Source organism: Enterococcus sp. AZ188 (genome assembly GCF_050544075.1).
GTDB lineage: Bacteria > Bacillota > Bacilli > Lactobacillales > Enterococcaceae > Enterococcus_D > Enterococcus_D entomosocium.
Genome location: NZ_CP172943.1, coordinates 1,189,868 through 1,305,210, shown reverse-complemented (window position 1 = coordinate 1,305,210; position 115,343 = coordinate 1,189,868). Strand labels below are relative to the sequence as shown.

The 115,343-nt window shown below is 40.6% G+C and carries 101 protein-coding genes, 1 tRNA gene and 1 riboswitch (2 of these 103 running past the window's edge); of the genes, 13 read left to right on the top strand and 89 right to left on the bottom strand.

All coding sequences use genetic code 11. The features are described 5' to 3' along the window. On the top strand, window positions 1–1,099 hold the 3' portion of the coding sequence (locus IGI86_RS06080) for a PTS sugar transporter subunit IIC (protein WP_008379718.1). The gene continues 197 nt to the left of window position 1, outside the view; 1,099 of the gene's 1,296 nt are visible here — the last part of the coding sequence; its start codon lies beyond the left edge, outside the window; the stop codon is at window positions 1,097–1,099. A 118-nt stretch (window positions 1,100–1,217) separates the two neighbouring features. Beyond that, window positions 1,218–2,309 (top strand): DUF871 domain-containing protein, encoded by a 1,092-nt coding sequence (locus IGI86_RS06075; RefSeq protein WP_016613241.1) that lies wholly within the window; start codon window positions 1,218–1,220, stop codon window positions 2,307–2,309. A 53-nt stretch (window positions 2,310–2,362) separates the two neighbouring features. On the opposite strand, the gene IGI86_RS06070 is transcribed toward IGI86_RS06075, so the two are convergent. Continuing rightward, window positions 2,363–2,998: a lysophospholipid acyltransferase family protein gene (locus IGI86_RS06070; protein WP_430608296.1), complete on the bottom strand. Its 636-nt coding sequence runs from the start codon at window positions 2,996–2,998 to the stop codon at window positions 2,363–2,365. Window positions 2,999–3,135: 137 nt separating this feature from the next. Between IGI86_RS06070 and IGI86_RS06065 the strand changes: the two genes are divergently transcribed. Both IGI86_RS06065 and IGI86_RS06060 read left to right on the top strand, forming a co-directional pair. Further along, window positions 3,136–3,870, top strand: coding sequence for a tRNA1(Val) (adenine(37)-N6)-methyltransferase (locus IGI86_RS06065; protein WP_005236774.1), 735 nt, complete (start codon window positions 3,136–3,138; stop codon window positions 3,868–3,870). After that, window positions 3,860–4,138, top strand: a complete 279-nt coding sequence (locus IGI86_RS06060) for a GIY-YIG nuclease family protein (RefSeq protein ID WP_005236776.1) — start codon at window positions 3,860–3,862, stop codon at window positions 4,136–4,138. The genes IGI86_RS06065 and IGI86_RS06060 overlap by 11 nt, the downstream gene beginning before the upstream one ends. 83 nt (window positions 4,139–4,221) lie before the next feature. On the opposite strand, the gene IGI86_RS06055 is transcribed toward IGI86_RS06060, so the two are convergent. Beyond that, window positions 4,222–4,914, bottom strand: coding sequence for a hypothetical protein (locus IGI86_RS06055; RefSeq protein ID WP_086338085.1), 693 nt, complete (start codon window positions 4,912–4,914; stop codon window positions 4,222–4,224). A gap of 231 nt (window positions 4,915–5,145) precedes the next feature. Beyond that, a riboswitch (Fluoride riboswitch) is annotated at window positions 5,146–5,218 on the top strand. 94 nt (window positions 5,219–5,312) lie between these two features. Here IGI86_RS06055 and IGI86_RS06050 point away from each other — a divergent pair. Beyond that, window positions 5,313–6,524 carry a chloride channel protein gene (locus tag IGI86_RS06050; protein WP_430617803.1) on the top strand — a complete coding sequence of 404 codons (1,212 nt, stop codon included), beginning with the start codon at window positions 5,313–5,315 and terminating at the stop codon, window positions 6,522–6,524. Between the two features lie 62 nt (window positions 6,525–6,586). Here IGI86_RS06050 and efp read toward each other — a convergent pair whose 3' ends face one another. From efp to parE, 18 genes are all read right to left on the bottom strand, one after another. Then, window positions 6,587–7,147 carry an elongation factor P gene (gene efp / locus IGI86_RS06045; protein ID WP_005229668.1) on the bottom strand — a complete coding sequence of 187 codons (561 nt, stop codon included), beginning with the start codon at window positions 7,145–7,147 and terminating at the stop codon, window positions 6,587–6,589. Window positions 7,148–7,221: 74 nt separating this feature from the next. Beyond that, the gene (locus IGI86_RS06040) at window positions 7,222–8,160 is read right to left on the bottom strand and encodes a cation diffusion facilitator family transporter (RefSeq protein WP_034872243.1); all 939 of its coding nucleotides are present in this window, start codon (window positions 8,158–8,160) and stop codon (window positions 7,222–7,224) included. A 104-nt stretch (window positions 8,161–8,264) separates the two neighbouring features. Then, the gene (locus IGI86_RS06035) at window positions 8,265–8,834 is read right to left on the bottom strand and encodes a DUF2179 domain-containing protein (protein ID WP_005236782.1); all 570 of its coding nucleotides are present in this window, start codon (window positions 8,832–8,834) and stop codon (window positions 8,265–8,267) included. A gap of 362 nt (window positions 8,835–9,196) precedes the next feature. Then, on the bottom strand, window positions 9,197–12,196 hold the full coding sequence (locus tag IGI86_RS06030) for a WxL domain-containing protein (RefSeq protein ID WP_430617802.1): 3,000 nt from the start codon (window positions 12,194–12,196) through the stop codon (window positions 9,197–9,199). A 409-nt stretch (window positions 12,197–12,605) separates the two neighbouring features. Then, window positions 12,606–13,367, bottom strand: coding sequence for a hypothetical protein (locus IGI86_RS06025; RefSeq protein ID WP_430617801.1), 762 nt, complete (start codon window positions 13,365–13,367; stop codon window positions 12,606–12,608). Window positions 13,368–13,448: 81 nt separating this feature from the next. Next, window positions 13,449–15,902, bottom strand: coding sequence for a glycogen/starch/alpha-glucan phosphorylase (locus IGI86_RS06020; RefSeq protein WP_430617800.1), 2,454 nt, complete (start codon window positions 15,900–15,902; stop codon window positions 13,449–13,451). 117 nt (window positions 15,903–16,019) lie between these two features. Then, the gene (glgA, locus tag IGI86_RS06015; protein WP_016621303.1) at window positions 16,020–17,453 is read right to left on the bottom strand and encodes a glycogen synthase GlgA; all 1,434 of its coding nucleotides are present in this window, start codon (window positions 17,451–17,453) and stop codon (window positions 16,020–16,022) included. After that, a complete protein-coding gene (glgD, locus tag IGI86_RS06010) occupies window positions 17,450–18,601 on the bottom strand; it encodes a glucose-1-phosphate adenylyltransferase subunit GlgD (RefSeq protein ID WP_016613233.1) in 1,152 nt (383 codons plus the stop codon). The genes glgA and glgD overlap by 4 nt, the downstream gene beginning before the upstream one ends. Continuing rightward, entirely contained in the window at window positions 18,591–19,733 is a 1,143-nt protein-coding gene (locus IGI86_RS06005) for a glucose-1-phosphate adenylyltransferase (RefSeq protein WP_016613232.1), read from the bottom strand. Before IGI86_RS06005 ends, glgD begins: the two co-directional genes overlap by 11 nt. Window positions 19,734–19,775: 42 nt before the next feature. Beyond that, window positions 19,776–21,710, bottom strand: a complete 1,935-nt coding sequence (gene glgB / locus IGI86_RS06000; protein WP_016613231.1) for a 1,4-alpha-glucan branching protein GlgB — start codon at window positions 21,708–21,710, stop codon at window positions 19,776–19,778. Between the two features lie 174 nt (window positions 21,711–21,884). Then, window positions 21,885–22,292: a hypothetical protein gene (locus tag IGI86_RS05995; RefSeq protein WP_005236791.1), complete on the bottom strand. Its 408-nt coding sequence runs from the start codon at window positions 22,290–22,292 to the stop codon at window positions 21,885–21,887. A 94-nt stretch (window positions 22,293–22,386) separates the two neighbouring features. Next, on the bottom strand, window positions 22,387–22,833 hold the full coding sequence (locus tag IGI86_RS05990; protein ID WP_005236794.1) for a hypothetical protein: 447 nt from the start codon (window positions 22,831–22,833) through the stop codon (window positions 22,387–22,389). 197 nt (window positions 22,834–23,030) lie between these two features. Then, window positions 23,031–23,840, bottom strand: coding sequence for a DUF1803 domain-containing protein (locus IGI86_RS05985; protein WP_086338080.1), 810 nt, complete (start codon window positions 23,838–23,840; stop codon window positions 23,031–23,033). An 88-nt stretch (window positions 23,841–23,928) separates the two neighbouring features. Continuing rightward, complete coding sequence (locus IGI86_RS05980; RefSeq protein ID WP_086317062.1) at window positions 23,929–24,858, bottom strand: manganese-dependent inorganic pyrophosphatase; 930 nt, start codon at window positions 24,856–24,858, stop codon at window positions 23,929–23,931. Window positions 24,859–24,952: 94 nt separating this feature from the next. Then, window positions 24,953–25,708 (bottom strand): pyruvate formate-lyase-activating protein, encoded by a 756-nt coding sequence (gene pflA, locus IGI86_RS05975; protein ID WP_008379682.1) that lies wholly within the window; start codon window positions 25,706–25,708, stop codon window positions 24,953–24,955. 104 nt (window positions 25,709–25,812) lie between these two features. Then, window positions 25,813–28,041, bottom strand: a complete 2,229-nt coding sequence (gene pflB, locus IGI86_RS05970) for a formate C-acetyltransferase (protein WP_008379680.1) — start codon at window positions 28,039–28,041, stop codon at window positions 25,813–25,815. A gap of 270 nt (window positions 28,042–28,311) precedes the next feature. Beyond that, the gene (gene parC / locus IGI86_RS05965; RefSeq protein WP_005236805.1) at window positions 28,312–30,774 is read right to left on the bottom strand and encodes a DNA topoisomerase IV subunit A; all 2,463 of its coding nucleotides are present in this window, start codon (window positions 30,772–30,774) and stop codon (window positions 28,312–28,314) included. 11 nt (window positions 30,775–30,785) lie between these two features. Beyond that, entirely contained in the window at window positions 30,786–32,813 is a 2,028-nt protein-coding gene (parE, locus tag IGI86_RS05960) for a DNA topoisomerase IV subunit B (RefSeq protein WP_034872209.1), read from the bottom strand. A gap of 284 nt (window positions 32,814–33,097) precedes the next feature. Between parE and plsY the strand changes: the two genes are divergently transcribed. Next, entirely contained in the window at window positions 33,098–33,736 is a 639-nt protein-coding gene (gene plsY, locus IGI86_RS05955) for a glycerol-3-phosphate 1-O-acyltransferase PlsY (protein WP_008379676.1), read from the top strand. Window positions 33,737–33,788: 52 nt separating this feature from the next. Here the strand turns inward: plsY and IGI86_RS05950 are convergent, their stop codons facing one another. From IGI86_RS05950 to IGI86_RS05880, 15 genes are all read right to left on the bottom strand, one after another. After that, a complete protein-coding gene (locus IGI86_RS05950; RefSeq protein WP_008379674.1) occupies window positions 33,789–34,664 on the bottom strand; it encodes an aldose 1-epimerase family protein in 876 nt (291 codons plus the stop codon). Between the two features lie 11 nt (window positions 34,665–34,675). After that, window positions 34,676–35,467, bottom strand: a complete 792-nt coding sequence (gene codY / locus IGI86_RS05945; protein WP_005236817.1) for a GTP-sensing pleiotropic transcriptional regulator CodY — start codon at window positions 35,465–35,467, stop codon at window positions 34,676–34,678. 13 nt (window positions 35,468–35,480) lie between these two features. Then, window positions 35,481–36,878 (bottom strand): ATP-dependent protease ATPase subunit HslU, encoded by a 1,398-nt coding sequence (gene hslU / locus IGI86_RS05940; RefSeq protein WP_005236820.1) that lies wholly within the window; start codon window positions 36,876–36,878, stop codon window positions 35,481–35,483. A 14-nt stretch (window positions 36,879–36,892) separates the two neighbouring features. Further along, complete coding sequence (gene hslV, locus IGI86_RS05935; RefSeq protein ID WP_005229630.1) at window positions 36,893–37,435, bottom strand: ATP-dependent protease subunit HslV; 543 nt, start codon at window positions 37,433–37,435, stop codon at window positions 36,893–36,895. A gap of 22 nt (window positions 37,436–37,457) precedes the next feature. Continuing rightward, on the bottom strand, window positions 37,458–38,396 hold the full coding sequence (gene xerC / locus IGI86_RS05930; RefSeq protein WP_005236822.1) for a tyrosine recombinase XerC: 939 nt from the start codon (window positions 38,394–38,396) through the stop codon (window positions 37,458–37,460). A 196-nt stretch (window positions 38,397–38,592) separates the two neighbouring features. Further along, window positions 38,593–40,029, bottom strand: coding sequence for a flotillin family protein (locus IGI86_RS05925; protein WP_016613227.1), 1,437 nt, complete (start codon window positions 40,027–40,029; stop codon window positions 38,593–38,595). Window positions 40,030–40,042: 13 nt separating this feature from the next. Then, window positions 40,043–40,468, bottom strand: a complete 426-nt coding sequence (locus IGI86_RS05920) for a hypothetical protein (RefSeq protein WP_008379668.1) — start codon at window positions 40,466–40,468, stop codon at window positions 40,043–40,045. Window positions 40,469–40,587: 119 nt separating this feature from the next. Beyond that, window positions 40,588–41,889 carry an FADH(2)-oxidizing methylenetetrahydrofolate--tRNA-(uracil(54)-C(5))-methyltransferase TrmFO gene (gene trmFO / locus IGI86_RS05915; RefSeq protein ID WP_008379665.1) on the bottom strand — a complete coding sequence of 434 codons (1,302 nt, stop codon included), beginning with the start codon at window positions 41,887–41,889 and terminating at the stop codon, window positions 40,588–40,590. A 152-nt stretch (window positions 41,890–42,041) separates the two neighbouring features. Beyond that, window positions 42,042–44,120, bottom strand: coding sequence for a type I DNA topoisomerase (gene topA / locus IGI86_RS05910; RefSeq protein ID WP_008379664.1), 2,079 nt, complete (start codon window positions 44,118–44,120; stop codon window positions 42,042–42,044). A gap of 142 nt (window positions 44,121–44,262) precedes the next feature. Continuing rightward, a complete protein-coding gene (gene dprA / locus IGI86_RS05905) occupies window positions 44,263–45,141 on the bottom strand; it encodes a DNA-processing protein DprA (protein ID WP_008379662.1) in 879 nt (292 codons plus the stop codon). A 68-nt stretch (window positions 45,142–45,209) separates the two neighbouring features. Further along, entirely contained in the window at window positions 45,210–45,974 is a 765-nt protein-coding gene (locus IGI86_RS05900) for a ribonuclease HII (protein WP_016621295.1), read from the bottom strand. Then, window positions 45,958–46,824, bottom strand: a complete 867-nt coding sequence (gene ylqF, locus IGI86_RS05895) for a ribosome biogenesis GTPase YlqF (protein WP_005229614.1) — start codon at window positions 46,822–46,824, stop codon at window positions 45,958–45,960. The genes IGI86_RS05900 and ylqF overlap by 17 nt, the downstream gene beginning before the upstream one ends. A gap of 425 nt (window positions 46,825–47,249) precedes the next feature. Further along, window positions 47,250–48,155: a class C sortase gene (locus IGI86_RS05890; RefSeq protein ID WP_016613220.1), complete on the bottom strand. Its 906-nt coding sequence runs from the start codon at window positions 48,153–48,155 to the stop codon at window positions 47,250–47,252. A gap of 22 nt (window positions 48,156–48,177) precedes the next feature. Then, a complete protein-coding gene (locus IGI86_RS05885) occupies window positions 48,178–50,049 on the bottom strand; it encodes a SpaH/EbpB family LPXTG-anchored major pilin (protein ID WP_430617799.1) in 1,872 nt (623 codons plus the stop codon). A gap of 54 nt (window positions 50,050–50,103) precedes the next feature. Further along, on the bottom strand, window positions 50,104–53,679 hold the full coding sequence (locus tag IGI86_RS05880; protein WP_430617798.1) for a SpaA isopeptide-forming pilin-related protein: 3,576 nt from the start codon (window positions 53,677–53,679) through the stop codon (window positions 50,104–50,106). Between the two features lie 344 nt (window positions 53,680–54,023). On the opposite strand from IGI86_RS05880, the gene IGI86_RS05875 reads away from it, so the two are divergent. Continuing rightward, on the top strand, window positions 54,024–55,517 hold the full coding sequence (locus IGI86_RS05875; RefSeq protein WP_005236849.1) for a helix-turn-helix domain-containing protein: 1,494 nt from the start codon (window positions 54,024–54,026) through the stop codon (window positions 55,515–55,517). A gap of 134 nt (window positions 55,518–55,651) precedes the next feature. On the opposite strand, the gene lepB is transcribed toward IGI86_RS05875, so the two are convergent. From lepB to IGI86_RS05840, 7 genes are all read right to left on the bottom strand, one after another. After that, complete coding sequence (gene lepB / locus IGI86_RS05870; protein ID WP_008379649.1) at window positions 55,652–56,200, bottom strand: signal peptidase I; 549 nt, start codon at window positions 56,198–56,200, stop codon at window positions 55,652–55,654. A 32-nt stretch (window positions 56,201–56,232) separates the two neighbouring features. Further along, window positions 56,233–57,663: a S41 family peptidase gene (locus IGI86_RS05865; RefSeq protein WP_086299603.1), complete on the bottom strand. Its 1,431-nt coding sequence runs from the start codon at window positions 57,661–57,663 to the stop codon at window positions 56,233–56,235. A 76-nt stretch (window positions 57,664–57,739) separates the two neighbouring features. Continuing rightward, a complete protein-coding gene (locus tag IGI86_RS05860) occupies window positions 57,740–57,961 on the bottom strand; it encodes a YozE family protein (protein ID WP_005236867.1) in 222 nt (73 codons plus the stop codon). Continuing rightward, entirely contained in the window at window positions 57,954–58,475 is a 522-nt protein-coding gene (gene msrA, locus IGI86_RS05855; RefSeq protein ID WP_008379644.1) for a peptide-methionine (S)-S-oxide reductase MsrA, read from the bottom strand. The genes IGI86_RS05860 and msrA overlap by 8 nt, the downstream gene beginning before the upstream one ends. After that, a complete protein-coding gene (locus IGI86_RS05850; RefSeq protein ID WP_005236869.1) occupies window positions 58,475–59,125 on the bottom strand; it encodes a YpmS family protein in 651 nt (216 codons plus the stop codon). The genes msrA and IGI86_RS05850 overlap by 1 nt, the downstream gene beginning before the upstream one ends. Further along, window positions 59,122–60,108, bottom strand: coding sequence for an SGNH/GDSL hydrolase family protein (locus IGI86_RS05845; protein ID WP_086317054.1), 987 nt, complete (start codon window positions 60,106–60,108; stop codon window positions 59,122–59,124). Before IGI86_RS05845 ends, IGI86_RS05850 begins: the two co-directional genes overlap by 4 nt. 214 nt (window positions 60,109–60,322) lie before the next feature. Further along, a complete protein-coding gene (locus IGI86_RS05840) occupies window positions 60,323–61,165 on the bottom strand; it encodes a DegV family protein (protein ID WP_034872242.1) in 843 nt (280 codons plus the stop codon). A gap of 126 nt (window positions 61,166–61,291) precedes the next feature. Here IGI86_RS05840 and trhA point away from each other — a divergent pair, with 126 nt between their 5' ends. Then, window positions 61,292–61,945, top strand: coding sequence for a PAQR family membrane homeostasis protein TrhA (gene trhA, locus IGI86_RS05835; RefSeq protein WP_005236874.1), 654 nt, complete (start codon window positions 61,292–61,294; stop codon window positions 61,943–61,945). A gap of 63 nt (window positions 61,946–62,008) precedes the next feature. Here the strand turns inward: trhA and IGI86_RS05830 are convergent, their stop codons facing one another. The 14 genes from IGI86_RS05830 to IGI86_RS05765 all read right to left on the bottom strand — a co-directional run bounded on the left by IGI86_RS05830 (window position 62,009) and on the right by IGI86_RS05765 (window position 76,627). Continuing rightward, window positions 62,009–62,497 carry a dihydrofolate reductase gene (locus tag IGI86_RS05830; protein ID WP_008379636.1) on the bottom strand — a complete coding sequence of 163 codons (489 nt, stop codon included), beginning with the start codon at window positions 62,495–62,497 and terminating at the stop codon, window positions 62,009–62,011. Between the two features lie 5 nt (window positions 62,498–62,502). Then, window positions 62,503–63,249 (bottom strand): hypothetical protein, encoded by a 747-nt coding sequence (locus IGI86_RS05825; protein WP_016621290.1) that lies wholly within the window; start codon window positions 63,247–63,249, stop codon window positions 62,503–62,505. A 43-nt stretch (window positions 63,250–63,292) separates the two neighbouring features. Then, window positions 63,293–64,240, bottom strand: a complete 948-nt coding sequence (locus IGI86_RS05820) for a thymidylate synthase (RefSeq protein WP_005236877.1) — start codon at window positions 64,238–64,240, stop codon at window positions 63,293–63,295. Between the two features lie 16 nt (window positions 64,241–64,256). Continuing rightward, a complete protein-coding gene (locus IGI86_RS05815) occupies window positions 64,257–66,164 on the bottom strand; it encodes an ABC-F family ATP-binding cassette domain-containing protein (RefSeq protein ID WP_430617797.1) in 1,908 nt (635 codons plus the stop codon). Between the two features lie 204 nt (window positions 66,165–66,368). Next, a complete protein-coding gene (locus IGI86_RS05810; protein ID WP_008379627.1) occupies window positions 66,369–68,405 on the bottom strand; it encodes a cation:proton antiporter in 2,037 nt (678 codons plus the stop codon). 3 nt (window positions 68,406–68,408) lie between these two features. Continuing rightward, window positions 68,409–68,690: a hypothetical protein gene (locus IGI86_RS05805; RefSeq protein ID WP_008379625.1), complete on the bottom strand. Its 282-nt coding sequence runs from the start codon at window positions 68,688–68,690 to the stop codon at window positions 68,409–68,411. Between the two features lie 190 nt (window positions 68,691–68,880). Beyond that, entirely contained in the window at window positions 68,881–71,001 is a 2,121-nt protein-coding gene (locus tag IGI86_RS05800) for a peptidoglycan D,D-transpeptidase FtsI family protein (protein WP_016613209.1), read from the bottom strand. A gap of 311 nt (window positions 71,002–71,312) precedes the next feature. Next, window positions 71,313–72,341: an LCP family protein gene (locus IGI86_RS05795; RefSeq protein ID WP_430617796.1), complete on the bottom strand. Its 1,029-nt coding sequence runs from the start codon at window positions 72,339–72,341 to the stop codon at window positions 71,313–71,315. A gap of 186 nt (window positions 72,342–72,527) precedes the next feature. After that, window positions 72,528–73,337: an ABC transporter permease gene (locus tag IGI86_RS05790; RefSeq protein WP_005236888.1), complete on the bottom strand. Its 810-nt coding sequence runs from the start codon at window positions 73,335–73,337 to the stop codon at window positions 72,528–72,530. 42 nt (window positions 73,338–73,379) lie between these two features. Next, a complete protein-coding gene (locus IGI86_RS05785) occupies window positions 73,380–74,429 on the bottom strand; it encodes an ABC transporter ATP-binding protein (protein ID WP_005236889.1) in 1,050 nt (349 codons plus the stop codon). An 18-nt stretch (window positions 74,430–74,447) separates the two neighbouring features. Then, the gene (tagD, locus tag IGI86_RS05780) at window positions 74,448–74,873 is read right to left on the bottom strand and encodes a glycerol-3-phosphate cytidylyltransferase (RefSeq protein ID WP_005236890.1); all 426 of its coding nucleotides are present in this window, start codon (window positions 74,871–74,873) and stop codon (window positions 74,448–74,450) included. Between the two features lie 283 nt (window positions 74,874–75,156). Further along, complete coding sequence (locus IGI86_RS05775; protein ID WP_005229578.1) at window positions 75,157–75,357, bottom strand: cold-shock protein; 201 nt, start codon at window positions 75,355–75,357, stop codon at window positions 75,157–75,159. 144 nt (window positions 75,358–75,501) lie between these two features. After that, window positions 75,502–76,107: a superoxide dismutase gene (locus IGI86_RS05770; protein ID WP_005229576.1), complete on the bottom strand. Its 606-nt coding sequence runs from the start codon at window positions 76,105–76,107 to the stop codon at window positions 75,502–75,504. Between the two features lie 76 nt (window positions 76,108–76,183). Further along, window positions 76,184–76,627 carry a GtrA family protein gene (locus tag IGI86_RS05765; protein ID WP_430617795.1) on the bottom strand — a complete coding sequence of 148 codons (444 nt, stop codon included), beginning with the start codon at window positions 76,625–76,627 and terminating at the stop codon, window positions 76,184–76,186. A 132-nt stretch (window positions 76,628–76,759) separates the two neighbouring features. Here IGI86_RS05765 and IGI86_RS05760 point away from each other — a divergent pair, with 132 nt between their 5' ends. Continuing rightward, the gene (locus IGI86_RS05760; RefSeq protein ID WP_008379616.1) at window positions 76,760–77,569 is read left to right on the top strand and encodes a DUF1189 domain-containing protein; all 810 of its coding nucleotides are present in this window, start codon (window positions 76,760–76,762) and stop codon (window positions 77,567–77,569) included. Window positions 77,570–77,646: 77 nt separating this feature from the next. Then, complete coding sequence (locus IGI86_RS05755; protein ID WP_430617794.1) at window positions 77,647–78,591, top strand: phosphoglycerate dehydrogenase; 945 nt, start codon at window positions 77,647–77,649, stop codon at window positions 78,589–78,591. A 64-nt stretch (window positions 78,592–78,655) separates the two neighbouring features. Here IGI86_RS05755 and IGI86_RS05750 read toward each other — a convergent pair whose 3' ends face one another. The 21 genes from IGI86_RS05750 to IGI86_RS05650 all read right to left on the bottom strand — a co-directional run bounded on the left by IGI86_RS05750 (window position 78,656) and on the right by IGI86_RS05650 (window position 100,101). Then, a complete protein-coding gene (locus IGI86_RS05750; RefSeq protein ID WP_176285423.1) occupies window positions 78,656–79,600 on the bottom strand; it encodes a glycosyltransferase family 2 protein in 945 nt (314 codons plus the stop codon). A 57-nt stretch (window positions 79,601–79,657) separates the two neighbouring features. After that, entirely contained in the window at window positions 79,658–79,957 is a 300-nt protein-coding gene (locus tag IGI86_RS05745) for a HesB/YadR/YfhF family protein (RefSeq protein ID WP_008379609.1), read from the bottom strand. An 11-nt stretch (window positions 79,958–79,968) separates the two neighbouring features. Next, entirely contained in the window at window positions 79,969–80,634 is a 666-nt protein-coding gene (locus IGI86_RS05740; RefSeq protein ID WP_005229566.1) for a potassium channel family protein, read from the bottom strand. An 87-nt stretch (window positions 80,635–80,721) separates the two neighbouring features. Next, window positions 80,722–81,351 carry a response regulator transcription factor gene (locus IGI86_RS05735; protein ID WP_005236913.1) on the bottom strand — a complete coding sequence of 210 codons (630 nt, stop codon included), beginning with the start codon at window positions 81,349–81,351 and terminating at the stop codon, window positions 80,722–80,724. A gap of 3 nt (window positions 81,352–81,354) precedes the next feature. Beyond that, window positions 81,355–82,422, bottom strand: a complete 1,068-nt coding sequence (locus tag IGI86_RS05730) for a sensor histidine kinase (RefSeq protein ID WP_005236914.1) — start codon at window positions 82,420–82,422, stop codon at window positions 81,355–81,357. After that, entirely contained in the window at window positions 82,419–83,150 is a 732-nt protein-coding gene (gene liaF / locus IGI86_RS05725) for a cell wall-active antibiotics response protein LiaF (RefSeq protein WP_010749367.1), read from the bottom strand. Before liaF ends, IGI86_RS05730 begins: the two co-directional genes overlap by 4 nt. 152 nt (window positions 83,151–83,302) lie before the next feature. Then, window positions 83,303–83,782, bottom strand: coding sequence for a transcription elongation factor GreA (gene greA, locus IGI86_RS05720; protein WP_005229556.1), 480 nt, complete (start codon window positions 83,780–83,782; stop codon window positions 83,303–83,305). A gap of 115 nt (window positions 83,783–83,897) precedes the next feature. Next, window positions 83,898–85,241 (bottom strand): endolytic transglycosylase MltG, encoded by a 1,344-nt coding sequence (mltG, locus tag IGI86_RS05715; RefSeq protein WP_016613200.1) that lies wholly within the window; start codon window positions 85,239–85,241, stop codon window positions 83,898–83,900. Window positions 85,242–85,341: 100 nt separating this feature from the next. Next, window positions 85,342–88,152 (bottom strand): N-acetylmuramoyl-L-alanine amidase, encoded by a 2,811-nt coding sequence (locus IGI86_RS05710; protein WP_430617793.1) that lies wholly within the window; start codon window positions 88,150–88,152, stop codon window positions 85,342–85,344. 90 nt (window positions 88,153–88,242) lie between these two features. Beyond that, window positions 88,243–89,082 carry a dTDP-4-dehydrorhamnose reductase gene (rfbD, locus tag IGI86_RS05705; protein WP_430617792.1) on the bottom strand — a complete coding sequence of 280 codons (840 nt, stop codon included), beginning with the start codon at window positions 89,080–89,082 and terminating at the stop codon, window positions 88,243–88,245. A gap of 50 nt (window positions 89,083–89,132) precedes the next feature. After that, on the bottom strand, window positions 89,133–90,161 hold the full coding sequence (gene rfbB, locus IGI86_RS05700; protein WP_249850267.1) for a dTDP-glucose 4,6-dehydratase: 1,029 nt from the start codon (window positions 90,159–90,161) through the stop codon (window positions 89,133–89,135). 13 nt (window positions 90,162–90,174) lie between these two features. Next, a complete protein-coding gene (rfbC, locus tag IGI86_RS05695) occupies window positions 90,175–90,756 on the bottom strand; it encodes a dTDP-4-dehydrorhamnose 3,5-epimerase (protein ID WP_081116774.1) in 582 nt (193 codons plus the stop codon). Between the two features lie 2 nt (window positions 90,757–90,758). Further along, window positions 90,759–91,628 (bottom strand): glucose-1-phosphate thymidylyltransferase RfbA, encoded by an 870-nt coding sequence (gene rfbA / locus IGI86_RS05690; RefSeq protein WP_430617791.1) that lies wholly within the window; start codon window positions 91,626–91,628, stop codon window positions 90,759–90,761. A gap of 12 nt (window positions 91,629–91,640) precedes the next feature. Then, the gene (locus IGI86_RS05685) at window positions 91,641–91,838 is read right to left on the bottom strand and encodes a hypothetical protein (RefSeq protein WP_005236922.1); all 198 of its coding nucleotides are present in this window, start codon (window positions 91,836–91,838) and stop codon (window positions 91,641–91,643) included. Window positions 91,839–91,841: 3 nt separating this feature from the next. After that, a complete protein-coding gene (locus tag IGI86_RS05680; protein WP_249850268.1) occupies window positions 91,842–93,362 on the bottom strand; it encodes a glycosyltransferase in 1,521 nt (506 codons plus the stop codon). Between the two features lie 4 nt (window positions 93,363–93,366). Then, window positions 93,367–94,473: a CDP-glycerol--poly(glycerophosphate) glycerophosphotransferase gene (locus IGI86_RS05675; protein WP_016613196.1), complete on the bottom strand. Its 1,107-nt coding sequence runs from the start codon at window positions 94,471–94,473 to the stop codon at window positions 93,367–93,369. Then, complete coding sequence (locus IGI86_RS05670) at window positions 94,474–95,502, bottom strand: ribitol-5-phosphate dehydrogenase (protein WP_005236926.1); 1,029 nt, start codon at window positions 95,500–95,502, stop codon at window positions 94,474–94,476. Continuing rightward, window positions 95,502–96,203, bottom strand: coding sequence for an IspD/TarI family cytidylyltransferase (locus IGI86_RS05665; protein WP_005236927.1), 702 nt, complete (start codon window positions 96,201–96,203; stop codon window positions 95,502–95,504). The genes IGI86_RS05670 and IGI86_RS05665 overlap by 1 nt, the downstream gene beginning before the upstream one ends. 23 nt (window positions 96,204–96,226) lie before the next feature. Beyond that, window positions 96,227–98,212: a CDP-glycerol glycerophosphotransferase family protein gene (locus IGI86_RS05660; RefSeq protein ID WP_430617790.1), complete on the bottom strand. Its 1,986-nt coding sequence runs from the start codon at window positions 98,210–98,212 to the stop codon at window positions 96,227–96,229. A gap of 16 nt (window positions 98,213–98,228) precedes the next feature. Continuing rightward, complete coding sequence (locus IGI86_RS05655; protein ID WP_016613193.1) at window positions 98,229–98,954, bottom strand: WecB/TagA/CpsF family glycosyltransferase; 726 nt, start codon at window positions 98,952–98,954, stop codon at window positions 98,229–98,231. Next, complete coding sequence (locus IGI86_RS05650; protein WP_005236930.1) at window positions 98,944–100,101, bottom strand: CDP-glycerol glycerophosphotransferase family protein; 1,158 nt, start codon at window positions 100,099–100,101, stop codon at window positions 98,944–98,946. The genes IGI86_RS05655 and IGI86_RS05650 overlap by 11 nt, the downstream gene beginning before the upstream one ends. Window positions 100,102–100,298: 197 nt before the next feature. On the opposite strand from IGI86_RS05650, the gene IGI86_RS05645 reads away from it, so the two are divergent. Further along, a complete protein-coding gene (locus tag IGI86_RS05645; protein WP_005236931.1) occupies window positions 100,299–102,056 on the top strand; it encodes a hypothetical protein in 1,758 nt (585 codons plus the stop codon). Window positions 102,057–102,170: 114 nt separating this feature from the next. On the opposite strand, the gene asnS is transcribed toward IGI86_RS05645, so the two are convergent. The 4 genes from asnS to IGI86_RS05625 are packed head-to-tail and all read right to left on the bottom strand — an operon-like array spanning window position 102,171 to window position 108,062. Then, on the bottom strand, window positions 102,171–103,469 hold the full coding sequence (asnS, locus tag IGI86_RS05640; protein WP_005236932.1) for an asparagine--tRNA ligase: 1,299 nt from the start codon (window positions 103,467–103,469) through the stop codon (window positions 102,171–102,173). Between the two features lie 43 nt (window positions 103,470–103,512). Next, window positions 103,513–104,706 carry a pyridoxal phosphate-dependent aminotransferase gene (locus IGI86_RS05635; RefSeq protein ID WP_008381156.1) on the bottom strand — a complete coding sequence of 398 codons (1,194 nt, stop codon included), beginning with the start codon at window positions 104,704–104,706 and terminating at the stop codon, window positions 103,513–103,515. Window positions 104,707–104,756: 50 nt separating this feature from the next. Continuing rightward, the gene (locus tag IGI86_RS05630; protein WP_005236934.1) at window positions 104,757–105,257 is read right to left on the bottom strand and encodes a DUF5590 domain-containing protein; all 501 of its coding nucleotides are present in this window, start codon (window positions 105,255–105,257) and stop codon (window positions 104,757–104,759) included. 48 nt (window positions 105,258–105,305) lie between these two features. After that, window positions 105,306–108,062, bottom strand: coding sequence for a helicase C-terminal domain-containing protein (locus IGI86_RS05625; RefSeq protein WP_008381153.1), 2,757 nt, complete (start codon window positions 108,060–108,062; stop codon window positions 105,306–105,308). 212 nt (window positions 108,063–108,274) lie between these two features. Between IGI86_RS05625 and IGI86_RS05620 the strand changes: the two genes are divergently transcribed. Then, a complete protein-coding gene (locus IGI86_RS05620; RefSeq protein WP_008381149.1) occupies window positions 108,275–109,045 on the top strand; it encodes an SDR family oxidoreductase in 771 nt (256 codons plus the stop codon). Window positions 109,046–109,143: 98 nt separating this feature from the next. Here the strand turns inward: IGI86_RS05620 and IGI86_RS05615 are convergent, their stop codons facing one another. The 5 genes from IGI86_RS05615 to IGI86_RS05595 form a co-directional block, all read right to left on the bottom strand. Continuing rightward, window positions 109,144–109,776 (bottom strand): YfbR-like 5'-deoxynucleotidase, encoded by a 633-nt coding sequence (locus tag IGI86_RS05615; RefSeq protein ID WP_008381147.1) that lies wholly within the window; start codon window positions 109,774–109,776, stop codon window positions 109,144–109,146. 106 nt (window positions 109,777–109,882) lie between these two features. Continuing rightward, on the bottom strand, window positions 109,883–110,083 hold the full coding sequence (locus IGI86_RS05610; protein WP_003126918.1) for a cold-shock protein: 201 nt from the start codon (window positions 110,081–110,083) through the stop codon (window positions 109,883–109,885). A 278-nt stretch (window positions 110,084–110,361) separates the two neighbouring features. Then, on the bottom strand, window positions 110,362–111,486 hold the full coding sequence (locus IGI86_RS05605) for a hypothetical protein (RefSeq protein ID WP_008381145.1): 1,125 nt from the start codon (window positions 111,484–111,486) through the stop codon (window positions 110,362–110,364). Window positions 111,487–111,569: 83 nt separating this feature from the next. Then, the gene (locus tag IGI86_RS05600) at window positions 111,570–112,289 is read right to left on the bottom strand and encodes a ThuA domain-containing protein (protein ID WP_008381144.1); all 720 of its coding nucleotides are present in this window, start codon (window positions 112,287–112,289) and stop codon (window positions 111,570–111,572) included. Window positions 112,290–112,385: 96 nt separating this feature from the next. Next, window positions 112,386–113,318, bottom strand: coding sequence for a haloacid dehalogenase-like hydrolase (locus IGI86_RS05595; RefSeq protein ID WP_430601521.1), 933 nt, complete (start codon window positions 113,316–113,318; stop codon window positions 112,386–112,388). 69 nt (window positions 113,319–113,387) lie between these two features. On the opposite strand from IGI86_RS05595, the gene IGI86_RS05590 reads away from it, so the two are divergent. Next, window positions 113,388–113,459, top strand: a tRNA-Arg gene (locus IGI86_RS05590). 76 nt (window positions 113,460–113,535) lie between these two features. On the opposite strand, the gene IGI86_RS05585 is transcribed toward IGI86_RS05590, so the two are convergent. The 3 genes in view from IGI86_RS05585 to IGI86_RS05575 are tightly spaced (at most 60 nt apart) and all read right to left on the bottom strand, a layout consistent with a single transcriptional unit that may run on beyond the window. Then, entirely contained in the window at window positions 113,536–114,717 is a 1,182-nt protein-coding gene (locus IGI86_RS05585) for a GNAT family N-acetyltransferase (RefSeq protein ID WP_430601520.1), read from the bottom strand. A 60-nt stretch (window positions 114,718–114,777) separates the two neighbouring features. Then, on the bottom strand, window positions 114,778–115,191 hold the full coding sequence (locus IGI86_RS05580) for a DUF3284 domain-containing protein (RefSeq protein ID WP_430617789.1): 414 nt from the start codon (window positions 115,189–115,191) through the stop codon (window positions 114,778–114,780). Next, window positions 115,178–115,343 carry the 3' portion of a hypothetical protein gene (locus IGI86_RS05575; protein WP_005236946.1) on the bottom strand. It continues 29 nt past the right edge of the window, so the window shows 166 of its 195 coding nt (coding positions 30–195); its start codon lies beyond the right edge, outside the window; the stop codon is at window positions 115,178–115,180. Before IGI86_RS05575 ends, IGI86_RS05580 begins: the two co-directional genes overlap by 14 nt.

Genomic DNA, 115,343 nt, shown 5'->3' with positions numbered 1-115,343 from the left:
CAATGCCACAACCATCTTATTGCCTTATCGAATGACGATGTACATTATGAGCTTGTATGCTGCATTCGGGATCGGATACAGTCTTTCTCGCTCTTATAAGCTTGATGGTCTTTCAGGCGGGATCTTAGCAACGACCGCCTTCTTACTGACCTTCACCCCGGTCAATATCCCAGCAGAAGCGTTGGATGCAGCTGGAACGGTCGGTTTTGTCTTGCCAATGGCCAATTTAGGGAGTGCTGGTATGTTCGTGGCGATCATCACCTCGATTCTTGCCGTTGAAATCTATCGGTTAACGGACAAATCGAAATTTAAAATCACGATGCCAGAACAAGTCCCACCTGCAGTCGCTCGCTCTTTTGAAGCCTTGACTCCCACTTTAGTGATCATTTTAGGAATGGGCGCGATCACTTACTATATCGGTTTTGACTGGCACACGATCGTGGCAAAAGTCGTCGATCCTTTAGTCAGTGCCGCAGATACCTTGCCAAGTGTGCTTTTGATCACCTTCTTGACGACCTTCTTCTGGTCATTCGGGATCCATGGTGCTTCTATCGTTGGTTCACTGGCTCGTCCATTATGGTTACAGTTGTTAGAAGGAAATACAACAGCGCTTGCATCGGGAGATATGATTCCCAATATTGCAGCCGAACCATTTTATCAATGGTTCATCTGGATTGGTGGGGCTGGTTCAACGATTGGTTTGGCTATTTTGTTAGCTTTTCGCACAAAATCGGAATTCGGTTCAAAACTAGGAAAAACAGCCTTAATTCCAGCTATTTTCAACATCAACGAACCACTGATTTTCGGTACACCGATCGTCTTGAATCCAATCTTGATCCCACCATTCATCATTGCGCCTTTAATCAATGGTGTCATTGCATGGGTCGCCACCTCAGCAGGTTTAGTCAATGCCGTCACGGTCAATGCCCCTTGGACATTGCCTGGACCAATTGGTGCTTTCTTAGCGACTGGCGGCGATTGGCGTGCGATCGTGCTGAATGTTCTTTTGATTCTTTTATCGATTCTGATCTATTACCCATTCGTAAAAATCTATGACAAAAACGAATTGGAAAAAGAAAATCAACCAGTCACACAATAATTTGTTGATAAAGGTCGGACGAAGCACCCATCAAGACAATCGGAAGAAGCGCTCCTCAGCAGCATTTTTCGATACTAAGAGGTGCTTCGTACGATTTTTTTAGAAAGAGGGAAAACCATTGAAACGAGAAATTGGCCTTTCGATTTACCCCGACCATAGCGATCCTTTACTGGATCAAGACTATTTAAAAAAAGCTGCTGCCCTTGGTTACTCTCGCTTATTTATGAGTATGCTAGAAGTCAGTGAAGGCAAAGAGACCGTCAGAAAAAAATTCTCTTCGATTATCGGGTTTGCCAAGAACCTTGGGTTTGAAACGATTTTAGATATTTCCCCAGCTGTTTTTAGTGATCTGGCGATCTCTTATGACGATCTAAGCTTCTTTGCAGAATTAGGTGCGGACGGTATCCGCTTGGATCAAGGGTTTGATGGCAGCAAAGAAGCCCAACTGACCTTCAATCCATTCGGCTTGGCGATTGAATTGAATATGAGTAATGATGTGAACTATTTAGAAAATATCCTTTCTTATCAAGCCAATGAACCTTTTTTATATGGCTGTCACAATTTTTACCCCCAACGAGGCACAGGCTTAACGGAGGCTTTTTTCCGCAACTGCAGTCAACGTTTTAAAAAATATGGGTTGAAAACAGCCGCCTTCATCACTAGCCAATCAGCCAAAATTGGCCCTTGGGAAGTCAATGATGGCCTGCCAACCTTAGAATCTTGTCGCGATTTACCATTGGCGCTACAAGGAAAGCTGCTTTTTGCTTCTGGGTTGATCGATACGGTGATTATTGGCAATGCCTATGCGTCGGATGCAGAACTGAAAGCTCTGGCAACGATCGATCGCTACAAACTGACCTTTGGCGTTTCCGTAGAAGCAGAAGCCAGCGAAATCGAACGGAGGATATTAGCTGAAACCAATCATTTTCGTCGCGGTGACAGTAATGCGTTAGTCGCTCGGTCCACACAATCACGGGTGAAATACCGTCCCATCGAAAACCTCCCTCATACAAACCATGAACCGTTTGCTTATGGGGACATCGTTATCGGCAATGATACCTTTGGTCAGTACAAAAACGAATTGCAGATCGTTTTGACCCCTCACCAAGACGCCCGAAAAAACAAAGTCGGCGCTATCCCCAAAGAGGAGTTGCCTTTGTTGGAATATTTGAAACCATGGACCAAATTTGCTTTCGAATTATTGGATTAAATCATTAGAAAAAAGCCGCTGATCACAAAAGGATCAACGGCTTTTCTTAGGTATTAATCTTCTCTTTTGGACTCATCGATTTGATAAACAAATGACGGATCGATCGCTTGATCCAGTGTGTCAAATGCACCTTGTATGCGCCGTTCCACTTCCGACAAGCCCTCTTTGTCCATCTTTTTGATGTCACTGATATCGATTGGCTCCCCAAAACGGACAGTCACTCGCTTGCGTTTAAATAAATCCTTTAATGTCAGCGGTCCTTGATAAACAGAGGGAACGATCTTGACTTTGGCCATTTTCGCGATCAACGCCATGCCACCTTTTAAGGCCGTTGCATGTCTCGTACCACTTGGGAACATGATCAAGCTAAGATCGGTTTCCTTCAAGATTTTGACTGGCGTCTTTACCGCGCTCGGTCCTGGTTTGTCCCGTTTGACTGGAAAAGCATTGGCATGAATCAAAATGAACCGTAAAATCGGGTTTTTGAACAGCTCTTCTTTCGCCATAAAACTGAATTTCTTTGGCCGAGCAGCCACTGCTAGGTACAATGGATCCCACCAGGTTCGGTGAGGAGCCACTAAAATATAGTTTTCATTTTTAGGTAAAACCTCTTTGTTTTGATAACGAGCATTGCCGTTGATCAAAAATAATACTACGCGAACCACACCGCGCATAAAGCGAAAAAACATACTCATTTTCCTTTCTATTTCTCTCCTATTCAAGTATGCAAAAAAACGGTTTAAATGACAAGCCTTTTTTAGCGTTTCCCATTATTCTTAATCGTAGTATAATACATTGAAATGAATTTAGAACAGGAGTATGCTTCATGTTGCAACCGAACGAACGCATTGACCAATTGTATGCCGATGACATCAAGATCATTCAGAGTTCCGAAGTTTTTTCTTTTTCATTAGATGCTGTCTTATTAGCCAATTACGCTAGAGTACCAAAAAGAGGTGTGATCGTTGACCTTTGTGCAGGGAATGGCGCAGTCGGTTTATTTATCAGCAGAAAAACGACTGCTCATATTTATCAGGTCGAATTGCAGGAACGCTTAGCGGATATGGCGCAGCGCAGTATCGAATTAAATGACTTGCAAGAACAGCTGACGGTCTATCCTATGGATTTGAAGAATCTCTTTCAAAAAATCAAACCTGATTCCGTCGATCTTTTGGTCTGCAATCCGCCTTACTTTAAAAATATACCGACGGCGATCAAAAACCCGAATCCCTATTTAGCGATCGCCCGGCACGAGATCACCACAAATTTAGATGAAGTGATCCAAACCGCCAGTAAAGCGTTAAAAATGAATGGAAGGTTTGCGATGGTTCATCGCCCGGATCGCTTTCTCGATATTTTGGACCATATGCGCACCCATCGAATCGCGCCAAAACGAGTCCGCTTCGTCTATCCGAAAGTAGGCAAAGAGGCCAATATTTTATTGATTGAAGGAATCAAGGATGGTAAGGCGGAAGGGTTTAAAATTGATTCTCCTCTCATTACCTATGATGAAACGGGCTCTTATAGTCCAGAAGTGAAGGCGATGCTCTATGGCTGCTGACAACCATTACTTTTATGTCTTACGTTGCAACGACCAATCCTTTTACGGCGGCTATACTACCGATTTGAGTCGCCGCTTATTAGAGCATAACAAAGGGATCGGGGCAAAATATACCCGTCCCGCTAGTCGCAGACCCTTGCAAATGATCCATGCGGAAAGCTTTTCCACTCGCAGTAAAGCCACTCAAGCAGAAGCCGCCTTCAAAAAATTGCCTCGCAAAAAGAAAGAGGACTACCTGATCAGTCATAGGAAAAGCAATGTTCTCTGACCAAGCATGCAAAAAACTACCTGCGCACGGAAGTTTCCTTCTTGAGGGAGCTTTCTTTCGTGACTTAGGTAGTTTTTTTATCGTTATTCATTCCTATTCGGTAACGCCCATTGGGTTTGACTTTTCCCAAATTCTTTCGGGATCACAGAATCAACGGATTGATATTCGAGGGTTTCTTGGGACTTTGGAATCGTAATTGCCGTTAAATAGTTGTTGGTTTCGGAATAGAAACCAATTGTTTTAAAGGAAGGATCAGTCAAATGGTATTGAACCCCCTGCAGTTTAGCAGTTGTTTCCTCATCCACAAAAGTCGGTTGATAGCGAGCATAGTAAACCTGGGCGCCCATTTTAAAATATACGGAGTTATGAGCAGAACCAAGAAATTCAATCTCCCGTTCCACCGGTATTGCTTGATAGATTCCTAAAGTTTCAATCGCTTCATTGCTTTGGATGCGCTGATAAATTGCTGTAGTATCAGATTCGTAATATTTATAGCCTAGAAACATCTTTTCGCGATCTCGGATATTCGGTGTGATCAGCGCATTATACGTTTTGAATTCACCATACACTTGATCCCCAATAAAAAAACCTAATAGACACGTAACGACTATGCCGCCAAGCAATAGCGTCACTTTTGGGTTGCGGTTTTCTCGATAAAGCAGAACCATCAGGAACCCTAATAACGCAATCAGACCAACTACCATGAGAATTGGTAGGATCACATAATAAAAACGCTCACTTTGCAGCCATTTTTCGCTCGTCATAAATGCAACCATTTTTTATTCCTCTTCGATTCCTCACTACTCACTGTCTTACCCTTGGTCAAACAGTAGAAGGATCGTCCTTTCATCCCTTTTCATGCCAATTATCCTCAAGGCGCTCAATTCCCATATAAGTTCTTATGAGATTAATTTTACCATAACTATGTAGAAAAGATAAGTGTTAGATGAATTGCTTTTCACAACAAACATCCATTGACAAAAGGAGGGTTTTATCAGATAATATTGATGCTAATCGGGAATGAATGTCTCCCTCAGTTCTTACTGAAACCGCAATTTTGCTAATGACTTCTACCACTTTTTTTAGTGTGTAGCAGTCATTTTTTTATTTTCACTAGGTCGTCGTATTTGCAGGAGCATTGTTCCTATATTCTTTTTAAAGGATCGTGATAGAAATGATGAAACAAAAAACAACTAATTGGGAACTGACTGCTTTAGGTGTGGTCAGTCTGGTTATTGGCGTATTCGCTGGAGCCGTCGACACCTTCTTTGGGAAGATCCTACTTTCCTTAAGCGCCTTTCGTGATAGTCATTTTTTGCCCTTGATTCTCTTTTTACCCATTATCGGCATTTGTTTTACTTACCTGTTCCAAAAGTACGGTGACCGAAGTCCTCAGGGAATGAATTTAGTGTTTTTAGTCGGACATGAAGAAGAAAAAGACATTCCGTTGCGCTTGATTCCTTTTGTAATGGTGGGAACCTGGCTGACGCATTTATTTGGAGGAAGCGCTGGCAGAGAAGGGGTTGCGGTTCAGTTAGGTGCCACCATCGCCAATCGCTTAGGAAAATGGCTGCGACTAGAAAAGTACGCCAGCACCCTGATCATGATTGGGATGGCTGCGGGATTTGCTGGTTTATTTGAAACCCCGATCACTGCGACGTTCTTCGCACTGGAGGTACTTGTCATCGGTAAATTCAGTCATCATGCACTCTTACCAACTTTGCTGGCTGCTTTCACCGCTAGTACGACTTCTCAATTGTTAGGATTAGAAAAATTTAGTTTTGCTTTGTCACCGTCCCCCGATTTGACTTTGGCTGTTTTTCTGAAATTACTTTTGATTGGCTTAATATTTGGTATTGTTGGTGGCAGCTTTGCGGGATTATTAGAAACGATGAAACGGATCATGAAACGACGCTTTCCTCATCCTCTCTGGCGCATTGGCATCGGTTCACTCGTGCTAGTCTTACTTTTTGTCCTTTTGTATCATGGTCGTTATTCAGGTTTAGGAACGAATTTGATCAGCGCTAGTTTCACGAATCAACCAATCTATTCTTATGACTGGCTGCTTAAGATGGTGTTAACTGTACTGACTATCAGTATTGGTTTTTTGGGCGGAGAAGTCACCCCTTTGTTTGCGATCGGCGCCTCTTTGGGCGTCGTGCTGGCACCGCTCTTCGGACTGCCTATCGAACTGGTGGCAGCCCTAGGCTATGCCAGTGTCTTTGGCAGTGCTACTAGCACTTTATTTGCACCGATCTTTATCGGTGGGGAAGTCTTTGGCTTTGAAAATCTGCCCTTGTTTGTGATCGTCTGCTCCGTCGCCTACTTTATCAGTAAACCCTATAGTATTTATCCCTTACAAAAATCATTGGCAGACGGGAAATGATTCACTTTTGATCCCTCCTCCAGAGCAAAAGAAAAAACCGCGAACAAGTCGCGGTTTTTTTCTTATTTCGCACGTTTTAAGTAGGTACCTTCAGCTGTATTGATTTCTAGCATTTCGCCTTCTTCAACAAAGTCAGGAACATTGACAACTAAGCCAGTTTCCATCGTTGCTGGCTTGCCTGAACCAGTCACAGTCGCCCCTTTGATCGACGGCTGTGTTTCAACAACCTTTAAGATTACGCTTGATGGTAGTTGAACGCCGATTACTTCGCTGCCGAAGAATTGGATTTTTACTTCCATGTTTTCAAGAATAAATTTCATTTCTTCTTCTACCACTTCAACTGGAATTTCATATTGTTCATACGTTTCCAGATCCATGAAGAATGCTGTATCATCCATTGTGTATAGATATTGTACAGCTTTCGTATCAATATGCGCTTTTTCAAATTTTTCTTCTGGACGGAAGGTTGTATCATAAGTCGAACCAGTCCGAACGTCCCGTAATTTCATACGCATAACCGTATTTCCCTTACCTGGTTTGTGATGGCTAGCATCTAATACTTTGATAAGTTTGCCGTCTTGAACGAATGTCATTCCAGCTCTTAAGTCACTTGCATTGATCATAATTTTGAAATCTCCTTCACTATGTGATAATCCTTGTCTATTGTATCAAAAAAAGCTGCTTTATTCTAGCTAAATCAGTGGGAAGGTCGCACAAGTTTACGGCGTTTCTCCATATAGTGAGGGTCATACTCATCTGTCTCAATATAAATATAGACTTTTTTATCTGCCATCTGGTGTCGAATCTCGGCTTCAATCTCATTAATGATCTCATAGCCGACCTCTTCTTGTTTCGAGGCAATATCAACTTTTGCCGCAATCAAAATTTCTGATGGTCCTAAATGCACCGTTTTAACATCAATCAAGCGATCAACATCTGGCCGTTCAAATGCTCTTTTGATCACTGCTAGATCCCGTTTTGTGACACTTTCGCCAATCAGTAGACTGTAAAATTCGCGGGCTAAGAAAATGGCTGCTACCATCAATAAAAGACCAATCAATAAACCACTGAAGGCATCAAAAAATGCGTTACCCGTAATCATGGTTAAAATCGTACCAAATAGTGCGATCATTAGGCCGATCATTGCACAAAAGTCTTCTGTGAAAATGATCAGAATCTCACTATGCCGACTTTCTTTCAAAAAACGATAGATTGGTTGACGCTCCACATTCAGTTCGCGGATCTCCTTGATCGCGATCCACAACGAACTTCCTTCAACGATCATCCCGAAAATCAAAATAGCGATCACCAACCAAGCGTTACCAACTTCATGGGCAGGATGCAGCAGCTTTTCTACCGCTTCCATCACACCGAGTGCGCCCCCACCAAAGAAGAGCATCATCGCAACGATCGTGCTAAAAAAATATTTCGCCCGACCTTCTCCAAACTGATGCAGTTCACTTTGGCCCTTTGTTGCCCGTTTATCCCCGATCAATAAAAAGATTTGATTGCTACAATCCACGACACTATGAATGCTTTCATTCAACATGGCTGCACTGCCACTTAGTGCATAACCGACAAACTTACTAATAGCCACCAAAATATTTGAGATCAGGGCAGCGATGACCGCCATCATACCATTTGCTTTCTTTTCCACACCTTACGCTTCCTCTCATCAATAAATTCCCTGTCTTTTACTCTGCTATTCTTCTCAAATGAATCACGGCTGACTGAGTTTCTTCAATCAACAGGTGCTTGTTTTTTCAACTTTGCTTCTCGGCGACTGATTTTTTTGGTCCAAAATCCACCTGAGATATACTTGGGTTCATAGCTGATGATAAACGCTCGTTCTTCCACCGCTTTGATGGTTTGATAGAGCTTTTTCTCACTTTTTCTTTGGGAAAGAATCTCTAAAATCAGTCGTGGCCCTTCTAAGCCTTCTCCATAACTTTGTGTAACTCCGTAGCCTTCTTGTCGTAAGATCTTAGGCAAACTTTTTTCCTCATCCGTATTACTAGGTAGGATCACTGTGACCATTGTATAGCCCAGAGCCAGCTTATCTTCGATTTTGATACCAATACTGACTCCTGCAGCATAACCTAATGCATAGAATAAGAGATTCAGCGGGTTATCCAAACGATCCAATACCATAGATAAGCCTAAAATATAGATCGTGATTTCGATCATACTCACTAATGGGGCAATCACGCGATACCCTTTCATTGTCAATAAAAATCGCAGTGTGTTCAATGTAACATAGGCGAGATTGATAAAGAAAATCATCGCCAGCATTTGTAGATCAACTTCCATCTTTGATTCCCCCTTGTTCTTAGCATATCAAAAGGCAAGAGAAAATTAAAATATTTGAGCAGGATTTAATTACTAAAATAGCTAAATAAAATTTATACTGGGGAAGATATAGTGCTTAAGTGATTTCATTGATCACTACCATGTCATGATTTTACTCATTGATCCATTGCCTGTGGTTTCACTCTCTTCTATTGATCGAAAAGCATATCCACCAAAGTGGAAAAAGCAGTTTAAACCACCGCTCGTCTGTTTCAGACAAAAAAGAAGTCCAATGGCAAATGGACTTCTTTTTGTCTGATCAACTTTTACAGTGTTCGATCATATTCACGATTGCAGAACATACTTACTTGTTTTCCAAGGGGTTATTCGTCAGCACCAGGTACGAAACTCAGCTCCCAACGAAGGGTTCCTTGATAACTTGTTGCTTGCGGCCTCGCGCCAATAGGGATTTCCAGCTCGACACTTTTTTGCATGGTATGCTCGTTTCCATAGCGTTGAATCCAAGTACCCGTCCCTTGATTTTCATTGGCACGTGCAATCACTTGGTTCTGCGGTCCTAGCTCAATTGCTTCAACGTAGTCTGGTGCTTCAGAGGGATTTTCTTTAGAGGTGACCATTTCAATATTATTCAAATGCACACTCGCTCCTTTTAAATAGTGCTTAAACGCATCCGTGCTTACGAACCCTTCCTCAGATAATCGGGCACTCAAGGTCCAGCCATTTGGGAGAAATCGACGATCGGAAACCTGAATATAGTTTGGTCGTTCGGTTGATTCATGATCATCCACTGAAGAAATTCGTTGCGGACGCGCCGGATAGCGGCTTGTCGACGAGCGAATCGGTACTGTACCAAAATCGAATTGTGAAACAAAGTCTATACTGATAAACCCGCGATTTTCTGTTATCAATGGTGGATTTTCAGGTAGAATCGGTTGATCAGGATCAAGGGGATCTTTTGGGTCAACGTCACCAATGGGTTCCACAGTGGTTGATGCTTCTGCCCATTTACCATCAAGAAATGCCTGAGCGGTGACCACCTCACCTTGTGTAAAATACTGGAAAGGTTCTAAATCAGATAGATCAAGTAAATAGTGCCCATTTTCACCCGCTTGTGTGTGAAAGTACTCGCTATTGCCGGCACTATCGACTGGCGTTTCAAGCGTCGGTTCTGGCATCAGCCCCTCTCTTTGAAATCGAAGGTAGCTACCAGGATTGGCGGTTCCCGAAATCGTATAGGCATTAGGTAAGGTTCTATCTTCTGTCAAAGGATCGATGGTCACCGTGATGTCTGGGATTCTCTCAAATAATAGACGTTGTGAACGAGAAGCAAACTGCGCGGCAAACCCTCGACTTGTTTCCTCATTCAGTGAAGATACATTGGTCACATTGGTGTTGGTTCCGGAAATCGCCGCAGTCATGGACAGAATCGGTTGCCACTGAAAATCAGATGGATCTCCTGTATTTCCATGCCGCCACTGGCGAATCGCCTGATTCTTTGCAGTGATTCCTCCCCCTTCAATTAGACCATTTGTTGTGGTCGTTATCGGGCGGGTTCTTTGCAAATTGACACGCTTGGCATCGTCGATCGTCAATCTTGCGGGATTGTTGGCACCGCTAAAGAAAAGTAGGCGTTGGACAGGTTGTGGGCTGTCCGTAAGAATATCTAAGGTAGCATCTTTGCCTACGTTGAGATTGCCAGTCGTGCCAGAGAAGTGGAAGATATTTGCGGTTGTATTTTGATTTGTTGCTTCAACCTCTAAGGTGCTGCTGTCTTCTAAGGTGACATGCGTATTGGCACTTAACCAGAAAATATGACTGTACAACGTTCGGTTTGCAGCAGCAACCGACAAGCGACTTTTTTCCATTAAGCGAATATCATGGGGCGTGCCTGATGTGATGACTGCTGGGCTGTTGTTTTGTGTATTTAGTGTCAATTCCGCGCCTTTTCCTAACTCAATGCGTCCATTGCCAGCGACAAAGCGAATATTAGCACCGCCTGCTTCACCAGCTGAACCGTTGGCATTTAATGATAGTCGGGCATTATCCCCTAATACGAGACGCGCATTTGGATTATAAAAATCAAGATTTCCTGAGCTGATCGTCGACATTTCGACGTTTGCTCCCTCACGAAGCTCTATTTGGTTGATTTCAAAATTCGCCTGAGTATTTGTGTGAATCATCCAAGAAGCATTGAAGTCTGATGTATATCTAGGCGTTTGGTGTGAAACAGAATGTCCAGAAAAGCTGGCTCGAGAGTGCAACCCGTAAAACAACTGATTGCCCGTATGGTTGAGATTGTGGTACCGAATGATTGAACGCTGCTGATTTGACATATTCAAATCATGGTATTCAATTGCCCCCCAAAAGTTTCCATGGTAAAGTTCCAAATTTTGCAAGGTAATGTCCCATGGGGAATCAGGATTGACACTGGAATCGCGGAAACAGATCGCTACGGCTCTAAGATCCATCTGAAAGGTGTCGAGACCATCGATGATTAACGTTCTTGAAACTCTCGAGGCATTGATATAAACATAGGCTAATCCGCCATTAGGATTGGCGCTGCTGCTCCAGCCGTCAATTCCCGTAATGCCTAAACGAGGATTATCGTTCGTTTGAAAACTGGCTGTCAAATAAATATAATTGACCGTCGGATCGACCATTGCAGCCATAAATTCGACCCAGTTAGCAACCCCTCTCTTTTTTACGTCGTCGCCTAACAGATATAGATTGCCAGGATCTGACTCTGATTCGTCAGGAATCTGGCTTTCTATTTCCTTCTCTTTTGGTAATTGATCCTCTTTGTCCTCTTGATCGAATTGGTCAGTGGAGTCACTCGAATCGGTTAGCGCATCTTCTTGTGTATCCGTAGGGTTTGTCTCCCGTGCTTCCTTTATTTCAAGTCTTATCATTGATTCTGCTACTTCAAATGGAAACGCCCCTGCTGTATCAACTACCAATGGAACCAAAAAATCACTTCTAGGGATATCAGTCGTTAGTTTCCAACCATTCTCTTCAGTGGTTGACATAATTTTGACTCCCTTTGGCAACTCCTCTTCAACAAAAACCGCAGATTGCGGCAACCGGATCGCTATTTCACTAATGGGACGGCCCGTATGAAACGCAACTAGTAACATGTCTCCTACAGTCCCGGCTTTCGTTGATTCATCAAAATAAATGGCAACTTTTCCCTCAGCCTCTTTCTCTCGTATCGGTTCGAATGGGTCACTCGCAACCGTTTCTTCCTCCAGCTGTGCAGCAAAGAAAATGTTTGAAGAAAACACACTCATGGTTGAAAAAAAGTAGAGTCCTCCAAGTAAGCCAATAATGACGGTGAAATATACCTTTCTCTTTTTCTTGTTCATTTGTTGATGCCCCACCTTTCAGCGTATCTTTCCCTTGAAATCGATCATGGATCAGTCCTTCCCAAAGAGCAGCTATAACCATCAGGACGCTTGCTTCCTTTTTTCAATTACGGCTGATCAGAAAACCACAATCCTGCCATCGATTTTAAATGACAAAAGAAATCGCCAATTAAAATAACAAACATTATAAATAACGATGGTTTTGATCGTTTCACTTTATTCTATAGCCCACGCTATTGCTTAGTAAAATCAGAATATTCCTCAGTCGGTGAAAAATGTAATTCGACTAAGTATTTTGTGAAATCGGCAGTTTCAGCACACAAAAAAAACAGCTAGATGTTCGCCATCTAGCTGAAATCATTCATCGTTATGCTCAAAGGACTACTTCTATTAAGAGTAACTGTCTCTACTATTTAGAACGAAAATAGCCATTTGAAGATTCTTCTTGTTGATCGTCTTCAATCATTCCTTTTAATGATCGATCTAAAACGGACCGTTTTTTCTCACCATTTTTTTTATTGTTGGCGCGAAACTCGCTGCGTGTCATCCCAACAGAGGGGTGGCGATTGAATTTTTTGACGGTTGGATCGCTTTCTTCTTTGACTTGATAAGCTGCTGGTTCAGTGTCAAATAACAAATAACTTTCTTGTTTTTTTGCCATTGCATCCATCAAATCGTTCGGCGTAATTTCAGGTTTTTGCTCATCAGGAATAATTGATGCAGGAATATATTTAGGCACGAAGTAAGAGCGTCCCGAATATTCTTTTTTTGAAGAAACAGGAACCTCAGCTTTTTCCTTCTTACTAGTCACTTGATAAGAAGAATGGTTCGCTTCTTTGCCAAAAAAATTGGTTTTTCCTGTCGGCATCTGCTCTTTCACCGGACGTTTTCCGTACTGAGGCAAGTTGGCACGGTGATTGGCAAGCTCTTCTTTTTGACGAACATTGTGCCCTCGATCGCGTTGGCTGGACTGCACTTTACGCTGCAAAGATTGATTTTCTTCCTTGTGAGAATGACTCACGGGATCTTTGATTTCGGTTAAAATCCAATCATCTGCTTTACTGAATGCGGGGCGATGCTCGGATTGAAGCTTCACACCGTCTGTATCATCATAAGCAGGAAAACGGAAGTGTTTTCGTTTCACATCTAAATAATTTGCCACTGAACTCATCCTCTTACATGCATTTTTTTCATCATACCACAAATAAAAGAGAATTTCACGAAAGACTGCGCCATTTCAACCGAAGTCGCTTCAATTGTCTCCCCTTGGAGGCACTGACTCCGTCAAGCTTGCCGCATTTGGTTCTTTGATATGGGCAAATAATGGATCGATCTGCCAAATATCTGCTGCATAATTTCGCACCGTTTCATCCGCCGAAAACTTCCCAGCATTCGCAATATTCATTAGACTGATTTTTTGCCAGCGATGAGTATCTTGATAAGCAATATCCACCCGATGCTGTGCATCACAATAGGCGTGGAAATCTCTTAATAAAAAGTACTCATCATTGTATTTCAAAAGTGAATCAAAAATCTCGCGTCCTTCTACTTGGATATTGGGGATTGTCCCGTCAATAAAGGCATTGACTACACGTTGTAGTAGTGGATCTGACTCATAATACGCATAGGCAGAATAATTACGCTGGGCGTAATACTGATACACTTCTTCTTCGGTTAGCCCAAAGATCGCGATGTTTTCATCACCGATTGCATCTCGAATCTCAATATTGGCACCATCTAAAGTGGCGATCGTTACTGCCCCATTTAGCATCAACTTCATATTACTTGTCCCTGAAGCTTCTTTGGAGGCCAATGATATTTGTTCACTGACATCCGCTGCTGGGATAATTTTTTCTGCTAAAGAAACGTTGTAATTTTCTAAAAAAACAACCTTGATTTTATCATTGATGGTTTCATCCTGATTGATCAGATTCGCCACTTCATTGATGACTTTAATGATCGATTTTGCGTAGTGATAGCTTGGTGCGGCTTTGGCACCAAAGAGAAAGACTCTTGGATGAAACGCAGCAGTTGGATCGTCTTTGACCTCAAAGTAGAGCTTTAGAATATGCATAAGATTTAGTAATTGTCGTTTGTATGCATGCAGACGCTTGATCTGCACATCAAATATTGCCGTCGGATCTACTGTGATGCCCGTTGCTTTTTGAATGTACTGTGCCAGTGCACGCTTGTTACTCATTTTTGCGTCGGCAATTTGTTGGAGAACAGTTTCGTCCTCATAATAGTTTTTGAGTAGTTGCAGGTCTAATGGATCATTGCGCCAGCTTGTTCCGATGGACTGATCCAATACTTTGGCTAACGGTTGATTGGCTAGCTGAAGCCAACGCCGTTGCGCGATGCCGTTGGTCTTATTGTTGAAACGGGCAGGATAAATAAGATAAAAGTCATGGAGTACCACTGATTTTAGTAAATCAGAATGGAGCTTGGCTACGCCATTGACACTGTGGCTGCCGATGATCGCGAGATGTGCCATATGGACTTGATCATCAATAATGATTCGTGTCCGTTCCAGTAAGGCTTGCGGATGGACCCCTTGCATCGTTTCCACAAAACGGCGATCAATTTCTTTGATGATCTGATCCATTCTCGGCAAAACTTCTTCAATCATGCGCACGGGCCATTTTTCTAAGGCTTCCGCCATGATCGTATGGTTCGTATAACTCATGACTTTCACGGTGATCGACCACGCTTGTTCCCAAGCAAGACCTTCTTCATCAACTAAAATGCGCATCAGTTCTGGGACGCAAAGGGCTGGGTGCGTATCATTGATGTGGATCGCTACTCGTTCACTCATCATGGTCAAAGGTAAATTCAATTTTTTATAATAACGGACGATACTTTGGATCCCTGCAGACACAAAAAAGTATTCTTGCATCAGCCGGGTCCGTTTGCCTGTCTCATTGGAATCATCGGGATACAAGACCGCTGTCAGATTTTCCAATGCTTGCCGCGATTCTAGTGTCGCGTAGTGCGCCTCATCTTCGACAGGAACCTCAACACTCCATAAACGCAAGGTATTGAGATGGTGATTTTGGTAGCCAACCATTGCTGTATCATAAGGAACCGCCCGCCAGGTAAAGCCACCTTCATAAACTGGGGCTAATTTCCCGTCCTCTCCGGTAACGAGATAGACATGGCCCCCGAAACGAATAGGCACCGCCTTGCTTTCTTTGCGGACTTCCCAAACATTCCCCGAACGCAACCAGTCATCGGGCAACTCTACTTGATGACCGTCAATAAATTTTTGTTTAAATAATCCGTAGCGATAGCGGATCCCATTGCCATTTCCCGGCAAACCTAAAGAAGCCAATGAATCCATAAAACAAGACGCTAAGCGACCGAGTCCCCCGTTGCCTAAAGCCATGTCTTTTTCCGTCTCTGCAACATCGTCAAGTGAAACCCCTAACTCTTCAAAAACGGCTTCCGCTTGCTCCAACAGCTGCATATTTAACAGATTACTCTTTAACATTTTGCCGGGTAAAAATTCGATTGAAAAATAATACGCTTGTTTCTGATCCTCCAACAAGAGATTTTTTCTGGTCTGACGCCAGTCTTCTGAATACATTTGCTTCACGACATTGGCTAGCGCCTGAAACAATTCCTGCGGTGATGCTTCATCGATCTCTATCGCAAACAGTTCGTGCACGTTGGTTTCTAACAGATCACGCAATCGTTCTTTTGTCATAGGGTTACACTCCTTTATGCTAACCGTTTATAAAAAAGAAGAATTCTTGCCGCCAGAATGGCTAGTCATACAACTAGCCGTTCTGTTGCAGACAAGGATTCTTCTGTCTTAAAACAATCAAACTTTGATATTATTATACAACTCAACATAAAGATCTGAGCTTTGATTCCAGCTAAAATCTTTTTTCATTGCTTGCTTGACTAATGCCGTCCATGTTGTCGGATCCGATTCATACAATTCAATCCCCTGTTTTAAAGCATTCATCAAGTAAAAAGGTGAAAACTCTTGGAAGCCAAAGCCGGTTCCTTGTTTCGTGATCGGATTATAGGAATCCACCGTATCTTTCAAGCCACCGATTTCATGAACGATCGGTAATGTACCATAACGCATCGCGATCATCTGCGATAGTCCACATGGTTCAAAAGCCGAAGGCATCAAGAAGAGATCCGCTGCTGCGTATAACTTTTGCGCCAGTGCAATATCAAAAGAAATCGCGGCAGCACATTTGTCAGGATATTTCTGCGCAAAGTAGCGAAAGCCTTCTTCAAAATCATGCTCACCGGTTCCCAATAGGATAAACTGGACATCAAACTGCAAGAGGTTTTCCATTTCTTCAAGAACTAAATGGAACCCCTTTTGAGTGGTCAAACGACTGACAACGGAAATCAACGGAACCTCTTTACGAGTTGGCAAGCCAAACTGTTCTTGTAGCGCTCGCTTGTTTTTAGCTTTTCCTGATAAATCCTCGACACTGAAAGGATAGTCCAAATGAGGATCGGTTTCTGGATCATTCATTTCATAATCAATTCCATTCAAGATACCGCTTAGCTTGCCACTTTCCATGCGTAAAATGACTTCAAGACCACAACCAAACTCAGCTGTTTTGATTTCTTCACTATAGGAAGGACTGACGGTCGTGATGCGGTCCGCATACAAGATTCCTGCTTTCATAAAGTTCAAGCAATCGTTTAAACGCAAGGTTCCATCATCATATCTTTCCGTACCCATCCCAAAAAGATCCGGTAAAATATCGCGACTATACCACCCTTGAAACCCAATGTTATGGATCGTCAAAACGGTGCGTATGTTTTGATACGCTTGGATCCAATGATATTTTTCTTTGATCAAGAACGGAATCATCGCCGTATGGTAATCATTGACATGTACGACGTCTGGAATAAATTCAATGCGTTCCATCATTTCGATCACGGCTAATTGGAAGAAAGCAAAGCGTTCCCCATCATCATAAAAATCATAGAGCCGTTCGCGACCAAAATAGTAGAGATTGTCTATGAAATAATAAGTCACAGCGCCTAGAACTAATTTTTTGATTCCACAATATTGCTTGCGCCAGCCGACCGCCACTTCAAAGGAAAAACAATCTTCCATTTGGTCTTGGTATTCGGCAGGCATTTTCGTGAAATAAGGTAAGACGACAACTGTCTCGACGCCTTTTTTGACCAACTCTTTTGGCAATGCACCTGCAACATCCCCTAACCCGCCTGTTTTAAAAAACGGAGCGCACTCTGCTGCTGTAAACAAAACCTTCATGCGCTTGCTCCTCCGATTACATCTTCTGTCACATGAGAATTCTTCTTAATGACAATCGGCGTTTCTTTGGTTCCCTGCACTTTTACACCTTCTGCGATGGTTACATTTTTATCTAAGATCGCATAAGAGACTTCGGCACCTGCTTTGATTTCGTTATTTCCGAAAATGATCGCGCCTTTAACTTTTGCCTCAGGATGGATTTTCGTACGGCGAGCAACCAGTGACTGCTCGACAGAGCCTTCAACGATGCAACCAGAAGCAAAGTGGCTATTTTTCACCTCAGACGTTTCCGAGTAATAGGTTGGTACTTCATTCTTCAATTTGGTATAGATTTTTTGATTCGAATAAAGCAATGAAGTGAATTTATGCACATCTAGCATGTCCATATTTGTTTGATAATAAGAAGAGATATCATAAATGTTACTTAAGTAACCAGTGTACTCATATAGGCCAGTGTTCTCCACAGAGATCATCTCTCGTAAAAATTGACCGAGATCTGCCGTTGCGCCAACTTTTTGCCCTTCTTTAAGAGCCGCGATCAGACGATCCGTTTGAATGATAAAAATATCCGTACACAAGTTGACTAGGGAGCCAACTTCCCCTTTTTTCGCTTGGATCGCTTCTTCTAAGTGTCCTTCACTGTCAACATTAAACAACAAGTCACTTTCAGAAACATTGTCACTGCCGATGCGTTTATACACCACAGTCATTTCATTGCCTTGTAGTTGATGAATTTTCAGCAAAGCACGCAAATCGATGTTGCATAAGATTTTGCTGCCCATAAATACAGTGTGATCTGATTTTGATTTTTCCAAATAGTCAATGACGTTATAGTAATACTCTTGCCCTTCGGCTTGCTTTTTCAATGAGTCTTGGAATAAGTGGATAAAGAACCGGTTTTGAACACCGTCCAAGTTCCACTCTTTTCCACCACCGATATGATCAAAAACTGACTGGGTCTCTCCTTCATTGAAAATCATGTAGACTTGTTTGATGTTGGCATTTTCAATACTTGAAAGATTGAAATCCAGCAAGCGATATTTGCAGTCAAACAATAAGGTCGACAGCGGACGATTCTCCGTTAATGGCATCAAGTCTTGGTATCGCTGTAGGTTCCCTAAAATTGCACACATTTTATTAGTTCTCATCAATCGTCACCCCTAAAATTTCAGAATAGCCGACTACGGCAATTTCGTCTGTTCCATCGATCTCTGCGTCGTCACCAATCACTGCATTTTCCCCAACGATCACACGATTTAATTTGACATTTCTACCAATCACCGCTCCAGGCATGATCACGCTATCTTTGATAGTCGAGCCTTCTTTCACTTGCACGTTCTCTGATAAAATACTGTGCTCGATCTCCCCAGCAACATAGCAGCCGTCCATCACAAGCGAATTTTTAGCAGCACCGGTTTCAGTTACAAAGTGCGGTGGTGCGATTGGGTTTTTGGAGAACACTTGCCAGCTTTTATCCCGGATATTCAACTCCATGGCTGGATCAATAAATTCCATGTTGGCTTCCCACAATGAATCGATCGTTCCTACGTCTTTCCAATAGCCAGAGAAGCGATAGGCAAAAACGTTGTCGCCGCTTTCTAGATAAGAAGGAATGACATGTTTTCCAAAATCGACCATTTCGCCGTCTTTTGTGTAGTTACTCAATAGCATACTGCGTAGACGACTCCAATCAAATATATAGATCCCCATCGAAGCAAGATTGCTTTTTGGTTCGGCTGGTTTTTCATCAAATTCGATGATGCGGTCATTTTTATCAGTATTCATGATTCCGAAACGAGAAGCATCTTTCATCGGAACTTCGAGAACTGCAACCGTCAATGAAGCATCATTTTCTTTGTGTTTTTCCAGCATTTCTTCGTAATCCATTTTGTAGATATGGTCGCCGGACAAAATCAAGACGTATTGCGGGTCCATCTCATCGATATAGGCGATGTTTTGATAGATGGCATGGGCAGTTCCCTCAAACCATTTTTCGCCTTCTGAATTTGAATATGGCTGTAAAATCGTCACACCGGTACTGATTCCATCCAATCCCCAACTGGCGCCATTGCCGATATGGTTGTTCAGTGCTAAAGGTTGGTACTGCGTGACTACACCCACATTTTTGATTCCAGAATTGACACAATTACTCAACGTGAAATCGATGATCCGATACCTGCCGCCAAACGGAACTGCTGGCTTGGCAATATTTTTTGTTAGTTTCCCTAAACGAGTCCCTTGTCCTCCTGCGAGGATCATTGCTAACATTTCTGTTTTCATTTTGTTTGGTGATCTACTCACCGTTCCCCCTCTACTCTTTTTTTATGCTTTCTTTACTGCTTTTTTACGAGTCATTTTGATTTTTTCTGGTTTGATAATCAAAGCCCCAAGTGCAGGCAAAATTGTTTTGATTTGATAGTCGTATTGTTTAAAAGGGGCATTACTGGTCTGGCAGTCTTGGTTATTAGCCACCCAAGTTCCACCAAATACATCCCGTTCAGTGTTTAAAATCTCTCGATACGTTCCTTCGTATGGCACGCCGATCGCAAAATCGTGACGCTCCACTGGTGTCAGATTGACAACAACGATCAAGAAATCTTTTTTCGTTTTTCCTTGTCGTAAGAAAGTCAATGTCGTTTCATCTAAGTTGTCTGCATCGATCACCATCAATGAATCTTCTTGATCATCCAATTCCCAAAGGGCTCGTTCTTCTTTGTATAGTTCATTCAAGGTCTGGGTGAAGAACTGCATTTTTGCATTTAATGTGTCGTTTAAATCGACCCATTCAAGCCCATGATCATATTTCCATTCTAAAAACTGTCCCCATTCACTACCCATGAATAACAATTTTTTCCCTGGATGCATCATCATGTACGTATAGAGATTTCGTAGTTGTGAAAACTGTTTGTAGCGGTCCCCCCACATTTTATGCATCAAACTTTTTTTACCATGAACGACTTCATCATGAGAAAGTGGCAAGATATAATTTTCTTGCATCCGATACATGAAAGAGAAAGAAAGCAGATTTAAATGATCTTTACGGAAAATCGGGTCCATTTCATAAAAACGCAGGACATCGTTCATCCAGCCCATATTCCATTTATAATCAAATCCTAACGCGCCTTCTTCGACCATTCCTGTTATTTTGGTTTCAGACGTACTTTCTTCTGCAATCATGACCACTGCTGGATGGGCTAACTTGATAACAGAATTAAGCTTCTGTAAAAAGTAATAGCCTTCAAAGTTGCGATTGCCCCCTTCGTGATTTGGTTCCCATGGACCTTCATCATAATCGCGATAGATCATGTTGGAAACGGCATCTACCCGAATACCATCAATATGATAAAATTCGATCCAGAACAAGGCACTTGAGATCAGAAAGCTTTGGACTTGTGGTTTGCCGAGATCAAAGTTGATCGCACCCCAGCGAACATTTTTGGCACGGTTTTCATCCATGTATTCAAATGTCGGCGTGCCGTCATAATAAGCTAAGCTGTCATCATTGACACAAAAATGTCCTGGTACCCAATCAACAAAGACACCAATATTTTCTAAATGGCATGCCTCTACAAAGTCTTGAAATTCTTCTGGTGTCCCATAATAGGAACTGAGCGCAAAATAACCTGTCAGCTGATAGCCCCACGAGGTACCTAATGGATGTTCCATCAAAGGCATAAATTCAATATGGGTATAACCCATTTTTTTCACATAAGGAATAAGTTCATCTTTTAATTCAGAGAAGCGATAAGGGGTGCCGTCTTCGTGGTGCTTCCACGAGCTGGCATGAACTTCATAAATGTTTAGAGGTCGATTAAATGTTTTCTGTCTTTTTTTGCGGCCTTGCCATAGTCCATCCCGCCATTTTTTTTGTGGGATCGAATGCAACACGGCAGCAGTTCCTGGTCGAGCTTCGAAATGGACAGCAAAAGGATCAATCTTCAATACTTCTCGTCCATTTGCTTGTTTGACTTTGTATTTGTAAAGCTGTCCTTCTTTTACTTGGTTGGTCTCAATCTCCCAGACCCCAGATTCTGCCCTTTTATTCATTGGCAAAGTGTCTGTCCATTGGTTGAAATCACCAACCAGCCAAACTTGTTGAGCGTTTGGTGCCCAAACACGAAACACATAGCCATCATCCGCTTGATGGGCTCCTAAGAAATGTTGGACATAAAAATTTTCACCGCTCAGAAAGTCCTTTTCTGCAGTCAGTACCTGTTGTTTGGTAACCACTCTCTCATCAGTCCTCCTTCGACTCATCTTGATCGCTTATTCTTTAACGATCGATCATTGTCCCATTTTTTAATAGAGAAGCATTTGCAACCAAACGATCTCTACTGTTAGCATAGCATAAAATAAAATTCTAGTAACCTAATAACCCTATGATACGAACGAATTATTCAGGACAGAAAAAAACAGCTTGAACGTATCTGTTCAACCTGTTTCAGCTCTACTTTTTAGCTTTTGGAAAATGAAGTATGTGACTACACTTAACTGAAACAAACTTGCCAAAACCAGGATGAAAACAACCATCACCGGAAATGTCTCAGTTAATTCAACATATGCCAGCAGTGTCCCAAATGCAGAAGAGGCGGAGCAAAAACACCAGAATCGAAACCCGTAAAAACTCGTCACTACGGTATAAAGACTAATAATCCCCAATAAGAAAAGCTGAGTAAATCGGTCAAATACCGTATCGGTATAATAAATTTCACCTAACATGACTTGGATCGTACCAAAACTAGTTGGTACTTTATAAAGCGTCAGCAATGCACCGATCAAACTGAATGCACCAATCAAAAGATGACTGCCAGCTAAGCTGATTCGAATGTTTAGTTTCACGCGTCCTTCACAACCTTCAATCTTCGATCCTTTTACGAAAACAACTGCTTCTACAGCCGTTTCCCTTCTTCGCTAGAGCCGAAATCACCTTCAATTATTTTGCTTGCCAAAGCTCTTTTACTTGCCCATCGGTGTAAACTTTATAGGCTTTATTTACTGCCAAGGACTTGTCTGCGTGACCAATTAAGTAATAATTGCCATCACAGTCAAACTCTCCCTCACTCAATAATTTATAACTCGTTAATGGACCATCTGCCATTTTTTTCGCCAAATAACGAAGGGCATTCGCGGGATTCACTAAATAGTTTTGATTCACTAGCCAATCAATAACCACTGAAACGATCGTATTTGCCCCAAATCGTTCCTTTTGCTTTAATGCGAGAATGAGATCTCCATCAGAAAAACGCGTTTCATCGATCCCCGCATTTGTAATTGCTTGCCGTGCCGCTTCTATCTCTGACATTGATACGAATGTAATCATTTCTGCTTTCGTTTTATTCCGTTCCAACTGTTCAAAATCAACCGTTTTATATCCTTCCATTTTTATATCCCCTTTCAACGTTCTAAAATCATCATATCATCAAGAAATCAAATCTCCAAACAAAACGATCGTTATATTTTAATTTTTATTCATCAAATTATCATTTTAGTGAACAAGAAAAAAAGCTATTAGAATAACATCTAACAGCTTTGTAATATTCAGAAAATTTAAAACAAATAACATAATTATTAGAAATCTCAATTATCATTGAAAAAAAACGTGTTGTATGAACCTGCTTTTTTCGCTAAGTGAGCGAGCACTGATCGTTGCAAGAAAATATCCTTTTCAGCAGATGGATAACGGCCGTTTTTTAGATTATCACAATTTATTTCTTCCAGCAAGAAATCTAGCTCGGAACTAACGATTTTCAACTGTTGAAGCGATTCTAGAAAAATACTCGGACGCACTTTTTTGTTTTTACGGATACGTTCAAAGATGACACTTACTTGATCTAAGTAATAGACCGGATCGACATCGCCGATCAAATCCATTAGTTCGTCATAAACCGATAGATTTTGCAGCTGGCGATTTGCTTCAAAAAAAGCCGGCAGCGTTGGTGGCCATGGCGCTTCTGCGTATGAGATCATCTGAAAACTTTCATGGGCCAAGGAATAAGCAATCCCCTGCTCCACCTCCTGCAAACAACCATAGAAGTATTTATTTTCATTACTTAATGTCGCAAAGTTTTTGAGAAAACCAGCGATTTCTTGTGTTGACCAATCAAGGGCATCTTGATAAAAACCGTCACTTTCTTGCAGCTGCTTTTGATCTTCTTCAGTATAAACAGGAAAACCTAAAAAATAGCGTCGATTTTGGCGGATGATCAAAGCTGATGCGATCAGACGGTCAAGGGTTTTATCAAATGACACCTCTGGAAACTTCGCTTTTAGCTCTCGTAGTGTCGGCGGTTCCTGACAGCTTAAAAGCACATGAACCAAATCATGGAATTCAGAAGATGCCAGGATCGGTTGCAACGAACGATAATGGGGACTATAAAAAAATTTCACTGTGTGTACTCCTTATTAAAAAAATCATGAAAAATGCTGGCTTGATCTACCAAAACAGATCTCACCAGCACTCTGACATTTATCCTAATTATCCTTCGAAAACCGCTGTTAATTGAGGAACGATTTGTTTTTTACGAGAAACAACGCCAGGTAAAAAGGCACGATGGTTCGTTAATGTCGTTTCAAACGCTGCTTCTACTGGGGCAATTGGTTCACCAACAACTAATAGCTCAGAATTACTGTCTAAGATATCAGTAGCAACAAGCAAGAACAAATCATAGCCATTTGCTGACATTGATTCTTTCATGGCAGCTTCCAATTCTGCTTGACGGTCAAAGACCTCTTTTAGGTCGACTGTATTGACTTGTCCGATACGGATGTTTTTCCCGCCCATTGGGAAGCTTTTTGCATCAAGATCCAGCAATCCTGCTGCTGATTTCGTTCCAAGATTTGTGCCGGCTTTCAACATATCCAATCCGTATGCTTCCAGTTCAACACCTGCTAAAACCGCTAATTCTTTTGCTGCCGCTACATCTTCATCGGTACATGTTGGCGATTTGAACAACAATGTATCGGAGATGATCGCTGAAAGCATGATTCCTGCGATCGCTTTTGGAATTTCCACTTGATTTTCTTTGTATAACTTCAATACGATCGTACTGGTACAACCAACAGGTTCTGCACGATAATACAACGGATTGGCTGTCTCAAAGTTAGCAATACGGTGATGATCAACCACTGCCAACACTGTAACATCAGCGATATCTGCCGCACTTTGCTGAAACTCATTGTGATCCACCAGCATTACTTCTTGTGTTTCCTTAGTTACTGAATCGATTACACGAGGAGCAGCCAGGCTAAAGGTGTCTAGTGCAAATTGTGTTTCTTCATTCGGTGTACCTAGCGCCACCGCTTCACAGTCTTTCCCAAGTTGATTTTGTAAGTTTGCAAAGGCAATCGCTGCACCAATAGCGTCGGTATCAGGATTTTGGTGACCGAATACTAATATTTTCGACATTTCTTCATCGCTCCTATTTCAATTGATATTCACTTTCTAATCATAGTAAAAAAACAGGAAAGAAGCAATAGCAATCTCTTCTTTCCTGTTTTGATCAACGGGTTAAGTAGCCTTTATAGTCATCTACATGGAGCAAACGTTTGGCATTTTTCACCCGATCTTCGGTTGGTGGTTCGATCCCTTCAAGGGGATATTTCAAGCCTAGCTCATCCCACTTGTATTTCCCCATCGTGTGATAAGGTAAGATCTCAACTTTATCGACATTCTTCAACGTCTTGATAAATTCATCCAAACGGATCAAGAAGTCATCATAATCGCTTCTAAAAGGAACCAGCACATGACGAATCCAGACAGGCTGATTGATCTCTGAAAGATAATTTGCCATATCCAAAATATTATCATTGGATTGGGTGGTCAGCTCTTTATGGGCTTTGTTATCGATATGTTTGATATCAAACAACAGCAAATCAGTCACAGTCATCAACTCTTGAAACTTACTGAAAAAAGGCTCTTCTCGTGTAAATGGTTTTCCGCAAGTGTCCAGTGTTGTGCTGACCCCTTCTGCTTTGGCTTTGCGAAACAGATCGATCAGAAAGTCCATTTGAAGTAACGGTTCCCCACCACTAACGGTGATCCCACCTTTTTGTCCCCAGAATTCGCGATATTTCAACGCCTCTTCTAAGACGTCATCAGTCGTTCGTTCGATACCCGTGCCAATCTTCCAAGTATCTGGATTATGACAAAACTGGCAACGCATGCGGCATCCTTGCATGAATACAATAAAACGGATACCTGGTCCATCTACTGATCCAAAACTTTCTGTTGAATGTACTTGTCCTGTTACTGCCATAATGCTCTTCCTTTCTTCGAAACGACGGATAACCATGCTCCGTCTGATACTCTCAAAACAAGAGGCGGCGGATTTTCCCGTCCGCCGCCTGAAGTTGTTGCTTATTACATTGCTTCGTGCATTGTACGAGCAATGACATCATCTTGTTGTTCTTTGGTTAATTTAATGAAATTAACCGCATAACCAGAAACCCGAATCGTTAATTGTGGGTATTTTTCTGGGTGAGCTTGCGCATCAAGTAATGTATCACGGTTAAATACGTTGATATTTAAGTGGTGACCACCTTTTGCTGCATAGCCATCTAGCATTGTTGCTAGGTTTTCTTGTTGTGTCTCATCGTCACGACCTAATGCTTTAGGTACGATTGAGAAGGTGTTTGAAATACCATCTAATGAGTAATCATATGGTAATTTCGCAACTGACGAAAGACTTGCTAATGCACCATGCGTATCGCGGCCATGCATTGGGTTTGCACCTGGAGCAAATGGTGCACCTGCACGACGTCCATCAGGCGTGTTCCCTGTTTTCTTCCCATAAACCACATTAGAAGTGATTGTAAGGATCGAAGTTGTATGTTTTGCATCACGATATGTTTTTGTGCGTTTTACTTTCTTCATGAAAGCTTTCAACAAGTTGACTGCGATATCATCTACACGGTCATCATTGTTTCCGTATTTAGGATAATCGCCTTCGATTTCGTAATCTTCAACAATGCCGTTTTCATCACGAATCGTACGAACTTTGGCATATTTAATCGCTGATAATGAATCAACTGCAACAGAGAAACCAGCGATACCAGTAGCCATCGTACGTAGAATATCTGTATCTTGGAGCGCCATTTCAATGCGTTCATAAGAATATTTGTCATGCATGTAATGAATGATGTTCAATGTGTTCACATACAGATCACAAATCCAGTCCATCATTGTGTCATATTTTTCCATTACTTCGTTGTAATCCAAGTATTCAGAAGTAATTGGTTGGAATTTTGGTCCAACTTGTGCTTTTGATTTTTCATCGACCCCACCGTTGATTGCATACAACAATGTTTTCGCTAAGTTGGCACGAGCACCAAAGAATTGCATTTGTTTCCCGATGCGCATTGCGGATACACAACAAGCGATTCCGTAATCATCGCCCCAATGTCCACGCATCACATCATCGTTTTCATATTGAATCGCTGATGTTTGGATCGACATTTTCGCACAGAATGTTTTGAAGTTATGAGGCAAACGTGTTGACCATAAAACAGTCAAGTTTGGTTCTGGTGCTGGACCTAAGTTTGCTAGAGTGTGTAAGAAACGGAAGCTGTTTTTTGTTACCATGTGGCGTCCATCTTCACCCATACCAGCGATTGACTCAGTTACCCAAGTTGGGTCACCAGAGAACAATGCGTTGTAATCAGGCGTCCGAGCAAATTTCACAAGACGTAGTTTCATGACAAAATGGTCAACGATTTCTTGTGCTTCTTCTTCAGTGATCACGCCATTTTTTAAATCGCGTTCAACATAAATATCAAGGAAAGTTGACGTACGTCCCAATGACATTGCCGCACCATTTTGCTCTTTGATGGCTGCTAAGTAACCAAGATATAACCATTGGAATGCTTCTTTCGCCGTTTGAGCTGGTTTAGAAATATCAAATCCGTAAATGTTTCCTAATTCTTTCAATTCGCTTAAAGCGCGAATTTGTTCACTTAATTCTTCACGTTGGCGGATAATGTCTTCAGACATGGTTCCGTTTCCGCAATACAATAGGTCTTGTTGTTTTTCTTTGATCAAGAAATCCACTCCGTATAATGCAACACGACGGTAGTCACCAATGATCCGGCCACGGCCGTATGCATCAGGAAGACCTGTGATTACACCAGAACGACGAGCTGCTCTGATTTCAGGTGTATAGGCATCAAATACCCCTTGGTTATGTGTTTTACGGTAGTCGCGGAAAATGTGAGAAACTTCCGCATCGATTTCATAGCCGTAAGATTCTGCTGCTTGTTCTGACATGCGGATGCCGCCAAATGGTTGCAAGCTGCGTTTAAATGGTTTTTCCGTTTGGAAACCAACAACTGTTTCTAAGTTTTTGTCTAAGTAGCCAGGTCCATGAGAAGTAATCGTTGAAACGACTTTTGTATCCATATCCAATACGCCGCCAGCTTCACGCTCTTGCTTGTTCAGTTCCATGACTTGATCCCATAGCTTCGTCGTTGCTTCAGTAGCATCTGCTAGGAATTCATCTGTTCCGTCATAAGGTGTGTAGTTTTCTTGGATGAAGTCGCGTACGTTTACTTCTTCTTTCCAAGTTTTTCCTTTAAATCCATTCCATTGTTCCATCTGATGGACCTCCTTAAATTTTCTGTTCACTAATGTAACAGCTTTACGTGAACAGTATAACACACACCCTAATGATTGCAAGTGTTTTCAAGAATTATTTTGAACAATTTAGTTTTTTTTAAGATTTTTATTATTAAAAACGTTGATTTATAAGCATTTATCAAATGTGAATCTTTTATTAAAGTGCGTTTTTTATTAATGTGAAAGATTAATTAAGAGGCAAAAAAGCAACCATTCTGTACTGGTACAGAATGGTTGCTTTGTTATAATTTATAGTACAGAATCCTCTGCGATTGCAGGACTGATTTGTGTTTTCACTTCGTAGATTTGCCCCCCTGTTTTCTCATCCATGATAAATGAGCCGTTGGAGGTCCGATCATTGATCGGGATTTGATTCGTGATGACTTCAAAGGCTTGTCCTTTTTGGTTGGTTACCAGTAGCTGCTGGTTCTCTCCATTCCCCATATAGACTACGCGATGAGGGTTTTTCTTCAATTCCCGTAAGACCATCAATCCACGCTTCGCCCGTCCTAATTGGGTGATCTCTTGGGCTAGCATGCGTTTTGCTGCGCCACGTTGGGTAATCAGAACGATCGGTGTATCCCCTTCTGAATAAACTAACAACCCATTGATAAGATAATCATCCGCTTTAAGGTTCATCGCTTTGACCCCAGCTGCTTTTGGTCCCACAACGGGCACTTCATTAAGCGAATACCGTAAGCCAAAGGCAAGATGACTGACTAAAAAGACATCCATTTCTTCTGTTTGATCAGTCAAAAAGACATTGACTAATTCATCTGATTCATCTTTCAGCTTCATGATCGTCATTGGCCGTGTCTTATAGGTGCGCCAAGGTTCAAATTCCGTCATTCGTGTTTGTTTAATCATGCCGTTTTTACTGATCAGCACAAAGTTTTTCAACGGATCGATCTCTTTGTAGGCAAAGACCCCAATGATCATTTCATCTTGCGCCAGTGTCATAACCGTTTGCGAAATATGTTCGCCTAGATCTTTCCATTTTAAATCAGGCAATTCATGAACCGGACGATAGATCGTGTTTCCTTTATTGGTTACCAATAACAGATGATCCAACGTATTCATTTGGTTGCTGTAAAGTAAAGAGTCGCCTTCTTTCATGCCGATCTCTTCTGGTTTTGAGGCACCGTAAGAACGCAAACTGCTGCGTTTGACATAACCGTCTCTTGTGACTGTCACGACGACTTCTTCTTGCGCGACTAAAACTTGTGTTTCGATCTTGATTTCTTGAATTTCGGCTTCGATCTCAGTCAATCGCGGTGTCGAATATTTTTTCTTGATCTCCCGCAATTCCTTTTTGATCACTTTCAGTAATTCACTTTCCTCATTTAAAATCGTTGTCAATTCAGCGATCGTTTCAGCAAGTTCTTTCGCCTCTGCTTGCAATTGTGTGATATCCGTATTGGTCAAGCGGTACAACTGTAAGTTCACAATGGCTTCTGCTTGCTCTTCCGTAAAACCGTGCTGAACAACCAGATTGTTTTTGGCATCTTTTTTGTCTTTACTGCCGCGAATGGTGGCGATCACTTCATCAAGAATCGATAAAGCTTTGATTAACCCATCGACGATATGCTGTCTCTTTTGGGCTTTTTGCAGTTCAAAACGACTGCGTTTTTCGATCACTTCACGCCGATGCTTGATGTAGCTTTCTAAAATCCGTTTCAAACCGACTTGTTGGGGGCGCATATTGTCGATAGCCACCATGTTGAAGTTGTAGTTGATCTGCAATTCGGTATTTTTAAATAAATAATTTAAAATTCCTTGTGCATTTGCTTCTTTTTTCAGCTCGACAACGATCTGCAAACCAGTACGGTCAGTTTCATCACGCACTTCAGCAATCCCGTCGATCCGTTTATTCAAACGAATCTCATCCATTTTTTTGACTAGATTGGCTTTATTGACCTCATAGGGAATCTCATTGATAACGATTTGCTGCTTGCCACCTTTGATGTCTTCGATCTTGGTTTTCGAACGCAGGATCACTTTGCCTTTGCCTGTTTCATAGGCTTTTTTGATTTCTTCTTTCCCTTGTAAAATCCCTCCTGTTGGAAAATCAGGGCCGGGAATATACTTCATCAGCTGATCCAAAGAAGCTTGCGGATGGTCGATCAAATAGACCGTTCCATCAATGATTTCCCCTAAATTATGGGTGGGAATTTCCGTTGCATACCCAGCTGAGATCCCAGTTGAGCCATTGACTAACAGATTTGGGTATTTTGCTGGTAAGACAGTTGGTTCTTTTTCGGTATCATCAAAATTCCACACCAATTCGACGGTGTTTTTTTCGATATCTTTTAACAGCTCACCGCTTAATTCTGAAAGTCGTGCTTCGGTATAACGCATGGCAGCTGGCGGATCACCATCCATACTCCCGTTGTTTCCGTGCATTTCAATCAAAATCTGACGCAATTTCCAGTCTTGGCTCATGCGGACCATTGCTTCATAAATACTCGAGTCACCATGGGGATGAAAGTTCCCCATGATATTCCCGACTGATTTCGCTGATTTGCGGAAGCCTTTGTCATACGTATTGCCGTCTTGGTTCATGGCGAACAAGATGCGCCGCTGAACCGGTTTTAACCCATCACGAATATCTGGCAATGCCCGTTCTTGAATAATGTATTTGGAATATCGACCGAAGCGATCTCCCATCACTTCTTCCAATGTCAATTCTTGTATATTGCTTCTGTGTTCCAAGAGACCACCTCCTATTCCTTAACTAAATGTTTGCTTTCTGCTTGTTCGGTATCCATTAACTTTTCATCAACTAATTCCGGTACCGTATCTTCTTTTTTATCCAAAATACTGCCATCTTCTTCTAAACTGAATTGAACATGGCTTTCGATCCACTTCCGACGAGGTTCTACCTTGTCCCCCATCAGTGTGGTGACACGGCGTTCTGCTTGGGCCGCATCATCGATTCTTACCCGAATCAGCGTCCGCGTTTCTGGGTCCATCGTCGTTTCCCACAATTGATCGGCATTCATTTCCCCCAACCCTTTGTAGCGCTGAAGCATATAGCCTTTACCGATTTTTTGGGTCAGTTTGCTTAGTTCATCATCCGTCCAAGCATATTCGACTACTGCCTTTTTCCCTAACCCTTTAGACACTTTATACAAAGGTGGCAAAGCAATGTATACTTTTCCCGCTTCGATCAAAGGTTTCATATACCGGTAGAAAAACGTTAAAAGCAGCACTTGGATGTGCGCCCCATCGGTATCCGCATCGGTCATGATAATGACTTTGTCATAATTGCAGTCTTCAATCGAAAACTCTGGGCCAACACCGGCACCGATAGTATAGATCATGGTATTGATCTCTTCATTTTTCAAAATATCCTGCATCTTGGCTTTTTCTGTATTGATAACTTTGCCTCGTAACGGTAAAATCGCTTGGAACTTGCGGTCACGGCCTTGCTTCGCTGACCCGCCGGCTGAGTCCCCCTCCACCAAATACAATTCATTTTTCTTAGGATTACGAGACTGAGCAGGCGTTAATTTTCCAGAAAGCAGTGACTCACCTTTTTTGCGTTTCTTTCCTGTGCGGCTTTCTTCTCTCGCCTTTCTGGCAGCTTCACGGGCCTCTCTTGCTTTGATCGCTTTACGAACCAGCATTTGACTCATTTCACTGTTTTCTTGCAGGTAATAGCCTAGTTGCTCGCCAATCACATTGTCTACAGCATTTCTTGCTAAGGGTGTTCCTAATTTCCCTTTGGTCTGCCCTTCAAATTGCAAAAGATTTTCTGGAACACGGATCGACAACACGGCCGCTAAGCCTTCACGAAAATCACTACCTTCAAGGTTCTTATCTTTTTCCTTCAACAAATTGACCTTGCGGGCATATTCATTGAAAGCTTTCGTCATTGACGTTTTCATCCCCACTTCATGGGTACCACCATCTTTGGTACGTACATTGTTGACAAAGGACAAGACATTTTCCGAATAGCCATCATTGTATTGAAAGGCAAGTTCTACCTCGATTGCTTCTTTGGTACCGGAAAAATACACCACCTGGGTCAAGGTATCTTTTTCTTCATTTAAATAATCAACGAATTCTTTGATGCCTTCTTCATATAAAAAAACTTCATGAATTGGTTCTTCCCCACGTTCATCCGTCAGGGAGATTTTGACCCCTTTTAGCAAGAAAGCCGATTCTCTTAAACGTTCTGCGAGAATTTCATAGGAGAATTTGGTTGTTGAAAAGATCGTGTCGTCAGGTTTAAAGGTGACTGTGGTTCCAGTTGGTTTACGAGTTTTGCCGATTTTTTTCAAAGTACCCGCTGGTTTCCCACCGTCTTTGAAGCTCTGTTTGTATTCGATGCCATCACGAACGATGACTACTTCCAGCCAGCTGGATAGAGCATTTACAACACTGGCACCAACCCCATGAAGGCCGCCAGAAGTTTTGTAGCCTCCTTGGCCAAACTTCCCGCCGGCATGTAGCACTGTGAAGATCACTTCAACAGTAGGGATTCCCGATGCATGTGTCCCGACCGGCATTCCTCGCCCGTTGTCTCGAACACTGATACTATTGTCTTTGTGGATCGTAACATCGATTTCATTGCCGTATCCTGAGAGTGCCTCATCAACCGCATTATCGACGATTTCATACACTAAGTGATGTAAGCCGCGGCTATCGGTCGAGCCGATATACATTCCTGGCCGTTTTCTTACTGCTTCTAGGCCCTCTAAGACCTGAATGGAAGCATCATTATATTCTGTGGTTTTCTTTGCCAAACCCACCGCTCCTTTAATCTTGATCAGTCCTTTTTTACTGCTGAAAGGACTGCAAAAAAAATCTTAACACAAAATACGCTTTTTTCAAGCGAACATTTTTCTAAACTATCTTATCCTTTTTCCTTTGTTTGCACAAGCTAGAGTCACAAAATGGCTTGTTTGTGTTTCACAGCTCCGAGGAAAGCTGTTTTTCTTCTTTCCCTGACTAGCGAAAGATTTTCTTATTGTTGGAAAGGCGTTTTCATGCTAAAATTGCCCTAGCCTTGCAAAGAAAGTTGGTTATTATGAATACGATTCTTTTATTTATTGTTGCTTACCTTTTAGGTTCGATCCCCTCGGGTGTTTGGATTGGCCAATTGTTTTTCAAAAAAGATATTCGCCAATTCGGCAGCGGCAATACGGGAACGACCAATACATTTCGCGTTTTAGGAAAGAAAGCCGGGATCGTTGTTTTATTGATGGATATCTTAAAAGGAACTTTGGCAACCAGTTTGCCTGTCCTCTTTGGTCTCCATACCGTCAATCCGCTCTGGTTTGGGGTCTGCGCGATCTTAGGTCATACCTTTCCGATCTTTGCCAAGTTTAAAGGCGGCAAAGCGGTGGCGACAAGTGCTGGGATGCTCTTAGGATACAATCCGCTCTTTTTCATTTATTCTTCATTGATTTTTGTTATCTGTCTTTATGTGACAAGTATGGTAAGCCTGACCAGTATGATCGCGGCGTGTTTGATCACCTTATCGACGGTCGTTTTGCCTTTTATCGCCCCTGCGATATTGCCTGAGCAAAACTGGTTGCTGACCTTCATCGCGATCGGCGTAACGATTTTTATCTTTATTCGCCATCGCGAAAATATTTCACGTATTAAAGACGGGACTGAAAGTCGGGTACCGTTTGGTCTGAATAAGCGTCAAGCGAACAAATAAGCAGAAGCTGAGAAAAGTGCAATGACTTTTCTCAGCTTCTTTTTGCCTGCTTTTATTTGACTGTGATCGAGTACTTTGTTTCAAATAACTCCTCAGGCGAAAGTGCTTGAATACCCAATTTTTCTGAAAGCTCACCGGAAGCTTCCAGTGTATCTGCGATACCGCACCATGGTTCTATACATAGAAACGGCGATTTTACGGGATACGTGGACCAAAAACCGACATACGGCATATTATTGTAGCTTAACGTAACACTATGAGGCGATTTCTCACTGCGAATCGAGTAGGAATGTAATCCTTTCGTTTCATAAACCAGCGCATCATTTGCAAACATATCGTGGGTCAAGCGCAAATCCGTATTCGTTTGACCGAGTGTGCGTTGTTCATAATCAATATAATTGCCTTTTAATGGCAATTTCACTCGTGATTTTTTTGGAGAAAAAGAAAGGTAGTAGTCTTCAAATGTCAGCCCTTTTTCAAGTGGGACGTTGAATGCAGGGTGTCCTCCAATGGAGAAGAATAGTTCTTTTTGACCGCTATTCTTTACTTGGTATTTGACGACTAAGCCATCACCGCCTAATTCGTAACTGACATACAGCTGAAAATCAAACGGATACTTCACTTTGGTTTCAGTTGAACTTTCTAATAGAAACAAGGCATAGTCTGTACGTTTTTCAACGACAGTAAACACCATGTCTCTGGCAAACCCATGACGGGGCAAATGATAACTTTTGCCCTCATGCTGATAGGTGTCCTCTTTTAAGGCGCCAACAATCGGAAATAAGATTGGCGCATGCTTTCCCCAGTGGTTTGGATCAGCTTGCCAAATATATTCAAGGTCATTGCTTGTATCAACTAAGCTTTGTAGCTCAGCCCCTTTTTCTGCAATTTTTGCTTGCAGATGACCCGCCGTGATGGTAACTGTCATGGTCTCATCTCCTAATATTGATGTTTCGTCAATTCCTCTTTAAAGCGGCTGTTAAGCACTTTTAAATAGGTGCCTTTCATCCCCAAAGAGCGGGATTCTATAATGCCGGCAGACTCTAGTTTACGCAAAGCATTTACGATCACCGACCGTGTAATTCCAATGCGATCAGCGATACTTGACGCGGTCAGACGACCTTCGTCGCCTTCTAATGCCTCAAAGATCGCTTGAACAGCTTTCAACTCACTATAAGAAAGGGTGTTGATTGCCATTTGAACAGCTGTGGTACTGCGAACATCTTCTTCGATACTGCGGGATTTTTGGTACAAGAATTGCATACCAACAACTGTCGCACTGTATTCCGCTAATACCAAATCGTCGTCATCAAAGGACTTATCGATTCTGGAAAGAATGATCGTACCTAAACGTTCCCCTGCACCGTAAATCGGTACGATGGTCGTTAGTCCGTTGGGATACAACTCACGGCCTTCTACAGGAAAAGCGGTCATATCATCACTGATTGGCACATTAGCTTCTGTGGAAGTCAGGTGATCGACTAAATCTGTATAATTTTTAGGAAACTGTTTTTCAACAAACATTTTTTTGATGCGTTCATTATTGACATCATGGTTCTCAACAAAACCTAACACGCTACCGTCAATGCTAATAATATACGCATTGCTGTCTAGGATGTTTCCTAAAATGACAGCCATCTTGTCGTAAGGCAAATCAGAAGCTAAATTAAAGGTGTTTTTTTGCTGCAATAATTCGTTGATTTGTCTTGTCTTTTCTAATAATGTTTTCATTGGTCCGCTCCCTTTATAAAATATACCGGCTTAAGTCTTCATCTTTTGCGATGGACGCAAGTTTTTCTTCCACATACGCTTCTGTGATGGTGATTTCACCCATTTGCATCTCAGATGCTTCAAATAATAAGTCTTCAAGTAGTTTCTCTAGAATCGTATGCAAACGACGAGCACCAATATTGTCGGTATCGCGATTCACTTGATAAGCAATTTCGGCAATTTTCTCGATAGCTTCCATCGTAAAGACTACTTTGACATTTTCGGTTCCTAACAAGGCAATGTATTGCTTGACTAAGGCATTGTTGGGCTCCGTTAAAATTTTAACAAAGTCTTCTTTTGTCAAATCATCTAGTTCCACACGAATCGGGAAACGCCCTTGCAATTCAGGGATCAGATCGCTTGGTTTCGACAGGTGGAATGCCCCAGAAGCAATAAAAAGGATATGGTCTGTTTGTAGGGTTCCGTATTTCGTATTGACTTGCGATCCTTCAACGATCGGCAAGATATCTCTTTGCACCCCTTCACGAGAAACTTCTCCTGACTGCTGTGATTTCGAAGATACTTTGTCGATTTCATCTAGAAAAATGATGCCACTAGATTCTGCTAAACGTAATGCTTCACTATGAATATCCGCGTCGTTGACCAGTTTTGAGGATTCTTCTTGAATCAGCAATTCTCGTGCTTCTTTTACGGTTACTGTGCGTTCAATTTTCTTTTGCGGTTTCAATGCTCCTAAGGTTTCATTCAAATCGATCCCCATTTGTTCTAAGCCATTGTTCATCATCGGTGCTTGATTTTTCGGCTCATCGACTTGGATCGTCACTTCCCGGTTGTCTAAAAGGCCCTTTTCTAATTGCTCAAAAATGGCTTGACGGTTGCTGCGAATCTCATCCGTCAATTCTTCTTTTGGCTCTTCTGGTTGTTGTGCGGCGTTGAACATATTCATCATTTGTTCATAAGGATTGGTATTCTTTTTCTGTTCCTTTTTAATACCAGGAACTAAGACTTTTACTAAACGACGGTTGGCTTTTTTCTCTGCTTGGATCCGCACGTTTTTATATTGTTCTTTTTTCACGATTTGGATCGCATTCTCAACGAGGTCACGTACCATCGATTCTACGTCTCGACCGACATAGCCGACTTCCGTGAATTTCGTCGCTTCTAACTTAACGAAAGGTGCATCAACGATCTTTGCTAAGCGTCGCGCAATTTCCGTTTTACCAACCCCTGTTGGTCCGATCATCAAAATATTTTTTGGTGTGACATCTTGTTGCATCTTTTCATCTAATTGCAGCCGGCGGTAGCGATTTCTCAAAGCAACAGCCACTGATTTTTTGGCGTTGGTTTGTCCAACGATGTATTCATCTAACTCTTTCACGATTTCTCGTGGTGATTTGTTTTGGTTTGTCATATCGTCATCCCTCTTTAAAACTCTTCTACAATGATATTGTGATTCGTAAAGACACAAATGTCTGCGGCAATATTCAAGGCACCTTCAGCAATTTCTTTGGCAGATAGTTCACCGCCATAACGTTTCATCGCACGGGCTGCTGCCAAGGCATAGTTTCCACCTGAACCGATGGCTAAGATTCCTTCATCTGGCGAAATGACTTCGCCTGTCCCAGAGACCAAAAGCATCTCCTTATCATTCATGACGATCAGCATCGCCTCTAATTTTTGCATCGACTGCTGAGTCCGCCATTCTTGTGCCAATTCTACTGCAGCTCGTTGCAAATTTCCGTTGTATTCATTTAGTTTTCCTTCAAATTTTTCTTCCAAGGTAAAGGCATCTGCCACACTGCCGGCAAAACCAACGATCACTTCACCGTTGTAAATTCGACGGACTTTCCGAGCGGTTCCTTTCATAACGACCTGTTCTCCCATCGTTACTTGTCCGTCACCGGCCATGGCAAATTTCCCATCTTTTTCAACCGCACAGATGGTGGTTGAATGAAATTCTGACTTCATTTATGTTCCTCCTGTACCAATTTTACGCGCGTGGATGAAATTGGCGATAATTTTTTTGTAAACTGTCTTTGGTGACATGCGCATAAATCTGTGTCGTCGATAGATTGGCATGCCCCAACAATTCTTGAACGGTCCGCATATCGGCGCCGTTGTTTAATAAATGGGTTGCAAACGTATGCCGAAGCATATGAGGATGGATTTTACTGTCTAAACTGCTTTTTCGAATGATTTGATTCAAAACATATTCGATCCCAGTTGCAGTGATCCCGTCACCAAGATGATTCACGAAAAGGATCTCGTGTTCCTTGTTCTGCTTTTCCATCAGCTGTTTGCGTCCTGAGGAAAGATAGCGTTTGACTGCTGCTTGTGCGTAACTACCGAAAGGAACATAGCGATCCTTATTCCCCTTCCCATGGATCAGTAATACGCCACTTTCCCAATCGATTGCCCCCAGTGTGAGACTGCTGCACTCACTGACCCGCAAACCTGAACCATAAAGGACTTCTAACAATGCTTGATTGCGCTGTTGTAGTGGCTCATCGCCAGCAACACTTTGAAAGAGAGCATCCATTTCCTTCTCATAAAAAAAACGCGGCAATTTGGCGTTTTTCTTTTTTAAATGAATGTAGGCGAAAGGATTCTCTTTGACGATCTCATGCTTGGTTAGAAACTGATAAAAAGATCGCAAACTAGCCATTTTACGACTGATGGAATTACGGCTGTACTCTCGTTCCGTCAAATAGCTTAAATAGACGCGAACATCGCGGTATTCCACTGCTAATGGGTCTTCATTGCCAGACTCTTTTAAGAAGTGAAAAAAATCGCCCATATCTTCTTGATACGCTTTTTTTGTCTTTTCCGAATACCCTCTTTCAACAATAAGATAACGAAAAAACTCTTCTTGAAACTGATCTGTTTGCAAATTAACCCCCCTTTTCATGATTCGAAATAACTTTAGCATAGACCACAAAAAAAAACAAATGAATTGTCAGAATTTAATCAATATTTCAAAGTTTAGACATAATTGTGAAAACTTTCTAAGAATCTACGTAAGATTCTTATCTTTGTTCAGAAAGATCCGTTAAATGCGCCAGAAAAACGTACCAGTCCCTCTCCTCAAAAGAAAGAGGGACTGATACGTTTCCACTTATTTGCTTTTATTCGATTGGATCAGTTGTTGGCTGATGCGAACCAGTGCTTTCAGATACAACCTGAACTAGCTCTTTGTTTCCTTGTTTTGTGGACATCGTGTCATTGATTAACCCAACTAAGTCTAATCCGGTTGTCTCTTTGATCGTATCAAAGGTTCGCGCTAAACCAGCTTCCCCCATTGATTGAAGACCATCATTGCCGCCAAAGCTAACCACTTTATCAATATTGCTCAGTGGCGCATTGACCTCTTTCGCGATTTCAGGCAGCACTTTGATGAACTCCATCAAAATACCAGCTTCGTTCAGTTTGGTCAAAGCAATCGCCATCTTTTCACGGCTTTCCGCTTCGGCTTGACCGACTTTTGCGATCCGTTCCGCGTCGGCACTACCTAGTTTTTCAATTCGTTCGGCTTCTGCTTGGGCAGCTAATTTGACTTTTTCCGCTTCCGCTTGTGCTCGTGCGATTTCTCTTGCTTTGTCTGCTAAAGCGTTTTGTTCAACCACATATTTATCCGCTTCGGCTTTTTTACGGACAGTTGCATTCAATTCTTTTTCCGTCAATTCCGCTTGTTTTTCTTGAATCTCGATATTTTTTTCTTGTTCTATCAATTGAACTTTCATTTGTTCGCCAACCGCGATCTGTTCCGCTTTCGCATCCGCAACTTCGCGTTCTTGTTTGTATTGTGCTTGTTTCAATGCCATATCTTTTGTCGCTTCTGCAATTTCTGTTTGGCGACGGATCTCTTCATGCTGTGCCAATTGCTCATTCTCAGCTTGCTTGATTCGAGTTTCTCTTAAGGCATTGGATTCCGCTACTTCGGCATTTTTTTTCACTTCAGCAATCTGAGGGCGTCCTAACGCATCCAAGTAGCCATTGCTGTCGCTGACATCTTTGATCGTAAACGAAACGATCTCCAACCCCATTTTCTTCAAATCCGTAGAGGCAACTTCTTGCACTTGTTCCGCAAAATCATCGCGGTTTTTATAGATGGCTTCTACCGTCATCGTTCCTAGAATCGCCCGTAAGTGACCTTCTAAGACTTCTTGGGCTTCATCTTCCAATTCACCTGTGGATTTGCCTAAGTATTGCTCAGCAGCTGTCTTGATCGACTCGGTACTATTGCCGACCTTTACAAGCACCGTCGCACTGGCTTTGATCGGTACGCCTTGTTCCGTATAAACTTCTGGTGTCCCAATCTCTAACTTGTGGGTCAATAAACTTAATTTATGGGCTTTTTGAACAATAGGAATCACAAACGTCCCACTGTTTTTTAAGATTTTGATGCCTTCTTTTCCTAAAAACGACCCCGTAACGATCAATGCTTCATCGGGTTTCCCAATGCGATAGCGTATCATCAAAAAAGCGATCAATAAAACAACGAGGACAACACCCCATAAAATCGGATTACTTAAAAAATCTACTGCTGATCCTGTATCCACCATAACGTAACACTTCCTATTCTATAAAATTTTTACTTTCCACCACCAACGCGATCCCTTTTTTATCAAAATCGACAATGATGACTTTGGTTCCGACTGGCAATCGAACATTGTTTTCACGATCTTCTTCCCGAAAAAAACGTGCAGGATAAACAGAACGTGCACCTTGACTCCCTATCTCCATGACTTCGCCGATTGTATCTCCGACAATCTTTTCCGTCAGTTCACCGATCACAAAATCATTGCGACTAATGACATTGCTGCGGTTTTTGTCTGTGATGCGATTGTAAAGCCACATAATGGGACCTAACAGCAAACTAAATAAAACAAAGACAACGAAAATGACCCCGACCAAAAGGATCAGCCATCCTAAAAATTGAATTACTGTAGGAAAACGCTGTAAATAGTTTTGAATCAAATGAATCCATTCTCCAATCACCATCTTCACCACCTTCTGTCATTGTTACTGTCTATCATAAGTCACCTTGATTAAAGTTTCAAGACAAATTAAAAAAAAACCTTCTTACCATTTATTAGTAAGAAGGTGATGACTCATCGCTCTTATAGTTGTTCTTTGGCTTCTTCTAAGGCAGCTAATGCCCGGTTTGCCAATGCTTCATAACGAGATTTTTTATCTCTGATTCGTTCTGGAAGTTCTGGCAGCAAACCAAAGTTGGCATTCATCGGTTGGAAGTGTTTGCCTTCTGCGTGAGTGATATAATACGCCATACTGCCAATTGTCGTCTCTTGTGGCATAATGATCGGCGCTTCCCCTTTTGCAAGTTTGGCAGCGTTGATCCCGGCCATCAATCCACTGGCTGCACTTTCAACATACCCTTCAACGCCTGTCATCTGACCAGCAAAAAAGAGGTCTTCACGTTTTTTCGATTGGTACGTTTGTTGTAACAACTCTGGTGAATTCATAAAACTATTCCGATGCATCACGCCGTAGCGCACAAATTCTGCCTCTTCCAAACCAGGGATCATACGGAAAACCCGTTTTTGCTCGCCCCATTTTAAATGTGTTTGAAAACCAACGATGTTGTAAAGAGAAGCAGCTGCATTGTCTTGCCGCAGCTGAATCACTGCATAAGGACGCTTGCCGGTTTTCGGATCTTCCAAACCAACGGGTTTCATCGGACCAAACAACATGGTTTTCGGTCCACGGCCAGCCATAACTTCGATTGGCATACATCCTTCAAAAAATTTTTCTTTTTCGAATTCTTTCAAAGGGGCCACTTCCGCATTGACTAAAGCTTCACGAAACGCATAAAACTCCTCTTCGTTCATTGGACAGTTCAGATAGGCTGCTTCGCCTTTGTCGTAGCGTGATTTCAAATAAACTTTATCCATATTGATGGTGGATTTATCGATAATCGGTGCTGCTGCGTCATAGAAATAAAATCCTTCTGATCCGTTAAAAGCTTGGATCGCTTTTGATAAAGGTTCAGAAGTCAAAGGTCCCGTTGCAATCACGGTAATCCCTTCTGGAATTTCAGTGATCTCCTCTTCGATGACAGTGACTAAAGGATGTTCTTTGACACGTTTGGTGACTAACTCTGAAAAATCATCACGATCCACAGCTAAAGCACCACCTGCTGGAACAGCTGTTTTGTCTGCAGAGGTAATAATGACTGAATCTAAGCGGCGCATTTCTTCTTTCAAAACACCGACCGCATTCGTTAAATTGTTGCCCCGAAGTGAATTCGTACAAACAAGTTCAGCAAAATTATTTGTATGATGGGCTTCTGTCGATTTCTTAGGACGCATTTCATAAAGCTTTACTGCGACACCTGCTTGCGCTGCTTGCCAAGCAGCTTCGCTTCCGGCTAAACCGGCACCAATAACATTGATTTCTTTCATAGTGCTCTCCTTTTATTTCAAAAGCTCGCCTCTTCTCATAAGAAACTGCTTGTATTAATCAAAAGGACCGGCACTTTCTTTTGTCAGCCAACATCGAGGCTGACCGTTCAAAAGAATGCGCCGATTCTTTTTTTAACAGGGAATCCTGTTAGTTATTTTTGCACATTTTCTTCATAGTCCCCATTGATACACACGACTTGCTTGCCGCCTTTGACTTTCTTCTCGACTAAGTAATTATCACATTTCGGACAATTACGGCCTACAGGTTTGTCCCAAGAAGTAAAGTCACAGTCCGGATAGCGGGTACATCCATAAAACAACCGATTTTTTTTCGATTTGCGTTCAACAACTTGGCCTTGGTGACAGACCGGGCACTCAACGCCGATTTCTTTGACGATTGGTTTCGTGTTGCGACAGTCAGGGAAATTGCTGCAGGCATAAAATTTTCCGTAGCGACCTAATTTGATCACCATTGGATGGCCACAAAGGTCACAGTCAAAGCCTGCAGGTTCGTCTTTGATTTGGATTTTTTCGATACTTTCTTCTGCGGTCGTCAATTCTTTTTCAAAGGGACGGTAGAATTGATCGACGACTTTGACCCATTCTTCTTTCCCAGCTTCAATGCTATCCAAGCTATTTTCCATTTCAGCAGTAAAATGCATATCAACGATTTGCGGGAAGAATTCCTCGATCAATGAATTGACGATCTCACCAAGTTCAGTTGGCTCAAAACGTTTTTGTGTCAATTTCACATAATAACGTCGTTGGATTGTTTCCAACGTTGGTGCATAAGTTGAAGGACGACCCACACCGTTCTCTTCAAGGGTTTTGATCAAGGTGGCCTCACTGTAGCGGGCAGGTGGTTGAGTGAAATGCTGTTTTGGTTCGATCGATACGGATTGGACCACATCTCCTTCAACTAACTCTGGCAAAATGTTCTCTTTGTCTTCTTTGCCATCATCGCGCCCTTCCACATAGACCTGCATAAACCCTTTAAATTTGATCTTTGAACCATTGGCAATAAAGATGACACCATTTTGATCCAAGGTAACTTTCATTGTATCCAAAATCGCCGGCGTCATTTGACTAGCCACAAAGCGAGACCAGATCAAGCGATACAGTTTCAGTTGGTCTTTGTCTAAGAATTTCTCCATGGCTTCTGGCGTACGCATCACACTTGTTGGTCTTACCGCTTCATGGGCATCTTGTGCCCCTTGTGCATTCGCGCGTTTTTTGCCACCGTGCGCCGAGAACTCTGAACCATAAGTACTTTCAATAAATTCTGCCGCTTCGCCTTTGGCTGTGTCTGCGATTCGGGTCGAATCGGTACGCATATAGGTGATCAAACCAACGGTTCCTTGTTTACCAAGAGCGATCCCTTCATAGAGCTGCTGTGCGACCATCATGGTTTTCCGCGTTCGAAAGTTCAGTTTACGGGCTGCTTCTTGTTGCAAGCTACTGGTGGTAAACGGTGCCGCCGGGTTGCGTTTGCGTTCTTTCTTTTCAACCTTCGTCACTTGAAACTCTTTACTAGAAAGACGATCGGTGATTTCTTTTATGCTTTCAGCATTCGGTAATTTTTTCTTTTTGCCATCTAGGCCCCAAAAATTGGCTTTGAATTTTTTCGTGGCTTTTTTAAAGTTTCCATCAATGCTCCAATATTCTTCAGGAACAAACTCACGGATCTCTTTTTCACGATCAATAATAATCTTAAGCGCCACCGATTGAACACGGCCAGCACTCAAGCCTTTTTTCACTTTACGCCAAAGGATCGGGCTCAATGAATACCCGACTAATCGGTCTAAAATCCGGCGCGCTTGTTGAGCGTCAACAAGATCTACATCGATCGTTCTTGGCTCTTTGAAGGCTGCTTTGACCGCATCTTTAGTGATTTCATTAAAGACGACGCGATTTTTATCTTTTAAATCTAATCCAAGTAGAAAAGCTAAATGCCACGCAATAGCTTCTCCTTCTCTATCCGGGTCACTTGCGAGGTAGACTTTTTCGGCTTTTTTCGCAGCTGAGCGGAGACTTTTGATTACATCGCCCTTGCCACGTATCGAAATGTAATGCGGTTCATAGTCATTTTCGACATCAATTCCCATTTTACTTTTCGGAAGATCACGAATATGACCGACACTTGCGACGACTTTGTAATTTCGTCCAAGGTATTTTTCAATGGTTTTCGCCTTTGCCGGCGATTCCACGATTACTAAATATTTATATGCCATATAAAGAATGGCTCCTTCCTGAATTTTTCCTACTATTATATTCTATCAATCAGTGAACCTATCGTATGCAGATGAAACATACAAATCGTAGCTTATCATAGCTTTCAAGAAAAGGTTTGTCAAGGAAGGTTGATTGGAAAAATCAAAAAAAGGCTAACTCCTGTAAAATATCTGACACACTAATCGTACATTTTGCGCCATCTTGAATCAAGTGGTGACAACCTTTTGACTGATCGGAAATCATTTCACCAGGCACTGCAAAAACTTCTCGGCCATTTTCCATTGCTAATTGTGCTGTAATCAAAGAACCGCTTCTTTCTTTAGCTTCAATCACACAGATCGCTTTTGAAATACCGGCAATGATGCGATTGCGTAAGGGGAAGTGATGTCTTTGCGGTTTGGTGTCGTGAGAATATTCACTCAGTACTAGATGTTCTTGACGAATCTGCTGGAACAACGGATACGCAGAAGTAGGATAACAATGTTCCAAACCAGAAGCAATCACGGCAATGGTTTGTCCCCGATTTCTAATGGCTGATTCATGAGCAAAACTGTCGACGCCATTTGCTAATCCACTGACGATCGTATAGTTTTCTGTCACTAAAGGCGGGATCAGCTTTTCGCAAACTTTACGCGCGTAGCGAGAAGCTGTTCTTGCGCCGACAAATCCAATCATGGGCGTTTGCAACAATTGCAGATTTCCTTCGTAAAATAGTAATAATGGTGGGTCCGCAATTTGTCTTAAAAGCATCGGATACTCCGCTGAAAAGAAGGTGAGGTAGTTTTGTCCCCCCATCTTTTGTGTGATATGCTCTTCTGTCATTTGCTCCCACGATCGGCGAAAGACCGTCCTATGCTGTGGAAGAACGCCGATGGCAATCATCTCTTCCAACGAACAACGCATTTCTTTTGTTTCCAGCCAATGCCAAATAATCTTCCAGCAACCTTGCAGACCGATTCCCTGACAGTAGTACAGTTTTATCAACTGTTTTTCAAAATCTGTTGCTTGTTGATATTTCATAAACAAAGCCCTCTTTTCTTAGTGATCTTACTTATAAGATTCGCTAAAAAAAGAGGGATGGATGAAATTTATAGGTATTGTTTAACTGGGGCAAAGGTTTTTCGATGAATAGGGCAAATTCCATGGGCAGCTAACCCTTCTAAATGAACTTTGGTCCCATACCCAGCATTTTGATCAAACCCATAAAAAGGATACACATCATGAAAATCTTTCATTAAATTGTCACGATAGACTTTGGCAATGATACTTGCTGCGGCAATCGAAATGGAGCGGGCATCGCCTTTGATCAAGCTTTGTTGAGGGATGTCGGTCTCGATGGTCATCGCATCAATGAGCAAATGTTCCGGCTTGACCGCTAAGTCGATCAAAGCTTCTTTCATCGCCAGGCGGCTCGCTTGATAGATATTTATCCGATCGATTTCTTCAGGACTAACCACACCGATACCGACAGCAACGGCTTTATTTTGAATTTCGATAAACAGTTCTTCTCTTTTCTTCGCAGAAAGCTGTTTTGAATCATTTAACCCCAAAATCTGGCATTCTTTAGGCAGAATCACCGCAGCTGACACCACGGGTCCTGCTAAAGGTCCGCGCCCCACTTCATCTAAACCGGCGATAAAACGGGCGCCTTGTTGAAATGCTTCGTTTTCAAAACGCATCATTTCTTCGTATTTTTCCTGCAATAGCTGCTGTTTGACTAATTGTTTCTCATATCGTTGCAACAGCTTTTGGACCCCTGCGCGTTCATCTGCTAGCAATTCCTGCAAAAATGCCGGGTCATTAAAGGTTGGATCAAATAATCGCTCTTTGATTGTCTTAATCGGTTGTTTCATCTTGGCTTTCCATTTCCTCCACTCGATCTAGTGTATAACGGCCTAATTTTCCTTGCCGAATGTCAAAGACAACAAGCTCGCTTCCTCGATCATAGTTATCTTTATACCCACGTTTTTCAGTGATTTTCATCAACAGGTCCGGCGCTAACAACGCCTCTTCCTCCGCCTTTAGTTGGTAACGATTGGCGATTCTTTCAGGATAATAGCGGGCAAAAAAATCAAGTCCATACAATGCGATATCATCCAAATGGATCAGCTGATCTTTAATAGCCCCCGTCAATGCCAATTTTTTACCAATCTCAGGATCTTCAAATTTTGGCCATAAGATCCCAGGCGTATCTAGCAGCTCTAGATCAGTCCCAAAACGCAGCCATTGCTGTCCTTTGGTCACGCCGGGTTTATTACCCGTCTGAGCAATTTTCTTCCCTACTAAACGGTTCATCAAGGTTGATTTTCCGACATTCGGAATGCCAATCACCATCGCTCGAATCGCACGGGGCTTCAATCCTCTGGCTTTGTCACGAGCGATTTTTTCCTTCAAGACTTGCTTAGCCGTCGGGACAATGGCTTTGACGCCTTGATTGTCTTGGGCGTTGATCGCCAAGGCTAAATAGCCTTGTGCTTGGAAATAATGCTCCCATTTTTTGGTTTGAACGGGATCTGCTAAATCCGCTTTATTGATCAAGATCAATCGTGGTTTTTGCTGTAATAATTGATCCAGCATGGGGTTGCGGGATGAGATCGGCAAGCGTGCGTCCACGAGTTCAAAAACGATATCCACGAATTTTAATTTCTCACTTACTTCACGTCTGGCTTTCGCCATATGGCCTGGAAACCATTGAATGGTCATTTGAACGTTTTCCTCCTTGGTACTTCTTCGAATTGGTAAAAAAAGACAGTAGTGTCTAAATCCATGCAGTATATACCTAACAAGAACGAGGACTATTTGCTCTAAAACCATCAGAGAAACTAGTCACACTGGGCATTTTGCTAAAATTGCTTTAGGACAATGTTCTTGTTCCAACCTCGTGCATAGGTAAAGCTTTCAGCGCGATTCTCATGCGTCATACGCGCTTTCTCGCTTTTTAATTTTGGGGAAGTGGTTGGAAAAAGCTTGTCTACCCACTCATTCTTCCTTTTTTCTGACACCTTTACCATTAGACCGACTGTTTTTTACTACCTTTTATCTTCGTTATTGTACCATATTTCACACGACATGTTTCGTTCTGAGTAAGGTTAACAAGTCATTTTCTAGTGGATCTAGAGGAAAACCTGCTATCTTTGCTTCTTATCACTGGGAGTGATCAAATCATGCTGTTTTTTTCTTTTGATTCTGCTAATCACCAGCAGGAGTAGTAATAGTGTGGTGCTTACAACTAGCAGCACCCACAAATCCTGCTGGTTTGCTTTTTTTGCGGCATTTGTTTCATTTTCTTCATTGTAAGGAACCCTTTTGCCGCGAACCAATAAACGATGGCTATTGACCATATAGGGTGTGCAGGTTAGTAAGGTGACATAATCACTGCCTTTGACAATTTTTAGTGCTTCGGTATCATCAGGGGCGACCGTTTTAATCTGATCTATTTGATACGCCAACGTATCATCAAACGTTTCGATATAAAACTCATCGCCGATCTGCAGCTTAGGCAGATCCGTAAAGAGGGTTGCACTCGTTAACCCACGGTGTCCGCACAGAACTGCATGGGTATCTTCACCACCTATTGGATACGAAGCGCCCTCCAATAATGTTGCTCCTCTTTTTAACAACGTATCGGTGGTTTGATCAAAAATCGGGAGAGCGACACCAATCACGGGGATCTTTAAAACGCCGATCGTATGTCGTTCATAGTAATCAGGTGTATCGCCTGATTCTGAGTCCCTTGTTTCTGATAAATCTTGCGTTTCTTTGATTCCAGGATTGCTGGGATGCTGTGCCAGCTCTTGATTTACTCGTTCCAACTGGTTCCTTTTTTGTTGTTTTTCTATTTCACTCATTTTTTTAGCTTGGCTTTGGTAGTAGCTGATCAACTGTTGATCCAAAAAGGTGTTGAGCTGATTACTTACAAAAGGATAACTGATGATCAGAACACCTAGCAGCAGCAGAATACCCATTAGAACATCCAACAAAGTCACTTTTTGAGTAGGTACTTTCGTGCCATTTCTTTTCCTTTTGATTGTCATCGTGCATTTTCATCTCATTTACTTACCCTTTTTTCCGTTTAACAAAATAACACCCAGCTAAACCAACGATCACCACTCCGATGGCGCCCATTAAATACGTGCCGGCACCACCAGTTGCCGGTAAGGTTCCTTTGCGGCGGTTAGGGACTTTTTCTGGATCTCCCAATTGCTCTTTCGTTCCATAAGACGTTTCATGTACTTCAAAAGCGATGCGATTTGTTAGCAGTACATAATTTTTTGGTGCTTTTACTTCTTCCAAATAGTAGGTGCCAAATTTTAACCCGATGATATCAACTAATCCATCTGTCCCTGTGGTAAATTTCGTCGCTTCATCCGCTGTTTGCACCCAAGATACCTGTTTGGTTCCTTCTTCGATTTTCAGGTAGTTGGCATCATCACGGTCTTGATCCCGTACAACAAAAACTGCATCTGCCAATGCTTCGGTAGCGGTCACAGCCCCATCGACTTTTAAGAACCGTTTGCCCCCTGTCAAAACTTCCACGCTTGGAGGCGTTTGATCCGTCATGAAATCCGTTTCTACATTTGCTTCATTCGTAAAGCCATTGATAGGCATAGCCTGTTCATTTAAATACATATAATACACAAAGCGCAATTGATTTCCCGGCGTTAATTGCGGCACGAATTCTGGATTGATAGTTACCGTAAAGCCATGCTCTTTTTCCGTTACTTGGTAATTCGTCGCATCGATTTTCTGCTCTCCATCATACAACGCATAGCCCGTTTCTCCTTCAGCTGTATTTTCAAAAGTTAATGCTGGATCATGGGCATCGATCAATTGAAAATGTTTGTATTTATTTTCTGATCCTACTTTATCTTGAATACCTGATGGGATATTGACCGTTAGGTGATATTGGATTCTTTCGCCGATCTCTACGTCTTTGCCGTCTAATTGTGGTGTTGTTTTTGTAACATTTGTTGTGTCATTCTTGATTGTTAGCTCAACAGTAACGTTATTTCCTGAATCAATCGAGAAATCCTTGATTCTTTCTTCCTCGATTAAGCCGGCTTGACTTGGGGCTTTCGTTTCCTCTAATTGATAGGCGCCTGTTTCTAGTTGCGCAATCTTTAGCTGTCCTTTTTGGTTCTCACTCACATCGATACCAGCGTCTCCAGAAGCATATTGTTTGCCTGTCAAAAAACGATACGCTGCCTGTTTGTCAGTTGTCCATGTATAAAGTCCATCGGCTGAACTTAAAATGTATTTCTTGGTATTTTCGCGTCCTTCTTGCTTTGAAACAACAAATTCCGCATCATTCAGTGGTTCGTTTTCCCCCGTTCCTCGCTTATTCACAAGGAGCGTTCCTTCATTTGTGACGATATTTTTCGGATAAAGATGGATCGTGTCTAGCTCTTCTTCTCCATAAACATATGAGCCATCAGCTTGTTGGATCATTTCATATACGGGAAAGGCGATCACCATATTCTCAGCAGTTGTAACGCCGTCTTTAGGGGCTTCTACAATGGTGTAAACTGCATCCCGATCGGCTTGTTTTTTCGGCAATTCAAAAACCAAATCACCGGCTGCATCTGTTTTCCCGCTAGCTATAGGGGAACCAGACGTCAAGGTTTGGACTTGACGCTTGGCTTCTTCAACGGATGCCCCTGCAGATCGTTTTTCATAAAATGCTGCTGTCACATCATAGACAGAAAAAGTGACATCGGCTAAGCCTTGGTATTGATCAAACTCTTCCATCTCAGTCCCACTATTTTGAATCAATGAACCTGGCAGATTGACCATTTTCTTTTTATGGAGATGGATCTGTGCCAAATTGCTCTCTGCAGACACTTGCTGATTTTTTGTTCCAAAAAAGACCAATGGCAAAAGTAAAAATAGGAGACAAACCATTTTCGTATGATTAAAAATCTTTTTCATTGTTCTTTCCTCTCTTCTAAATTTTTTTTCGTTTTTCATTCGCTAATGGAAAAATTACTTTAATGAAGGCTTATCTTTGCGCTTAACGTGCAAATAGCTACCAGCTAAAAGGACTAGCAGACTTGCTGAAAGAATGACCATCCATCCATGCCAATTCCCTCCGGTTTCAGGAAGAGACACTTTCACTTGATTGGTTACGATCAATTCTATTTGATTGTTCTTTTCTCCAGAAACAAGAAGATTCGGTAGTCGTTCTTCATCGATAAAGACCTGACCATCCTCTTCAATCTTGATTTGGACAGGTGCTGTTAAACCTGCATAGCCTGCGGGTGTACCAGTTTCTTCCAAGGTATAGCTGCCGGGTGTGAGATCTTGGAAGTGAAATACCGCTAGTGCTTCTCCGTTTTCAGGCAGTTCGACAGTCCGTCCGTTTCCACTTAGCCGGAATTTTGCCCCCTCAAGTGCTTGTCCCAGTTCATCCTGTTTATTGACCACCAAATCAAAAGGTTTTAACTGATTGCCATGGGTAAGGGTCCAACAGTTGGCATCCCCGTCGACATTTTCCCCTTGATACTGGATTTTTCCGTCTGTACCAACGACAAATTCATAGTCACCGGCAACCGTATCATATCCGAGCGGACCGGCTGTTTCTGAGATACGATAAGCGCCAGGCTCAAGGATCGTAAATTCAGCCATCCCAACATCATCCGACGTTTCTGAGGCGATTTCTTGATAATCCCCTCCTGCTGTTTTTTGTTGAAGAGAAAAGACAGCGCCTGCTAACAATACTTGCTGCTCATTTTGCAACGTATATTTTCGTATAGCGACTGGAATTTCTTTAAACGGATTGGTAATCTCCAGGGTAATCGTATGCTCGACCAGTGTGACAGGTTGTCCATCAATCGTCGCATGCCCTTGCTCATCAATATGGATCAGCCACTCTGTTTGCTTAGCCAAATGATGTCCCGCCGGTGCAGTGACTTCCTTTAAACGATACGTCTGACTTTTTTGCAACGTAGTATCTGCTGGCAGCCCGTACGTTCCATCCCCTTGATCCACAAGGGTTACTGTCTTTCCAGCGCCCGTCAATTCAAAGACAGCACCTGTCAGCTTCACCTCTCCTACAGCGGATTTTTTGATCAGATTTAATGCGAGGGGCACAAACGTCTTTGTGTTTTTCCATGTAGAAACGTCCACTCTTGTCGATTCGTAGCCTGATACTGCCAGTTCATTTGTGACTTGATAATTAAACGTTTCTCCTTGATTGTTATAAAGCGGCAGTAGCCGGGTTTCTTCGTAATCCGTTCCATCCTTTTCAGAAACCGCGGAAACCTTGCTTCGTTCCCAACTTGTCTGATCTTGTGCATCGGTCTCAGTAAGTTTGAGATATCCTGTTTGCCAGCTCTCCTTGCTAGTAACTGGGCTTCTGCTTATTTCAAAATAGACAGATTCTGGGCGACTTGACGTATCGCCATCGTATTCCTCCCAGACTTTTTTGATCGTCAACTCTTTCCCAGGTGCTTTGGCAGAAGGCACACCAAACAATGCCTTTTGATCGGACTGATGATTCGGATAAAAAACCGTTTCTCCATTCATTTGATACCAAGTATCTGGTTTAAAATCCGCTGCTTCCGTTTGAATCCGCACTTGATAATGAATTTGCAGTTCCTGTCCTTCGCCTAAATAAAGACCAGAAGCATTGAGTGTATTGTCAGATATCGTGACCTCAGGCTGCACCGTTAGAGCAGCAGAACCGACACTTTTGATGGACAAGCTATTTTCTTCGTATAAAAATGGCTGCGAAATGGGGTCAGTAATCTCTCCATCAGTGACTGTCGCCGAAATATGAAGGGCTTTTTTCTCGAGATAGTCGGCAATATCCGCTGCTTCATTGGCTGACTCATAATAAAGATGCCCCTCTTCATCAGCAGAAACCATCTGTCTCATTTTGTTCTCAACATCGGCCTTTGTATACCCAGCTGTTTGATCCCCTTGCAGTTGAATCCCCAATCCGTGAATCTCAATCCCGCGCTCTTTTAACGCCATCGCCTCACCGATCGTGGCGACAAACGTATTGTTGATCCATTTAGAGTTACCGTACTGATCAGATGCAAAATACCCGTTGTAGAGATGTGAAGTATTCATCGGCTGGTCTTGAGAAAGAGAAAAGGCGGTTCCATAATAACTACCATCTGCTTGTGTATGCACTTTGGACACATGATAACTGTAGGTCGGCACGCCATCTGTTAGCAAAACGATGACTTTCTTATGTCCATTTTGCGTTGATAGCATATCCCCAGCTTGGCGCAGCCCTCTTTGGGTAAAGGTCCCCCCAGCTGCTGTTTCTGGCGTCATCGTTCGGATCGTCTCTTTGACTTCAGAAAATTTTCCTAACTGGCAGGTTTTGTTTTGGTAATTGTTACCATCACTGGAATAACCGACATAGCCCATGTAAACACTGTCTTGAATGCCGCTTCCTTCAATTTGATTCAAAAAGCGATCCACACCTTTTTTTACTTCAGTGATGCGTCCCATCTCATTCATACTCCCTGACCAATCCACTACCAACACAACATCGATCGGATCAATTTGGCGTTGAACATTCCCTCGTACATTTAGGTAGACATCAAACAGTCCTGGAGTATTCGTCTCTTTTGCAAATTTCCGTAAAGCAAAATCCGCTTCATCTCCCACACCACCATACTCAATATACGAGTTGATCAAATTTTCTGGATCACCATTCCATGTAGCTACGCCATCCCAGGTTTCGCCTGCATCTTTGTTCCCCTGATGATTTAAGACATTGCTCTTTTCATCAATTGTCCAATTAGCCGAAGGATACGTCCCGCTTTGGTCTGTCGTATAATCTGGTTCAATCGAAGCAAAAGCCTGTGAAACGGTCGTTTTTTGATAAAGACGTTCTTGTTTAAACGGTTCAATGAGTGTTTCGTCTTCAGAAGAACTTGTCGTTGTTCCTGTTTCCTTTGTCTCTTCCTGCGTTTCTTCATTCGAAACACCTTTTGAGTCTTCATTCGACACTTGTTCCGAAGTTGACTCCGTGCCGGTTTCTGCAGCTTGTGAATCAGTTGAGCTGACTTCCACCCTATCTGAGGAAGCAGATTCTGTCGCAAGCGGAATGTCAACTATCAATTCATCCAAAGACGCCAATTTGTGCGATTCTTGATTTTCGTGATCATATTCTTCAATCTGAATCGCCAACTTCAGTTTTTTTGTTTCACTAGGTAGTTGAAACGTTACTTCTTGTTCACAGGGTGTTTGCAAGAAGTCTTGTGTTGTTAGCCAAGACTGCGCGGATTCATCCTCAATAAAAACCACCTCTTTGTTGTTCGTTTTCGTTAGCGGTTGTTCTTTTGTTTCATCAAGTGCATATAATTGTAGCCAGATGCGTTGCTGTTTGTTTTTTTGTGATAGCTGATATCGTAAAGTAAATTGATTGCCCTCCCGTTGACCTGTCAGCTTGATCTGCTCCGTTTCGGTAATAGCGATCGTATTTTCTTCTTGTGCACTTGCTGTCCCATTTGTTTGCAAACTCGAATAAATGAAAAATAATATCCCCCCTAACATACAGAAAATGAAAGAGAACCAGTGGTGTCTCTTTGTCAAAAACATAAAAAGACCTCCTTTCAAAGAATCAAAAATTACAAGCTGATGATACAAGAAAGAAGCGAAAGACACCTCTTTTATTTATTTTCTGAAAAACAGGAAAAATTTACGCATCTGTAGTTATCCATAAATAAAACAAAGTTTTTTATTTCAAAGCGGAACCAATTAACCAACGTTATTTAATAACTAAAAAAAACTAGCGTTTTTCACATGCGATTTCTATTTTTGTTCTTTATGAGACAGCTCTGGCAAAAATTTGTCTCAGTTTTTCTAAAAAAAAGCAAAAGTTTTGAGACGTGTCTTTACACAGTAATATAAATAAGTTATTAATAAAATAAGAAGGTGATCATTTGATTGAAAAAATACTCTTAGATACCCGAGCATTAGACAAAATCGGACTCTACGGAAAACTACTATCAATTGCTCCGGGTGAATACAACATAGAGTTCGTGAAAAATCTGACCCATTTAAGTGCAACGAGATTGAAAAGTTTACTTTCCTCGATCCAAGAGGACCTGCAAAACCTCTCCCCAGTAAATCTTTCATTACATAAAAACACCCTTAGTCTCCCTAAAAATTTGATTGAATACAATCAATATCAGCAGTTTTTAGCCCAAGAAAGTATTTCTTATAAAATGTTGTTAAGTATCTTGACCAACCAAGATGAAAGTTTGCTGGCATTTTGCCAAAGAAACTATATCAGTCGTTCGACTTGTTTCCGACAAACTAAAAAGCTTCAGGATCATTTAAAGGAATTCAACGTAACCTTAAATCAATCCGCCATGACGCTTATCGGTTCAGAGATGGTGATTCGCATCTTATTGTTTAATTTTATCTGGCACATTTCTTTAGGGGATAGTTTGGTGAAGGCCTTTGACCAAGAGATCGAAGAGCTTTTTGTTACCTATGAAGGAACGAAATACAAAAGCAAGTATGAAATTGGCAAAAAAGAAGCCTTACTTCATTGCAAGATTTGTCTGTTTCGTTTAAAGGATGGTCACAAGACAAATCTTTATCAGTTAACGAACCGATCATTTATCCCCAGTGGTGAAAAGCTTGATTTCTTCTCTGCTTTCTTTATGATCATTGATTCAGCAATAGACATTCTTGAGATCAATTCTTTGTTCTTTCTTTTTTATTACTGGCCGATGCTGACTTCTGCCAAAGATGTGCGTCTTCCGATTGTAGCGGATTGTTACAATCACGAAAAGTTAGAATTAAAAGAGCTGATGACTGAGTTTGAAGAACATTGCCAAAAATTTCTCTGTGATTTTGACTTCGACCATCAGTCGTTCCTTTATATGAATACATATCTTACGTTGCTGAAGTTCTGTATATTTAAGCAAAAAGTCCCCCTTTCAAATTTTTTCGAAGCAAATGTCATTAAGGATAAATACCCATTACATACGATTTTGACAAATACCATTCAAAGTTTTTGGCGTAAAATAGCAAATCGTAAAGGTTATGAGTGGTTAAAAACCTGTTATACCGATCTTGCTTTTTATCAAGCCTGTTTGCTTTATCCCATTTACATTGAAAAGGAACAAAAATATAAACTTAAAGTTGCTTTTGTCTATGTATCTAACTACTTGGTTTCCATGGAAGTTTTTAATATATGTGAACGGTTGCCCTACGTTGAAATTGAACGGATCACGCTGCCAACTGAAGAACCTTTTGACTTTTATATTTTGAGCTCACCACAGCTTTTACCCCCTTTTACAACCGAAGAAAACTCGGCAATCATTGATTTTTGTCGCTATCGTGATTTTGAAACGAATTTATGTCAGAAACTATCGAATGCTTTTAATGAAAAAATAAAAAAATTAACAGCAATTAGTGACTAAGCAAACGCTTCTTTCGATGCTAACCATTTCCCTTTGGAAAAAGAATAAAAAGCTAGACAAAATCCCCCCTTGGAATCAACGGATAATTCCAAGGGGGGGATTCATTATTTAATTATTTATTGATTTTACACAAACTAAATCAATCGAATATGAGTCAATGGATAATAAACAAAACGAGCATTGCCTAAAATGGCCTCTCCTGATATTGGTCCAAAGGAACGGCTATCTTTGGAGGCACGTCGATTGTCTCCAATGACAAAGTAACTATCTTTCCCTAACTTCTCAACACCTAATAAAGATTCCAAATCAAAGTCATTGGTGTAAGAGACAGACTCGTGATCATTGCTGCGGTTCTTCACTAGAAAATCTTCATCTACCGGTTCATCATCAATGTAAAGCTGATCATTGACATATTTTACTGACTCACCCGGTAAGCCAATCACCCGCTTGATATAGGTCGAACCATCCGGCAACTGGAAAACAACGACATCAAAACGTTGGATGGGCGAAATCTTCTCAATGACCACCATGTCTCCTTGTTTTAAGGTTCCTTCCATCGAATTTCCTTCAACAGGAACTGGGATCAACAAGAATGCCCGAATCAAGAATGCTGTTGCAAAAGCGATCAACGCATATTTCACTACTAGCCAAAAACGATCAACCCAGAGTTTTTTCGCCTCCACACGTCTGCCTCCTCTCCAATTTTTCACTTAGTTTATTCTTCAGAAAGCAAGGACAGTGCTTTTAAATATGCTGGGTCCTCTGCTTTGAGTTTCTCCGTTACTTCTTTTTCGATCGCTTGGGCAGTGTCTGCATCGACTTCCCCAGTCACTTTTAAATCATGAGCCTCTTGGAAAGTCTTCACTGCTGCTGTCGTCTCATCGTTGAAGGTATCACCACTAGTGGCATACCCTAACGCTTTAAGAAATTGATTTAGATTATTGACTGCCGTTGATGATTGTCCAGCTTTTAAGGCATTGTCCCGTGGTAATGGCGGGAAATACGCATACTCTGGATAGTCCTCTTCATAGTCCGGCATCACACCTTGATCATTGACCCAATTTTCATCCGGTGTCAGCCATTTCATGACCGTCATTTTTAATTCACTATTATCCCCCAGATCCTTCACGTTCTGAACGGTTCCCTTGCCGAAGGTTTCTGTACCAACAACTGGGATATCCGCTGATTCTTGCAAGGCTGCGGCAAAAATCTCCGATGCAGAGGCACTGCCGCCGTCGACTAAAACAACGACCGGCTCTGTGACTTTGAATCCTTCATCCAATGCTTCGCTCGCTTTGGTCTCACTGACCACCCCTTGATTGTTGGCAAACTTCACGATCGTTTGGCCGTTTTCTAAAAACATACTTGCCATGATCTGTACTTGGTCCAGCAATCCGCCAGGATTTTGTCTTAAATCCAAAACAAACGACTTTGCGCCGGCTTCTCGCAGTTCGGTGATGGTTTCTTTCAACTCAGCTGCTGTGTTTTCACCAAAGGAGGTAATATCGATACGACCGATTGTGTCATTATTTTCAGCAATTTCTCCATGGACTGTTTCGATTGGGATCACATCACGAGTGATCTCCACATCAAAGGTGTCCTGATCACGTTGAATCGTTAAGGTGACTTTCGTCCCTTTTTCACCACGAATCTTTCCCACAACTTCAGATAATTCCTGTCCTTGCGTATCTTCACCGTCTACCTTGACGATTCGGTCATTGATCCGCAGACCACTTTTTTCAGCAGGCGTATTTTTTATCGGCGCTTGTGCGACTTCTGGATAGTCTTCAACGATTGACAAGGTAGCACCAATCCCTTCAAAACTTCCAGAAAGTGATTGTTCTAAGTTATCCGCATCTGATTGGTTCAAATACGTCGTATAAGGATCATCTAGCGCATCAGTCATCCCTTGAAGGGCACCTTCTATCAAGGCATCCTCATCAACTTCTTGGTAATAATTCGCAAGGATTTGGTCATATAGCGACTGGATTTTCTCCATTCCGCTGGCTTCTGTGGTCGTTTCTGTCACCGGTTGCGTCGTCTGCTGATTTTGCTGAGCCGTTTGCCATAAATAGACACCGCCTCCTGACAAAATTGCGACACAAACGAGAGAAACGATATATCGGCTCGTCGTTAAACCTTTCATTCACAACACCTCTCTGAGAAAAAACAGCTCCGTTCTGCGGATTTTATGCAACCATACAAAACGAAGGATAGTTTTTTTATTTGTTATTTTCGAGATACTCTGCCCAGATACGATCAAAAATATCCATGGATGGCAAATAATCAACATTTAGTTCCAGATAAGAAGAGACTTCATCATAGTCATCGCTGTGCTTCGGAAACTGGATATCATGACTTGCATGAGTAGCAAAGATCTGGGCCTCATCTGTATGACTCGGTCCTTTGACTGCCATTAAATAGGTATAAAAACTTTTACGCATGTTCTTGCTCCCAATGATTTTCTAAAAAGGCTGCTCTACGGGCATGATTGCGAGCAAAATTCTCAGGATTCTTTTTGTAATACTCTTGGTGCTCTTCTTCCGCTAAATAAAAAGGTTGGGCTGGTTCGATCGTGGTCACGATCGGATCGGTAAATCGACCGGAAGCCTGAAGCGCCTCTTTGCTGGCTTCGGCTTTTTTCCGCTGCTCTTCATTAAAATAGAAGATAGCCGGACGATAATTGTCGCCGCGATCTTCAAATTGACCAAAAGCATCTGTCGGATCCGTTTGCTGCCAATAGATCGTCAAAAGGTCTTCATAACTGATTTTTTCAGGATCAAAAATGATTTCCACTGCTTCAGTATGCCCTGTTTGATGGCTTTTGACTTCTTCATAGGTTGGATTTTCGGTATGTCCTGCGGTATAGCCGGAAAAAATTGAATGCACCCCTTCTAATTCATCAAAGGGTTGGATCATACACCAAAAGCACCCACCGGCAAAAATTGCTCGTTCCATTATTCATCCTCCGTTTCAGCTGGTAAATATAAACTCATTTGAATTTCATCATCCACAAGATTGATTTTGTTGGCTTTGATAAACAAGCCATTTTGCATACGGAATTGATCCAAACGTATCAAAATGATTTGTTCATCGGCATTGACATCGATCCAGTCAGGAAATTTAAAACTACGTTTGATCATTTTCATTACTTCACTGGTGGGCAGATCCAAGGTGCCGATTGATAAGCTTTTGGCTTTCAATTGAACGTTACCTTCTTCGGTCACGTAAGGATCAAAATAGAGATAGAAGGTGATAGGAAATCCTAATACTTGAAACTCTCCCGTCAACAATGCCTCATTTCTTAGCTCAAAATTATACTTGACCTCTTGATCTTTTTGAAAATCTGACAGATAAAAATCAATCAATTGGTTGACCTGGCTCTTGTTGCTGTTAACGGTCAGAACAGGACTGCCCTCCCGTTGAACAAGTTCAGCACTTTCATTTAAGCCGGTTTCTCGCTGTTGAAAAATTCTTGAAGCAAAGAAAACCGTTGTGCCTAAAAGGATACCGACCAACACTAGAAAAGCAATTTTCCAGTAGTTGATCGATTTTTTTTTCGTTGCAGCTGTTTTTTCCGGCTGCTTCGTTGATTCGCTTGGTTTCATTTTGCTTCCTCCTCTAGCAACCAATAATTTTGCGTTTTGATCACTTCATCGCGAACGGCATTCGCCATCAGTTGATACCCAAGATTATTGGGATGGAAGCGATCGCCTTCATACAAAACATTGTTTGTGATATTATTCCCGACAGTTTGCGATGAGTCAGTTGTCGTTGAAGTACTGCTTTGTGATTCGTCCGAAGCTGTCGTCGATGAATCAGATAAGCGTTCTGTGTCCGATGATTCGGCAGTTTTCTCTGATTCCCCTTCTTCTGTATCAGCAATACCGACCTCATCACTTAACCCTTTATAGAGCAAATCGTTGATAGGAATAAAAAAGGCATTGTCTTGCTGATTGACGAACGTTTCCGTTTGTTTATTCCAGTTATCAATGATCGTCTGCATATCCGTGATTTCTGGGAAATTCAGATAAAATGGATTGTAGATGCCCAAGACATAGATTGGTGCATCACTATTCAAATCGCGGATTTGAGCAAACAAGTCTTTTAAACGTTCCTGGTAATCTTCCATCGGTTCCGTAAACGTCTCAATGCTCAAGCCGAAGAAATTGCTCTGAATCACTTTTAGTACGTCGTTACCGCCGACAGTCAAGGTAATCAAATCCGCTTGACTAAGATCTTGGCGTAAGTCTTCATCGTTTTTCACTCGCTTTAAAATCTGATCGCTTCTTTCACCAGCGACCCCATAATTTTTAGTTACCAAATTGCTCAAATCATAGCGATCCTCTAGATCCCCAGCCAAAATTGGCACAAAGCCACCACGAGCTGTTTCATCACCAACCCCTTCTGTCAAGGAATCCCCAAGAGCGAGATATTCAATGGCGGATTTTTTCGAATCATTGGCTGCTAGCTTGTCCACAGGGGTCAGCAATGGTTGGGCTTTGGGAACAGTAAAATGAAACAGTAAGCCAGTTCCAATAGCTATCAATCCCACAACGAGTAGATAAGTTACTAATTTCTTCCATTTCACAGGTATTCAAACTCCTTTGTAATCTTTGCTATTTTAACAAAATTCTCATAAAATTCCTAGTCGCAATCCTTCAAACTTAAGAAAGAAAACAGCTACCTGCCAAAGAGTCGACAAGCAAAGGCAGCTTCTTTTTTTGTTTTTTCTTCCTGACAGCTTGTCATACGCCAAAAAGCGATTCGTCATTAAACGAATCGCTGAAAGAAAACATGCTTTTTTATTCCGTACTATAAGTAATCGCAAAGGCACCTTTACCTGTGTGAGTGGCGATGATCGGTGTCGTGTGCAACAAGGGGATATCCAACTCGGGGAATAGTTCCGCTAATTCCTTTTGGAAACGTTCTGTGATTTCTAACCCTTCAGCATGAGAAATACCAATTTTCGTCACTTTAGGCATACTCTTCAGTTCAGCTTTTAACTCTTCAAACCATTTATTGAAGGTCTTGACACCACGTCCTTTGACGACTGGAATCAGTTCTGAATGATCAAAATCCATAATCACTTTCATGTTCAGCAAACTCGATAAAAGACCTTTGGCACGACTGATACGACCGCCTTTTACTAAGTTTTCTAACGTTGAAACGCCGATAAATAATTTCGTATGCTCCCGCACCAAATCCACCTCTGGTAAAACTTCTTCTAGTGTCTTACCGGCTTTAGCCAATTCTGCTGCCCTAATCACTTGAAAAGCCAACGCTTGGTCTGTCGTGTCACTATCGATCACGGTGACTTTGGCTTTTGATAAATGACTGGCTTGACGAGCCGCTTCCACGGTTCCGCTAAGCCCTTTGGTCATATGAATCGATAGTATTTCACTGCCATCTTTGCCTAATTCATCATATAGTTCTACAAAATGACCGATTGGCGGCTGGCTAGTTTTAGGTAATTCTTTGGCTTGCGCCATCATTTGCATAAATTTTTCTCCCGGCAGCGTTTCATCATCTGGATAAACGACACCATCGATCATTACAGATAAAGGCACGACATGGATAGCCAAAGCATCACGGACACTTGGTTCCATCGTACTGGAAGAATCTGTCACAATTTTAAGATTTGCCATCATATATTCACTCTCTCTTTAAATCAAGTCTTTTTTCGTGGTAAAATAACCACAGACCATTTATACTAAGTATAACAGAGAGAAAATTTTTTTTCATCTAATTTCGATTCGAAAGGACGGTGCCGAATGCAGCACATGAAGTTTAGTCGCAGATATTTGATCGTCAATGAAGTATTAAATGCAGTAACCCACGGGATCGGATTAGGACTGAGTATCGCAGGACTGGTCATCCTCTTAATCAAGGGGGCAAATCTAGGGTCACCTATCCATATCGTTTCCTATGCCATTTATGGGTCGATGATGATTTTGCTCTTCCTCTTTTCTACCTTATTTCACAGTTTGATTTTTACCAAAGCAAAAAAGGTCTTCCAAGTCTTTGATCATGCCTCCATTTTCTTGCTGATCGCCGGAAGCTATACACCTTTTTGCTTGCTTAGTATCCAAGGCTGGCTTGGCTGGTCACTCTTTGTCTTGATTTGGCTACTAGCAATTAGCGGCATCGTTTATAAGTCACTGACTCTTCATAAAAAAGAGACTGTCTCAAAAATCTCCACCCTGATCTACATCATCATGGGCTGGCTATGTGTCGTCGCCTTTAAACCTCTGATCGAACATTTAGGCTACTGGGGAACATTTTTACTAGCAAGCGGTGGTGTTTCTTATACTGTAGGTGCGCTATTCTATAGTTTAAAATCCGTTCGATTCATGCATGTGGTTTGGCACTTATTCGTTATGTTAGGTGCTGGACTGATGTACTTCTCCGTCTTGTTGTATACCTAAAAATGAAGCATTGCTTACAAACAAAGAACAGGAAACTTTCGCTGCAGAAAGCTTCCTGTTCTTTTATTTTCTATGATAAAATTCAAATTGATGGGGATAACGGTTCTTTTCATCGACGATCCCATCGATCACATGATCAAGTTTCCATTGCGCCCAATCAATCTCTGGGAAATACACATCTCCGTTAAATTCCGCAGCGATCACTGTACGGTACAATTGATCGCAATCGTCAATCATCGCTTCAAAAACACCCGCTCCACCAGTTAAAAAAACGGGATGCTCTTGTTGCTTCACATACGCTAAGATTTCCTCTCGGTCATGCATCACTAACGCGCCGTTGGCTTGATAGTGTGGATCACTTGTCAAAACGATCGTCGTACGCTGCGGCAGTAATCTTTTTCCCATGCCTTCAAAGGTTTTGCGCCCCATTATAATCGTATTATTGATGGTTTGCTCTTTAAAAAATTTCAAATCATTCGGCAAATGCCACGGCAGTGTGCCATCCGCTCCGATCAAACCCTTTTGATCTTGTGCCCAAAGTGCGATCAACATAAAAATTACATCCCTTCTGTATAAAATGATTCCGAAATAGTAGCAGCAACCTGCAGCCGCTGCATCAGCTGAAAAGCTGATTCATGCTCAAATGAATCTTTGTTGCGCTCATCAAAGCGCAAGCCATCACAGGCTTGGTAAACAATTGTGCCGCCGCTTCTTTGGACATTTCTCGGCCATTCCCCATCGTTTAAACGCGCGTTGTTGTTTTTCAGTAAGGTCGGTATCAGGGAGATAGGAAAGAGAGCACTACCAGCTGCGACATCAATTTCTTGTATTTGAAAAAAGTCAGCTGCGATCTCGTTGATCAAGCGCTCCGTTCTTTGCCACGTTTGCGGATGACTCGCAAACGCCCTTGCAGTTCGCCCTAGGATACAATACGTATTCTCTGGTAACGGCTGTTTGCTTATTGCCACAAGTTCTTCTGGATACGTCTCGATCCAAGTCACTACGCGATCAAAATCACAAATATGCAATGAATCCAGCATTGGTAAATTATGCTGTGCAGCAAAAACAAGTCTTCTGCGGGCATCCGCCGCCCCTTTTGCTGGTATAAAAATGGCAGTGCACTGCTGATTTGATCGAATGGCTTCTTTTAGCTCCGGCACTGTTTCCTCGGATACGGATAGCCAAACTGCATCATAGTGCTGATGCAAGAAATCAATGCATTGATCAATGAGCAATGCATGAATCGATCCAGCATGTCTCTGATGAAAGGTCGCCGCAAAGCCTCGTTTGTGGGTATTTTCCATTACGCCTCATTCCTTTCTTTATGAAATGAAACCAAACAACCACTTAAACTGCGATCGGTGCTTTGATTGTTGGATGCGGATCATACCCTGCCAGGGTAATATCTTCCATTTCAAAATCAAAGATTGACTGTTTTTCAGGATTTAACTGTAAGCTTGGCGCCGGACGTACTGAACGAGTCAACTGTTCCTTCATCTGTTCTATATGATTACTGTACAGATGAGCATCACCTAATGTATGGATAAAATCTCCGACTTCTAGTCCAGTTTCATGAGCAATCAGGTGCGTTAATAGCGCATAACTAGCAATATTAAAGGGAACGCCTAAAAAGACATCGGCACTGCGTTGATATAACTGACAGCTTAAGCGACCATCATGAACATAAAATTGAAACATCGTGTGACAAGGGGGCAACGCCATCGTCGGTACATCTTCTGGATTCCAAGCAGAGACGATCAAACGACGAGAGTCTGGCGTTGTTTTGATCATCTCGATCACTTCTTTGATTTGATCGATAAACCCACCCGTACTTTTTTCCCAATGGCGCCATTGGTACCCATAAACATGACCCAAATCGCCGAAGGTTTCAGCGAATGTATCATCAGATAAGATTTTTTCACAAAACTGTTTCAACTCATGTTGGTACTGTTCATTGAAAGCTTCATCCACTAAGGAACGACGGCCAAAGTCCGTCATGTCAGGACCTGTGTAAGCATCACTTTTAATATAGCGTTCAAACGCCCATTCATCCCAAATGTGGTTATTATGTTCTAGGAGATAACGAATGTTGGTATCTCCTTTTAGAAACCACAATAATTCGCTTTTGATCAATCCAAAAGGAACTCTCTTGGTTGTCAGCAATGGAAAGCCTTGGGACAGATCAAAACGCATTTGGTGACCAAAGACACTGCGTGTTCCCGTTCCGGTACGATCACTTTTATCATTGCCTTCTGCTAATATTTTTCTTCCTAGATCTAAATATGCTTGTTCCATCGTTCTCTCCTTTACTTTACACAAATTCGCTCAAATATTCCCAACGATCCATTTTTTCTGCAAGTTGCGTTTCAACCTCGCTGATTTCTTGCTGTAATTTTTGAAGCTTGGTAAAGTTAGCTCCTTGATGATTCATCTCTTCAGTCAAAGCGGCTGCTTTTTCTTCTAAAGCCGCGATATCATCTTCAATTGTCGCCCACTCTTTTTGTTCCATATAACTCAGTTTCTTTTTGACAGGCGCTGCAGCAGACTCCTCACTATCAGCAGAAAGGGAATCGTTTTTTGATTCTTTTGGCTCTAGTACACTTGAACTAGCTTTATTGGTATTGGCTGCTAGGTACTCATTAATGGAACCAAAGTAGGACTTAATCCTGCCGTCTCCTTCGAAGATCAGCAATTTTTGGGCAACTTTATCTAAAAAGTAGCGGTCATGGGAAACAGTGATCACTGCACCTGGGAATGTTTCCAAATAATTTTCCAAAATCGTCAGGGTATCAATATCCAAATCGTTGGTCGGTTCATCTAACAAGAGAACATTTGGCTGCCCAATCAATAGCTTGAGCAAAAATAGGCGTCGTTTTTCCCCGCCAGATAGCTTGCCGATCTTAGTGCCATGCATGGATCGCGGAAACAAAAACTGTTCCAGCATTTCTGCGACACTGACTTGTGAGCCATCCACTTTTTGCACTTCCTCGGCTGCTTCTTGCAAATAAGCAATCATTCGCTGATCAGGGTTCATCGCTTCAATCGTTTGCGTATAATAAGCCATTTTCACAGTCACGCCAATCGTACGCTCCCCTTCTTCTAAAGGCAGGTGACCAGCTAAAATATTGAGCAACGTTGATTTGCCCGCACCGTTTTCTCCTGTGATCCCTAAGCGTTCTCTTGATTGAATCAACAAATCAAAGTGAGACAAAATCGTTTTGTTTTCAATCTGGAAACTCGCATCTTTTAGCTCTAAGACTTGTTTGCCTAAGCGTGTCGTAGCAACATCAATGGCCACTTCGCCGTTCCGTTTTACTTGATGTAGGTTTTCTTTTAAATCATCGAAACGATCGATCCGTGCCTGTTGTTTCGTTGTACGGGCCTTTGCTCCGGTGCGAATCCAAGCCAACTCATGTTTGTATAACTGCTTGCGCTTGTCTTCTTGCGTCTCCTCCACTCGTTCTCGTTCTGCTCGAGCATGAAGATACGTCTCGTAATTGCCTTGATATTCATGCAGTTTTCCAAAGGACAATTCAAAGATCCGGTTAACGACTCGATCCAAAAAGTAGCGATCGTGGGTCACCATCAATAACGCACCCCGATAATTTTTAAGATAGCCTTCCAACCATTGGATCGCATCATAATCTAAGTGGTTAGTCGGTTCATCCAATAACAACAGGTCTGGTTCATCGATCAATACTTGAGCCATAGCCACTCGTTTCTTTTGACCTCCAGATAACTCACTGACCTTTTTCTTTAAATCACTGATTCCAAGTTTTTGGAGGATAATTTTGGCTGTTGTATCTGTGTTCCAAGCATCGGCTTTATTCATCGCTTCTTCTGCCAATTGATAATTGCGCTGCGTTTGTTGATCCATACCATTATTTTCTAAAGCAATCAGCGCTTTTTCATAGTCGCGAACAACGCGGATCAGCGGACTGGTCCCTTGAAAAACAGCATCTACAACGGATAATTCTTCTTGTAGCTGATTGTCTTGCGCTAAAAAGCCAATTCGATAATCTTGACTGGCAAAAACAGTTTGGCGATCACCATCTCCACGATCCAAACCTGCTAAGATTCGCAGCAAACTTGATTTCCCCGTGCCATTGACACCAATCAAACCGATCCGATCTTTTTCATGTATCAGAAAAGAAAGCTGATCAAACAGTGTTTTTTCACCGTAAGTTTTGGTTAATTCACTTACTTTTAATTCTTTCACAGAATCCCTCCTGAGTTTTTTCTTCGCTCATTGTACCACATTTCATCCGAGGAAACGATGAGAGAAAGGAGCAGTTTTTGCAATAAAAAAGAATGCCTTCGTCAGTTTATTCCCTCTGATCATCGATGTTGATCATCTTTTAGGAATAACCTGACGGAGACACTCCATAAAACGTGCATCAAGTTGCGCGCCTTTTGAGACATATTATCGGCGGAACATCCGCTGTTTCGGTTGTTCTTCCGCTCGAGACATCGCATACGATTCTAACAGATTGACATTGCGTCGGTACTCATTTGCAGAAATCGTTGAAATTTTCTCAGCCACTTCATATTCATCGATCGTCTTGCGCTCAAGATAATAGCCCCAAAGGACTTTCTTAACAAAAATCGGGTCTTGCTCAATCATGATCGTTTCAATGAAATTGCTATGTTCAAACCGTTTGATGCTCATTTCTCGTTGACGAATAAAGAAATTGATCAGCGAGGAATCATAAACATCTTCTAAATTGCTCAAACTGTGAAAAATGTATTCGCTGTTTTTTAAGTAGATTTTTTGTACTTCAGAAATGTCTCGTTGTTTCAAGGCATCTTTCAGTTGCTGCTGCCGCTGTAAAAACAAACGTGGATGGATCAGTACACGAATAAAACGCTGAATAAAGAAGAGCCAAAAACTAAAGAATGAGAGAATTTGTTTTGCGAGGGAATGCTGCTGCTGAGAAATAAAGCGTGAATAAAAACGATAGCCATTTAGGCTGACTTTCCCATTTCGATAAGCTTCATCCAAGCCGTCTTGTTCGATCGATAAGATCAATCCTTGAATTTCTTGGATTTCTTGTTTTTCTGAATCAGTCAAACTATTGCGATACAATTCCCAACGACGATTTTCATAGGAATTGATGACAGCATCGATCGCTAAGCGACCTTTATCAGAAAGCTCTTGTTTTTCTTCTGCTTCCAATTGTTCGATGACGTCTTCTAAGATCAGCAAGTGATTGAAGTCGACACTTTCGGCAGCTTCACCATCTGCCAAATAAGGTAAGACCATCACGCTGATGATCAATGTCAGCAAAATTACACAGGCGGTCAAAAACAGGAGCAAGCTCCGTTCCCGAAACGGTGTCTCATGCACCATCACCGGTAAAATGAAGATGGCTGCCAAACTGACTGTTCCCTTGACGCCACCAAAGGTCAACAAGGCGACTTGATTCATGGATACTTGTTTTTTTGACTGTAAGAACCAATAATAAAATAGTAAAAAGATAAAACGTACGAGGAAAATCACCGCTGTGACGACTAAAATCGTGATGACTAGATGCCAGTTTGCATAGTTTTTGCTTTCCCAGATCGGTGAAAAGACTTGTGACAACTCGATCCCTAGAAAGAGAAACACTAATGCGTTCAATGTAAAGACAATGGTCGACCATGTGCTTTCAGAAATGTTCGCTAATTCAGCATCAAACAACGAGATCCGGCGTTTTCTTTGGGCTTGGGCTACACCTGCCACAACTGCTGCGATAATCCCTGAGACGCCAATCATTTCTGCCAGCAAATAGGCAGCAAATGGCAAGAGCAGTTCAATCAATAAGTATACTGTGACATCTTGTGCCGAGATTTTTTCAATAAAACGTAAAATCCGGCGTTTCAGCCATACTATCAAGTAACCGACAAGCCCGCCACCGATACTAGAGAAAAGAAGTTGGAAGCCTGCGTTGGCTGCTGAAAAACTCCCGGTAGTCAAAGCCACGATAGCAAACTGTAATGCGGTAACCCCCGAAGCATCGTTCAGTAAGCCCTCGCCTTCAAGAATATGCATAATGTTTTTGGAAATTTTCAAACGCTTTGCTAATGAGGAGACTGCCACCGCATCAGTTGGTCCTAACGCAGCCCCGAAAGCGAAGCAAGCAGCCAGAGGTATCGTCGGCATCAACCAATGGAGGGTTCCGCCGACCGCAAACAGCGTCATTAACACGCCACCAAAAGCCAAAAACAGCACGATCTTGCTGTTTTTTAGGATCTCAGGTACATCTGCTCGTTCCCCTTCTCGAAATAGCAATGGACCAATGATCATTACTAAAAACATTTCCGGTTCAAAGGCGATCTCTTGACCCATTTCTGTAAGACCTAATAAAATTCCTAAGATGATTTGAATAAAAAAGATCGGTACTGAGGGCAATATTTTGCTCGCCACATTTGATAATGTGACAAGAATTGCAATGATAATGACGAGTTCAATAAATTCCATCCATTACCCTCTTTTCTTTCGAATGGCTAATAACAGCTCAAGAAAATCTTCTTTTTTTAAAAGGATCTTGTCGTTTAGAAGACCTAACTCCTTTTCGTTATTTTCAATCTCGCATTGGACACGCCGTGATTCCAAGCGATATAAATCGTGTTTCATTCGTTCAAATTTTCGGAAAAGCAATGGATTTTTCCGTTGCAAATAATCCCGAATCTCCTTTTTTTCAGCTGGTGTAAATTGTCCCAACTGCTTCATTAGTTCTTGCTTACTTAAACATTCCTTGTTCATAATTACGTTTTTTACCCCTTTTATCATCAGTTTATCTTTTTATTTAACGTGCAAATCAAAATTATCTCTTGACCGCTAGTATTCTAAGCCAATCATTCAAAAATAGCAAGTCTTTCTCACTAAATGTTGGTTTTCTATCAGTTTTCTTATAAAACAAAAAAACCGCAGTCTTCACTGCGATTTTTTATGCTTATTTCATATATAAGTCGTAGTAAGCATCCATGATCTCTTTGGCGATTTGAATATTTGGATGGGTATCTGTGTCGCCTTTTAATTGAGGCATTACGATCGCAATCGCAATATCCGCATCACTGCTTGGCCCGTAGGCAACGATGTTTAGGTTAACTAAGCTGATGGTATTGCCATTACTATCCACAATTGGTGTTTCGGCAGTACCTGTTTTGGCAGAGACCTCCATTTTCGCAGAAGCCAAGCCTTTGGCAGTTGCCCAAGCATCCGTTCCATGAACTGCATCATAAAATCCATTTTGAACAATTTGCATTTGAGCATCTGTTAAACCAACTTCATTCAATACCGTTGGTTCGATCTCTTCAATCAGTGAGCCAAGACCGCCAGTTTCGTCATTGCCGTAAATACCGTCGACGATATGAGGCTGCAATCTTTTGCCACCATTAGCAACAGTTGCTGCATATTGTGCCAGTTGCAACGTGGTATAGGTATCAAACTGACCAAAAGCCAAGTCAAGGATCTTCCCACCATCACTGACCGGGTCCATGTTATCGATCGATGTGCTGATACCAGTCGCTTCTCCCGGTAAATCGATCCCAGTTTCAGTTCCCATACCAAAAGAGGCAAAAGACGAACGTAGTTTTTCATAGACATCCCCTTGACGATCCACTGTTGGAATCGAGATACCTGACTGATAATTGATGCCCATCAAACGTAAAGCGACTTGCATCATATAGGAGTTAGAAGAAACTTCCAACGCCTGCTCCGCAGAAAGGTTACGATTATTTGCCCCAGTTGGGTTGAAAATTGAGGCTTTTACATCGGAGCCAATTCTGATTGGTTGATCCAATAACACTTCATTGCCGTTTAAGACCCCATTTTCCCAGCCAGCAGCCAAAGTCCCTGCTTTGACAACGGACCCTGGTACAAAGGAATTAATGAAGGTACCAATGGCATTTTCCTGCAATTCATTTGAACCTGTATCATGATGATAGCCGGACATTGACAAAACGCCGCCGGTTTTTGGATTTAACGCCACTGCGTAAACCCCTGGAGAATATTCTGCTGCCCCAGAATCAATCAGTTTTTGGAAATTGTCTTGCAAGATTTTATCAACTCTCGCTTGAAACTCAGCATCTAATGTTAATACAAGGTTATCCCCTTTTGCCCCAGCAAAGGTTTCTTTTTGACTTTCAATATTATTATTGTTATCAAGGGAAATCTCGGAAATGGATTTTGTGCCTTGTAAGACTTCTTCATACTGCTGCTCTAAATAACTACGTCCAACGCGATCATTACGAGCATAGCCTTTTTCTAAAAATTCATCCAAAACTTCTTCCGGAATCCCTTGTTCTTCACTAGTCACCGTTCCGATCAAACTAGCCAGAGAACTTCCTTCAACGATGTTTCTCGTCCAATCAGTTCCCGTGGAGATTCCCGGTAAATCAACCATATTTTCAGCGACAACAGCTAATTCACGGTCAGACACATCCGACGTCTTAATAAAGACCGTACTCAAAGATTGGGCGCTATTCATCCGCTTAAAAATCGTGGCTGCTTCTAATTCTGCATCAGAGAAATTGATTTCATCTTCTGTCACTTTATCAACGGTTGCCGCATATTGTTCAGAAGTACCTAAAGAACGCTCTTCATCACTCAATCGGTCAGTTGCTGCTTCAAGATTTTCTTCATCGGCCAGCCAAAAGTCCTTAAGATCACGATCAGACAAGTTTTTGTCCACAGGTACTTCGATCAACTCGCTCAATTTTTTGGCCGTTTCTAATAAATCTTGAGCGGTCATTTTGTTTCCGCGGGTAAATGTGATTGCTGCATTGGCTTGATTTTCCACCAGCGCTTTTCCAGAAGCGTCATAGATCATTCCCCGAGGGGCGCTTCCTTTGACTTCCACTACAGATGAAGCTTTCAACTGCTGCTCAATATTGTCGCCATTGACGATCTGTAGATAGCCTAATTGAACGATCAAGGACACAAACAAAGCAAAAATAATAAAAAACAAAAAGTTCAATCGAAATGGAACATGAGATTTGCGATACGATTTAGCCTTTGGTTCTTCTGGCCCCTTGCGTATCCCTTGGACAACTTTATCTTTCAAATTCTTCATCTCATCTATCCTTCCAATCTATAATGACTACTGTCCTATTTTACCAAAAAATTCGATTCGAAACAGAAAAAACAAAAAATATCCATTAATCCTTAGAAAAAACTATAAAAATTGGCGTGAATCCGAGTAAATGTTTCACAGTTTGATTGTTTCATTTTCATTCTTTCATGAAAAAATTGTTTTTTTAAGCTTTCTTATGTTTTTTCATTTGATGGTTTCGTGAAACAAGATTTTCGTTGGTGCTTTTGTGGAAAACTAAAAAGCAGGATGACCAAAAGTTCTCCTGCTTTTTAGGCTTCTAAAGAAACTAGCTACTCTCCAGTTGTTGAGTTTTCTTCTGAAAAGGTCAGACTGTCGTCGTATAACTGATAATTAGGCGATCCGTTAGTAAATTCGTCGCCTTGGGTCAAACCCTCGTTCGTCGGAAGCTGCAACTGCTCCTTTAATAAATTTTGCGTATGCAACAACTGATTCGTCCCCAATAACTGATAATATACTCCACCAATCAGTTGCCCTTCTCCTTGGAGTTGCTCCTGCTTGATGGTCGTAAAAGCAGGAATATAATTGGTACCGATGTCCATCATATCATTCCACGTAAGATCCGTCTTCGAATTCTTTTCAACCGCCTTAAGAATCTTTTGGTAATTACTGATACCATCCAGACTCATAACTTTTTGAAGAATTTTCGTAACCACTTCTCTTTGCCGTCTTTGGCGACCGATATCCCCTTCCGGATCTTGTTTTCGCATTCTTGCATAAGCCAGACCTGTCTTACCATCTAAAGTAATTCGCCCTTCAGGGACATGAACACCTTCTAAAGTAAAATCGATAGCATTTGTCACCTCGATTCCCCCAACTGCATCAATCAGATCCCGCATACCCTGCATATTGATCGTCACATAATGGTCGATAGGAATGTCCAAAAGATTTTCAACAGAATCCATGGCCATGGCCTCCCCACCAAAAGCATAAGCATGATTCAGCTTATCGATCGTATTGTACCCAACGATTTGTGTGTAAATATCACGGTCAAGGCTAATGATCGTTGACTGTTTTTTTTCTGGATTGACCGTCACCACCATCATACTATCCGAACGACCTTGTTCGGTTCGCCCTAAAGCCCCAGTGTCGATTCCCATTAGCAAAATGGAAAACGGATCTCGATCTTCAATGCTGATTGCTTCCTCTCGTTTGTCTGTTTTACGATCAACAGCGTGAGAGATTTGATTAAAAGTGGCATTCGTCTCTTGATAAACCTGCATCCCGTAGATCGTTAATCCAATGATTCCAACCACTAACACGACTAAAATACCTAAAATTACCTTTTGATATCTCCGCATCTTACACCTCGCCAATAAAAATTCACTCATCAAATAAATTTTCCCACAAAACGCATCTTTCAGCAATCGCTATCATGCATCAACTTCATATTTAATCCTTCCGTAACTTCTTTGAAATAAACAAAAATAAAACATAAATAAAGGGCACCCTCTAAGGTAGAGAGTGCCCCGCAAATAGTCACTTTTTTAAATATAATCCACAAAACGAGCACGAAACTTCATATGCAGATGGCTTCCTAAAATAAGAAGCATCAAAGTTAAACACCAGAATATAAGTGTATAAGTTGTTTTTTCCCAAACCCATGCACGGGAAAGCAACGAGTCTCGAAAGCCCTCAATAATATAATAAAAAGGATTGAGTCTTAAAATTTTAACTAACCATACCGGCATATTGCGATTATTTATATCCCATATTGGTCCAGACACATAGAAAAGCAAACGTAGGACCGATTGTAAGAAGATATGATAATCCCGAACCAACACTGTGATTGTTGCATTCAACACCCCGTATGCAAACAAAAAACTAACCATACAGAAAAAATAATAAAAATACTGGATCCAATAGATGGTAGGTGTATTTCCAGTAAATAATAATGATCCCACAACAATTGCTACCATCGGAATATATGATGACAGATTACTAACAATATTGATTGTTGGTAAAATACTTACGGGAAATTTCATTTTAGCAACCATTCCAACTTGTCTGTGAATGCTGTTTGATGCTCCTAAAACAGATGAACTTATATAAAACCATGCTGTGATACCAACTAACATCCATATAATAAATGGAAATCCGTCTACCTGACGATTATTATTTACGCCCAATCCAAATACTAGATAATAGATTCCGATTTGAATGGCCGGATTCAAAATTTGCCAAGCTAGCCCTAAATAATGACTTTGGTAAGTGGCTTTATCTTCATAGCGAGACATTCGAAAAATCATACCACTATGCTGAATTTGTTCCTTTAAAACTGCAATTATTTCTTTCACAAGGCTCTTCCTCTTCTACATAATATAAGTAAGTATCGATGATTACCGTACGATAACTTTCGTAATAACTTCTATAGGATTCTTAAGCGCATAACCCAAAGATCTTCCACTAAATGTAACGATACTGAAAAAAAGAATACTCAAAATTGTTAAAGATAAAACGAGTTTAGTAAAAATAGTCATTTTTTCTCCAAATAAAGTTCGTTTCGTATTTTTTTCCAGTCCGGTAGCATCTAAATTCTGATTTAAAGTTTGTGGATCATTTTTGGCTTTTTCAACTAATTTTTCAATACTAAATTGTTTCTGTTTTTCTTTATATTCATCCTGATATTTTTTCTGTTCTTTTTTGGGTAATTTTTTAAACCAATCAATAAACTCACGATATTCTTTCATCACTTCATTTGTAGGTCCAAACATTTTTAAATCACCGTAATGCATCCAAATCGTTTTATCACAAAGTTTTTCTACCTGCCCCAGTGAATGAGAAACGAAGAAAATAGTTTTCCCATTTTCTTTAAATTCCATAATCTTATCCACACATTTTTGGTAAAAAGTTTCATCTCCTACAGATAAAGCTTCATCAATTACTAATATGTCCGGATTGTTGTGGACAGCAATAGCAAAGCCCAAACGAGATTTCATACCACTGGAATAGCTTTTTACAGGTTGATTAATAAAATCTCCTAAATCAGCAAAAGCAACGATGTCATCTAATTTGTCATCAATCTCTTTATTCGTCATTCCTGACATCAAGCCTTTTAAACGAATATTTTCTAGTCCGGTCAGTTGGATTTTCAATCCAGCACCGATTGCAATGATCGAAGTTTCTCCGTTAACCTCCATCGTTCCTGATGTAGGAGGAATAATTCCACTAATCAAGTTCGAAAGTGTTGATTTCCCTGATCCATTAATACCAATGATTCCTACTGATTCACCGGCATTTACTTCAAAACTTACGCCTTTTAATGCCCAGAATGTACTCATATTTTTTTTATAAAATTTAAATAGAGATTTTACTTTATCTGATTTCTTCTTCAGAAGATCGTATTCTTTTGTTACTAAAGTACTACGAACTTTAACTTGTTTATCCATCTTATCTTCTCATCCATTCTAAAAATCTTTGCTTACATTGTTTTGATTGAACATTGTCAGGTCAGCCTTTATTTGGGTTGTTGAAACTTCTGGCGTTCTTGGAAGATAAACTACCTCAACTCCTGATTCAGTAGTTAGGTAATCAAATTTACCTGACCAGTCGTCCCCTATTACAAAAATATCGACGTTATATTTCTTCATGTCCGTTATTTTTTGCTCCCAATTTTCTTCTGGAATAACAAGATCGACATATCTTATTGCTTCTAAAAGCTGTTTCCTTTTTTCATAGCTAAAATAACTAGTCTTACCTTTTTGCAATAAATTGAACTCATCGGTTGATAATCCCACAATCAAGTAATCACCTTTTTGCTTAGCAGTTCTCAATAGATTAATATGACCATAATGAAGCAAATCAAATGTTCCATAGGTAATAACTCGTTTCATTTTTAGTCCCTTCTTATTTCAAAATAAAAATCACTAATAGATTATATCATAAAACCCAGAAAAAAAAGATTCTTAGGAAAGAATTAACAAATTTGAAAGATTATTAACACTAAATATTTGCTTTAATTTTCTCTTTTTCATATAAAAAGCAGCAACCTATATGAAGGTACTTCCTCATCTCTAAGTCTAGCAAGAAATAGAAACTAATATAAGTGTATCAAAAAAGCAGATATTCATGCTCCTTTGAGATGAATAATCTGCTTTGTCTACAGTCTACTTGATTTTAGACTTTGGTCACTTCCGCTGCTTGAGGTCCGCGGGCACCTTCAACGATCGTAAATTCAACTTCTTGACCTTCTTCAAGTGACTTAAAACCGTCTCCTTGAATGGCAGAAAAGTGAACAAATACATCATCGCCACCGTCAACTGTAATAAAACCAAATCCTTTTTCGTTGTTGAACCATTTTACTTTCCCATGTTCCATAGTGTGTAAAGCCTCCAATAATTATAATCCGACGATTCCGTCGCCTTTATTATAGCGGATTATGTAAGCGTTAGCAATATCAAAACGATTCTTTCTATCCACAAAAAAAGAAGCCTTTTAGCAGGCTTCTTTCTAGTAAATTGTTTAAGCTTTTGCGAAATATTCGTTTACTTTGTCCCAGTTAACAACACTCCAGAAAGCATTGATGTAATCTGGACGAACATTTTTGTATTTCAAGTAATACGCATGTTCCCAAACATCTAAACCTAAAACAGGTGTTTGACCATCCATCAATGGTGAATCTTGATTCGCTGTTGAAGTAATCGCTAGTTTACCATCTTTCACGACTAACCATGCCCAACCTGAACCAAAACGTCCGGTTGCAGCAGTTTTAAATTCTTCTTTAAAGTCTTCAAAGCTGCCAAAAGTTTCTTCAATTGCCTCTTTGATGGCTCCAGTAGGTTCGCCACCAGCATTTGGGCCTAAGATTTCCCAGAAGAACGTGTGGTTGGCATGGCCGCCACCATTGTTACGAACTGCTGTTTGAATATCTTCTGGTACAGAAGAAAAGTCAGCTAATAATTCTTCAACTGTTTTTTCACCTAATTCAGGATGTTTTTCAATCGCTGCGTTTAAGTTTGTTACATAAGTGTTATGGTGTTTATCATGATGCAAATGCATCGTTTCTTCATCAATGTATGGTTCTAATGCATCGTATGCGTAAGGTAAATCTGGTAATGTGTAAGTCATAAAAAAATTCCTCCTCAATGATAATGTTTACATAAGTAACATTATCAGACTATCAGACTTTGTTCAAAAAATATGCTTACTTTTTCTCACTTTTTTTCGTATTGAAAATCAAAAATTTACTAAACACATAGTTTGCCAAAACAACAACAACTTGGGTGACCAGCTTGGCAACTAGATCGCCGGTTGCCAAAATTGAAATAAATAGATACATACAAAGCATATCTAAGCCTAATGATAAGACGCGAAAGAAAATGAACTTCCCAAATGCCGCCCATGACTCTTGCTTTGTCTCGGTTTTTGCTTCAAAGACCCATAACTTATTTGTAAAGTAGGCGAACAAAACAGAAGCAATCCAGGAAATCACATTCGCTGTCTGGTAATAAAGACCAAATCCTTCACGAAAAATGAGATAGACGATAATGTTGACTACAGTCGTTAATCCACCAAAAAATAAATACGTAATCGGCTCCCACAACTTTTTTTGCTGCAAGAACTGTTTGTATTCGTTGTACTTTTGCATTCTTTTGCCTACTTTCATTTCTTTATTTATTCATTCCTACGATAATTGGTTCTTTTTTTGTGAATTCCTTGTAATTCAAAGAACCCTTCGTTACAATTACTCTAGTTATACCACAAAGGAGTTCATCAGCAAATGACTATCGTCCAACTATTTAAAATTGCTTTTTTCCGAATACCTGATTTAAAATTTGTCAAAAAAGCAGAATTTTCCAAAGTAATCGTTTTTCTATTAAGCGCCTCCGTGCTTATCGCGGTACCGATGACCATCAATGTATTAGGTGTCTTTCGCGATGTGCAAGCAGACGGACAAAAAATAGGCGAATCGATCCCAGATTTTACGATTGCAAATGGGCAGCTTGCTGCAGCGTCGGATACGCAAGGTTTCATTTATCAAACCGATTCGATCATCTTTACTTTCGATCCAGATGGCAACCGTACGCCAGCAGATATTGCATCTGATGTCACTGGCTCTGTCATCGCTGTTGGCTTGTTAAAAGATCAGCTGGTCATCCGTATCCCCTCTTCTGGCTTATCGACGTCAATGTTAGATTCTAATCAATTAGAATTTGATTACAGTGAGCCTGCGCTGCGCAATCTTAACGGTCAGGCGATTCGAGAAGCGCTATCAAACCAAGCGATCCCCTGGCTAATCAAACTCATTGTCTTTTTTGTTGCATTGTATCCATCATTTGTCAGCTTGCTGATCACCTTAGTGATGGGGACCTTTATTGCAACGATCTATACAAGATTAAAACGATTCTCCTATACCTTCTTTGAAAATTTAAAGATTCTAATCGTAAGTGCTGCATTGCCTACGCTTATTAGTGTAATCGTACAACTACTATTGCCTTCCTTCGATGCAACCACCTTTATTTTGTTTGGTTCTTTATTCTTATTCACACAAGGGGTCAAACATTCTCCAAAAATTCAGTTTAAAACCTGATCTAAGCCATGTTCAATTCCTTGAACATGGTTTTTTTCTCATTCTTTGCTACACTTATGTTAAAAGGAGGCTAGGCAATGAAAAAAATAATCTTAGCTACTCGAGAGTTTCGCGACATATATGTGAAACAAATCGAAAAAGACTATCAATTTCTTGTGTACACAAAGGACCAAGCAATTGATTGGTCACAAGTAGAAATCACCATTGGTTGGAAGTCGGAATGGAAGGACTACCTGCTAACGGAGAAAACAAATTTGAAATGGGTCCAAGCAATTTCAGCTGGCGTAGACACCTTACCATTAAAAGAGTTTGCGAAATACAATATTCGCTTATCTAATGGCAGCGGCATCCATGCCGAATCGATCACAGACCATTTGTTGGCTCTACTATTTATGGAAAACCGCGGGATTTTCCAAGCAATTCAGCAACAGAGAAAACAGCAATGGTCACCAAATACAATCCCCTATACAAAATTGTCGGACCAAGAGATTTTAATCGTTGGTACGGGACAAATTGGCCAAAAGTTAGCTCAAGCATTGACCTTTTTTGGTGTAAGTCCCATTGGTATCAATACTAGCGGGCATGACGTGACAGGTTTTGAAAAAACGTTTGCGTTATCTGACTTACACGCTTGCGCAAAAACCGCCGATTGCGTCATCAACATCCTTCCTCTGACGGAAGAAACCAATCACTTGTATGATGCAGCTTTTTTTGCCCAAATGAAACCTAGTGCTTCCTTTTATAATGTCGGCCGCGGGCCAAGTGTGGATACCACTGCATTAGCAAAAGCCTTGGAAAAGAAGCAGCTAGCCTTTGCCGCACTGGATGTTTTTGAAGAAGAGCCATTGCCCGAAAATGATCCGTTATGGCAAATCGAGAACCTTTTGATAACCCCCCATATCTCAGGGCACACGCCCCATTTTCAAAAGGCATTTATGGCCATTTTCTTAGCGAACTTCCAACAATTTTTGGCAAAACAAGAACTTGTAAAAAATGAGATAAACTTGGATAAAGGCTACTAACATATTCTTTCCGCAAAAAAAGTGTACAGTCGGAGGCGAAACCTTCAGATTGTACACTTTTAATTTATCGTTGTTTTTCTTGGTCTTTTTCAGTTTCTTTCAAGAAATATAAGGGTCTATTTTTGGTTTCTAAGAAAATTTTCCCAATATATTTCCCGATGATTCCCAAACAAAGCAATTGCAAGCCGCCCACAAATAAGAAAATGCTAACCATCGATGGCCAACCAGTTGTTGGATCACCAAAGATAAAGGTTCTGATCACAATAAAGATCAATGCGATCAGAGAGCCAAAACAGGAAAGCGCACCAATAAAAGAAGCAATGTTCAGAGGGGTATCCGAAAAGTTGACGATACCGTCGATCGAATATTGAAATAGTTTCCAAAATGACCACGATGTCTCACCAGCGACTCGTTCCCGGTTCTCATAGGCGATGTATTCTGTATCAAAGCCGACCCAACTGAAGATCCCTTTGGAAAAGCGATTATATTCAGACAGTTGTAAAACGGCATCTACCATATTACGGCGCATCAAGCGAAAATCTCGAGCACCATTTACCATTTCGGTATCGGCAATCTTGTTGATAATATTATAAAAAGCATCTGAGAAAAAACTACGGATCTTCGGTTCTCCTTTGCGATCCGCCCGTCTAGTCCCCACACAATCAAGCTCTGGTTTTGCTTCCAGCATCGCAAACATTTCTGGCAGTAATGTCGGCGGGTCTTGTAGATCTGCGTCCATCACAGTGACAAAATCGCCTTTCGCCGCTTGTAAGCCTGCATAAAGTGCCGCTTCTTTGCCAAAGTTTCTCGAAAAAGATAAATAGCGAACACTGTCGGGGTGGGCACGATATAACTCTCTTAAAACAGGTAGTGTTTGATCTGAAGAGCCATCATTGACAAAAATATATTCAAAGGGCATATTTAATTGTCTCTTCACTTTTTCTGTTTCCTCAAAGAATATCGGCAAGCTCGCCTCTTCATTAAAACAAGGTACAACAATTGATAACATCGGTTTCATCTCCTAGAGCCAATCGTGGGAAGCCGGTCAGCTATGACCGAATCCACATTATTTTTTATCTTCACTAAAATCGTACTTCGGTTCATCCAACGTTTGATCATAATCAACTGTCAGATTATAGCCTTTGAAAAACCACTCATCCGCTTCATCAATAAAAAAAAGCAATCCGTCAATGGTTTGTTCAACGATCGGACGTTCTGGTTTGTCTACTGACATCCCCACGGAAAATCCGTCATGCACTTGTGTCTTTCCATAAATTTTTCCAAAAAAACGAATCCCGCTTCCTTGGTCTACCACCAACTCTTTTTTGAACCATTGCATTGCTTCAGGACTTATTGTTAAGTTCATTTTCTTCACTCCTAATCATTCATATGTTCATCGAGTATATCTACATCATCTGTATTGCCGATCACGAGTAAATTGTCATTTTCACGCACGATTGCCTCTGCATCAGGCGAAACGATCACTTGTCCTGGTCCACGACGAATCGCAACGACTGTCAGACCATACTTTTGTCGAAAATTCAGCTCAATCAGGGATTTATTGAAAAAGCGTGGATTGGACACGCGAATCTCTGCTAAAGAAAATTCGTCAGATAGTTCAATATAATCTAAGATATTTTTGGAAACTAGATTATGGGCGATGCGAATCCCCATATCACGTTCAGGATGGACGACACGGTCTGCGCCGAGTTTTTCCAGTACACGGGCATGGTATTCGTTTTGGGCTTTGGCTAAGATATTAGGAACACCCATTTCTTTAACCATCAGTGTGACCAATATACTGGCTTGAATATCTTCACCTATCGCAACAATGACATGGTCAAAGTTACGGATACCCAATGAACGCAACGTCATCTCATCTTGTGCGTTCCCGACCACCGCATGGGTGGCGATATTCATGTATTCATTGACACGATCTTCGTTGCTATCGATTGCCAACACTTCTTGACCTGATTCAATCAACGTACGACAAATACTTCCACCGAAACGACCTAATCCAATAATTGCATAATTTTGCTTCACCACAAACGCTCCTTTGTTTGCCAGATCATTATTTAGTATAACAAAAACCTCCCCTGCTTGCCATGAGGAGGTATGATTATTAAGATTTTATTTTATCAAGCCATGTTTAAAAGCATATATCGTAGCTTGTGTACGATCTTCTACTTCTAATTTTGATAAGATGTTTGACACATGTGTCTTCACTGTTTTCAGCGTAATGAAGAGTGAATCCGCAATCTCTTGGTTGCTCTTTCCTTCAGCGATCAACAGTAACACTTCTTGTTCCCGATTGGTCAAATCTTCATGTAGGATTGGTGTCCGATTCGTCAAACGATCCATCATTTTCGTGGTGACTTCGGGTTCTAAGACCCGCTCTCCTCGCTGGGTTGCACGAATGGCTTCCGCAATCTCATGAGCAGTAGACGTCTTTAACAGGTAACCGGCCGCACCCGCTTCAATTGCAGGATAGACTTTCTCGTCATCAATAAAACTAGTGACAATGATGATTTTTGCTTCTGGCCAATCATTTAAAATCAATTTCGTAGATTCGATCCCATCCATTTCATCCATAACCAAATCCATCAAAATCACATCTGGACGTAATTCCAATGCCTTTTCATACCCGACTCGACCATTTTCCGCTTCCCCAATTACTTCTATATCGTCTTGAATTGATAGATAAGAAGAGACCCCTAGACGAACCATTTCATGGTCATCAACTAACAACACTTTAATCATACGTTATGCCTCCTTCAACAGTGGAACTTTGATTTCAATACTGGTTCCTTGATTTTTAAAACTAATAATTTTCAATGTTCCGCCAACAGCACTTACACGTTCTCGGATATTCATCAAGCCATAGCTGCCGGCCTTTTGATCTTGGGGATCAAAGCCAACTCCGTCATCGATCACCCGCAATAACACGTTATTATCGATGCGATGCAAGTATACTTCTAACTCATCAGCTTTCGCGTGACGCAGTGTATTAGACAAGAGTTCTTGGATCACACGAAAGAGTTGATCTTCAATCGAACTAGGCATCGTAAAGTCTTCAATATCCCAAGTCAATAGAATTTTGATTTTGGTCTCTAATTCCTTTAACAATTGCTCGATTCCTTGCTTTAGACTCTTCCCTTCCAAAGTTACAGGTCGTAGATGAAGCAAGAGCGCCCGCATTTCAGATTGCGAAGCATTGATAATGTCTGTGACCATCGCTAACTGTTTCTTTTGGCTTTCTGGAGCATCTGTTCGAATCGCTTGCTCATTCAGTGCAGACATCATCATCATGGCGGCAAACAGCTGTTGAGAAACAGAGTCGTGCAGTTCACGAGCCAGACGCTGCCTTTCTGCTTCTAAAATCTCTTCTTTCGTCTGACCATCAACAAACTGCGGTTTCGCATTCAATTGCTGTAATTCCATCGACATCTGTTTCATCTTCGATTGGATACTGGCAATATCACGATCCACATTCGCAATCAAATGGTTTTCAGACGCATGTGGTATCTTTGTTTCCAATAAAGGGCTATCGATATAGCCGCTGGCTAACAGTCTTAGCTTTTCTTCCACCGGACCGTATTGACGGTTGCGAAAAAAAGAAATCAGTAAAAAGACAGCTAAAGCAATCAATGCAGATATTACAAGTAAGTGAAAGATAATTGGGATAAAAAAGAGTTTGATTTGAAAGACTTCTATCAGCCAATTATTTTTCCCACTGGCATACAAATAGGAAAACAGCATCAATATCATGGTGAAAAAACTTGCTAAGCCTGCATAAAAAGCGATCATGCCTCTTGAAAATTTCCCAATCATACCCGAATCACCTCAACATCACCAACAAGGGTATTCGTTAAGATTTTCAAACGCCGACTATTTTCGCCATAATCCGGGCTGTAAATCGTCACTTTTTCATTTTTCAAGCTCGTTTCTTCGCCTTCAAAGATAACAGAGCCAATAAAAGTACTGTGCTCTAATTTGATCGCTATGCCAGCAGGCACTAAAATACGAGTTCTACCAAAGCCTTTTCGTACGATCACGACGTTTTCTTTCTTAGGCAATAAAGTGTTGCCTAGATCGATGAAAGTGTCTCCCGTCAAGATATCTAAATTGATATCGTCCCATTCATAGACTTGACTGCCGATCCGTTCATTGCCTAACCATTGCTGCTTTTGTTTCAGCGGATGATCAGCTTTGGGTTCTTCAGTTTCAACGATAATCATTTGTTTTTTGCGCCAGAATGAATTTTTAGTTAAGTCGATTCCGGTAATCTCGACTCCTTTTAAACCAATAAATAAAATCGCAAAAATCAGCATCAGCCACAGTGCTGGACTATTTAACAAACTGATCAAAATAGCAATGGAACTTGAGACCATCAAGAAATTTTTAAAATTGCTCTTGCGCTCACTTCGGTTCACAAGGACCAAGCACGTCACACCAAGTATTAATAAAAATAATAATGGCGGATTAGATAAAATTTGCCATACCGCAAAAAGCAGTAAGAGCGCTTCAACAATAAAGAAAAAACGCCAAGGACTTTTCATTCAAGCTCCTCCTCCTAGTAATTCTACTTTATCATACCCGAAAAAAATGGTTTGTCCATCCGTCGCTGGTCCGAAAAAAGACCCTGTTTGATCAAATTCCCTTAAGGAGAATGAACAACAGGGTCAACTAGTTTGATCGAGTGATCAAGCAATTAGCTTTTCTTTACTTCTGTGATTCTTACTTGCATATCTCCGCCTGGCGTTGAGATCGTCACTTCATCATTGACTTTTTTCCCAATCAAGGCACGAGCGATTGGTGAATCATTGGAAATTTTACCAGAAAACGGATCTGCTTCAGCACTACCAACGATCATGTACTCTTCTTCGTCACCATCAGGCAACTCAACAAAAATCACAGTTTTTCCGATGGAAACTTCATCAGAGTCTACACCCTCATTATCAATGATCTCTGCAAAACGAATCATATTTTCTAAAGTAGTGATTCGGCCTTCGACAAACGCTTGTTCATCTTTTGCAGACTCATACTCGGAGTTTTCGGATAAATCGCCAAAACTGCGGGCTACCTTGATACGTTCAATGATTTCCCCGCGTTTTACCGTTTTCAATTCTTCTAATTCTTGTTCTAGCTTTTCTTTTCCTTCAAGTGTCATTGGGTAAACTTTTTCTACCATAGTTCTTTTCTCCTTTTAGTAACTTCTAATAAATCGCAAAAGGTAATCTTTTGCGATGAGTCCACAAAAGATTACCATGCTTTTTTTTAAATGTAAACTATAAACCTATGAAAATTTAATTTGAGGTATTGTTTACATATTGTTCCACTAATTGCATATGCTGTTCATAGGTTTCCGCAAAGTAAACTTCTTGGGTTTGAATGTCAGCAACGAAATAATAGTAGTTATTCGGTGTTGGATCTAAGACCGCTTGGATCGCTGCTTCGCTTGGATTGTTGAATGGTCCAGGTCCGTAGCCAGTTTGCACATAGAGATTATAAGGAGAGTCAACTTGAGTGTCCTCATAAGTGACTAGCTCTTTGTGCTCACCTAACGCATATAGAATCGAAATATCCGATTGTAGCGGCATATCAATCGCTAAACGATTGAAGAATACCTGTGCGATATTTTTACGATCTTCTAGCTTACTACCCTCTTTTTCAACAAGTGAAGCCAATGTAAGGACTTCTTGGACCGTCATTTCTTTTTGAGCAATTTGATCGAAATATTTGGACAAGACTGAATTTGATTTATCCACCATTTGGGTAACGACTTCTTCTAGGGTATTCCCTGTATAGTAGTCATACGTCGCTGGGAACAAGTATCCTTCTAGTCGGTAACGCACGCCTTGCGCATCGCCGGCACTTGCTAAAAGCTCAGGATAGGTTTCTTTCATTTTTTCAAAGAACTCATCGCTTTCCATCAAAGCTAAGAAATCGTCTTTCGAGATATTTGTTGCTTCCGCTAGAGCATCACCGATTTGGTCCACATCAAATCCTTCTGGAATCGTCACTTTTGCATCAGAGGTGACCGAACCTTCGCCATTTTGCAGCATCTTTGAGATTTGATCCAAAGTCATACTAGGAGAAAAATGATAATTTCCTGCTTGAAATCCAGTTAAATTATTGAATTTCGTATAATAGTTAAAGATCATACCACTTTTAATGATATTGTCTTCTTCCAATATTTCTCCAATTGCTTTGTTGGACGATCCACTAGGAATCTCAACTGCCACCGTTTCTGTATCTTCTGGATTCAACGGCTGCAATCCTGATGTTACATAACGATACATTGAAAATCCTAAAACACCACCGATGACGAGCAGAGCAAGGACTACGATCAAAACGATCCGATTGACAATCCGATCTTCTTTTTTGCGTTGCTGCTTGCGCAATTGCGTTTCCCCACCTTCAGCTATGGGCACTTCTTCCGCTGCTGCCCTACGACTTGTAGCAGCTTGCTTTGCTTGTTTATTTTTGGTCTTTCCACTTGCAGTTCGCGAACCCACCTCTTCTTGAGGTTGTTGAATAGGACGCTCGTTCAAACCTTGGTCTTCATGGGTTTGATCTGATTGAGGTTGCTTTAAAGCTCCTAATACTTCGTCTTTAAAGGATCTATCCTCTGGATGTTGTTTACTCAAAACAACTCCTCCTAACTTTCGTAATACTGGCTTGTACCATTATACACGAAAGTTAGGAGGAAGGAAATGATTAATAAATTACTCAAACGCTTCTTTAAATTTATAGTCTTTCACCTGTTGCGTCTTGAATCAATTGTTTCGCTATTGTATCAATATTTCTCCTGATTTTTGCCACATCATTAGGATTTGAGATAAATCCAAGTTCCGTTAGTCGATAGTCAATTCCTCTATTTTTAAAGACTCTTAAGTTCAATAGGTCACTACGCAAGCTCAGTCCTCGATTACTTGCATAAGCAGAGTGCCAACCTACATGCTGACGAATAGTTTCAGCCATAGCTATGCTCGATGAGGAAGGAACAAGATCTTTATGAACAATAACATGACCACCTGTTGATAAGGCTCCACCAGCATCTAAATGGATTTCAGTAACAGACAAAATTTTTGAACTAACTAAATAAGCTCCACCCATGATCTGGGTGTCCTGATACATGTCCTTTGATGTATCATAAAAATTGATTTTACTCGTTTTTAATTTCGCAGCATATTTTCTTAAATAAGGTAACAGTTCATTACGTGTGAAATCACGTTCGTTAGTTCCACTCCCGACTGCTCCTGGATCCCAAACCCCATGCCCCATTACAAAAAGATACTCACTTTTTTCAACAAAAGGTTTTTCCGTTAAGCCAGGTGCTTTTTGACCTTTAGGAATCAGTTGAATTTCTATTGCTTCAGCACGTTTACCTAAAGAAATAGTTCCAGCTTTCTGGTCATTGACTGCCCAATCAAGCCAACCATATGTTTGTGAGTGAACACGGTAATAGATATCATAGAGTCTCGCTGCTTTTCCTGTCAGTTTTACCTGAAGTGCTTCCAGTCTCTTACCTTGTCCAGTAGTCCCAGATAGCGCCCCATTCGATTGATAACCTTGCCACCCAATGCCTTGGACATGTGACCGGTAAGTAATACTACCATCAAATTCACTGTTTTCCAATTTGATCTGTATTGCCTCTAAGCGCAAGCCTCTCCCTGTTGTTCCCCCAGTGACTTTGCTTCCTGTTGTATTTACCCATCCAACTCTTTGAGAGTGAGATGAGAGGTCAATGGTAGTTTTTCCTAACGTATTACTAGATACAAATGCTTGTCCTGCCTGATTTGGCTCAGATAATCTTCTTGGCTTAACAATGATTTGAATCGCTTCAATTGCGAGATTAAATCCTGTTGTGCCTGCTTCAGCACCATTTTTAGTCCAACTTAACCATCCTAGACCTGAAACGTGTACTCTATAATAAATATTTGCATATTTGGCTAAGTCACCTGTCAGTTCAAGTTTTATAGCTTCCAATGGCGTATCAATCATACCAATTTCTTGTCCGGCATTTACATAAGACGACCAAGATCCATTTTGAGAGAGCCCGCTGTAGCGCACACTTCCAGATATTTTATCATTGATTGTTACCATTGAAAATTTTTGGATAGGTTGTTTTTCACCAACTGTGCCTGATGTTGTACCATTGTTAACTACAGTTTGCCAACTATTTCCCACAAAACTTGTATATGAGCTATTGATTGTTCCAGATTCCATTTGGCTAGGAGTAGATAGATCATTTGGTTTTTCAAAAGTAACTTGAATTGCTTCAATTCGCAAACCCATGCCTGTGGTACCAGCAGTCTCACCATTTTTTGCCCAGCCTAGCCAACCAAGATCTCGGACATGAACTCTATAATAGATATCCTGACTTGTAGTATTGATTTGAATAGACTCCATTTGTCGCGTGGAACTAATATCACCAATGACTTCTGAGGTACTACTCCAGTTCCCCCAACCTGTTGATTGAAAGTGACCTCGATAACTGATACTATCAGGCTCTTTTAATCCCGTTTTTAAAATTTTGAAACCTGTGATCTTTTTTGCTTGTCCTGTTGTACCACTTATTTCTCCATTAGATTTTACACTTTGCCAAGAATCATTCTCCAAATAACTTTGATAAGAAATACTAGACGTTTCATTGTTGTCTTTGCTCCTAGTCGTCATTTGTTTGGATTCAACAGCTATTTTCAATGTGAAGTGATACGTCTGAACATCTAGATTTGAGTTAAAATTTTTAACTGTCATTGTAAGGCTTAACGGACTTAAATCCGCAGAAACAAGTTCTTTGGTCGAGCCTTCTTGCAAACGCCATTTAGAGTCATTCAACACATACTCTGGTAATTCATCAGAAAATATATCTTCTAAATCAACAATATACAGATCATCTTTTTGGTCAGCACTTATTGAAGTGGTTTGCGTTCCTCCATAAAATTTTGTAAGATTGATACTTTTTGATAAATCAATTGATACAATTTTGTTGTCAGAAACATCTAATTGTTCTAGTTGAACCAATGGGCTTAGATCAATCTCCTCTATGAAATTCTTACTGACATCAAGAGTAACTAAATTTTTGAAGATTTCAATGCCGCTTAATGATTCAATTTCTAAATTTGATAAATCTAACTCAAGTATTTTAGCTGGATCTTCATCAAATAAACCATCTCGATCACTATCAAAATTTTCTATTAGATAGTTTCGAAAATTTTCATCAGGAAAAATCGTTTCATCCAATGAAACTTTATTTTCATCCACTATTGATTCTTCGGTAGATTCTTCAACTATACTGCTATCGATAGCTGGATTTGTTTCATTCGTCATCGAAGATGATTCCGAGCTTGTATTAGATTGACTGCCTTCATACAAAGGATTCTCAGTTGTTTTTTCAGTAGTATCCGAAGAAATTTCATTTTCTGAAGAAGTACTATCGGTCGTTACCTCGTCTATAGTTATGGTTTCGGCTACAGTTGTTAAAGTTGGCACAGCGACATTTAAACTTATTATAAGAACGCTAAACAAATATGCTACTTTTTTTTTCAACCCCATTTTTTTCTCCTTTTCCTAAGACCTATTACGATTTTTTTGAAATCCCTAAGCTGACAGAACCTCATGACAGGTTAATTAGTATGTTACTAACTAGCTAATATCCTGCACCATCATTCTTAAAGCTTCTTGCCATGTAGGAATTTCAAATCCCAACTCTTTTGCTTTTGAAAGATTCATCACCGAATATTGTGGTCGCTTCGCCTTTTGTGGGAACTCGGAAGAAGGAATCGGCTTGACAACTACATCTGAATCTTTTAGTATTTCGCACGCAAATTCATGCCATGAGCAGCTGTTATCATTGGAAAGATGATAAATTCCAGTCGGTGCTTGCTTTTCGATAACATAAAGCATAAATTCTGCTAATGTTCGTGTCCAAGTTGGGCGCCCATATTGATCATTGACTACTGTTAAAGTCTTATGTTCCTTAGCTAACCGCTGCATGGTATAGACAAAATTGTGTCCGTACCGTCCAAAAACCCAAGAAGTACGAATAATATAGTAATCATCCAATATTCCTTGTACAGCTCGTTCTCCTAATAATTTGGTTCTTCCGTATTCATTTTGGGGATTTACTTGATCATCGACTTGGTATTCACCAACTTGCTTTTCTCCATCAAAAACATAGTCAGTACTGATATAAACAAGTTTTGCACCTATAGCTTTTGCAGCCAGGGCCACATTTCTTGTGCCGGTGACATTGATTAACTCATCTAATTCTTTGCCTTCTTCTTCTGCTTTATCAACTGCGGTATACGCAGCACAATGAAAGATAACCGATGGGTGGATTTCTTTTACTTTCTCCATCGTGACCGTTTCATCTGTGATATCCATCTCTTTCGCATCGGTAGACACGTAGTCAATACCTTTTTCATCAAATAGATGACGTAATTCACTGCCTAATTGGCCATTTCCTCCTGTGATTAAGTACATAAATGATCGCTTCCTTTCAAAAAAGCAGGATCTCTCCTGCTTTTGATTCCTTATTGTCCCTGTTCTGCGTAACTTTTCTCAACTTGATCTTTTTCACCTTGCCACCAAGAAGGATTGTTTCGATACCAGTCGATCGTATCAGCTAGACCTTCTTCAAAATCCGTGAACATCGGCTGCCAACCCAATTCTTCTTTTAATTTTGAGGCATCGATGGCATACCGCAAGTCATGACCGGGGCGATCAGTCACATGATCATAGGCATCTTTTGGCTCTCCCATCAATGTTAAAATCGTTTCAATGACTGATTTGTTGTCTGCTTCTCCATCAGCACCAATCAAGTAAGTCTCGCCAATTCGACCTTTTGTTAAGATTGTCCATACTGCTGAAGAATGATCATTTGTATGGATCCAATCGCGAACATTTTTTCCTTCACCATATAATTTTGGTCGTATGCCACTCAGAATATTCGTAATTTGGCGTGGAATAAATTTTTCGATATGTTGGTAGGGACCATAATTATTGGAACAGTTAGAAAGGGTTGCCCGCAAACCAAACGAACGAACCCAAGCTTTGACTAATAAATCAGAGCCAGCCTTTGTGGAAGAATAGGGACTAGATGGGTTATAGGGTGTTTGGTCGGTAAACTTCTCCCCTGGTCCTTCCCCATGCCCTGGAAGATCTTTTCGTAACGGTAGATCGCCGTACACTTCATCGGTTGATACGTGGTGATAACGCACATCGTATTTTCGACAAGCTTCAATCAATGTATAGGTGCCAATCAGATTTGTCTGAACAAAAGGAAATGGATCTTTCAATGAGTTATCATTGTGTGATTCTGCAGCATAATGAACCACCGCATCGGTTTGCTGGACCAACTGATCGACTAATGCGCTGTCAGCAATATCGCCAACCACTAACTCTACACGATCTTTTGGAAGACCCGCTAGATTTTCTTTGTTTCCAGCATAAGTTAGTTTATCTAAAACAGTGACATGGATCTCTGGGTGATGATTAACGACATAATGGACGAAATTTGACCCAATGAAGCCTGCCCCTCCGGTTACAATGATTTTTTTCATGTCCACTCGCTCCTTATATCTCGCCATAAATAAACGGGTTTTGTTCTTCAAACGCTTTTAAAGTTGGGTGATGTTGGTCTTTTTCCGAAAGAATCGCTTTTTCTTTTGCAATGGGCCAATCGATCGCCAAATCAGGATCATCAAATGCAATACCTGCATCAGCCTGAGCATCATAATAATTATCACACTTGTACAAAAAGTTTACGTTTGAAGTCAATGTCATGAACCCATGAGCAAATCCTTTAGGGACCAACAATTGTCGCTGATTACTTTCAGATAAAATATAGCCTTCCCATTCTCCATAGGTAGGACTTCCTTTTCTGATATCAACGATTACATCTAAAACGACACCCGTCACCACACGAATCAATTTGGTTTGCGCGGCAGTTCCTTTTTGAAAATGAAGTCCTCGCAAAACACCTGCTTCAACGGACAAGGAATGATTGTCCTGTACAAAGGTTTGTGTGATTCCTGCTTCTTGAAAATCAGCTTGAGAATAGCTTTCGGTGAAGAAACCACGATGATCACCAAAGACAGCAGGCTCTAAAATCAAGACATCTGTCAATTTTGTTTTTGTTACGGTTAATTTTCCCATGTTTATGCCTCACTTGCCAGGTTCAATAAATATTGACCATATTGATTTTTTTTCAATGGTTGTGCTAATGCGATCAATTGCTCCTGATTGATATAACCCATTCGATAAGCAATTTCTTCTAAACAAGCAACTTTAAGATTTTGTCGCTTTTCAATGGTTTCAATGAACGTGGATGCTTCTAGTAAGGACTCATGTGTACCTGTATCTAACCAAGCAAATCCCCGTCCCATCACTTCTACTGAGAGTTTTCCTTCTTCAAGATACTTTTGATTGATATCGGTGATTTCCAATTCTCCTCGTTCAGAAGGGATAATTTTTTTAGCAATCTCAACAACTTGATTATCATAGAAGTATAAACCTGTCACGGCATAGCTAGACTTTGGCATAGCAGGTTTTTCTTCAATCGAAACAGCTTGCATCGACTCATCAAATTCTACCACACCAAAACGTTCTGGATCGTTGACATGATAACCAAATACCGTGGCACCTTCTTCTTTTTGAGCAGCTTTTTGTAACATCTTAGATAAGCCACCGCCATAGTAGATATTGTCTCCTAAAATCAGGCAGACACTCTCATTTCCAATAAATTCTTCCCCAATGATGAAAGCTTGTGCAAGTCCATCAGGTGTTGGCTGAACAGCATATTCTATCTGAAGTCCTAATTCTCGTCCATCGCCAAAGAGCTCTTTGAATCGTGGGGTGTCCTGTGGTGTAGAGATAATCAAGATCTCTTTAATGCCAGCCAGCATCAGCGTAGACATAGGGTAATAGATCATTGGCTTATCATAAATTGGCATCAATTGTTTCGATGTTGCTTTTGTGAGTGGATACAAGCGTGTGCCTGATCCTCCTGCTAAAATGATTCCTTTCATTGTTGTCCCCCATTATTGTAATTTAAGTTTACTTTTTTGTATAAATTCTGTGTAAAGTGTACCTTCAGCAGTTACAGGTCTTAGTTCCATCCATTTGTCTGTTAAAGGATAAACTTCAATTATTTCTTCTAGCTTAAAATCCCTGACTTCTTCAGCTTTTTCTGAAGGTCGTCGAAATGATTTACAGTCCTCAATTATTTTGGCTTCCATTGTTTACCCCACCTTAATATTAAAAGATAAATTATCATATGGTTTAGTGAAATACGGTTCAACTGAATAAACATTCCCGTCAAGGCCCTCAATTTTTGATTTGATAAGCGTCGGTTGGAAATTACGCTGATTTCCTATTCTGCGCTCAAATGAGTAATCATCTGCACTAGCTTTAATAAAAACATCCCATATACCTAATGCTATTTCTTTTGATAGTAGTAAAGACTTAAAATCTATTTTAAAAGAAAATTGGTTTTCATTTGGTACGATATAATCATTATAGCGCTTCTCAAATTTCTTTTCTCTATGTCTCATAATTAAAGTATATTGAGTTATATGATTAATTAAAAGGGTTTGAGTAAATAAACCCTCAAAAACAAACTGCCCTTTATCCAAGCTAATATTTGTAATATTAATAATATCTTTTGACAAAAATGACACATTCAACGATTCATCATAAGAGTGTTGCTTATCGAAATATTTTTGTTGCGAGTAGATGCCATCTTTATTGACAGCCATAACATCTTTACTCGTTATTTTATTCATATTATTGTGAAAATGAGTCAGATCATCAAAAGTATACTTTTGACAAAATACTACTATATATTGAAACTCAGGATTTATCGAAGATAGTTCTTCTTGTGAAATATAGTTGTTAAAAAAAGTCTTGCTGGCATTAAAATAATCAATTTTTGTTTCTCTAGAAAATCTTTTTGAGAATAATATGCTTCGTAATCGACTAGCTTTTAGAAATCGATTCAAAAAAGCGATTTTCAATTTTTTTTGATAGAGAACATCAATGGCATTTTTCTTTAGCTCTTCCATGATAAGCGTAAACGAGTGGTAAAATTCATTCGCCGGGAACTGTTTTAAACTTAAGTTTTCTTCTCCTCTTTTTACAACATAGTAATACTCATAATCTGACAATACAGCAATATTTTTGGCATATATATATGCTGTCATTACGAATAATTGATCTTCCCCAACAACTGCTTTAGGATCAAATCGTAGATTTAACTGGTTTATCAATCTTTTACTAAATAATTTATGCGGAGCAAGAGTATATACTAAATTGGTTGAAAGAATATCTGCACTCAAGTTAACACCTTTAGTAAATTGGGATTGAGGAACATTTCTACCATTTACGCCCACATACTTTCCTATCACAACGTCTGCATCAGCCTTGACTGCATTCTCATAAAAACGTTCCAAGGTTTCTTCACCATAAAAATCATCATTATCTAAAAAGGCGATGTAATCTCCTTCAGAAGCCTCAATTCCTTGGTTCCGTGGGGTCATTGGTCCACCAGACCCTACATCTCTTTTAATAATACGTAAATTTAAAATTTTGTTTTTAAAACTTTCGATTACATTTAAACTATTATCACTTGATGCATCATCAATACAAATAACCTCAAAATCACTTTGCTTCATTGTTTGACAAGCAAGTGAATCTAGAGCAACGCTAATATGTTTCTCAGCATTATAAACAGGAATTATGACACTTATTTTCAATAATAACACTTCCTCAATATTTAGTCTGTTCAACTATAAAATTATATAACCTTTCCGCATTTGATCCTTCAACATAATCAAAAACTTTATTTTTTAAAGCTAAAATATAGTTAAGATCATTCAAATACTCGCCTGTTTCTACAAAATAGGTTAATTGGCTTATTGATGTAAAAATAGGTGCTTCAACATACTTTGGAAAATCAACATAGAATCCTACATCTTTTGTATATGTATTAACGTCAGGAGCAAAAATAAGCAAAGGTTTTTCAAAATAGCTATACTCTAACATAATAGAAGAGTAATCAGTTATCATCAAATCAATTTTAGGAAGAATTTGCTCTGAAAAATTTCCATCTTGAAAAATTGTAATTCCATCGATATTAATATTCTTTTTATAAGTCACATATGGATGCAGGGAGATGTAAATATCAAAAATAGATGTCAAATGCTCAAAACTAGATAAAAAAGATTCAATGATTTCAACAGAATCTTGATTATCCTTCCGGTAGGTCGGTGCATAAAGGAGTTTCTTTTTACCATTCTTTTCTCTACTACCTACAAGATCACTATATAAATATAAACCATCTACTTTGGGATTTCCTAATGATATCACCTTCTCTTTAGTCATTCCAAATGCTTCTGCGTAATATGGAATATCCTCGGTACTATTGACGATAGCAAAATCATAGTTTGAATGGTGTTTAATTATACTTGAATTATTAGATGGAATAGATAATCCAAACTTTTTAAGGTGACCGATCGCATGCCAAATTTGGATGACATTATTTTTTTTGTTTTTGTTTATACAATATACAGGAAAAAAATAATCATCTATTATAAAGAAGCGTGACGTTGCTAAATGATAAACACTACCAATCGAATTAAACAAATATTTGACTCTGCCGTATAAGGTTCGCTCAAAATTGAAAGAAATCGCAGTAATTTTAAACGAACCTTTTTCATTAAAAATCTTCTGAATGTTTTTTAAACCAGCAAACAGTTCGGCATTTCGATTCGTTGCTAAAGTTATTTTTGTAGAATCAACTCTACAAAACAATAAGAAAAATTGATAAAACAAATTGATTACTAATCTTAGTAGATATAGCTTTATACTTTTCACTTATATTTCCCATTTCATTACTGATTTACCCCAGCTACTTATTAAGTCTTCTTCAAAAAATTCTACTACGTCTGACAATTTCTTGATTGTCTTTCGAATACCAATTAAACTTAATAATCTTTGGCGTGTTTCATCATTGTTACTTAAAAAATCAACTGTTTTTTGAAAAGCTTCACGCCCGCTTCGAGAGCTTCCTAACACAGTCAAGCCTTTTTCTAATACCATCCGAGTATTCACTTCTACAAAATGCTCCGAGACTCCCATTAACGCAATAACCCCTTGAGGTTTTATCAGATCAATAATTTGATTAATGGCGTCTTGACTTCCCATCCCACCTGTACACTCTACAGCATTAGAAATTTCTAAATTAGCTGGTATCTCATCCACTTGATATGTTTCGTCTGCAAAAGAAAAATAATCAAGCTTATCTCTATGCTTTCCAAAAACAATTAATTTGGCTTCTGGGAACATATTTTTAATCAAAACAGATGATATATAACCAAGGTTACCATCACCCCAAACACCGAATACTTGACGATTTTGATTCATCACTTTGTCCAATCGACTAATCGCATGCATAGATACTGAGATCAACTCAATAAAAGAAGCTAACTCAGACTCGATATTATCAGGCAAGAAAACTGCACGATCTCGTCTCAAATAGACGTACTCTTGCATATAACCATCGTACCCACTTGATCGGAATTTAGAACTTCTTAAATAGTTTTCTTCAATAACTGGATCTTCTTCAAATGGAGTATTAGGTATCATGACAACTCTCTGTCTTTTTTTAAACTCACCTTTTGGATCAAAAATGACTTCTCCAATCCCCTCATGAATCAATGCCATTGGTAATTTTTGACTCAATACTTTTTTATCACGACTCCCAGTAAAATATCGTTGGTCTGCATGACAAATTGATAAATAGGTAGGTCGAACGATTATACAATCTGTTTTATCAATTTCTTCATCAACAATAACTGTTTCAAATTGGTGCGGGGAAACCAATCGATAGACTTGATTTAACATTACTCTCTCTCCTCAATGATTGCATTTGCAATTTTTAGATCAAATGGTGTAGTCACTTTAATATTAGAAGTAGAACCTTCAACAAGCCCAACCTTTACGCCAGAAAGCAAACAAATCTTACAGGAATCACTCAGCGTTTTAATATCTTCTTCAGAAAGTTTATTCAAACAATCAAGAAAAACATTAATATTGAACGTTTGAGGGGTTTGCCCTTGATACATTTCATCTCTAATAGGAATCTCAGTGATTTCTTTATCAGTCCCTCGAACAATTGTATCTGTAGCCGGAATGACAGTATCAATGGCATTGTATTGCTTAGACAATTTAATATTGTCTTCAATGATTCGTCTTGAAATAAAAGGTCGAACTGCATCATGTACAACGATTACATCATCATCATGACTACCAAATTGTTCATGTATATAGGTAATACCATTCTTTAGCGTATCATTTCTTTCTTTACCACCAGCAATGATTTTTACTCTATCATCTTTAATATATTTAGAAATAATATCTTTTGCATGTTGGATCCAGTTTTCTGGACAAGATACAATAATTGCATCAAACTCATCATTTAAAACAAATTTTTCCAGTGTATGAATAATGATTGGTCGATTGCCTAATTGAAGAAATTGTTTCGGCATGCCTACATTCCCCATTCTTGTACCTTTACCACCTGCTAAAATTTGTGCATATAACATTGTTAGCTCTCCTCATCTGTTAATTAGTTGTTTTCTTCTACTTCTTCTCTACTTTTTTTCTTTTGCTTAGTCGATTCTCCCCACTGAGGAATGAATTTACCATCAGCTGTATAGCGTGAATCAAACACCTCTTCTTGATTTATTTCTTTGTAGAAATCATTTGCTAAGTATTCAACAAAACGTTCACTTGATTTTCCATCGAGATCATCAAAAAAGAAATGAACAAAGTCATCTATTCTCTTAATATCTATTTTTTGATCCTTAATTTGAGAAATCAATTCATTCGTATTTGTGGCAAAAGAACCAGGAATAAAGTCCAGATAATCATAATAAAAGTTTCTAGAACTCATATACTCTGCCAAGTCTGGACTAAAGAAAATCATTTGCTTCTTAAGTAGTGCATATTCAAAACAAACTGACGAATAGTCTGTGATCAGTATATCAGTAACCAACAATAAATCATTTATCTCTCTGTAACTTGAAACATCATAGAAAAAATCAGCATATTTATATGGGATATTCGGTTCATTTTGGACAAATGGATGAATTTTCAGCAAAAAGATATACCCTTTGTCAGCAAATTCTTGATAGATTTTTTTAAAATCAATCATTTCATAGGGATAAAAGGCAGACTGTTGACCATTCCCCCTAAACGTTGGAGCGAATAAAATCACCTTTTTTCCTTTTAAAAAAGGAAGCTCATTGTAGACTTTATCAATTACGATCGCCTGTTCATTCTTATTAAAAAACAAGTCCGTTCGTGGAATACCTATTGGCAAAATATTGTTGATGGATATTCCAAATCCTTCAGCATATTTGTCCGCAATATTATGTGAGCTTACAAGGGCACGAGTATAATTTTTATGATTGACACTGTCCGGTCTTGGTCCTCCAGGCATTCCCACTCGACTATAACCAAATGTTTTAAAAGCTCCTACAGCGTGCCAAACTTGAATCAACTCTGCTTTTTCTCTAATTTTCAACGGATAGATCATAGGATAAAAATCATCGACAATAATGTATTTACTTGTTGCAATCGCCTTTGCAAGTAACCGAATCTCAGTGAAAGTTTTCTTTTCTTTAATACTTGACTTCAAATAAAATCGAACATCAAAATCTAAATTTTTTTCAAGTAATTTTCGATAAATGTACTCAAAATTTCCTGATATATCAATCCGACTATCTGAAAGAAAGGATATTTTTTTCTTATTTACGGGGTGCAAATGATAATACTTGTAGAAGAAAGAAAACATGTATCGTTTCATGACTCGTGCAAAAAAACTATCTACATTAATTTCTTCTGTAGAATACTCTAGTGGATCAATATCGGATAGCTTTTTGGAAAGAACCGTGATTGAGCTTCCTGCATAACTGTGAACAACAGTTAAACTATATTTTTTATTGCTTCTTGCTGAAAAACTATACATTTTTGTAGACACAATAATATCGCTTGTCGCATTTTTTACTTTCCCAACTGTGTCCCTCTTTGTTACCCAGCCTTCTGCACTCTTTAGATATTGAGTAACTTCTATTAACATTTCATAACTACCAATATCGATTGGTTTTCCTTCATGGAAGCTTGAGAAATTAATCGAGCCCTTATATTTTATCCACGAATCCGAATCGGATGATTTTTTGTTAATTAAAGGAACAATATACTCTTGTCTTGTCTCTTTATTAATGATTATTAAATTTTTACGAATTAAATCATCTGAAATCTCAGATTCTGTCTCAAAATAAGCATATCCTTCAACCTTAAAGAAAGAATTGTTAAACTCTATCTTATCTATGCCACGTTTCAAAATATATCGATTGCTCGAATTTTTAGAATCAGAATTATTTTTGCTTGCTGTTTTACTGATTACATAATCGCTCAATATCTGGTCCATTACAATACTTCGTAGTTCTTTACTGTCAATTTTAGTTTCATCTGACTTGTTATGAACCACTACCGCACTCCTACCTGTGAGCTTTCTTTTCACTCTAGATAAAAATGATCTAATCCCCATCTTTACACCTCGTCGTCTATTTTTTACTATTCCATCCTAAGCTTTTAATTAAAAAAACTGGCAATTGAAAAATTCTTCCTATTCTTTTTGGAGAACTTAATGAACGATAAAGCCACTCTAAGTGCCATTTAATAAAAAAATTGGGTGCCCTTTTCGCATGACCACTTATCACATCTAAGCTCCCACCAATATCTTGAAAAACTGTGGCATTTAAGATGTTAATGTTTCTTGCCAAAAACAACTCTTGGCGAGGAAAACCTAGCGCAACAAAAAGAAAATCTGGATTCTTTTTGTTGATTTCTTCGACGACTTCCCTTTCCGTAAGATTAGTATAGCCATCAATACTACCTAATATCTGCAAATCAGGGTATGATACTCGTATATTCCGCAATGCATCCTTCAATACTTCTGAATGCGCACCATACAAAAAAATGCTTTTCTTTTTCTCGTTAGCATACTGTAATAGTTCCATCATAATATCAAAACCAGCTAGACGCGCTCGAATATTCCCTTTTTTTATCCTAGAGACCAGAACAATTCCAATACCGTCTGGAATCCGATGCGTGCCCTGTTTAATAAACTCTACTATCTCAGGATACTTATTTGATTCAGACACAATTTGTGGATTAACACTGATTATTGACATCTTTTTCCCATTATTCAAGGAAAAGGTTACATCTTTCAGCACATCCTCTTTTGTCAACGAATCTACTGGTATTCCCATAATAACATCAGTTTTCATATTGCTTATCGATCCAATCTATTAATTGTTTAGCTGCTGTTCCATTTACGAATGAGTTCCACTTTCTATTAAAAGCCTTACAATCAAACTCATCAAAAGCAAGTATTTTTTTTAATAAAGCTTCAGTCGAATCTTCTATGACAAGATTGTTCTCGTCAAATGCATCATCTTGAATTCCTACTAGGTGATCATACTCTTTATAATCAAAGCAATAGTAGACAACTCTGCCCATCGGGTTAGCTAATGAATATTCAAATGGAACTGAAGAATAGTCTGTAACCAAACAATCTGTAACAAACAATAAATCTGATAGTGACCATTTACTCAAAGGCTCATTATGTGACGACAATGAAGATAATTTTAAATATAGTTCTTTATCATGTGGGTGAGGATGAACGATTAGAATCCATTCATCACCTAATTTTTTTTCCATATAGGTAAAGTCAAGTGGATTATTCATCTTCTCTTCACGATATGTTGGTACATAAAGTACTATTTTCTTTCCCTTCGGATTATCTTCTTTCAAACGTTTAAGTACTTCTTTTTTATGATTATTATCAAAATAAATATCTGTTAATGGATAACCAAAAGGTAACGTATTTATTGAACTGTGGTAACTGCTCGCAAAAATATTAGCCATATGTTGAGAACTTACCACATAGTGGGTAAATTGATTATATACTTGCTGGTATCTCTTTTTATCAATTTGAGTCATTCTCCTTACATACTCAGCTTCAAATCCAAACTTTTTAATCGCACCATTTGCGTGCCAAATTTGTATTATTTTCACGTCATTTGAAAAGTTAATCCCTCCCAAAACAGCAAAATAATTGTCACAAATAATGACTTTCGCCTTTTTTAATTCTGGTACCACTCGTCTCAACACAGCGTCGAAAGAGTTCAGATTAATAATTCGGCATCCTTTTTCCTTATACTTCTTAGCTACCTCTCTAGAATTTGGCGTATAACAAACCACTAAACGGTCTTCATAATGCTTATAGAGTTTTTCAAGAATATAACTGCTAGTACTTGGAAAACTTAACATAAAAACAACTTTATCCTGTTTTTTATATGAAAATCGTGATACTTGCTTGACACATTGTAAATAAAAAGATTTCGATAATGATTCAACTGTTAAATATGACATAATATACCTCTTTTTTCACACTAGTATCTATTTTAACCGATAATATCGGAAAAGAAAATAATTGTAATAAAACCGACATATTCTTTTGATTTTTAACCTACCATTTCTTTATCATTTTTCCGAATTTATTGTAGACAAAATTCTCTTGTGTTAGTATAAACATGATTTAATAAATAAGATATTTGAAAGGAAGTAACATGCAAGTCAAATCAAAGAACATAAAAAGCTTATCAATAATTATTATTTTTGCTATCTTTTTCTTATCTCCGCAAATATTTCAACGCTCACTTATAGTGGCGAATGATTGGTTATTTCATATGAATCGGTATTATGAAACATCAATGCAAATTCAAACAGGTCATTACAATTATTTTCAATCACTTTTTGGGTTTAATCAATCAGGCAGAATAATCAATGCAATGTATGGTGCAGATTTCGCTTATTTTGCAGGAGCAATTTTATCTCTTGTAAAAAGTTGGTTTCATTTCCAATTAATATTGAATTTCCTATGCTTTTTCAGTGCAGGATTTTCAATGTATTTATTGGCTAAGTCGGCACGCATCAGCGAGAACGTCTCTCTATTTTGCGGTATAATTTATATGGGTACTCCCTTAGTTATTTGGTGGTCCACTACACAAGGTTTTACTGGAGTAGGTGCAGCATTCTTGCCTTTTGCTTTTATCCCTGCAGTGAAGATGGTTCAAAACCCGAGAAACCCAATTCAACCACTATTATTCGGTGGTGTAATCGCACTTCTGTTATCAATCCATGTCTTTACTGCGTTCTTAGCTGTCATAGCTATCATTCCTTTTTTCTGTATTGGATTTTATCGAGCTCAGAATAAAATAGTGATGTTAATCAATGCTATGTTAGCTGTGATAATTGCAATCTGTTTGTCAATGAACACATTTGTTGCGATGCTTGAAGTTCAAAGTAATACTTTAATTATGCCTTTAGTCGCAAGGGATCTATACGGTGGTGGAACCTTTCTATCTACGGGCGCAATGGATTATAACAATTTTGGACTAATATTATCTACTCTTTTTCTTATACAACTCGTTGTTACCATCAGTCAATGGAAAGAGCTTACCACATTAGAAAAAGTTATAAATGTTACTGGCCTACTTTTTTTAATTGTTTCATCAAAATACTTTCCTTGGAATCATTTAACTGACTGGTTCCCAAGTTTGCTTTCTATTCAATTCTTACGCAGACTAGCCTCAATTCCTCTAGTATTATTAGTTCTTGGTTTTGGGATTACCATCGATCGTGGCATTCAAATGGTCAAAAACATACACTTTAAAAAAGCATCCTTGATTTCTCTAAGTGTAATAGCACTATTGAGTACAACAAATGGTTGGCAACTTATCGAAAACCAAGCTAGACGATGGAATTCAAGTGAACCTTTATCTGGAGACACTCGAGCAGCGGAAATACTTGAGGATGATGAAAATAAAGTACGTGCGGCACTGAGTGATTCAGATTTATCAAAAGCATTTACTGTCAGTCAAAAACCAACATCCGATTACTTACCTACAAACACAAACTTGCAAAATGGTTATTCAGCATACTCTAAAGAAATTCTTCATAACGATCTCAACTTAAATAAAGAAGTTACAGCGAAGTCAGAATTAAAACTAACTTGGGATAGTAATCAAAGTGATGAAGAAAACATCCTGCTACCTGTTATAATCTATAACAATAGTTACGTAGAATTAAACGGAGAAATGTTATCTAGTGAAGATTACACACTTTCGGAAATCGGGAGTTTGATTCTCTCAAACAATCATCAAAAAAATACCGTGATTGTTGGTTATCAACCTTCTACTTTATTCTCAATTTCGCTTTTTATCAAATTCATTAGTATAGCTCTTGTGGTAATATACTTACTCTACCAATTATTCAAAAAATTAAAGAAAACATCAAAGCCTAAAAATAAGAGAACTAGAAGCTAAAAAAAGAGGAAGCCATTAATATTGGGCTTCCTCTTTTACTTTTAGCTCCCTTTGTCTTTCTGAATAAGAAGTAAATAAATACAGCACTGACAGTTAGTCTGGCTTTCTATCTTTTTACGGATAAATCCGATTCAACAACCGTGGAAACGGAATGGATTCTCTTACGTGCTCGATTCCTGATAACCAGGTAACGGTCCGTTCTAGTCCAAGTCCAAAGCCGGTGTGAGGAACTGAGCCGTACTTGCGTAGGTCTAAATACCATGAGTATTCGTTTTCGTCTAAGCCGTGGGCGCGGATTTGCTCTAGGAGGTATTCATGATCGATGGCACGTTCAGAACCACCTATGATCTCGCCATAGCCTTCTGGTGCGATCATATCGGCACAGATCACGACATCTTCTCTCGTTGGATGTGGCTTCATATAGAAAGGTTTGATGGCTTTTGGATAGTTTAAGATAAAGACGGGCTGATCGAATGAATTGGCAATAAAGGTCTCATGTGGTGAGCCAAAGTCATCGCCCCATTGAATATCATCAAAGCCGTTCTTTTGTAATAATTCCACTGCATCATCGTAAGAGATTCGTGGGAATGGTAATTTGGTGTATTTTTTCAAGACTTCACGGTCACGACCTAAGACGTCTAACGCATAGTCACAGTTATCGAGCACATTTTGCACTAAGAATGCCACGTACTGCTCTTGGACTTCTAAACTTTCTTCTTGGTGCATAAAGGCCATTTCTGGTTCAATCATCCAAAATTCAATCAAGTGACGACGTGTCTTTGATTTTTCGGCACGGAAGGTTGGTCCAAAAGAAAAGACTTTGCCAAACGCCATAGCGGCAGCTTCCATGTACAATTGACCGGACTGAGATAGATATGCTTTTTGATCGAAATAGTTGGTTTCAAATAAATCGGTCGTTCCTTCTGGTGCTGATCCGGTTAGGATCGGTGGATCGATTTTGATGAAGCCATTCTTGTTGAAGAATTCATACGTTGCCCGGATGATTTCGTTTCTGATTTGCATGATGGCGTGTTGTTTTGAGGAACGCAACCATAAATGACGATGGTCCATCAAGAAATCTGTTCCGTGTTCTTTTGGTGTGATTGGGTAATCATGGCTTTCCCCAACAACTTCTAAACCAGAAATGCCAATTTCATAGCCAAATTTTGAGCGGCTGTCTTCCCTGATTTCCCCAGTGACCAGTACGGCAGTTTCCTGATTTAAATTTTTCGCTAATTGGAAAACTTCCTCACCTACTTCACTTTTTACAACGATTCCTTGGAAATACGCTGTTCCGTCGCGAAGTTGTAAGAAGGCGATCTTGCCGCTAGAACGTTTGTTAGCAACCCATGCTCCGATTTGAACGGTTTCGCCAACGTGTTTTTTTGCATCTAAAATTTGAATAGATTCCACTTGATTCTCTCCTATCTAATTAATAAAGGCACCATAGAGCATTTTAAGCTTTTTGGCGCTTCTTTTCAACAAAATCATGGATTCGTTTGGTAGCTTCCGCTAACGTGTCCCAATCAGTTGCATAGCTGATCCGTAAATAATCCGGTGTGCCAAAACCAGCACCAGTCACTACTGCCACGTGGGCTTCCATTAGTAAAGCTTCTACGAAGGCATCAATGGTTTGATAGCCGCACATTGTCATGGCTTCTTTGACATTTGGGAACAAGTAAAAAGCGCCTTGGGGTTTCGTCACCTGAAAACCAGGAATAGCGGCAATTAGCGGATATAGTTTGTTCAAGCGTTCTTCGAAGGCCTGACGCATCACTTCGATCGATTCTTGATTACCAGTCAGTGCCTCAACTGCAGCGTATTGGCTAGCAGCCGGCGGGTTGCTGGTAGCTTGGGAAGCGATATCGACCATCGCTTTGATGATTTTTGCATCGCCGACAGCAAATCCGATCCGCCACCCAGTCATAGAATAGGTTTTAGAAACGCCGTTGATCACGATGGTTTGTTTGCGGATCTCTTCTGATAGACTAGCGATTGATGTAAAGGTATTGCCGTTATAAACCAAACGACCATAGATATCATCCGCTATGATCCAAATATTATTTTCCACTGCCCAGTTGCCGATTGCCGTTAATTCTTCTTTTGAGTATATCGCCCCTGTTGGGTTGGCAGGCGAGTTTAAAATGATGGCTTTCGTTTGCTCTGTACGAGCGGCTTCTAATTGAGCAACAGAAACTTTAAAATCTGCTGATTGCTTAGCTTCAACAAACACAGGTGTCCCTTCTGCTAAACGGACTTGTTCCGCATAACTGACCCAGTAAGGAACTGGAATAAGTACTTCATCCTCTTCATCAAGAAGCGCTTGAAACAACGTATACAAAGCAAATTTCGCGCCATCTGTCACGATCACTTGGTTTGAATCATAGTCAGCACCATAAAACTCTTTCATATAAGCAAGAATCGCCTGTTTTAGCTCTGGAATCCCAGCAGTTGCTGTATAAAAACTAGCTTTGCCGCTCTCAATCGCTGCAATCGCTGCTTGGCGAATGTTCTTCGGGGTAATAAAGTCGGGCTCACCGACGGTTAGACTTAATACGTCTACACCTTGGTCTGCTAATGCTTTTGCCTTAGCAGATGCCGCTAACGTAGCGGAGGGTTCTAATTTTTCTGCTCTTTTTGAAAGTACCATGTTTATCATCCTTCCTACGATCCAAATTTCTGTCTATCAAAAGCGCCTTTTTATAGTTCAGTGACCGCTTTGATTTCTTCTCCATCTTTGAAACCAATCAAATAATAGTTCAAGCGGCCTTGGTCGTCTTTAGTCATGACTTCCCAAGCGGGCTCGCCTTTAAAAATACCCAATGCTGCTTTTTGGATTTCCTGCCCTTGATGGTTGTCGCGAACGAAGGCCTTGGCCTGTGCTTCCGTCAATCCATCCCCTTGATTAAAAACGGAAACCTTTTCGCCGCTTTTAGGAATGATCACGACGATCTCATTGTTATTCGTATCTTTTCCAACAATGCTAAAAGATGTTTCCTCACGGGTGAACCAATAAAATTGTTCGACCTCTGCTAAATCGGTGTATCTTTCTGCTATTTCGATCGCTTCGTTTCTTGCTTGCCGCATTGGACGAGAAGAACGGAGATAGAAAATAGAAGCGAAGAGAATAACGACCAGTAAAACCGTGATCGCACTCAGCAAAATAATCACTCGCCGATGTTCTTTGTCTTTTGTTTTCACACTTCGTACTCCAATCTTAAATAAAACTCATTATATCAGATGTTCGACTCATTTTTCAAAATCAACCGCCGCTTTTTCCTCTTGCGCAAAAAAATGTTGAATATCTTCGGCAATTTCGGTTGGACTAGCTTCAATCAGAGGTAAGTTTTTAGGTAGACCTTTGACCATCCGTTTGCCATACTTCGTTGATAACAAGCGTCGATCAAGGACGACCATCACGCCTGTATCCTCTTCAGAACGGATCAAGCGCCCCAACGCTTGGCGTAGCCGTAGAATCGCTTTAGGTAAGGCATCTTCTTTGAAAGAATCGATGCCTTCTGCTTCCAAGAAGGCATGCCGTGCTTGGACCATAGGTTGCTTAGGATTCTCAAAAGGTAAGCGAGTCACCACAGCGATCTTCAAGGCCTGACCTGGTAGGTCGACCCCTTCCCAAAAACTGCTAGTCCCTAATAAGATGCCATTTTCCGCTAATAAAAATTTCTTTAAGATTTTCTCACGGGTTCCGCCAGTTCCTTGAGCAACGATTTCTCTGCCGTAATGCAGGGCTTTTTTATTCAATCGATCATAGACATTTTTCAAAGTTTCGTGCGCCGTAAACAACACAAGCGCTGGTTGCGGATTGTCAAACAAAATTGGGACTAACGCTTCGACTAAATAATCCGCGTATTCGGCAGCTGATGCTTGTTGGATCGAGAGTCCTTTTTTAACTACATAGAGTCGAGTTTGTTTGCTGTAGTCATAAAAAGCGGGAATCGTTTTGACTGGCACATCGGTCAAGCCAATCTGATGGGCAAAATATTCTTTATTTCCTGGAATCTTCAATGTCCCCCCAAGATAAATGATGTGCTGATAGCGTTGATACCACGTGCTTTCCACGATCGAATGCCCTTCTAGATCAGCTAATTCAATCACAGCATTTCCTGACTGGGGATGCTTTTTCAACCAATGAACGTAACGAGGATGCCACCAAGTCAACCATGCGGTCACCGTTTGTTCCTGGGTTTCCATTTGACCAAAGAAATCAAACAAACGAGCAATCACGATTCGTTGTCTTGCATACCACCGATCATTGGTCAACTCGAATCGCTGACGCAACTGTTGTTGGATCTCATTGATTTCTTGATAGTAAAGGCTCAATTTCTGATGCAGCTTGTCTTGTTCTAACGTGCCATCATAGAGGTCGTCATGGTGCACGACTTGTAGCTCTGGCGCATCGATCGACAAACTGCGAAAATACTGTTCTTGTGTTTCGACCAAGATCGACAACGCGTTTCGATACAACGAGAACATCCGTTGCAGAAAGTCATCCTCGGTAATGATTTGGGCAATTTCTTCAAATAGCCCTTCTTCATTTAGCTGTAAAAACTGCCGCTTGAAGTGAGCAGAGTCAAAGACATGTTGACTAAAGCCTTCTGCTTGCTGCGGCAACTGTTGGGCTTCATCAATCAATAAGTAATCACTCGTTGGCAACAGTGGCTGCGCTCGCCGGTTTTCCTGCATCAAAAAGGCATGGTTGACGATCAAAACATTGCTTTGCGCCATCCGCTTATATAAATGTCGAACAAAATCTTGTTCATAGAAGGGTTGATCTTTGGCTAAAAAAGCAACGCCGCGATGGCGGATGTCGGTAAATAAAGGATGATCAAGTCGAACCAAGTTCAATTCATCGAAATCCCCCGTTTCTGTTTTAGTCAGCCAAACTAAGATCCCCATTTGGTATTGCGCATATTGCTTTTGCTCTATCGGTTGATCAAGGGTCGCTTTAAAACGCTGCAAATCAATGTAATGACGATGACTTTTGACCAAAACTGCTTGCAAAGGTTGCTGCAGTACTTGGTTTACCAAAGGAATGTCTTTGTTGATGATTTGATTTTGCAATAGAATTGAAGAGGTACTAACGATCAACGGATTTTCTGGTGTCACTAAATAGGCGGCTGGAAACAAGTAACCAATGGTTTTCCCCATGCCTGTTTCTGCTTCAATGATCAGATTTTTCTCTGGCTGGGTGTAATGCGTATACACTGCATTCATCAAGCGTGCTTGTTGTTTCCGATAGACTAAGTGCTGGCCAAAGCGCTGTTCTTTTTCCGTTTTAACTTTCGGATACGTTTCTTGAAAATGCGTAGATTCAAAAAGCGGGACGGTCTTTTTCCGCAAGACGATACCGTCGATCACTTCTAAATCTTCTGCCAACTCTGGGCCTTTTTCTTTTAAGATTCCATGGATATAGTCACTCGTTTGCATGCCCATTTGACCGCTTAAAAGCGCAATTTGTTTAAGGGTCGTTCGGGGCAGTTCTCGCATGATCGCTTCGATATACAAAAATAAAGCTGCGGTCACTTCTGCATCACTATCAGCTTGATGCGGGTTATCATGACGAAAGCCGATGCTATCTGCCAGATCGCCTAAACGAAAGCTGCTTTCTGTTGGTAGAAACACTTGCGCCAATTCCACCGTATCGATTCCGGGAAGTGATAAAGGCGGTAGCCCGCAACGCACAAATTCATTGCTTAAAAAATGATAATCAAAATAAATATTATGCGCCACAAAAATCGTGTTGCTGAGTAAGTTATAGATCGTATCAGCTACGTCTTCGAAATATGGCGCTTTGCTTACTTGTTGGTTTGTGATGTGTGTCAATCGTTGAATTTGCTTAGAAATTCTGCGGTCAGGGTTGATATCTGCGGCAAAACGATTGATGATCTTGCCATCTTGGACTAAGACACAGCCAAATTGAATAATTCGATCAATCGTCGAATCGGTTCCTGTTGTTTCAAGATCCACCACAGCGTATATGGGTTTCATTGTATTCCTCCTTGCACACTGTCTGCATTATACTACAAAATCAATGGCGATTACATCTGTTTTCCCACTAGATAAGAGGGTTCTCGGGAGGTAAAATTAGAAAACCAACCATTGGCGTTTCCTAGCTGAAGAAGTTTGTTGCTGTTCGCTGATCGCTTTTTTCGACAAAAAAAGGGATCTTTTTTATAATTTACTGTAAGGAGGCGAAAAAAATGAATGATTTCAAAAACAAACGAGTGATTGTAACGGGGGCTGCTTCAGGGATTGGAAAAGCGGTGGCAGAACAATTTCTAGCACAGGGCGCACTTGTTGGGTTAATTGATCGCAACGAAGAAGAGCTGCAGGAGTTTCTTGCTGACTATCAAGCACAAGCCCATTATCGAGCTGTTGACGTCACTGAAGCGGATAAGCTGCAAGAAGCAATAAGTGGTCTTGTAGAAGAACTAGGCGGTCTCGATGTACTCCATGTCAATGCCGGCATCAACGGTACCTGGACACCGATCGAAGAGCTGACAGTGGCAGAATGGGATCAGACGATCAACACAAACTTACGTAGTACCTTTATTACCGTCAAAGCAGCCATTCCCTTTATGAAAACGAACGGTGGCAGCATTGTCATTACGAGTTCAGTCAATGGAAACCGCATCTTCAGCAATTTTGGTGCGACTGCTTACAGTACGTCTAAGGCAGGTCAAGTCGCCTTTACAAAAATGGCTGCGCTGGAACTTTCTGGTTATAATATTCGGGTCAATGCCATCTGCCCTGGGGCGATCGCGACGAATATCGATGCCAGCACAGAAATTGAAGAAGAGGTTGCTCGCGTTGAGATCCCCGTCAAATATCCAGAACGTTCTCGACCATTAAAGCAAGAAACAGGCGTGCCAGAACAAGTCGCCAACCTTGTGCTTTTTCTATCTTCAGAGGCTGCCGGCAATATTTCTGGAACGGAAGTCTATATTGATGGAGCAGAATCTTTGCTTTAATCCAACAAAAAAACGAAAAATCAAACCTGATCCCCTCACTTGTTTCATTGAAGCCCTTGAGATGGATCATTTCTTGATTTTTCGTTTTTTCGTTTGGGTTATTTTTCCACCAAAGCCGCGATTTCTTCTAGAAAAGCAGTCTTGCCATAAAAATCTGCATTTAGTAACTCTGGAAAAATGGCTTCAAAGAAATAAGTGACACACGGACGATGCTGAAACTCTTTGACGGTTAAAACGGCCTCTCGAAACATTTCTTTGTATACTTTATCTGGGTTGCTTTTTGAGATCTCTTCAAAAGATTCATACAAAAGATCGATCTTATCCGCAATTGCTAATAGCTGCCCTTCAAGGCTGTTGTCTTTGCCATCCGCTAAGCGTCTGCGATACGTTGCTTGAAAGCTTCCTGGAATTTCTTCTTCGATGAAGGCATCGGTCATTTTTTCTTCAACGGTTGATAACATTGCCCGCAATTCTTTGTTCGCATATTTGACCGGCGTTTTGATATCACCGATGAAACGTTCAGTGTAATCATGATTCAAGGCTTTTTCGTAGAGAATTTGCCAATTGACTTGATTCCCCGCCTTTTCTTCGATATCAGCTAAGGTCTGGGCAATCATCGTTACTCGAAATGAATGAGCAGCTACACTGTGCTCAGTAAACTTAAAAAAACCCGGCGCTCGTTGGATCTTCTCTAAATTAGCCAATCCGAGAATAAATTCATTCAATCCCATAAATGTGCCTCCTTTTTTTAAGAGTATAACAACTCCTTTGTCTGCAAGCAACTATCTCGCGCACAAAAAAAGAGCAGCTAAGCTGCTCTTAAAAGGCATTCACTAATTATGCTTTGTTAACGTTAGTCGCTTGAGGGCCACGTTGTCCGTCTTCGATATCGAAAGTCACTGCTTGACCTTCTTCTAAAGTTTTGAAGCCTTCGCCTTGGATAGCTGAGAAATGAACGAATACATCGTTACCGTTTTCTGCAGTGATGAATCCAAAACCTTTGTCTGAGTTAAACCATTTAACTGTACCTGTTTCCATAATAAAAATCCTCCTTGTGTTTATACACATATTTTGCAATTACTTGTATAAGGTGAAAATGTGGAAGATGTTTAAGATGAAACAAGCTACCATAATTTACCGTAACAAAAACTACACTTTGTATTATAGCACATTATCTTCATTATGACTAATAGAAAATCAAAAAAAATGAAAACGCCTTAAATTTTTTATGATTCGCAAAAAGACTGCTGCATTAAAGATCTGCAACAGTCTTCTCTTTTTTGGAAACGATTTATTTACGAATGTCGCAACTGCGTTTAGTAACGCAAAATCGCCGTCAAACTTTTTTCTCCAGGGGCATCTTTTTGTTCCAAGATAGATACCTCACCGCCGTTTTCTAAAACATCGATTGCCAGCGTATTTAACACTTGGCGACGATCATACTCTGTATCAGGATCTTCTCCAAACCCATCGGCGAGATTTGAGGTAGCCACAAACAGATTGGCGATCCGGCCTTCTTTGGCTGCAGGCACGATATCAACCAATTGGTCAATAAATTTTCGATCCAACAGCTTGCCGTATTCCCCAACTTCTTTTTGTGTCAACTCCGCAATCAGCTTTTGCGTACACGTTTGGATCTCTTTCAAAGATAACGACGCTGGTGAAGAAGAAATACTTGGATCTGCTTTGAAAAAGTTGGTTTTTGCCACTTTTTTAAACAGCGTTTGATTTTCTGGTAATGCAAACAGATACATTGGTAAATGCTCTTCATTTGAAAAATCATTCTTGAAAAATGCATCAACTGCTTGGTAGTAGTTGACGTGATCGATCTCGACTTCTTCATCTTTGGCACTAAAGCCGTGATAAGCAACGCCTTCTCCCCCTGAGTTAGGGCCACCTTGAGCACTGTAATTAAAGTTACCACCACCAGTGACTTCTTCCCCCAGCGCTTTTTCAATCGTCGTCGGTGCCTCTTCTGGCAACTCGACTTCACGCACTTGATTGTTTTCAACTTGATAGACTTGCATTGAATCGCGATTCAACGCTAAGAGATAAAATGGGTAATTAAATTGTGCATTTTTGATGACAGCTAATACATAAGGGGTTTCCCCTACGTAATATTGATCATCCACACGAATACTTAACCGATGGACCAGTACCTCTTCTGGGGTGATAATCACCGCCACACTTGTTGTACTGTTGCGCCAAAATGATTGATCTGCAAGCAGTTCATCAATTTTCGTTTGAAAAAGATCCCAAGAATGTTCTGGGTATTTCTTTTCAAAGCGGCGCTTCGCATCTTTGGCAAAGTTCTTAAATTTGATTTGATCCTTTTCGACATTCTGGTGGCCGACATGCGTATTGAGCATGATCGTGACAAATGGTCCTTTGATTCCGTCAGATATTACCTGCGATAAAAAACTTTTTCCAAATTTTCCCATTCCACATTACCTCCTGCTTAATCAAATACAAATAAAGTGTACCATGCTTATTTTCTTCCATAAAGTAAAACGATTGCACGCGTTTATTTCCTCATTCGTTTTTCTGATGACTCACTATACTGGCTATTTTTCAGCGGATCAGCCAATGTATTTCTGGTGGCCCATAGAAAGCCTCGTTTGGTCCAAGTCTGAATGGTCGGCTCTTTCAGCTCTTTTAGACTGTGTCCAACGGATTGGAAAAAGACTCTGCCCTTGCCCCATTTTTTGATCCACATCATTGGCAGTATGACTTCTTGGTTAGCTGCATTCGGATGATCTTTAGCGGCAAATGTTGAGGTAGCTAACACAGTGACGGCTGGATCAACCAAGCAATAGTATTGCTCCGTCGTCAACTGAGGGATCGATTGCGTATTTGCCGTAATATAGTGATTTGTCGTAAGATCGATGCTATAGGTCGTTTCCAAGCCGCCAGGATGTGCCAAAAAACAGCCTCCAGTCAGAAACAACCAGCCTTTACTGGCTTGAAAAGCCGAAGCAAAGCCGCCATGAACTCCTGCTAATCCTACTCCTTCTGCTACAGCCTGAGTGACATTTTGCAGCGGCTCATCAGGTAATTCTCCACGCGTCCAATTCATGATCAACAGATCCAGCCTTTTTAATTCTTCTTTATGATAGAGAGGTTCAAAATCTGAGGCGAGTGTCACCTGATATCCTTCTGACTCCAGCAACGTTTGGTAAAACTGACTGGTTTCTTTTGGGGCGTGTCCTTCCCATCCTCCGTAAATGATCAATGCTTGTTTCATTTTGTGTTTCCTCCTTTCTTTCTAACTTAGCGAAAAAAACGCAAAAAGCGAAGCAGAACGATTCTTCGTTTTCCTTCGCTAGTAATTTTTTCTGATTTAACGATTAATTGAACGCCCGACACGATTGATCGTATGGCGCATGCCTCTAATTGCAACCGATGTTTCGAAAATATTTTCGGTCGGTGCCATGCCGCCATAGCCGGCATCACCGATATGCTGCAGATCGACCCCACAGGTTTTGTTGATAATGGCTAATTGCCGCAACGTTTCTGGACGTGCGCTTTCTTGACTCGTTCCGATCGCTGACATCGTCAATAAGTCATATTGTTTGGCAATTTGAACAGCTTCAATCAGATCCTTTTCTAGAAAGCCTTGAATCGAGCCAACGGAAGGCAGTAACAAAATATCTGCCCCAGCTTCAGCGTAAGAAATGATGGCTTCTCGATCAACCACAGGCTCATCTGAGCCGGCACTGTGCATTTTTCCAGCGATGATCAACCCAGAGAAATGTTCTTTTGCCAATTTTACTGCTTTAGCGATTTCTCGGTTGGTCACACCTGTTCCAGGATTGCCTGTAAAGCAGAGAAAGTCCACCCCGAGTTCTTGGGCTTTTTTGATGGTGTCAACCGAACTTGTTCGGCCTTGACTGATGCTGATCTTTTCACTCATCATCTCCGTCGTAGCTGGGATCGGCTCAAGATTGATGCCGACAGGTCGTCCAATCAGTTGTTTTAGTTGAGGAATCGGGTTTTCAATCGGTTGTTTAGGATCAAGCAGCTGCTCCAATGTGATACCAGGCATCCCAAAAATAGCTGGGCGATAACAATCAAACCCATTCAACAAAATTAAGTCAGCCCCAAAAGCTGCCGCGACTTCTGCGTTGGTGATATCGCCAGCTTGCGGCATGGTTTGAACCACCGTTTCACAGATGATTACTCGTCCTTCGCTCGCTTTAATGGATTGTTTCAATTCTTGCGCCGACATTTCTTTGATTTCACTATAGTTTGCACTTATCAATCGTTTGACCATGTTTTTCTTCCTTTCTTTTCCTTCTCATCTTGCGAGAAACACGAATAACAGGTAAAATATAGCTATTGTGTTCCCTTAGTTAAATGGATATAACAAGTCCCTCCTAAGGATTAGTTGCTGGTTCGATTCCGGCAGGGAACGTTTTTTGAAGAAAAAGATTCCTTATTTTTAAGGAATCTTTTTTTGTTAGAAAGTGAATGCGTCTGTGTCGATTGGCTTAGAAATAGTCTTCCAATAGTGGTTTTCCTGTTGGCAAGTTTTCCTGAATCAACACTGCAGCTTCCTGGTCCGTTTCCATTTGCTGGAAAAAGACCAGAGAATCGAGGGATTGTGCCTGCAAGAACAGCTGCACAAAACGCTGAATCGACAAGGTTGCTTTTGGCAGCTTGGTGGCCGTCGTTTTCGTGACCTGATGCTGAGCGTTTTCGATTGTCACTTCATAACACCCATTATTCCATGGGGCATATTCATCCCCTTGAATTTCTATGGCAAAACGACCAGCTTTTTTCATCGTAAATGGATAACTTTTTAGAAACCCTTCCACATCGATGACGCGCGCCATCATGTCCGGGCGCACTTGGTAGTGAGACAATGGTTTGGCCGCGTTTGCTTGTAGGACTTCCCCATCAAACCCTGGTCGATAGTTAATCTGTGCTACTGAATCTGCATGGGAGACGATAAACCGATTAAATCCTTGGTAAGCATTCGCAGTCAAATAGCCCCACTCTTGAATATCGAAACGTCCTCCCTCGATAAAGTAAATCAAGTAGCCTTCAGGGACCCCTGCTTCATTGCGATAAATCGCAAACGTATACGGTCGGCGCAAAACAAACTTGATTTCTTCCCACCAGGGTTGGCGAATCAGTCCGCCCTTTTGATGGCGCGGCAATTGATGATAAATCTCGTGAATGATCGGCTGTGCTTCCTCCCAATTCATGCGTTGAATCGTTCCATTCACTTTCTTGCCATCGGGCCATTGATGCGCATCGACTTCATAAACCGTCCGTTCAAAAGTATACTCATACCCATATCTGCGATAAAAAGCAAAGGAGAAAGGTGCCAGATAGGAAAGAACGATTTTTTGTTCATAGCAGTCCTTAATGATTTGTTTCATGATCCGATCGATCCGACCTTGGCTGCGATACTCTGGATACGAAGCCACAAAACCGATCCCTGCCATCGGATAACTCGTTCCATGAAAGTTCACATCAAAAATCGTTGCCATGATTTGGCTCGCCAATTTTCCATTCCCATCGTAGGAACCATAATTCCAAGAATTTTCCGCAAGCTTGCGATAGCGCTTGATATTTGTTTCATTCAATTCCCACTGAAAGGCATAAGAAACCAAGTCCAGTACTTCTTGCGAACCAAATTCGGTCATTTTTTTGACATCTGTCATTCCTTCATCTCCTCTACTTGAAAACACGCAAGAAACGCAAAAAAGGCGTCAGTCGACCCCTTAATATGCTTCTTCCATCATACTCAACATTTTTTTAAATTGCTTGCGTTTGAAATATCCTAGAATCGTACCTAAGAGCATGTCATTTAATTGCTGAATCATGCCTTCAGAAGTCATTTTTTCTTCATAATGCAAGTTGCACTGCGACTCGTCTATCGCTTCGATCTGATAGTGTACACGGAAGGTATTTTTTTTCGTCGCCGTTTGGAACACATAGGCTTGATTCTTCTTGACCGTTTCGATTGTTATGGTGGCATTACTATCTTTATAAAACTGTTTAAGATAGCTGTATCCTTCTAATTGCTCTTCAGTAAGTGTTTGATCTGTCGCTTGTTTAATATCATGTAAAACGGAATCGATGATCGTCTTATATAAAAAGTCAGCGGGTACATTCATTTTTTTAGTGATTTCCATCTTGCGCCTCCTTGTCTTTCTTGTTGCGTTTGTGTCCAATTGAAGCCATGATTCCTCCAATAGCCATTAGAATGACTGACGTGATGAGATTCACCCAGTGGTATTCACCTGACTGCGCGTTAGCGCTGTATATAAATAACATACTACCGATG

Bases quoted from the DNA above. Each gene is read 5' to 3' on its own strand.
- IGI86_RS06070 (WP_430608296.1), bottom strand. From the start codon at position 2,998: ATGTTTTTTCGCTTTATGCGCGGTGTGGTTCGCGTAGTATTATTTTTG.
- IGI86_RS06065 (WP_005236774.1), top strand. From the start codon at position 3,136: ATGTTGCAACCGAACGAACGCATTGACCAATTGTATGCCGATGACATC.
- IGI86_RS06060 (WP_005236776.1), top strand. From the start codon at position 3,860: ATGGCTGCTGACAACCATTACTTTTATGTCTTACGTTGCAACGACCAA.
- IGI86_RS06055 (WP_086338085.1), bottom strand. From the start codon at position 4,914: ATGGTTGCATTTATGACGAGCGAAAAATGGCTGCAAAGTGAGCGTTTT.
- IGI86_RS06050 (WP_430617803.1), top strand. From the start codon at position 5,313: ATGATGAAACAAAAAACAACTAATTGGGAACTGACTGCTTTAGGTGTG.
- efp (WP_005229668.1), bottom strand. From the start codon at position 7,147: ATGATCAATGCAAGTGACTTAAGAGCTGGAATGACATTCGTTCAAGAC.
- IGI86_RS06040 (WP_034872243.1), bottom strand. From the start codon at position 8,160: ATGATGGCGGTCATCGCTGCCCTGATCTCAAATATTTTGGTGGCTATT.
- IGI86_RS06035 (WP_005236782.1), bottom strand. From the start codon at position 8,834: ATGGAAGTTGATCTACAAATGCTGGCGATGATTTTCTTTATCAATCTC.
- IGI86_RS06030 (WP_430617802.1), bottom strand. From the start codon at position 12,196: ATGAACAAGAAAAAGAGAAAGGTATATTTCACCGTCATTATTGGCTTA.
- IGI86_RS06025 (WP_430617801.1), bottom strand. From the start codon at position 13,367: ATGAGTTCAGTGGCAAATTATTTAGATGTGAAACGAAAACACTTCCGT.
- IGI86_RS06020 (WP_430617800.1), bottom strand. From the start codon at position 15,902: ATGACAAAAGAACGATTGCGTGATCTGTTAGAAACCAACGTGCACGAA.
- glgA (WP_016621303.1), bottom strand. From the start codon at position 17,453: ATGAAGGTTTTGTTTACAGCAGCAGAGTGCGCTCCGTTTTTTAAAACA.
- glgD (WP_016613233.1), bottom strand. From the start codon at position 18,601: ATGAGAACTAATAAAATGTGTGCAATTTTAGGGAACCTACAGCGATAC.
- IGI86_RS06005 (WP_016613232.1), bottom strand. From the start codon at position 19,733: ATGAAAACAGAAATGTTAGCAATGATCCTCGCAGGAGGACAAGGGACT.
- glgB (WP_016613231.1), bottom strand. From the start codon at position 21,710: ATGAGTCGAAGGAGGACTGATGAGAGAGTGGTTACCAAACAACAGGTA.
- IGI86_RS05990 (WP_005236794.1), bottom strand. From the start codon at position 22,833: ATGGAAGGATATAAAACGGTTGATTTTGAACAGTTGGAACGGAATAAA.
- IGI86_RS05980 (WP_086317062.1), bottom strand. From the start codon at position 24,858: ATGTCGAAAATATTAGTATTCGGTCACCAAAATCCTGATACCGACGCT.
- pflA (WP_008379682.1), bottom strand. From the start codon at position 25,708: ATGGCAGTAACAGGACAAGTACATTCAACAGAAAGTTTTGGATCAGTA.
- pflB (WP_008379680.1), bottom strand. From the start codon at position 28,041: ATGGAACAATGGAATGGATTTAAAGGAAAAACTTGGAAAGAAGAAGTA.
- plsY (WP_008379676.1), top strand. From the start codon at position 33,098: ATGAATACGATTCTTTTATTTATTGTTGCTTACCTTTTAGGTTCGATC.
- IGI86_RS05950 (WP_008379674.1), bottom strand. From the start codon at position 34,664: ATGACAGTTACCATCACGGCGGGTCATCTGCAAGCAAAAATTGCAGAA.
- codY (WP_005236817.1), bottom strand. From the start codon at position 35,467: ATGAAAACATTATTAGAAAAGACAAGACAAATCAACGAATTATTGCAG.
- hslU (WP_005236820.1), bottom strand. From the start codon at position 36,878: ATGACAAACCAAAACAAATCACCACGAGAAATCGTGAAAGAGTTAGAT.
- hslV (WP_005229630.1), bottom strand. From the start codon at position 37,435: ATGAAGTCAGAATTTCATTCAACCACCATCTGTGCGGTTGAAAAAGAT.
- xerC (WP_005236822.1), bottom strand. From the start codon at position 38,396: ATGCTAAAGTTATTTCGAATCATGAAAAGGGGGGTTAATTTGCAAACA.
- IGI86_RS05925 (WP_016613227.1), bottom strand. From the start codon at position 40,029: ATGGTGGATACAGGATCAGCAGTAGATTTTTTAAGTAATCCGATTTTA.
- IGI86_RS05920 (WP_008379668.1), bottom strand. From the start codon at position 40,468: ATGGTGATTGGAGAATGGATTCATTTGATTCAAAACTATTTACAGCGT.
- trmFO (WP_008379665.1), bottom strand. From the start codon at position 41,889: ATGAAAGAAATCAATGTTATTGGTGCCGGTTTAGCCGGAAGCGAAGCT.
- topA (WP_008379664.1), bottom strand. From the start codon at position 44,120: ATGGCATATAAATATTTAGTAATCGTGGAATCGCCGGCAAAGGCGAAA.
- dprA (WP_008379662.1), bottom strand. From the start codon at position 45,141: ATGAAATATCAACAAGCAACAGATTTTGAAAAACAGTTGATAAAACTG.
- IGI86_RS05900 (WP_016621295.1), bottom strand. From the start codon at position 45,974: ATGAAACAACCGATTAAGACAATCAAAGAGCGATTATTTGATCCAACC.
- ylqF (WP_005229614.1), bottom strand. From the start codon at position 46,824: ATGACCATTCAATGGTTTCCAGGCCATATGGCGAAAGCCAGACGTGAA.
- IGI86_RS05890 (WP_016613220.1), bottom strand. From the start codon at position 48,155: ATGACAATCAAAAGGAAAAGAAATGGCACGAAAGTACCTACTCAAAAA.
- IGI86_RS05885 (WP_430617799.1), bottom strand. From the start codon at position 50,049: ATGAAAAAGATTTTTAATCATACGAAAATGGTTTGTCTCCTATTTTTA.
- IGI86_RS05880 (WP_430617798.1), bottom strand. From the start codon at position 53,679: ATGTTTTTGACAAAGAGACACCACTGGTTCTCTTTCATTTTCTGTATG.
- IGI86_RS05865 (WP_086299603.1), bottom strand. From the start codon at position 57,663: ATGAAAGGTTTAACGACGAGCCGATATATCGTTTCTCTCGTTTGTGTC.
- IGI86_RS05860 (WP_005236867.1), bottom strand. From the start codon at position 57,961: ATGCGTAAAAGTTTTTATACCTATTTAATGGCAGTCAAAGGACCGAGT.
- msrA (WP_008379644.1), bottom strand. From the start codon at position 58,475: ATGGAACGAGCAATTTTTGCCGGTGGGTGCTTTTGGTGTATGATCCAA.
- IGI86_RS05850 (WP_005236869.1), bottom strand. From the start codon at position 59,125: ATGAAACCAAGCGAATCAACGAAGCAGCCGGAAAAAACAGCTGCAACG.
- IGI86_RS05840 (WP_034872242.1), bottom strand. From the start codon at position 61,165: ATGGCAAATCTTAAAATTGTGACAGATTCTTCCAGTACGATGGAACCA.
- trhA (WP_005236874.1), top strand. From the start codon at position 61,292: ATGCAGCACATGAAGTTTAGTCGCAGATATTTGATCGTCAATGAAGTA.
- IGI86_RS05830 (WP_008379636.1), bottom strand. From the start codon at position 62,497: ATGTTGATCGCACTTTGGGCACAAGATCAAAAGGGTTTGATCGGAGCG.
- IGI86_RS05825 (WP_016621290.1), bottom strand. From the start codon at position 63,249: ATGGAAAATACCCACAAACGAGGCTTTGCGGCGACCTTTCATCAGAGA.
- IGI86_RS05820 (WP_005236877.1), bottom strand. From the start codon at position 64,240: ATGGAACAAGCATATTTAGATCTAGGAAGAAAAATATTAGCAGAAGGC.
- IGI86_RS05810 (WP_008379627.1), bottom strand. From the start codon at position 68,405: ATGGAATTTATTGAACTCGTCATTATCATTGCAATTCTTGTCACATTA.
- IGI86_RS05805 (WP_008379625.1), bottom strand. From the start codon at position 68,690: ATGAACAAGGAATGTTTAAGTAAGCAAGAACTAATGAAGCAGTTGGGA.
- IGI86_RS05800 (WP_016613209.1), bottom strand. From the start codon at position 71,001: ATGAAGAATTTGAAAGATAAAGTTGTCCAAGGGATACGCAAGGGGCCA.
- IGI86_RS05795 (WP_430617796.1), bottom strand. From the start codon at position 72,341: ATGCGGAGATATCAAAAGGTAATTTTAGGTATTTTAGTCGTGTTAGTG.
- IGI86_RS05785 (WP_005236889.1), bottom strand. From the start codon at position 74,429: ATGGATAAACAAGTTAAAGTTCGTAGTACTTTAGTAACAAAAGAATAC.
- tagD (WP_005236890.1), bottom strand. From the start codon at position 74,873: ATGAAACGAGTTATTACCTATGGAACATTTGATTTGCTTCATTATGGT.
- IGI86_RS05775 (WP_005229578.1), bottom strand. From the start codon at position 75,357: ATGGAACATGGGAAAGTAAAATGGTTCAACAACGAAAAAGGATTTGGT.
- IGI86_RS05770 (WP_005229576.1), bottom strand. From the start codon at position 76,107: ATGACTTACACATTACCAGATTTACCTTACGCATACGATGCATTAGAA.
- IGI86_RS05765 (WP_430617795.1), bottom strand. From the start codon at position 76,627: ATGCAAAAGTACAACGAATACAAACAGTTCTTGCAGCAAAAAAAGTTG.
- IGI86_RS05760 (WP_008379616.1), top strand. From the start codon at position 76,760: ATGACTATCGTCCAACTATTTAAAATTGCTTTTTTCCGAATACCTGAT.
- IGI86_RS05755 (WP_430617794.1), top strand. From the start codon at position 77,647: ATGAAAAAAATAATCTTAGCTACTCGAGAGTTTCGCGACATATATGTG.
- IGI86_RS05750 (WP_176285423.1), bottom strand. From the start codon at position 79,600: ATGTTATCAATTGTTGTACCTTGTTTTAATGAAGAGGCGAGCTTGCCG.
- IGI86_RS05745 (WP_008379609.1), bottom strand. From the start codon at position 79,957: ATGAACTTAACAATAAGTCCTGAAGCAATGCAATGGTTCAAAAAAGAG.
- IGI86_RS05735 (WP_005236913.1), bottom strand. From the start codon at position 81,351: ATGATTAAAGTGTTGTTAGTTGATGACCATGAAATGGTTCGTCTAGGG.
- IGI86_RS05730 (WP_005236914.1), bottom strand. From the start codon at position 82,422: ATGATTGGGAAATTTTCAAGAGGCATGATCGCTTTTTATGCAGGCTTA.
- liaF (WP_010749367.1), bottom strand. From the start codon at position 83,150: ATGAAAAGTCCTTGGCGTTTTTTCTTTATTGTTGAAGCGCTCTTACTG.
- greA (WP_005229556.1), bottom strand. From the start codon at position 83,782: ATGGTAGAAAAAGTTTACCCAATGACACTTGAAGGAAAAGAAAAGCTA.
- IGI86_RS05710 (WP_430617793.1), bottom strand. From the start codon at position 88,152: ATGGGGTTGAAAAAAAAAGTAGCATATTTGTTTAGCGTTCTTATAATA.
- rfbD (WP_430617792.1), bottom strand. From the start codon at position 89,082: ATGTACTTAATCACAGGAGGAAATGGCCAATTAGGCAGTGAATTACGT.
- rfbB (WP_249850267.1), bottom strand. From the start codon at position 90,161: ATGAAAAAAATCATTGTAACCGGAGGGGCAGGCTTCATTGGGTCAAAT.
- rfbC (WP_081116774.1), bottom strand. From the start codon at position 90,756: ATGGGAAAATTAACCGTAACAAAAACAAAATTGACAGATGTCTTGATT.
- rfbA (WP_430617791.1), bottom strand. From the start codon at position 91,628: ATGAAAGGAATCATTTTAGCAGGAGGATCAGGCACACGCTTGTATCCA.
- IGI86_RS05685 (WP_005236922.1), bottom strand. From the start codon at position 91,838: ATGGAAGCCAAAATAATTGAGGACTGTAAATCATTTCGACGACCTTCA.
- IGI86_RS05670 (WP_005236926.1), bottom strand. From the start codon at position 95,502: ATGTTAAATCAAGTCTATCGATTGGTTTCCCCGCACCAATTTGAAACA.
- IGI86_RS05665 (WP_005236927.1), bottom strand. From the start codon at position 96,203: ATGTTATATGCACAAATTTTAGCAGGTGGTAAAGGTACAAGAATGGGG.
- IGI86_RS05660 (WP_430617790.1), bottom strand. From the start codon at position 98,212: ATGGGGATTAGATCATTTTTATCTAGAGTGAAAAGAAAGCTCACAGGT.
- IGI86_RS05655 (WP_016613193.1), bottom strand. From the start codon at position 98,954: ATGAAAACTGATGTTATTATGGGAATACCAGTAGATTCGTTGACAAAA.
- IGI86_RS05650 (WP_005236930.1), bottom strand. From the start codon at position 100,101: ATGTCATATTTAACAGTTGAATCATTATCGAAATCTTTTTATTTACAA.
- IGI86_RS05645 (WP_005236931.1), top strand. From the start codon at position 100,299: ATGCAAGTCAAATCAAAGAACATAAAAAGCTTATCAATAATTATTATT.
- IGI86_RS05635 (WP_008381156.1), bottom strand. From the start codon at position 104,706: ATGGTACTTTCAAAAAGAGCAGAAAAATTAGAACCCTCCGCTACGTTA.
- IGI86_RS05625 (WP_008381153.1), bottom strand. From the start codon at position 108,062: ATGAAACCCATATACGCTGTGGTGGATCTTGAAACAACAGGAACCGAT.
- IGI86_RS05620 (WP_008381149.1), top strand. From the start codon at position 108,275: ATGAATGATTTCAAAAACAAACGAGTGATTGTAACGGGGGCTGCTTCA.
- IGI86_RS05615 (WP_008381147.1), bottom strand. From the start codon at position 109,776: ATGGGATTGAATGAATTTATTCTCGGATTGGCTAATTTAGAGAAGATC.
- IGI86_RS05610 (WP_003126918.1), bottom strand. From the start codon at position 110,083: ATGGAAACAGGTACAGTTAAATGGTTTAACTCAGACAAAGGTTTTGGA.
- IGI86_RS05605 (WP_008381145.1), bottom strand. From the start codon at position 111,486: ATGGGAAAATTTGGAAAAAGTTTTTTATCGCAGGTAATATCTGACGGA.
- IGI86_RS05600 (WP_008381144.1), bottom strand. From the start codon at position 112,289: ATGAAACAAGCATTGATCATTTACGGAGGATGGGAAGGACACGCCCCA.
- IGI86_RS05595 (WP_430601521.1), bottom strand. From the start codon at position 113,318: ATGGTCAAACGATTGATAAGTGCAAACTATAGTGAAATCAAAGAAATG.
- IGI86_RS05585 (WP_430601520.1), bottom strand. From the start codon at position 114,717: ATGACAGATGTCAAAAAAATGACCGAATTTGGTTCGCAAGAAGTACTG.
- IGI86_RS05580 (WP_430617789.1), bottom strand. From the start codon at position 115,191: ATGGAAATCACTAAAAAAATGAATGTACCCGCTGACTTTTTATATAAG.